This is a genomic window from Serratia oryzae (assembly GCF_001976145.1).
Taxonomy (GTDB): domain Bacteria; phylum Pseudomonadota; class Gammaproteobacteria; order Enterobacterales; family Enterobacteriaceae; genus Chania; species Chania oryzae.
The window spans coordinates 229,808-345,150 of record NZ_MOXD01000003.1 but is presented as its reverse complement, the minus strand read 5'-3'; the positions used below and the strand labels follow the sequence as shown (position 1 = coordinate 345,150).

Annotated in this window: 102 protein-coding genes, 2 pseudogenes and 1 CRISPR repeat array (2 of these 105 running past the window's edge); of the genes and pseudogenes, 66 read left to right on the top strand and 38 right to left on the bottom strand. The window is 52.9% G+C overall.

The genetic code is table 11. From position 1 onward, the window contains the following. Together yeiP and mtr are read right to left on the bottom strand one after the other, a co-directional pair. Positions 1–311 carry the 5' portion of an elongation factor P-like protein YeiP gene (yeiP, locus tag BMI79_RS07565; protein WP_076941521.1) on the bottom strand. 262 nt of this gene lie to the left of the window's left edge, so the window shows 311 of its 573 coding nt (coding positions 1–311); the start codon lies at positions 309–311; its stop codon lies off the left edge, out of view. 151 nt (positions 312–462) lie between these two features. Further along, the gene (gene mtr, locus BMI79_RS07560) at positions 463–1,707 is read right to left on the bottom strand and encodes a tryptophan permease (RefSeq protein ID WP_076941520.1); all 1,245 of its coding nucleotides are present in this window, start codon (positions 1,705–1,707) and stop codon (positions 463–465) included. A gap of 263 nt (positions 1,708–1,970) precedes the next feature. Here mtr and BMI79_RS07555 point away from each other — a divergent pair, with 263 nt between their 5' ends. Further along, the gene (locus BMI79_RS07555) at positions 1,971–2,225 is read left to right on the top strand and encodes a YkgJ family cysteine cluster protein (RefSeq protein WP_076941519.1); all 255 of its coding nucleotides are present in this window, start codon (positions 1,971–1,973) and stop codon (positions 2,223–2,225) included. Between the two features lie 5 nt (positions 2,226–2,230). Here BMI79_RS07555 and BMI79_RS07550 read toward each other — a convergent pair whose 3' ends face one another. Together BMI79_RS07550 and BMI79_RS07545 are read right to left on the bottom strand one after the other, a co-directional pair. Continuing rightward, entirely contained in the window at positions 2,231–3,409 is a 1,179-nt protein-coding gene (locus BMI79_RS07550; protein ID WP_076941518.1) for a sugar efflux transporter, read from the bottom strand. Between the two features lie 121 nt (positions 3,410–3,530). Continuing rightward, positions 3,531–3,950 carry a nucleotide triphosphate diphosphatase NUDT15 gene (locus BMI79_RS07545; protein ID WP_422066564.1) on the bottom strand — a complete coding sequence of 140 codons (420 nt, stop codon included), beginning with the start codon at positions 3,948–3,950 and terminating at the stop codon, positions 3,531–3,533. A gap of 250 nt (positions 3,951–4,200) precedes the next feature. Here BMI79_RS07545 and fruB point away from each other — a divergent pair, with 250 nt between their 5' ends. Genes fruB through fruA form a run of 3 tightly spaced genes read left to right on the top strand, consistent with a single transcriptional unit; the run spans position 4,201 to position 7,966 of the window. Next, complete coding sequence (fruB, locus tag BMI79_RS07540) at positions 4,201–5,334, top strand: fused PTS fructose transporter subunit IIA/HPr protein (RefSeq protein ID WP_076941517.1); 1,134 nt, start codon at positions 4,201–4,203, stop codon at positions 5,332–5,334. Further along, positions 5,331–6,269 carry a 1-phosphofructokinase gene (gene fruK, locus BMI79_RS07535; protein WP_076941516.1) on the top strand — a complete coding sequence of 313 codons (939 nt, stop codon included), beginning with the start codon at positions 5,331–5,333 and terminating at the stop codon, positions 6,267–6,269. Before fruB ends, fruK begins: the two co-directional genes overlap by 4 nt. A gap of 14 nt (positions 6,270–6,283) precedes the next feature. Next, positions 6,284–7,966 carry a PTS fructose transporter subunit IIBC gene (fruA, locus tag BMI79_RS07530; protein ID WP_076941515.1) on the top strand — a complete coding sequence of 561 codons (1,683 nt, stop codon included), beginning with the start codon at positions 6,284–6,286 and terminating at the stop codon, positions 7,964–7,966. Between the two features lie 137 nt (positions 7,967–8,103). Here fruA and nfo read toward each other — a convergent pair whose 3' ends face one another. Beyond that, positions 8,104–8,943: a deoxyribonuclease IV gene (gene nfo, locus BMI79_RS07525; RefSeq protein ID WP_076941514.1), complete on the bottom strand. Its 840-nt coding sequence runs from the start codon at positions 8,941–8,943 to the stop codon at positions 8,104–8,106. A gap of 109 nt (positions 8,944–9,052) precedes the next feature. Then, on the bottom strand, positions 9,053–10,129 hold the full coding sequence (locus BMI79_RS07520; protein WP_076941513.1) for a YeiH family putative sulfate export transporter: 1,077 nt from the start codon (positions 10,127–10,129) through the stop codon (positions 9,053–9,055). A 266-nt stretch (positions 10,130–10,395) separates the two neighbouring features. On the opposite strand from BMI79_RS07520, the gene yieE reads away from it, so the two are divergent. Both yieE and BMI79_RS07505 read left to right on the top strand, forming a co-directional pair. Beyond that, complete coding sequence (yieE, locus tag BMI79_RS07510; RefSeq protein WP_076941511.1) at positions 10,396–11,274, top strand: DNA-binding transcriptional regulator YeiE; 879 nt, start codon at positions 10,396–10,398, stop codon at positions 11,272–11,274. Positions 11,275–11,414: 140 nt separating this feature from the next. Next, positions 11,415–12,893, top strand: a complete 1,479-nt coding sequence (locus tag BMI79_RS07505; protein WP_076941510.1) for an amino acid permease — start codon at positions 11,415–11,417, stop codon at positions 12,891–12,893. A gap of 288 nt (positions 12,894–13,181) precedes the next feature. Here BMI79_RS07505 and BMI79_RS07500 read toward each other — a convergent pair whose 3' ends face one another. The 14 genes from BMI79_RS07500 to BMI79_RS07435 all read right to left on the bottom strand — a co-directional run bounded on the left by BMI79_RS07500 (position 13,182) and on the right by BMI79_RS07435 (position 21,687). Beyond that, positions 13,182–14,039 (bottom strand): DUF4942 domain-containing protein, encoded by an 858-nt coding sequence (locus BMI79_RS07500; RefSeq protein WP_076941509.1) that lies wholly within the window; start codon positions 14,037–14,039, stop codon positions 13,182–13,184. Between the two features lie 76 nt (positions 14,040–14,115). Further along, positions 14,116–14,484: a type IV toxin-antitoxin system YeeU family antitoxin gene (locus BMI79_RS07495; protein WP_076941508.1), complete on the bottom strand. Its 369-nt coding sequence runs from the start codon at positions 14,482–14,484 to the stop codon at positions 14,116–14,118. A gap of 85 nt (positions 14,485–14,569) precedes the next feature. Further along, positions 14,570–14,905 (bottom strand): TA system toxin CbtA family protein, encoded by a 336-nt coding sequence (locus BMI79_RS07490; protein WP_076941507.1) that lies wholly within the window; start codon positions 14,903–14,905, stop codon positions 14,570–14,572. Positions 14,906–14,917: 12 nt separating this feature from the next. Beyond that, the gene (locus BMI79_RS07485) at positions 14,918–15,400 is read right to left on the bottom strand and encodes a hypothetical protein (protein WP_076941506.1); all 483 of its coding nucleotides are present in this window, start codon (positions 15,398–15,400) and stop codon (positions 14,918–14,920) included. Between the two features lie 55 nt (positions 15,401–15,455). After that, positions 15,456–15,773: a DUF5983 family protein gene (locus BMI79_RS07480; protein WP_076941505.1), complete on the bottom strand. Its 318-nt coding sequence runs from the start codon at positions 15,771–15,773 to the stop codon at positions 15,456–15,458. Continuing rightward, positions 15,773–16,150, bottom strand: coding sequence for a hypothetical protein (locus BMI79_RS07475; protein WP_076941504.1), 378 nt, complete (start codon positions 16,148–16,150; stop codon positions 15,773–15,775). Before BMI79_RS07475 ends, BMI79_RS07480 begins: the two co-directional genes overlap by 1 nt. 48 nt (positions 16,151–16,198) lie before the next feature. Beyond that, on the bottom strand, positions 16,199–16,684 hold the full coding sequence (gene radC / locus BMI79_RS07470; protein ID WP_076941503.1) for a RadC family protein: 486 nt from the start codon (positions 16,682–16,684) through the stop codon (positions 16,199–16,201). Positions 16,685–16,694: 10 nt separating this feature from the next. Further along, positions 16,695–17,129, bottom strand: a complete 435-nt coding sequence (locus BMI79_RS07465; RefSeq protein ID WP_076941502.1) for an antirestriction protein — start codon at positions 17,127–17,129, stop codon at positions 16,695–16,697. A 168-nt stretch (positions 17,130–17,297) separates the two neighbouring features. Next, complete coding sequence (locus BMI79_RS07460) at positions 17,298–17,669, bottom strand: hypothetical protein (RefSeq protein ID WP_076941501.1); 372 nt, start codon at positions 17,667–17,669, stop codon at positions 17,298–17,300. Between the two features lie 115 nt (positions 17,670–17,784). Then, complete coding sequence (locus BMI79_RS07455) at positions 17,785–18,003, bottom strand: hypothetical protein (RefSeq protein ID WP_076941500.1); 219 nt, start codon at positions 18,001–18,003, stop codon at positions 17,785–17,787. Between the two features lie 33 nt (positions 18,004–18,036). Beyond that, positions 18,037–18,726: a helix-turn-helix transcriptional regulator gene (locus BMI79_RS07450; RefSeq protein ID WP_076941499.1), complete on the bottom strand. Its 690-nt coding sequence runs from the start codon at positions 18,724–18,726 to the stop codon at positions 18,037–18,039. A 51-nt stretch (positions 18,727–18,777) separates the two neighbouring features. Further along, entirely contained in the window at positions 18,778–19,509 is a 732-nt protein-coding gene (locus tag BMI79_RS07445; protein ID WP_076941498.1) for a YaaW family protein, read from the bottom strand. 150 nt (positions 19,510–19,659) lie between these two features. Then, positions 19,660–20,271 (bottom strand): EcsC family protein, encoded by a 612-nt coding sequence (locus BMI79_RS07440; RefSeq protein WP_076941497.1) that lies wholly within the window; start codon positions 20,269–20,271, stop codon positions 19,660–19,662. A gap of 459 nt (positions 20,272–20,730) precedes the next feature. After that, on the bottom strand, positions 20,731–21,687 hold the full coding sequence (locus BMI79_RS07435) for a hypothetical protein (protein ID WP_076941496.1): 957 nt from the start codon (positions 21,685–21,687) through the stop codon (positions 20,731–20,733). 589 nt (positions 21,688–22,276) lie between these two features. Here BMI79_RS07435 and BMI79_RS07430 point away from each other — a divergent pair. From BMI79_RS07430 to BMI79_RS07410, 6 genes and pseudogenes are all read left to right on the top strand, one after another. Then, positions 22,277–22,531: a helix-turn-helix transcriptional regulator gene (locus tag BMI79_RS07430; RefSeq protein WP_076941495.1), complete on the top strand. Its 255-nt coding sequence runs from the start codon at positions 22,277–22,279 to the stop codon at positions 22,529–22,531. Between the two features lie 581 nt (positions 22,532–23,112). Continuing rightward, positions 23,113–24,159, top strand: a complete 1,047-nt coding sequence (locus tag BMI79_RS07425) for a YagK/YfjJ domain-containing protein (protein ID WP_076941494.1) — start codon at positions 23,113–23,115, stop codon at positions 24,157–24,159. Positions 24,160–24,372: 213 nt separating this feature from the next. Continuing rightward, positions 24,373–25,422, top strand: a complete 1,050-nt coding sequence (locus BMI79_RS07420) for a YagK/YfjJ domain-containing protein (RefSeq protein ID WP_076941493.1) — start codon at positions 24,373–24,375, stop codon at positions 25,420–25,422. 333 nt (positions 25,423–25,755) lie between these two features. Beyond that, positions 25,756–25,956: pseudogene (locus BMI79_RS24685) on the top strand (DUF7828 domain-containing protein); the annotation flags it as partial. A 9-nt stretch (positions 25,957–25,965) separates the two neighbouring features. After that, positions 25,966–27,156, top strand: coding sequence for a putative zinc ribbon protein (locus tag BMI79_RS07415; protein WP_482822391.1), 1,191 nt, complete (start codon positions 25,966–25,968; stop codon positions 27,154–27,156). 147 nt (positions 27,157–27,303) lie between these two features. Then, entirely contained in the window at positions 27,304–27,969 is a 666-nt protein-coding gene (locus BMI79_RS07410; protein ID WP_076941491.1) for an ECs1377 family protein, read from the top strand. Here BMI79_RS07410 and BMI79_RS07405 read toward each other — a convergent pair. Both BMI79_RS07405 and BMI79_RS07400 read right to left on the bottom strand, forming a co-directional pair. After that, positions 27,954–28,145: a hypothetical protein gene (locus tag BMI79_RS07405; RefSeq protein ID WP_076941490.1), complete on the bottom strand. Its 192-nt coding sequence runs from the start codon at positions 28,143–28,145 to the stop codon at positions 27,954–27,956. The two genes, BMI79_RS07410 and BMI79_RS07405, sit on opposite strands and share 16 nt — an antisense overlap. A 287-nt stretch (positions 28,146–28,432) precedes the next feature. After that, positions 28,433–29,050 (bottom strand): DUF2913 family protein, encoded by a 618-nt coding sequence (locus BMI79_RS07400; RefSeq protein ID WP_244157317.1) that lies wholly within the window; start codon positions 29,048–29,050, stop codon positions 28,433–28,435. A gap of 775 nt (positions 29,051–29,825) precedes the next feature. Here BMI79_RS07400 and tssB point away from each other — a divergent pair. The 35 genes from tssB (at position 29,826) to cas2e (ending at position 73,071) form a co-directional block, all read left to right on the top strand. After that, positions 29,826–30,323, top strand: a complete 498-nt coding sequence (tssB, locus tag BMI79_RS07395; protein WP_076941489.1) for a type VI secretion system contractile sheath small subunit — start codon at positions 29,826–29,828, stop codon at positions 30,321–30,323. A 24-nt stretch (positions 30,324–30,347) separates the two neighbouring features. Further along, entirely contained in the window at positions 30,348–31,916 is a 1,569-nt protein-coding gene (tssC, locus tag BMI79_RS07390) for a type VI secretion system contractile sheath large subunit (RefSeq protein ID WP_076941488.1), read from the top strand. Between the two features lie 83 nt (positions 31,917–31,999). Continuing rightward, entirely contained in the window at positions 32,000–33,337 is a 1,338-nt protein-coding gene (gene tssK, locus BMI79_RS07385) for a type VI secretion system baseplate subunit TssK (protein WP_076941487.1), read from the top strand. Continuing rightward, the gene (gene tssL, locus BMI79_RS07380) at positions 33,334–33,978 is read left to right on the top strand and encodes a type VI secretion system protein TssL, short form (RefSeq protein WP_076941486.1); all 645 of its coding nucleotides are present in this window, start codon (positions 33,334–33,336) and stop codon (positions 33,976–33,978) included. The genes tssK and tssL overlap by 4 nt, the downstream gene beginning before the upstream one ends. 10 nt (positions 33,979–33,988) lie before the next feature. Beyond that, positions 33,989–35,680 carry an OmpA family protein gene (locus tag BMI79_RS07375; RefSeq protein ID WP_076941485.1) on the top strand — a complete coding sequence of 564 codons (1,692 nt, stop codon included), beginning with the start codon at positions 33,989–33,991 and terminating at the stop codon, positions 35,678–35,680. Between the two features lie 12 nt (positions 35,681–35,692). Continuing rightward, positions 35,693–36,184 (top strand): Hcp family type VI secretion system effector, encoded by a 492-nt coding sequence (locus tag BMI79_RS07370; protein ID WP_076941484.1) that lies wholly within the window; start codon positions 35,693–35,695, stop codon positions 36,182–36,184. A gap of 324 nt (positions 36,185–36,508) precedes the next feature. After that, positions 36,509–39,163, top strand: a complete 2,655-nt coding sequence (gene tssH, locus BMI79_RS07365; protein ID WP_076941483.1) for a type VI secretion system ATPase TssH — start codon at positions 36,509–36,511, stop codon at positions 39,161–39,163. After that, positions 39,138–41,654, top strand: coding sequence for a type VI secretion system Vgr family protein (locus tag BMI79_RS07360; RefSeq protein ID WP_076941482.1), 2,517 nt, complete (start codon positions 39,138–39,140; stop codon positions 41,652–41,654). Before tssH ends, BMI79_RS07360 begins: the two co-directional genes overlap by 26 nt. 32 nt (positions 41,655–41,686) lie before the next feature. Further along, positions 41,687–42,061, top strand: a complete 375-nt coding sequence (locus BMI79_RS07355) for a hypothetical protein (protein WP_125828747.1) — start codon at positions 41,687–41,689, stop codon at positions 42,059–42,061. 89 nt (positions 42,062–42,150) lie between these two features. After that, positions 42,151–44,394 carry a hypothetical protein gene (locus tag BMI79_RS24205; RefSeq protein ID WP_244157316.1) on the top strand — a complete coding sequence of 748 codons (2,244 nt, stop codon included), beginning with the start codon at positions 42,151–42,153 and terminating at the stop codon, positions 44,392–44,394. Between the two features lie 9 nt (positions 44,395–44,403). Further along, the gene (locus BMI79_RS07345; RefSeq protein ID WP_076941480.1) at positions 44,404–45,309 is read left to right on the top strand and encodes a formylglycine-generating enzyme family protein; all 906 of its coding nucleotides are present in this window, start codon (positions 44,404–44,406) and stop codon (positions 45,307–45,309) included. Between the two features lie 97 nt (positions 45,310–45,406). Then, positions 45,407–45,679, top strand: a complete 273-nt coding sequence (locus BMI79_RS07340) for a hypothetical protein (RefSeq protein WP_076941479.1) — start codon at positions 45,407–45,409, stop codon at positions 45,677–45,679. A gap of 392 nt (positions 45,680–46,071) precedes the next feature. After that, positions 46,072–48,834 (top strand): type VI secretion system Vgr family protein, encoded by a 2,763-nt coding sequence (locus BMI79_RS07335; RefSeq protein WP_076941478.1) that lies wholly within the window; start codon positions 46,072–46,074, stop codon positions 48,832–48,834. A 2-nt stretch (positions 48,835–48,836) separates the two neighbouring features. Continuing rightward, positions 48,837–49,397 carry a T6SS effector amidase Tae4 family protein gene (locus BMI79_RS07330; protein ID WP_076941477.1) on the top strand — a complete coding sequence of 187 codons (561 nt, stop codon included), beginning with the start codon at positions 48,837–48,839 and terminating at the stop codon, positions 49,395–49,397. Further along, positions 49,397–49,813, top strand: coding sequence for a hypothetical protein (locus BMI79_RS24200; protein WP_076941476.1), 417 nt, complete (start codon positions 49,397–49,399; stop codon positions 49,811–49,813). The genes BMI79_RS07330 and BMI79_RS24200 overlap by 1 nt, the downstream gene beginning before the upstream one ends. A gap of 107 nt (positions 49,814–49,920) precedes the next feature. Next, positions 49,921–51,996: a lipase family protein gene (locus tag BMI79_RS07320; RefSeq protein ID WP_076941475.1), complete on the top strand. Its 2,076-nt coding sequence runs from the start codon at positions 49,921–49,923 to the stop codon at positions 51,994–51,996. Further along, a complete protein-coding gene (locus BMI79_RS07315) occupies positions 51,993–52,751 on the top strand; it encodes a hypothetical protein (RefSeq protein WP_076941474.1) in 759 nt (252 codons plus the stop codon). Before BMI79_RS07320 ends, BMI79_RS07315 begins: the two co-directional genes overlap by 4 nt. 15 nt (positions 52,752–52,766) lie before the next feature. After that, positions 52,767–53,537 (top strand): hypothetical protein, encoded by a 771-nt coding sequence (locus BMI79_RS07310; RefSeq protein ID WP_076941473.1) that lies wholly within the window; start codon positions 52,767–52,769, stop codon positions 53,535–53,537. A 93-nt stretch (positions 53,538–53,630) separates the two neighbouring features. Then, on the top strand, positions 53,631–53,897 hold the full coding sequence (locus tag BMI79_RS07305; protein WP_076941472.1) for a PAAR domain-containing protein: 267 nt from the start codon (positions 53,631–53,633) through the stop codon (positions 53,895–53,897). 3 nt (positions 53,898–53,900) lie between these two features. Next, a complete protein-coding gene (locus tag BMI79_RS07300) occupies positions 53,901–55,076 on the top strand; it encodes a hypothetical protein (protein ID WP_083704392.1) in 1,176 nt (391 codons plus the stop codon). Then, complete coding sequence (locus tag BMI79_RS07295) at positions 55,060–58,443, top strand: ImcF-related family protein (protein ID WP_076941471.1); 3,384 nt, start codon at positions 55,060–55,062, stop codon at positions 58,441–58,443. The genes BMI79_RS07300 and BMI79_RS07295 overlap by 17 nt, the downstream gene beginning before the upstream one ends. 180 nt (positions 58,444–58,623) lie before the next feature. Further along, entirely contained in the window at positions 58,624–59,340 is a 717-nt protein-coding gene (locus BMI79_RS07290) for a hypothetical protein (RefSeq protein ID WP_076941470.1), read from the top strand. 181 nt (positions 59,341–59,521) lie between these two features. Next, a complete protein-coding gene (gene tssF / locus BMI79_RS07285; protein ID WP_076941469.1) occupies positions 59,522–61,285 on the top strand; it encodes a type VI secretion system baseplate subunit TssF in 1,764 nt (587 codons plus the stop codon). Continuing rightward, entirely contained in the window at positions 61,249–62,343 is a 1,095-nt protein-coding gene (tssG, locus tag BMI79_RS07280) for a type VI secretion system baseplate subunit TssG (protein WP_076941468.1), read from the top strand. The genes tssF and tssG overlap by 37 nt, the downstream gene beginning before the upstream one ends. Next, on the top strand, positions 62,324–62,854 hold the full coding sequence (tssJ, locus tag BMI79_RS07275; protein WP_076941467.1) for a type VI secretion system lipoprotein TssJ: 531 nt from the start codon (positions 62,324–62,326) through the stop codon (positions 62,852–62,854). Before tssG ends, tssJ begins: the two co-directional genes overlap by 20 nt. A gap of 3 nt (positions 62,855–62,857) precedes the next feature. Then, a complete protein-coding gene (gene tssE / locus BMI79_RS07270; RefSeq protein WP_076941466.1) occupies positions 62,858–63,292 on the top strand; it encodes a type VI secretion system baseplate subunit TssE in 435 nt (144 codons plus the stop codon). A 56-nt stretch (positions 63,293–63,348) separates the two neighbouring features. Then, entirely contained in the window at positions 63,349–64,626 is a 1,278-nt protein-coding gene (locus BMI79_RS07265) for a hypothetical protein (protein ID WP_076941465.1), read from the top strand. A 60-nt stretch (positions 64,627–64,686) separates the two neighbouring features. Next, the gene (gene cas3 / locus BMI79_RS07260) at positions 64,687–67,398 is read left to right on the top strand and encodes a CRISPR-associated helicase Cas3' (protein ID WP_208611191.1); all 2,712 of its coding nucleotides are present in this window, start codon (positions 64,687–64,689) and stop codon (positions 67,396–67,398) included. A 14-nt stretch (positions 67,399–67,412) separates the two neighbouring features. Further along, positions 67,413–68,939, top strand: a complete 1,527-nt coding sequence (casA, locus tag BMI79_RS07255) for a type I-E CRISPR-associated protein Cse1/CasA (protein WP_076941464.1) — start codon at positions 67,413–67,415, stop codon at positions 68,937–68,939. Beyond that, positions 68,936–69,451 (top strand): type I-E CRISPR-associated protein Cse2/CasB, encoded by a 516-nt coding sequence (gene casB, locus BMI79_RS07250; protein ID WP_076941463.1) that lies wholly within the window; start codon positions 68,936–68,938, stop codon positions 69,449–69,451. Before casA ends, casB begins: the two co-directional genes overlap by 4 nt. A 19-nt stretch (positions 69,452–69,470) precedes the next feature. Then, positions 69,471–70,607: a type I-E CRISPR-associated protein Cas7/Cse4/CasC gene (cas7e, locus tag BMI79_RS07245; protein WP_076941462.1), complete on the top strand. Its 1,137-nt coding sequence runs from the start codon at positions 69,471–69,473 to the stop codon at positions 70,605–70,607. A 1-nt stretch (position 70,608) separates the two neighbouring features. Continuing rightward, complete coding sequence (cas5e, locus tag BMI79_RS07240; RefSeq protein ID WP_076941461.1) at positions 70,609–71,256, top strand: type I-E CRISPR-associated protein Cas5/CasD; 648 nt, start codon at positions 70,609–70,611, stop codon at positions 71,254–71,256. Continuing rightward, a complete protein-coding gene (gene cas6e, locus BMI79_RS07235; protein ID WP_208611189.1) occupies positions 71,247–71,873 on the top strand; it encodes a type I-E CRISPR-associated protein Cas6/Cse3/CasE in 627 nt (208 codons plus the stop codon). Before cas5e ends, cas6e begins: the two co-directional genes overlap by 10 nt. Next, entirely contained in the window at positions 71,873–72,787 is a 915-nt protein-coding gene (gene cas1e / locus BMI79_RS07230; RefSeq protein WP_076941460.1) for a type I-E CRISPR-associated endonuclease Cas1e, read from the top strand. Before cas6e ends, cas1e begins: the two co-directional genes overlap by 1 nt. Further along, complete coding sequence (cas2e, locus tag BMI79_RS07225) at positions 72,787–73,071, top strand: type I-E CRISPR-associated endoribonuclease Cas2e (protein ID WP_076941459.1); 285 nt, start codon at positions 72,787–72,789, stop codon at positions 73,069–73,071. Before cas1e ends, cas2e begins: the two co-directional genes overlap by 1 nt. A 92-nt stretch (positions 73,072–73,163) precedes the next feature. Continuing rightward, positions 73,164–74,474: direct repeats of the CRISPR family, unit length 29 nt; unit sequence CTATTCCCCGCGCCAGCGGGGATGAACCG. Between the two features lie 106 nt (positions 74,475–74,580). On the opposite strand, the gene BMI79_RS07220 is transcribed toward cas2e, so the two are convergent. Next, complete coding sequence (locus tag BMI79_RS07220; protein ID WP_076941458.1) at positions 74,581–75,789, bottom strand: tyrosine-type recombinase/integrase; 1,209 nt, start codon at positions 75,787–75,789, stop codon at positions 74,581–74,583. A gap of 1,086 nt (positions 75,790–76,875) precedes the next feature. Between BMI79_RS07220 and fdrA the strand changes: the two genes are divergently transcribed. The 8 genes from fdrA to arcC all read left to right on the top strand — a co-directional run bounded on the left by fdrA (position 76,876) and on the right by arcC (position 86,735). Beyond that, on the top strand, positions 76,876–78,420 hold the full coding sequence (gene fdrA / locus BMI79_RS07210; RefSeq protein ID WP_076941456.1) for an acyl-CoA synthetase FdrA: 1,545 nt from the start codon (positions 76,876–76,878) through the stop codon (positions 78,418–78,420). Then, positions 78,420–79,829 carry a YlbE family protein gene (locus BMI79_RS07205; protein ID WP_076941455.1) on the top strand — a complete coding sequence of 470 codons (1,410 nt, stop codon included), beginning with the start codon at positions 78,420–78,422 and terminating at the stop codon, positions 79,827–79,829. The genes fdrA and BMI79_RS07205 overlap by 1 nt, the downstream gene beginning before the upstream one ends. Positions 79,830–79,904: 75 nt before the next feature. Beyond that, complete coding sequence (locus BMI79_RS07200; protein ID WP_076941454.1) at positions 79,905–80,603, top strand: DUF5058 family protein; 699 nt, start codon at positions 79,905–79,907, stop codon at positions 80,601–80,603. 131 nt (positions 80,604–80,734) lie between these two features. After that, positions 80,735–81,430, top strand: coding sequence for a hypothetical protein (locus BMI79_RS07195; protein ID WP_208611187.1), 696 nt, complete (start codon positions 80,735–80,737; stop codon positions 81,428–81,430). A 246-nt stretch (positions 81,431–81,676) separates the two neighbouring features. Further along, entirely contained in the window at positions 81,677–83,023 is a 1,347-nt protein-coding gene (locus BMI79_RS07190; RefSeq protein ID WP_208611185.1) for an MFS transporter, read from the top strand. 254 nt (positions 83,024–83,277) lie between these two features. Then, positions 83,278–83,982, top strand: coding sequence for an oxamate carbamoyltransferase subunit AllH family protein (locus BMI79_RS07185; RefSeq protein WP_158069108.1), 705 nt, complete (start codon positions 83,278–83,280; stop codon positions 83,980–83,982). Between the two features lie 209 nt (positions 83,983–84,191). After that, complete coding sequence (gene allS / locus BMI79_RS07180; protein WP_076941451.1) at positions 84,192–85,154, top strand: HTH-type transcriptional activator AllS; 963 nt, start codon at positions 84,192–84,194, stop codon at positions 85,152–85,154. A gap of 651 nt (positions 85,155–85,805) precedes the next feature. Continuing rightward, entirely contained in the window at positions 85,806–86,735 is a 930-nt protein-coding gene (arcC, locus tag BMI79_RS07175; protein ID WP_076941450.1) for a carbamate kinase, read from the top strand. Positions 86,736–86,897: 162 nt separating this feature from the next. On the opposite strand, the gene BMI79_RS07170 is transcribed toward arcC, so the two are convergent. The 3 genes from BMI79_RS07170 to puuR all read right to left on the bottom strand — a co-directional run bounded on the left by BMI79_RS07170 (position 86,898) and on the right by puuR (position 90,972). Then, the gene (locus BMI79_RS07170) at positions 86,898–88,883 is read right to left on the bottom strand and encodes a ligand-gated channel protein (RefSeq protein ID WP_076941449.1); all 1,986 of its coding nucleotides are present in this window, start codon (positions 88,881–88,883) and stop codon (positions 86,898–86,900) included. 230 nt (positions 88,884–89,113) lie between these two features. Continuing rightward, entirely contained in the window at positions 89,114–90,394 is a 1,281-nt protein-coding gene (locus tag BMI79_RS07165; protein WP_076941448.1) for an NAD(P)/FAD-dependent oxidoreductase, read from the bottom strand. A 20-nt stretch (positions 90,395–90,414) separates the two neighbouring features. Continuing rightward, entirely contained in the window at positions 90,415–90,972 is a 558-nt protein-coding gene (gene puuR / locus BMI79_RS07160; RefSeq protein ID WP_076941447.1) for an HTH-type transcriptional regulator PuuR, read from the bottom strand. 397 nt (positions 90,973–91,369) lie between these two features. Between puuR and BMI79_RS07155 the strand changes: the two genes are divergently transcribed. Both BMI79_RS07155 and BMI79_RS07145 read left to right on the top strand, forming a co-directional pair. Continuing rightward, positions 91,370–92,788 carry a glutamine synthetase family protein gene (locus BMI79_RS07155; RefSeq protein ID WP_076941446.1) on the top strand — a complete coding sequence of 473 codons (1,419 nt, stop codon included), beginning with the start codon at positions 91,370–91,372 and terminating at the stop codon, positions 92,786–92,788. 488 nt (positions 92,789–93,276) lie between these two features. Further along, a complete protein-coding gene (locus BMI79_RS07145; RefSeq protein WP_076941444.1) occupies positions 93,277–94,647 on the top strand; it encodes an APC family permease in 1,371 nt (456 codons plus the stop codon). 95 nt (positions 94,648–94,742) lie between these two features. Here the strand turns inward: BMI79_RS07145 and sbcB are convergent, their stop codons facing one another. The 3 genes from sbcB to BMI79_RS23770 all read right to left on the bottom strand — a co-directional run bounded on the left by sbcB (position 94,743) and on the right by BMI79_RS23770 (position 96,702). Next, a complete protein-coding gene (sbcB, locus tag BMI79_RS07140; RefSeq protein ID WP_076941443.1) occupies positions 94,743–96,170 on the bottom strand; it encodes an exodeoxyribonuclease I in 1,428 nt (475 codons plus the stop codon). A 100-nt stretch (positions 96,171–96,270) separates the two neighbouring features. Further along, positions 96,271–96,459, bottom strand: a complete 189-nt coding sequence (locus BMI79_RS07135) for a DNA polymerase III subunit theta (protein WP_076941442.1) — start codon at positions 96,457–96,459, stop codon at positions 96,271–96,273. A 93-nt stretch (positions 96,460–96,552) separates the two neighbouring features. Further along, positions 96,553–96,702 (bottom strand): hypothetical protein, encoded by a 150-nt coding sequence (locus BMI79_RS23770; protein WP_158069107.1) that lies wholly within the window; start codon positions 96,700–96,702, stop codon positions 96,553–96,555. A gap of 258 nt (positions 96,703–96,960) precedes the next feature. Here BMI79_RS23770 and BMI79_RS07130 point away from each other — a divergent pair, with 258 nt between their 5' ends. Then, positions 96,961–98,070 (top strand): SDR family oxidoreductase, encoded by a 1,110-nt coding sequence (locus BMI79_RS07130; RefSeq protein WP_076941441.1) that lies wholly within the window; start codon positions 96,961–96,963, stop codon positions 98,068–98,070. A gap of 33 nt (positions 98,071–98,103) precedes the next feature. Here the strand turns inward: BMI79_RS07130 and BMI79_RS07125 are convergent, their stop codons facing one another. Continuing rightward, entirely contained in the window at positions 98,104–98,850 is a 747-nt protein-coding gene (locus tag BMI79_RS07125) for a S24 family peptidase (RefSeq protein ID WP_076941440.1), read from the bottom strand. A 191-nt stretch (positions 98,851–99,041) separates the two neighbouring features. Between BMI79_RS07125 and BMI79_RS23310 the strand changes: the two are divergent. The 7 genes and pseudogenes from BMI79_RS23310 to BMI79_RS07090 all read left to right on the top strand — a co-directional run. Further along, positions 99,042–99,209, top strand: a pseudogene (locus BMI79_RS23310) (FUSC family protein); the annotation flags it as partial. A 363-nt stretch (positions 99,210–99,572) separates the two neighbouring features. After that, positions 99,573–99,890 (top strand): PTS system regulator TmaR, encoded by a 318-nt coding sequence (gene tmaR, locus BMI79_RS07115; RefSeq protein WP_037402210.1) that lies wholly within the window; start codon positions 99,573–99,575, stop codon positions 99,888–99,890. 352 nt (positions 99,891–100,242) lie between these two features. Next, positions 100,243–101,388: an MlaE family ABC transporter permease gene (locus BMI79_RS07110; RefSeq protein ID WP_076941438.1), complete on the top strand. Its 1,146-nt coding sequence runs from the start codon at positions 100,243–100,245 to the stop codon at positions 101,386–101,388. Then, on the top strand, positions 101,382–102,182 hold the full coding sequence (locus BMI79_RS07105) for an ABC transporter ATP-binding protein (RefSeq protein WP_076941437.1): 801 nt from the start codon (positions 101,382–101,384) through the stop codon (positions 102,180–102,182). Before BMI79_RS07110 ends, BMI79_RS07105 begins: the two co-directional genes overlap by 7 nt. A gap of 3 nt (positions 102,183–102,185) precedes the next feature. Next, complete coding sequence (locus BMI79_RS07100; protein ID WP_076941436.1) at positions 102,186–103,127, top strand: MlaD family protein; 942 nt, start codon at positions 102,186–102,188, stop codon at positions 103,125–103,127. Then, a complete protein-coding gene (locus tag BMI79_RS07095) occupies positions 103,124–103,774 on the top strand; it encodes an ABC-type transport auxiliary lipoprotein family protein (protein WP_076941435.1) in 651 nt (216 codons plus the stop codon). The genes BMI79_RS07100 and BMI79_RS07095 overlap by 4 nt, the downstream gene beginning before the upstream one ends. 209 nt (positions 103,775–103,983) lie before the next feature. Further along, positions 103,984–104,427 carry a YybH family protein gene (locus BMI79_RS07090; protein WP_076941434.1) on the top strand — a complete coding sequence of 148 codons (444 nt, stop codon included), beginning with the start codon at positions 103,984–103,986 and terminating at the stop codon, positions 104,425–104,427. A gap of 67 nt (positions 104,428–104,494) precedes the next feature. Here BMI79_RS07090 and BMI79_RS07085 read toward each other — a convergent pair whose 3' ends face one another. The 5 genes from BMI79_RS07085 to BMI79_RS07065 form a co-directional block, all read right to left on the bottom strand. Continuing rightward, positions 104,495–105,208: a fimbria/pilus chaperone family protein gene (locus tag BMI79_RS07085; protein ID WP_076941433.1), complete on the bottom strand. Its 714-nt coding sequence runs from the start codon at positions 105,206–105,208 to the stop codon at positions 104,495–104,497. 77 nt (positions 105,209–105,285) lie between these two features. Continuing rightward, positions 105,286–107,661, bottom strand: coding sequence for a fimbria/pilus outer membrane usher protein (locus BMI79_RS07080; RefSeq protein ID WP_076941432.1), 2,376 nt, complete (start codon positions 107,659–107,661; stop codon positions 105,286–105,288). Positions 107,662–107,770: 109 nt separating this feature from the next. Then, positions 107,771–108,427, bottom strand: coding sequence for a DUF1120 domain-containing protein (locus BMI79_RS07075; RefSeq protein ID WP_076941431.1), 657 nt, complete (start codon positions 108,425–108,427; stop codon positions 107,771–107,773). 77 nt (positions 108,428–108,504) lie between these two features. Beyond that, positions 108,505–109,143, bottom strand: a complete 639-nt coding sequence (locus BMI79_RS07070; RefSeq protein ID WP_076941430.1) for a DUF1120 domain-containing protein — start codon at positions 109,141–109,143, stop codon at positions 108,505–108,507. 1,078 nt (positions 109,144–110,221) lie between these two features. Next, a complete protein-coding gene (locus BMI79_RS07065) occupies positions 110,222–111,436 on the bottom strand; it encodes an MFS transporter (RefSeq protein ID WP_076941429.1) in 1,215 nt (404 codons plus the stop codon). Between the two features lie 71 nt (positions 111,437–111,507). On the opposite strand from BMI79_RS07065, the gene BMI79_RS07060 reads away from it, so the two are divergent. After that, a complete protein-coding gene (locus tag BMI79_RS07060; protein WP_076941428.1) occupies positions 111,508–111,918 on the top strand; it encodes a helix-turn-helix domain-containing protein in 411 nt (136 codons plus the stop codon). Between the two features lie 118 nt (positions 111,919–112,036). Here the strand turns inward: BMI79_RS07060 and cybB are convergent, their stop codons facing one another. The 3 genes from cybB to BMI79_RS07045 form a co-directional block, all read right to left on the bottom strand. Further along, the gene (gene cybB, locus BMI79_RS07055) at positions 112,037–112,585 is read right to left on the bottom strand and encodes a cytochrome b561 (RefSeq protein WP_076941692.1); all 549 of its coding nucleotides are present in this window, start codon (positions 112,583–112,585) and stop codon (positions 112,037–112,039) included. Positions 112,586–112,980: 395 nt separating this feature from the next. Continuing rightward, positions 112,981–114,039, bottom strand: coding sequence for a ferric ABC transporter ATP-binding protein (gene fbpC, locus BMI79_RS07050; protein ID WP_076941427.1), 1,059 nt, complete (start codon positions 114,037–114,039; stop codon positions 112,981–112,983). Between the two features lie 24 nt (positions 114,040–114,063). Next, positions 114,064–115,343: the 3' portion of an ABC transporter permease gene (locus BMI79_RS07045; RefSeq protein ID WP_076941426.1), read on the bottom strand. It continues 799 nt past the right edge of the window; 1,280 of the gene's 2,079 nt are visible here — the last part of the coding sequence; its start codon lies off the right edge, out of view — the gene reads right to left on this strand; it ends in the stop codon at positions 114,064–114,066.

The following is a 115,343-nucleotide window of genomic DNA, read 5'->3' as shown; positions in this document are numbered from 1 at the left end:
AGTTCGTCTTCGATCTGGTCTTTTTTGAAGATATACGGCGTGTAATCTTCGTCATCCATGAATACGTACTCTTCGCCGTCGATGTAGGAGAAGTTCACCTTGCGGCGCGACAGGGTAATGGTATCCAGAATATCATCGCCTTTAAAACGCTCTTCCACCTTTAGCCCGGTACGCACGTCAGAGAAACGCATTTTGTAAAGGGTGTTGGCACCGCGCGCGGTTGGGCTTTGCACATCAATGTCTTTCACCAGCAGCAGTTTGCCGTTGTAGTTGATCGCCATACCACGCTTGATTTCGTTAGCTCTTGCCATTGGAATAACCTGTCGATAAGGAGTTTTGAGAAGTTGCGACAAGTTACTCGTACCGCGCTTTTCAGGCAAGAGCCGCGCAAAAAAAGAGTGAGCAAAGCCGGGAGTTGCAGTGGGAAAAGAGGGCGGCAATCGTCACCCTCGGTGAGCGGTTTTATTTAAATACCGGCAGCATATTCAGCAGGGTGAGTACGTGAGCGACGGCGTTAACCACGCCAAACAGGATGATAAACAGGATCATGCCATGGCCGCCGGGGGCGCGATACGTTGCCTGCGGAAAGCGGCGGCGGCTGGCGCGTGCCATCATTGCGGGGACGATCACCGCCCAAATGGTGGCAGCCAGGCCAGCAAAGCCGATGGCATACAGGAAACCGTTCGGGAACAGCAGGGCTGCCAGGGTTGGTGGAACGAATGTCACCAGCGCCGACTGGGTGCGGCCTGCGGCGTTATCGCTGAACTTGAAGAAATCGGCCAGATAATCGAACAGCCCCAGAGAAACCCCAAGGAAAGAGCTGGCCAGTGCCATATAAGAGAACGCACTGAGCAGTTGGCCCACCGTCTGGCTGCTGGACACGTTGCCCATCTGCTTGAGCAGGCTACCGATATTGCCCCCCTCGGCGATCACCTGTTTGAACGCATCACGGGTGATATTGCCCTGAATCACATACTGCCACAGGATGTAAATCGCCAATGCCAGCAGCGTGCCGTAAACCAGGCTGCGCGCCACGGCGCGGCTGTCTTTATGATAATACTTCACCAGCCCCGGCACGTTGCCGTGGTAACCAAACGAGGTTAGCAAGTAAGGCAGGGCAGCCAGGGCGTAGGGCAGATAACTGGCGCTACTGTCGCTACGGTTGAACAACACCGCAGGCTGGACGTGAGTAAACATATCGCCAACCGACATCACGAAAGTGATCACCATACCACCAATCAGAATGGTGCTCAGGCGATCCACCGCGCGGGTCGATAACCAAACGATAAACGCCACCAGCAAGGCAAACACCAGCCCGGCGATGGCCTGGTGAGTGCCGACAATCCCTTCCAGGGTATGAGCGATGATCGAGCCACCGGCTGAGATATAGGCATAGGTCAGAATATACAGCACGAAGGTGATGGACAGGCCGTTGAGAGTATTCCAGCCTTTACCGAGCAGGTCTTTGACGACGGTATGAAAGCTGGCACCGGCCGGATAATTGAGCGTTGCTTCGAGGATCATCAGGCCGGAAATCAACATACAGGCCCAGGTATAAATCAACAATGCGACGGAGCCGCCAAACCACACGCCAGAAGTGACAATGGGAATAGAGAACATACCGGCACCGACTGCGGTGCCTGCGATGATCATCGCGCCGCCGAGTACGGAAGGGCGGGAAAGCTTCTGGGTGATGTCCGCGGACATTATGGCTCCTGAATAGTAGGGGTTCTTTTGTACTAGCTCAATAGTACAATGCGCAATGTAAGCATGTAAAGAAACTAATTTGCTATTTGTATGCAGAATGATTGGGATAATGGTGTTTTTTTGCGAAAAGCATTGCGGTTTCTGCCGTATTAAAACAGCGTAAGGAGATAAAGATTCGGGTTCACAGCGGATTCTGCTGGCGGCAATTACGGGGGGCTGCTATTGTCCGGCTTCAATTCTGCCAGCTGCCAGGAGAAGCGCTGATGGACTGCCGTCCCGACTGTGGCGCCTGCTGCATTGCACCTTCAATTTCCAGCCCTATTCCCGGCATGCCCAATGGCAAACCGGCGAATACCCGTTGCATTCATCTGGATCAGCAACTGCGCTGTGGCCTGTTTCATTCACCATTACGGCCCCGCGTTTGCGGTAGCCTGCAGGCCAGCCGGGAGATGTGTCACGATCGCCGTGACGAGGCGTTAATCTATCTGGCTAAGCTAGAGGTAGATACTGCCCCCTAACTGGCTCAGGCATTCTTGAGCCGCCAAAGGCACAGCACCGCACCTATCACCATCGCCAGTGCGGAGTAAAATACCGCATGGTAGTTCCAGATTTCGGCAACGAAACCGGCAATCGAACCGGCAATGATCCAGCCTACGCGCGTGGTGTTGGTAAATAGCGTGGTGGCTGCTCCTGCTTGCCCTGGCATCAAATCCTGAAAATAGAGCATGCCAATGCCTGCCAGCACACCGATAAACAGTGCGTTCAGCAATTGCAGCGCGATCAACTGCCAGGTACCGGTGATAAACAGCAATCCAGCATAGAACAGCACGCCTGCGATCACCGCGCAGCGCATCAGGAAGCGTTTACCGAAACGTTTGGCGGCCATCCCGGCCAGCAGCATGGTTGGGATCTCCAACCCGGCCGCTGTGCCCATCAAAATCCCGGTCAGTTTTTCCGGCAAACGTAGCTCTTGCACCATATACAGCGGCATGTTGATCAGATACATGCCGTTAGCGGTCCACATCAGGGTGCAGGCGGCAAACAGCAGCAGTGCGTCGCGGCGGTTCTGGCGCGGAGCTTCCAGCTTAGCGCCTTTGGCGGAAGGGGTTTTGGGCATTGAGGGCAGGGTTTTCCACACCAAGGCGCCACAGAGGATGAAAGTCGCTGCCGCCGCCAGGTACATCACCTGAAAGCCAAAACCCAGCGCCAGCGCAAAGGCAATTGGCGGGCCGATCACCCAAGCCAACGACACCTGGGCGCGCAGGATGGAACTGAACATCACCGCTTCTCGCCCGGTGTGCTCGGCATGCTCGCGCGCCAGCGCAAACATCTGTGGGTTGGCGGTGGAGCCAAAACTGCTGAGCAGCACGCCAACAAACAGCAACAGATAATAGTTACGGTTCCAGGCGAACAGCGCGCAGGCCAGTGCGCCGAGCATGCAGCAGAGAAAAATCAGTGACTTGCGGTCGCCTTTTCTATCTGAGCGGCGGGCAAGAAACTGGCTGACCAAGATGCCGATCACCGCGCTGCCGGTAAAGAACAAACCCACCATGCTGGGGCGAACCTGCACTTCGGTGGAAAGGAACAGGCTCAGCGTGGGGGTTTGCAAGGCACCGGCAATGCCGGTGAGAAAGGCCACGACAATAAATGCCAGGGAAGTGAAATCAGGCAAACGTCGTGTTACCGCAGTTGAAATACGCATAGTGGTGAGCAAATAGCCAATAGAAAAATAAGTCGCGCGTAGAGTACGCGTTTTTAAAAAAAACGAAAAACGGTTTCAATCAACAACAGGGTAAAAAGCGCTTTTCTGCGGAAAATACGCTTCAGATTGAGGGTTGATAGACGTTACCACTCAGCCATAGGGCGATCGCGTTACGGCTGGCTTCAAAATGCGGTTCCGGCAGGGCCGTTGGGGAACACCAACGCCATTCGGCACACTTTTCTGGTTCTTTGAGTTCGGGCTGGCCGCCGGGGTGCTGAACCCACATGCAGATGGATACCGTGTGTTTGCCTTCGGCTTGCCAGGTTTGCAGATTATTGCTGATACCAATGAACCTTGGGGGAGCGATCTGTAATCCCGTCTCTTCAGCCACTTCGCGCCGGGCGCATTGTTCAAAGGTTTCCCCGGGGTCCAAGTGCCCGCCGGGAATTGACCAGAAAGGGGCATGAGAACCACAGCGCTTACCCAATAGAATCAGGCCCTGCGGGTTAACGATGATCACGCCAACGCCGGTAGCTACCATTATCTCTTTCTCCTTCAGCAGTGTTTCAGCACAGTATGTCATTTTGCCCTTTTAACTGGCTATTTGCAGGAAAAATGTGCGTAACGTCAAAAAAACATCATATGAAGATTGAGAAAACTTGCTTTCAGCAATACCTGATCCCACACTCATTGAAACGTTTCAGCGTTATCGGACGGACGCATACGGTTCTGGTAACGCTTCTTTTTCCCTACACAGCTGAAACGATTCAATTCAGCAGGAGAGGAGAACTATGTTCCAGTTGTCACAGCAAGACATTCACCTGGGCGCCGCCGCCAGCGGCAAACAGGAAGCTATCCGGCAGGTCGCGGCAGCGCTCACCTCCGCAGGGTGCGTCAGCGCCGCCTATGTGGACGGCATGCTGCAGCGCGAGCTGCAAACGTCCACTTATCTGGGCAACGGTATCGCCATTCCGCATGGCACTACCGATACCCGCGATCTGGTACTGAATACCGGGGTGCAGGTATTCCAGTTCCCGCAGGGGATTGAATGGGGTGAAGGCCAGACCGCCTATGTGGTGATCGGCATCGCCGCCCGTTCAGATGAACACCTGGCGCTGCTGCGCCAACTGACGCACGTGCTCAGCGACGACGGCGTTGCGGCGCAGCTGGCAAAAACCACGTCAGCAGAAGAGCTGCGCAGCCTGCTGATGGGCGAAAAGCAAACGGCTGAGTTCCAGTTCGATGTGTCCTTGATCGCACTGGACGTAGCGGCTGATTCGCTGATGACGCTGCAGGCCTTGAATGCGGGCCGCTTGCAGAAGATCGGTGCGGTCGACGCCCGGTTTGTCAGCGATGTGATCACCCGTAAGCCGCTGAATCTGGGGCAAGGCATCTGGTTGAGCGACAGCGCTGAAGGCAACCTGTTCAGTGCCGCAACCCTGAGCCGTCCTGCGCAGGCTTTTGACGAAGCCGGCGAGCCGGTCGCGCTGCTGCTGACCGTGGCGATTGCCGATCAGCAACCGCTGACGCTGCTGAACTACCTCAGCGACCTGCTGTTAAGCCAGCAGGCTGAACGCTTGCTGAACGCCGATGCTGCCAGCGTGCTGGCGCTGCTGACCAGCGATGTCGCCGCAGAGAGTGCGGTACTGAGCGCAGAATATACCATTCGCAACGAACACGGCCTGCATGCCCGCCCGGGCACGGCGTTGGTTAACGTGATCAAACAGTTTTCCAGTGAAATTACCGTGACCAATCTCAACGGCAGCGGTAAACCGGCTAACGGCCGCAGCCTGATGAAGGTGGTGGCACTGGGTGTGAAGAAAGGCCATCAGTTACGCTTTACCGCCAGCGGTGATGATGCTGAAGCGGCGCTGAAAGCGATTGGCGAAGCCATTAGCACAGGCCTGGGTGAGGGTGCGGCATGAGCAGAAGAGTAGCAACCATTACCCTTAACCCAGCTTACGATCTGGTGGGGTTCTGCCCGGAGATCGAACGGGGTGAGGTTAATCGGGTAAGAACTGCCGGGCTGCACGCCGCTGGTAAAGGTATCAACGTTGCCAAAGTACTGAAAGATTTAGGTATCGATGTGACCGTGGGAGGCTTCCTGGGGAAAGATAATCAGGATGGTTTCCAACTGCTGTTCAGTGATTTGGGCATTGCCAACCGCTTCCAGGTGGTGCCAGGGCGTACCCGTATCAACGTGAAACTGACGGAAAAAGACGGTGAAGTGACCGATTTCAACTTCTCTGGCTTTGAAGTTACGCCGCCAGATTGGGAACGTTTTGTGAACGATTCCCTGAGTTGGCTCGGCCAGTTCGACATGGTGGCGGTGAGCGGCAGTTTGCCGGAAGGCGTGCCACCAGAAGCCTTTACCGAATGGATGATCCGCCTGCGCGCGCAGTGCCCATGCATTATTTTCGACAGCAGCCGTGAGGCGCTGGTGGCAGGGCTGAAAGCCGCGCCTTGGTTGGTCAAACCGAATCGGCGAGAACTGGAGATCTGGGCCGGTCGCCCATTACCCACGCTGGAGGCCGTGGTGGAGGCCGCTCATGCGCTGCGCGATCAGGGGATCGCTCATGTCGTGATCTCGCTGGGCGCAGAGGGCGCTCTGTGGGTCAACGCCTCGGGTGCCTGGATCGCCAAGCCTCCTTCCTGTGAGGTGGTTAGCACGGTAGGGGCCGGTGATTCGATGGTCGGTGGTTTGATCTATGGCTTGCTGATGCGTGAATCCAGTGAGCATACCTTACGTTTGGCCACCGCCGTGGCTGCCCTGGCGGTGAGCCAGAGCAACGTTGGCGTGACCGATCGCCCGCAGTTGGCCGCGATGATGGCGCGTGTCGATCTGAAACCTTTTAACTGACAGTAGGAGGCAGAATGAAAACGCTGCTGATGATAGACGGTTCGCTCGGGCAGGCTCGTGGTCACCTGGCGAAACGCATGCTTGAAGGCGCTGCGGCCAAAACTGGCCTGGCGCTGGTGGATGTGCTGAACGAAGCTGAATTGGTGGTCGTGGCTGGTCAAGCTGCGCTCACGGATGCAGAACTGAATGGCAAAGTGGTTTACGTGGGTGATGTGGAACACGCGGTGCGCGATCCTGAGGCCTTTTTGGCGCAGGCCAAAACCGAGGCCAAGCCTTATCAGGCTACGGTTACCGCACCTGTGAAGGCGGCTGGCCCGAAACGTATCGTTGCGGTTACCGCTTGCCCGACCGGCGTGGCGCATACCTTTATGGCGGCCGAAGCCATCGAGAGTGAAGCCAAAAAACGTGGCTGGTGGGTGAAGGTGGAAACCCGTGGTTCCGTAGGGGCTGGTAATGCCATCACCCCAGAAGAAGTGGCGGCGGCCGATCTGGTGATTGTGGCGGCAGATATCGAAGTGGATCTTGACAAGTTTGCCGGTAAGCCGATGTACCGCACTTCTACCGGGCTGGCGCTGAAGAAAACCGCGCAGGAGCTGGACAAAGCGCAGGCGGAGGCAGAAATCTTCCAGCCGCAGAAGAGCAGCCGTGCCCCAGCCGCAGGCAAGAAAAAAGAGAGCGCAGGGCCATATCGTCACCTGCTGACCGGGGTGTCCTACATGCTGCCGATGGTGGTAGCGGGTGGCCTGTGTATTGCGCTGTCGTTCGTGTTTGGTATCGAAGCGTTTAAAGAAAAAGGCACTCTGGCCGCAGCGCTGATGCAGATCGGCGGTGGTTCAGCCTTTGCGTTAATGGTGCCGATTCTGGCGGGGTACATCGCGTTCTCGATTGCCGACCGTCCTGGCCTGACGCCGGGCCTGATCGGCGGTATGCTGGCGGTGAGCACCGATGCTGGCTTCCTCGGCGGCATTATCGCCGGTTTCCTGGCGGGTTATGTTGCTAAAGCGATCAGTAACAAGCTGCATCTGCCGAAGAGTATGGAAGCGCTGAAGCCGATCCTGATTATCCCGCTGTTGGCGAGCCTGACCACCGGTCTGATAATGATTTACGTGGTCGGTACGCCGGTGGCGAAAATCATGGAAGGCCTGACCCATTGGCTGCAATCGATGGGAACGGCTAACGCGGTGCTGTTGGGCGCCATTCTGGGTGCGATGATGTGCACCGATATGGGGGGCCCGGTGAACAAAGCTGCTTATGCCTTCGGCGTGGCGCTGTTGAGTTCCTCGGTGTATGCGCCGATGGCGGCGATTATGGCGGCAGGTATGGTGCCACCGTTGGCGATGGGCCTGGCGACGATGATTGCGCGCAACAAGTTCGAGAAATCCGAGCAGGAAGGCGGCAAAGCGGCGTTAGTGCTGGGGCTGTGCTTTATCAGTGAAGGGGCGATTCCGTTTGCTGCCCGCGATCCGATGCGCGTACTGCCGTGCTGTATCGCCGGTGGTGCGTTGACCGGGGCACTGTCGATGGCTTTCGGTGCCAAACTGATGGCACCGCACGGTGGTCTGTTCGTGCTGTTGATCCCTGGCGCTATCTCTCCGGTGCTGCTGTACCTGGTGGCGATTATCGCCGGTACGCTGTTGGCGGGTGTTGGTTACGCGGTGCTGAAACGCAGTGACGTTGCGGCGGCGAATGTGGCCTGATAGATAAACAATACAGTTCCCTCTCCCTCGGGGAGAGGGGGCGACGCCTTGAGCAATTAACGCATGTTTATGCCGCTTTGCTCCTCACCGACCAGCATTAGCGCTCAGATGCCGGTTTTTGCATTATGGGAAGAAGCTCACTGCTGAGCTTTCAGCCAGGCGATTTCTTCGGCCCAGATATCGGGGTTCACCGTTTCCAGAATCAGCGGGATGTTATCAAAGCGCGCATCGCGCATGATGTAGCTGAACACCGTCTTGCCGATATTGCCTTCACCGAGGCTATGGTGGCGGTCAACGCGGCTGCCAAACTCGCTTTTGGCATCATTAAGATGCATGCCACGCAGGTAATTGAAGCCCACCACGCTCCCCAACTCTTGGAACGTCTTTTCGCAGTCCTCTTCCGTGCGTAAATCATAACCGGCGGCGAAGGTGTGGCAGGTATCTATGCACACGCCAACGCGGCTTTTATCTTCCACGCCGTCGATAATGGCCGCCAAGTGCTCAAACTTGAACCCCAGATTGCTACCCTGACCGGCGGTGTTCTCGATCACCGCCGTCACGCCCTGGGTTTGGTCCAGCACGATGTTGATCGATTCGGCAATGCGCGCCAGGCATTTATCCTCATCAATCTGCATCAAGTGGCTGCCCGGGTGGAAGTTCAGCAGCGTAAGCCCCAGTTGCTCACAACGCTGCATTTCATCAAGAAACGCCTCGCGGGATTTTTCCAGCGCATCTTCTACCGGGTGGCCAAGATTGATCAGGTAGCTGTCGTGAGGCAGGATCTGCCCTGGGCCGAAACCGTATTGTGCGCAGGCACGTTTAAACTTATCGATCACGTCGGCGGGCAGCGGAGCCGCTTTCCATTGACGCTGATTTTTGGTGAACAGGGCGAATGCGGTCGCCTCTAATTCATGTGCGCGGATCACCGCTTGATCCACGCCGCCTGAAGCGCTGACATGTGCACCGACAAACTTCATTTTCATTCTCCTGTGTTATCGCCATCATTATGGCATTGATACACACAGGATTGAATGGTGGGGCAAAACAAGAAGCGGGCCCGTAAGCGCGGGCCCGAGGGGAGGGGATTTACAGCAGGGTCTGAACCAGTTGGTTAATCGCGCCACCGCCGATAACCAGCCAGATAAACAGCAACGTCGCCAGCAGAATCGGTTTCATCCCTGCCTGGCGTACTGCGCTGATGTGGGTGGTCAGGCCCAGCGCCGCCATGGCCATCGCCAGCATCCAGGTGTCGGCGGTAATCAAGTGCTGAACCAGGGCCGCAGGGAGCAGGTTGAATGAGTTCAGCCCGGCAACGGCAATGAACAGCACGGCAAACCAGGGGATGGTAATGGCCGATTTCTCGCTTTTGTTACCCGCAGCACCGCGGCTGATATAGCCGGATAATAGCAGCAGGAACGGGGCCAGCATCATGACGCGGATCATTTTGGCGATCACCGCCGCGTTTTCGGCATCCGGGCCAATGGCATGGCCAGCTGCTACCACCTGAGCCACTTCATGAATCGTTGAGCCGATATAGATGCCGAAGGTTTCCTGGGTAAACGGCATCCACTGGAAATGCTCATTCAGGTGATATAGCCAAGGGTAGGCGAAGATCGCCAGGGTGCCGAACACCACCACGGTAGAGACGGCCACCGCGACTTTGCTGGAATCCGCCTTCAGAACCGGTTCTGTGGCCATCACCGCCGCGGCGCCGCAGATGCTGCTGCCTGCGCCGATCAGCATGGTGGTCTGGCTATCGAGGCCGAAAACTTTTTTACCCAGCCAACAGGCCAGCAGGAAGGTGCTGGTCAAGGTGAGGGCATCGATGATGATACCGCTGGCACCCACATCGGCAATTTGCTGAAAGGTCAAGCGGAAGCCGTAAAGGATAATCCCCAGGCGCAGCAGGCGCTGTTTGGCAAGCTGAACGCCGGTGTGGCACCGGGGCTGTAACCAGGGGTACAGCGTATTGCCGACCAGAATGCCAAACAGGATCGCCAGCGTCAGTGCACCTAGCCCCAAGCTAGCAACCCAGGGGATACTGCTGGCCCAGATCGCCAGTGCGGTTAACGCGCCGGTTAACAGTAAACCGGGTATCAGCCGTGGTAGCCCTAACAGTGGGAAACGTTGCTCGGGGTAAGTGTGGACGGTATCGCTTGCCATGATTCAATCCTCTTCTGAATTTCTTGCCAACTAGAGTAAAAGCTGGTCACCTAAAAGAGAAATTGATTATATGCTTATAATCTATCTGAATAAGTGGTCAATTCATTACGCTACCTTTTATGGGGAGCAGGCCGAATTCTGTAAACATGATAATCTTACTGGTATGATTATCGGTTTTATTACCGCGTATTCACAGACTATTGTTTTAATTTCAAAGGCTTTCTCGGCACATGGTGGCCGTGGCGGCTTTTTAGACTGAGACCCCTATGCATATCACCTTGCGTCAACTGGAAGTCTTTACCGAAGTGCTGAAAAGTGGCTCAACGACGCAGGCTTCGGTGGTATTGGCCTTGTCACAGTCAGCGGTCAGCGCGGCGTTGGCGGATCTGGAAGGGCAACTGAATGTGCTGTTATTTGATCGGGTAGGCAAACGATTGGTTATCAACGAGCACGGCCGTTTGCTGTATCCGAAAGCGCTGGCACTGTTGGAACAGGCCGGGGAAATAGAGCAGTTATTTCTGCACGATAACGGTGCGCTGCGCATCGCGGCCAGCAGTACCATTGGCAACTATATGCTGCCAGCGATGATCGCCCGTTACCGTAAGGATTTCCCGGCCACGCCGCTGGAGCTGAACGTGGGTAACAGCCAGGACGTGATTGTTGCCGTGGCGGATTTTCGCGTCGATCTCGGCCTGATTGAAGGGCCGTGTCATATGCCTGAATTGGTGACCCAGCCGTGGCTGGAGGATGAGTTGGTGGTATTTGCCGCCCCCGATAACCCCCTGGCTCGCCAGCCGTTGACCATGGCCGCGCTGGCGAGTGCGCCGTGGATCCTGCGTGAGCGCGGTTCTGGGACGCGAGAAGTGCTGGATCATCTGCTGCTGGCGCATTTGCCAAACTTTCAGCTGGTGATGGAACTGGGCAACTCCGAGGCGATTAAGCATGCGGTACGTCATGGCATTGGCATCAGTTGCCTGTCTCGCCGGGTGATCGAGGAACAGCTGACAAGTGGCGTGCTGGTGGAGTTGAAAATCCCGTTGCCGCCGTTGATTCGGACGCTGTATCTGATCCATCACCGTCAGAAGCATATTTCCAATGCTCTGCAACGCTTTTTGAGTTACTGCGTGCTGCCCGCGGAGGTTTGAAGCGGTCATGGCGATTAGCTCTGTTGCTAATAATTACCGTTGGATTATGAAGCTATCTTATATCAGCGCAATGTCACTAGTGTGCAGACGGGTATTTGTTACAATCCGCCCTCATTTTTTGACGAGCAGATAGGGTAAGAATGGCTCAGCAGGATATAAAAACAGCGGGGCAGCAAGCACCCGGATTACGCCGCGAACTGAAAGCGCGGCATTTAACCATGATTGCCATCGGCGGTTCTATTGGTACTGGCCTGTTTGTCGCCTCAGGTGCGACAGTTTCGCAGGCTGGCCCTGGCGGCGCATTGCTTTCCTACGCACTGATTGGCCTGATGGTTTACTTCCTCATGACCAGCCTGGGCGAACTTGCCGCGTTTATGCCGGTTTCCGGTTCGTTCTCGACCTACGGTGCCAAATACGTTGAGGAAGGTTTCGGTTTTGCACTGGGTTGGAACTACTGGTACAACTGGGCGGTGACCATCGCCGTTGACCTGGTGGCATCGCAGTTGGTGATGAACTACTGGTTCCCCGACACGCCCGGATGGATCTGGAGCGCGCTGTTCCTCGGCCTGATGTTCTTGCTGAACTACATCTCGGTCAAAGGTTTCGGCGAAGCGGAATACTGGTTCTCGCTGATCAAAGTGAGCACGGTGATTATTTTTATCGGCCTCGGCGTACTGATGATTTTCGGTATCCTGAAGGGCGGTGAAAACGCAGGCTGGCAAAACTGGACCATCGGCGATGCGCCGTTTGCCGGTGGTTTCTCGGCGATGATCGGTGTAGCGATGATTGTCGGTTTCTCTTTCCAGGGGACTGAACTGATCGGTATCGCAGCCGGTGAATCCGAGGATCCGGGCAAGAATATCCCGCGTGCGGTGCGTCAGGTGTTCTGGCGTATTCTGCTGTTCTATATCTTCGCGATTCTGATTATCAGCCTGATTATTCCTTATACCGATCCGAACCTGCTGCGTAACGATGTTAAAGACATCAGCGTGAGCCCGTTTACCTTGGTATTCCAGCATGCTGGCCTGCTGTCTGCGGCGGCGGTCATGAATGCGGTGATCCTGACGGCGGTGCTGTCTGCGGGTAACTCTGGGATGTATGCCTCAACGCGTATGCTGTTTACGTTGGCTTCGGAAGGCAAAGCGCCGCGTATTTTCGCCAAGCTGTCGAAAGGCGGCGTGCCGCGTAATGCGCTGTATGCCACCACCGTGGTGGCAGCGCTGTGTTTCCTCAGCTCAATGTTTGGCAATCAGTCGGTTTATCTGTGGTTGCTGAATACCTCTGGGATGACCGGTTTTATCGCCTGGCTGGGGATTGCCATCAGCCACTATCGTTTCCGCCGTGGCTACGTGATGCAGGGGTATGATTTGAACGATCTGCCGTACCGTTCCGGCTTCTTCCCGCTTGGGCCGATTTTCGCCTTCGTCCTGTGCCTGATTATTACGCTGGGGCAGAACTATCAGGCATTCCTGGAAGATAAGATTGACTGGTACGGCGTGACCGCAACCTACATTGGTATTCCGCTGTTCCTGATCATCTGGTTCGGTTACAAGCTAAAGCGCGGCACCCGCGTAGTGAAATACAGCGAAATGGAATTCCCGAAGTGGGATTCGAAGTAAGACAGTAAAACATTTGTTATTTAACGATATTGTTTTATTCGATAATTGAAGGGGCCACCAATAGGGCCCCCATTTGGTTTGGCATCAAAAAGGGGATAGGTTCAATACTGTTTTCTCCTACGAGAGTATTAAATGTGACTTAGGGTGGCTCCCGAAACACGGGGCCACCCCGAGGGGCATAATGTATACTCTATCTGCCATTGCAATCATCGTCGGTCGATAGGCGACAAAAAATTTGGGTGTTCTTCAGCGCACATAATCAAGTCATTGCTTCGAACTCTAGATACCCTACACCCGCTCTGGCAATATACTTGGGTAATGTTTGGCGATGATATCGTTCATCTTGTCCATCAACGCCGGTTTCTTAAATGTCAGGTGCGCTGATCCCTTCATAAAGTATTTTATCGAAAAATACTCATCCTCATAAACCTGCGCTCTCTGCCGATGGGCGCTGATATGATCATACAGCCGAGCGGTGACATCCCTCCGATTATCCGGTATCGCTTTGCCCTCCAACAGGAACAACATCCGTTCAAGATCGGCCAATTGATCCCGCCGGTAACTGTGATTTAGCGTAAATCCCCATTGGTTATAACTCACCAAACTGTTGACGATCACCTTCTTGCCAAATTTACAAGGATGATTCGACTTGTAATCCCAAGATAGCGACTTGAAGACGTTGATCACTCCTCGCTCAAATACTTCATCTTTGCTCTGATGCAGGTGCTCAAAGGTACTGAGTATGTTGGCTTCGCTGATAGCAGGAATAGTCTCTCTCTCCAGGTTTCTGTACCACTGGTCACGAGCCTGAGCGTCCATCAAGCTCAGCATTCCTGACTTCTTCATCAGATCCCGCCATATATCGCGATCAAGATTGCGGGTGATCACCGGCATGGCCGTTTCTGCTTTTTCCATCAGCCAGCAACCGCAGCGGAAGTCTTGTTTCATAGCCCAGTCTCTTGCTACTCCGCCGCCAATACTGTTTGTGATGGCCGAGATATCCTCAAGCTGGTGAATAAGGGCTTCAATCTGCGCCAACGCGGCATTACGCCCCGTGACGATACGTTCAATGCTGGTAGAACAAATCACTTCGGTGTGACCGGTTAAAACTTCAGGTTCAATGACAGTATTCAATGTGGTTGGCATCGCTGAGTTCCTTAGAAAAAAATGCCCGCGTTATCGCAGGCAGGGTTAAAGGTTGGGGAGTGTGAGTGCTTACGGCTTAAACCAGGTTGGGCAGTGTTGTCTGATAAACAGCGATATAGATGTGGCCAAAGCTACCTAACGTATCGGCATCGCAGGTAAAACCGGCGTGCTGCACGGTGACGCAATGCTGACGGCGTTGATCGAGTTCACCAGACCGCAGGCAGGCCTCCAACTGTTCGATCAGCACCGGGAAAGCGGCATCCAGCGTTTTAAGAGCATCAGGGGAGAACGTACCGACAAAACCGGCACGGTCAGCCAGAAAATGCAGGTGATTACCCTGCTGGACCAACCGGGCTCCAAGGCGTGGCGTGATAGCAGATTGCAGGCCCCAGACAGGCGACGGAGTGCTGTCATTGCTGGCGGCATTGGATTGGGTTTCCTTCATCGTCAAAATTCCTTGAACTTGAAAAAGTAAAACGCCAGCGATGAGGCTGGCGTGTTGTTGGATTAGTGAGGTAAGTGAAAGGCTGTCAGGTGAGGCGTCGAATGACAGGGCTGCGCAAGCCCAGCGCACTGCGGGCACGTAACATATCGCCACCGTTCAAGGTTGGGTCCTGTGCCATCAGACTGAAACCGGGGCGATCAATGCGTACAAGGTCAAATTTCTCCACCAGTTCATTGACGGTTTCCCGTACCGTGATGCCATGCTCAATCTGTTGGGCAATGGCCTGGTCGTCGTGATAGGGCGTATCGTTGAGTTCCAGACCGTAACAGTGAGCCAACAACCAGGTCAGCAGTTGCTGGTATTCGATTCGTGCTTGATTGGCGCTGGGCGTGATGCGGGGTATTTTATCGAGGGTTTTCATACGGGCAGTTCCTTAAGAAAGTGGGGAAACCGGTAACTGACAGTGGTGGGTCAACCAGTGAGCGACCTTGCGCCAGTGATTCACAGGGATATCAGATTCAATCGTCCAGGTGTTCGGGCATTGCGTATTGGCCAGCAACAGCGTAGCCATCACCAGCCACTGGTAGGGATAGCCTCGCGTATCGCAGCGGATCAGTGCATAGGGTGTTTGGCGCTGGTAGAGAATGAACGGATCGCCTGCTTGATGGGTAATCCGCTCACCGTTAAAGCTGATCATGCCCAATCCCATCAGGCTGTCGTCGAATCGATACAGGCGGTTGCCAGTGTATTCACAGATAACCGGCGCGGTGGTTAAACCCAGCGTGTCGGGGTGTTGACACAGTTGCTGGTAAGCGGTGGTGATCGCCTGGCATAAGGCTTGCCAGTCCTGCGATGTCACGTTGCCATGTTGCAGAAAATGAAAGACGCCGGGCACGGGTGATGCGCTCCTATTCATGAGCTAATGTCCTTGTAAAGTAGAGAGATAATGCGAAGGCGAAACTTGAAGGGTATTACCAGTCGAAGGTGGTAAAGCCGGGCAACACCTCACCCAAGGCATCAATATGCAGGTAGCTCAGTTGATGGCGTTTCATCAGCGTGGTGACCAGTCGGCGACAAGCTTTGGAGAGCCCCAGCCGTTTGAGTTGCAATACCGGGTGGGTCCACGCATCCAATCTCAGCAGATAACCGGTGCCCGAAAAGGAAATCCATTCTCCGTCGCTGAACTCATCCTGACAATGTGAGATCCGATACAGCACTGCATTGTCCTCCTCGCTGATATGTGCCGAACTGCATTGCAGACCAAAACGTAAAATCGGCGTTGTTACCATTATTGGTTCGCCTCCTTTATTACTCCCCGTTGCGGGTAACGGCGTTGATGATGTGCCAATACCTTTTCACGCCATTCTGGGGATTGCGCCGGAACCATTGTCAAATAGCGCTTTGGGCACGAGTAATAGTAAGGTTGCATCGACTCATCCATCGGTTTATATCCCCACTCCCCTTTGGAACCTTGTAGCAGGTCACAGCCGATAAAGGTACGAGTCTCCCCTGTCGGAGCTTTGGGGGTCAGTTGGACAACAGACCAGAGCACATTGCCACGCAGGGTATAGGTGAGGGTTTCACGCCAGTAGCGTTCTGATTCGCTGCGTTGGGTCAGTTCAGCGATCAGTTCACGGCGGGATTGTTGGGAGAAATACCAGCCCATTGGGATACTCCTTGAAAAATGAGATTGGGGAAATGAGAAAGATTGCTATCAGCCAGGCAACCAGCCGCGTTCGGTGAAGGAGACGATATCAAGCCCTCCCACAATCAGATGGTCCAATACCCTCACATCAACCAGTGCCAGCGCGTTGACCAGCCTGTCGGTGACCTGCCGGTCAGCCTGGCTGGGCTCAGCCTCCCCAGACGGGTGATTATGCGAAAGAATGACGGCTGCTGCGTTATGGCGAAGTACCGCCTTCACCACTTCACGGGGATGGACTTCCGTGCTTCTGATACTGCCGGTGAACAACGTTTCACTCGCCAGCAAGCGATGCTGATTGTCGAGATACAACACGATAAATACTTCACGTTCTTGTCCTGCGAATTGCAAACGTAACCAGTCGCGTGCGGTGTTGGTGGAGGTAAATAAGGCTCCTGGTTCGCGCAGGTGTTTTTCCAGCAATGACAGAGCACGTTTCACCGTGCGCTGCGCCGTTAACGGCAGTGCGGTTGATGCCAGCAATGTTGAAGTGGTCATATCGGTGTTCTCAGTCAATCAGGGCGAAAATGGCGCGGCTGTCGGGATGGTGCAACGCGTATTCCCGTAACCGGTAGAAATGGTCGGTCATGGCTTCGCTCTCGGTGCGGCAGGCGTGGTGGCTGTAGGCTATCAGGCAGGCAGTAATCCCGGCGGCCTCAGCCCCCATCTCGGCACCGTTACCATTCATGCTGTTAAACAGTGACCACCGCTCATCGCCTTCTGGAGCCATAAAGGCCCCACCATTGCTCAGTGTGTAAAAATCCCAGGAACCCCCGTAGTAATCGGCACACAGGCGATCCAGCCAACCAAAGACATGAGCCTCCAGAATGAGCCATTGCGGTATGCTGCCGAAGTGCTGCGGCCAGAAACGAGAGCGCTGATGGGGTGGCACCACAGTGGCGGTGAGGGTAGAACTGTTTGAGCAGGTTGAGGTTGTCGTCATGCTGGTGTGAACTCCGTGCAGGTTAGTGAGGACATAAAACAAAACAGGCCCACCGGAGAACCGGGGACCTGAAGTGTGGTGGTGTGGAAAATATTTCCCTGGTGTTAACGCAAAAGGTTCAATGTGTCGCCAGCCATGGGCGATAGCTGAATGGGCATCCCCGAGGGCTTAATAGACCGGGTAGACCGCAGTGACTTTTCCTTTAGAGGTGAACGTAACGGTGTTTTTCTCCAGTTTGACGGCAAAGTTCCTGTCATCACAGGTGCCACTGTCAATCGCCTGGTAGGTTTTGTTTGCCTTGTTGACCAGATAGAAGCTGCCTGCCGGGCAACTGGCACCGGCATCTTGCTGTATCACCGCGTTATTGCCTTTTTCGACAACAATCTTGTCGCTGACACCCACATTGCCTGAGTAAGAATAGGTTCGATATTCGTTACCGGTATTCTTCCAGTGTTCAACCTCTGCCAGATTGACCTTGGCCGTGGCCGTGCTCGAAAATACCCATGAGAGGCCGATAAGTAATACGCTGATTTTACGCATGATATTCTCCATTGATAAATTACGTGTATGACTATTCATCCAGGCAGTTGAAAACCCAGTGGATGTTTTACTTTCAGTGAAATAACAATCGCTTCCCTGTATCGGGAGGCGTGGGCTATTCGCGTTGAGAGAACACGCGTTGAATCAGTGCATCGGTCATACCACCTATAAGCAGCGTGGTAACAAACAATGCGCCAGTCCGTCCGACCCACACAGCCTGTGGGGAACAGGCGTCTTTACGCATTTGTTCAGCCATGGCACGCTGAGCCTGATAGACGGTAAACAAGGTGGTAATAATCCCCGTGGCTGTCGCGAGGTGACGAAATACAGACATGGCAGCTCCCTCTTTAACGCGATATCGTGATGTCTATTGACCCGATTCGGATGCGGTCAACGCCTTGATATATTGAAAATGCGGTAACGCAGTGATGAACTTCTCTTCGCTGATGATGTTATTGATGGCCTCCTTTTTGACGAACGTGCTGATGGTCAGCGTGATATCGCTCAGGTGGTGCATGTCAAACACCTGAATGATGTTGTTGATGGCAGCACACAGATACCAATCCCCGGCAAAATAAATCAGTTTGTAGGGCTCTGCGGCTGCGTGCTTCAGGCCTTCGTAAACAAAGCGGATAATCCGGTTCTCCACAATCGCCTGGGTAATGACATAAAATCCGCCAAATAACGACGGCAACCGCTTCGGGGGCGCGTTATAGACGATGTAGGGCGAGTCCCGCTCTCTGTTGAGCAACACGGACAACAGCTTTCTGTCCAGTGCGGGAAAGAACTGCTTCACGTCAGTAATGCGGGCAAACTGGATGATGTCCCTGTCGGTACGAAAGGGGCGTTGCGAGTCAGCCAGCCGATAGCAGCCCTCATGGTAATCCATATCCAGACCGACCAGACGCGTGTTGAAATCCCGGTCCAGTGTACGCAATGAGACATTGAACTCCCGTGCCAACGCAGCCACGGAGAGGGATTCGCCATTGAAGAGCCGACTGATGATGGAGGCCAACCGGTAGGCGAGCCTGTCATGGCGACGTTCCTGTGCGGACATAATTATTCCCTGAGTGAAAGGTTCCCCTGCACGACCGTACAGGGGCGCGGGTTATTGTTGTGCGAGGTGTTTCTGGCGCAGGTAAGCCACGATAATGCAGGCCGGTACGGTGACCCGATAAGCCGGGCCCGTGATATCGGCAATCAGCCAGGCGGAGCTCAGCGTCAAACCGATGGGCCCGGCCAATACAGCCAGCGCCCGTTGTGCAGCAAACAGGGCACCTATGGTGGCAATCCCGCCGAGAGTATTGATGACGCTGATGGCCGCCAGTGTAGCCAATTCCAGCGCTGCGACTCCCGAGGTGCGAATGGCGGCTTGCAACGCCATCAACACCAGTTGAGGTGTGGGCTTGGAGAGATTGAGCTGCATGTCATGAGATAACTGCTGCAACTCCTCTTCGGTCATTTCTGCCAGGCTTTTCTCCATCACTTTCAACAACATGTTCAGCTCGATAGTTTCAATGGAGCTGTCCTTGCTGAAGTTGACCTTGAGCTTTTTACACACATCTGTCAGCAACTCCCGGTAGAGCACGCCTTTGTTGCGTCGAGTCAGTGTCGCCAGACTGTTGGCGCCAAAGGCTTGGAGTTCAGCCCCGATGGCCGTCCAATACTTCTGGTGGTCGGGGTAAAACAGGGTGTATTCCGGGGTGCTGGTCAGGCTTTCGGACCAGCGCTTTTTGCCATCTTTGGTATCGTGGGTGAGCACAGAGACCAGTGCGCCCAGGTCGTCGTTGGAGCACTGCCCTAAAAATGTCAGGTCGGGGTCGATGCGGTAGGTCGCCATGGTATTTCTCCTGTGTTGGCCGTAGGTCGTGAACTGGCGACTACTGTAACGGAGAGGTCTGACAGGGTATGGCGGTCAAAACGGTGATTTTCCTGACATCGAGGGTAGAAATTGGACAGGGTGTGACGCGGCAGGTAAGGAAAAACCGGCTCAGGCCTTATGCAAAAAGGCGGCGCAGGCCAATGCTCCTGCTGACCGTACTGCCAGATAATCCAGACCGCCGCTGACCACGCCACTCAGCAGTGGCACAAGATGGCTCACGTGGGCTGCCGGGAGACGGCCAGCCAGTCGAGTGGTCACAAGTGTGGCGGTTTTTTCAGTCACCTGTTCAAGGGAGCGCGTTGACATCTGTTGGAACAAACAGGCGGCATAAGCCTGCAAGGCGTCTTTAGCGACAGTACCGCCGAGACAGAGATAAGCCAGATGGCGGGTACGCACGTCGTGAACATCATGCCCAGCCAGCAAAGCGATGGCTGCAATCAACCTGAACTGTAGCAACAGTGGCCCAACCAGGCTGGCGGGGAGCGTGACGGGAAGTGTCACCAGGCCCCCTACACCCAGCATAAATCCGCTGGTGGCCGCCTTGGCGGCTTCCCAGCGGACCAGACTCAGGGCGGCGCTTTGTGGGGTTGAAAAGGTGTTACGGTACTGCTCTGCCAACTGATGGGCGGAGCTGATGCCGGGACCGCCTTGTAGGGCTTTGGCGTATAAGGCATCCAGCCAGCGGGATAACGGTGAAAGAGAGGGTGTCTCATCCTGCATATTACAACCTGCTTCATTGAGTGGAAAACACACGCCACGCTTAATGCTGTGGCGTAATTCCCTTCAGTGATATAGGTGTGAAAATGTGTTGATTAGATATAACATGAGCATCTTGAATAAAACTTTTATGCAAATTCAATTAGTGGCGTGTCGATGCTTCGTTATAACACGTTGAAAAAATATTACTTAAGAGTGCGATAAAAATGACTTTTTCAAGAAGGCAAAATAACGCTCAAACATCAACAACCCTTTACATACATGCATTTTTTACGTTATAAAAAATTGCCGTCATTAGACGGCTTAATGATGGCAACACCTACACTGTGCACTTGTATAAAAAGACCGCCCCATAAAACCGTTTACTCTTCACCCCTCATCGAGCTGTATAAAAAACTTAAAAGACCCTCATCAAAATCGTGCTTTTAAAACAACAATATTACCGCCATGAATTTATAAAAATCACTTCCTGGCAAAGGCATTATTGATGAGTGATGTTATCATCTCGTTAATTTTCTTGCCTTCCTCTTTGGCTAGAGAATCTAATTTCATTTTCACTTCTGAATCTAGATATGTGTTTAATGCGACTTTGTGAGTCAACCCGTCTCGATATTTTTTCTGCCCCCACGCTTTGCTCATTTGCATGAAGAAAATCCTCTTGGTGTCAAAATGCACACTCCATGTATCAAATAATGCGTATGTGGCATTATAATAATCTTTTGATGATAATGGTTTTATGTAATAGTTGTGGATTTTAGTCGACACATACTCCCATGCCCACAAACATTGAGGGTTATCATTTTCATTGAGCCAGTGAAAAGGATCGCGCATATTAAATATAACACTCCACTGCTGCTTGAGATCAAGTAGATATTTTGATTTTGCGGAATAACTGTTTGGCCACAAGTCAAAAAAGTCGATAATTGAATTAAATCTTTCCTGATGGCTCGATGGAAGCAGGTTAAGTTTGAGTTGTGAGTATAGGTATAGCATAGATGCTGATGGGGTGTTATCTGGTTCTCCTTGAGCATATGAAGGAATTCTCCTTTCATAGTCAGGTTCTTTGTAGTTAGATAGTCTTTCAACTGTGACAGTGCACACTTGATACCATATCCAATAGCATGCCCTGGGATTATCCTTTATCCATTCAAAGGCACTTTCAGGAATTACTTCATCCACACAAGCCCTCTGAATACCTGCAATGAATTCCTCTCTCTTTTTTTTATCAGAAATATTATTCTTTATTGAAGAATTGATGGCATTGCTATAATGCACTAAATTAGTACGTTCTGTATTCGGGAAGTGAAAACCTTGATTAGTTAATATATTCACACACAGTCTGGCTTCCCGCCAGTTTCTTATCTTAACAACAGTGTCATTGCTATTGGCAACCTCTTTATTGTCGTTATTAACAGCCATCCCAACTCCTTGATGTTTTCATGTATGTTAAATTATCACTACGTAGAGAATTTGTCGTTTTTTTACATTACTCTTGAGTAATTGTAAAGTGGTTTTTGACGTGTTTTTGGCGTAAGCTGGTGGGTTTATTGACAGGTTTTTGTTATTTTTATGTCGCCAGATTATTATACTAATTATTTTAAATCAGTTAGTTAAGATTTTATTTTTAGAGTTTTAATTTATTTTTACACGATTTTAAACAACCAAAGGTACACCTAGCTTAGTGGTTTACCACGGGCACCCAGCGTCTCATTTGTTTGACAGGTGTGGGCTTGCTCTAGTGCTGTTTTCTGGCGACTTATGAGTATGGTGTTTAAGATGGATAACAGAAATTGAAGCCTCTTTTTTAAAAAGTGATGCACTATGCTGGGGGACTATGAATCTGCGACTAGAAATGAATGTCTATGGCGGTTTGGCGATACATGTGTATTTTTTTACCTGGATGACTGATGTGATAGAGAACTTTGTGGCGCACTGACATAAATCAACATGCCAATTGACGTTACCGCAGTCCGTTCTCCATTCACTCATCACCATGGAGAAAAATAACATGCCATCCCCTATCAAAAGTCTGCTGAATGACCAGTTTGTCGATATGGCATTTATCGTCGCCCATACCGGCATGACGGATAAATGGTTTTATAAATTGATTGCGCTTGGGCGCTTTCCACCTGCCATCAAATTTGGTCGTCGTTCACGCTGGCTGAAAAGTGAAGTGTTAGCCTGGGAAGTGGAAAGAATAAGAGAGTCACGCCCGGACTATATTCCTCCAGACTATCAAGAGTTGTCTGTTGTCGGCCTGTAATCATCAACCTCACCTTCTGTTGTTTCCAACCCCGCATTCTCGTTAATATTTCCAGCAAGAAAGTACACTAACTTACCATGCTGATTATTTTTTGTTTCCTCTTGCCATAGGGTAAAGGATATTGCTAAAGGCTATCCATTGGCCCTAAGTGATAGTGTGGTTATTTAGGGATTCTATATTATTGAATTAATATTGAATTAATGTTGATTGAGTTACGCCATTGGATTGGTAATTACATTAACGCCATTGGATTAACATTGACTCACTCATTCAACCCATCCAATTACACCTTGAGCGAATGAAACCGTCAGGCTGAGTCAAGTTATTAAGCCAGAGTTAAACGCAATCAGAGCGTGAAGTACCTTGCGAATTAAACCAGCCTTAACCGCTAGCCAATGGCTGTAGATTCAATCTGCACTGCCTGCCTATGTAAACCGTCGTCAGAATAGCCTATCGCCTTATAACGCAGAGTGACTGGCGATGTTTTTAATACACAACCTTTCCCTGTTTCAGCAATAATGCAGAGTCCTTAGTGACTCTGCTTGTGTTTTCATCACTCATCACTATTGAGATAAATAAACATGACCATGAATTATGAAACATATCTGACACTGTCGACCAGTATCAATGAAGAACCGGCATCGGCTATACAGGTCACCCACGATGGCAATTATCTTGAAGAACTGCTTTATCTCTTCAGAGACATACAATATATCGCCAAATCAGACCGTGATGAATTCAGCGCGCAGTACACTCCATCGGCCCGTTACGCCTCATTAAAACCTACCGCAACAGGAAAGCGGATATTACTCGCGCTGAAGCGATTGCTGTCAGTGAATGCGGCAAACGACGAGCGACGCGAGTTTCATCCCACCTTGAGGTTATTCCAGCGACTGGCGGGGCAGCACAACATTCAACAGCATCTGACCATGACAGATAGCACGCCAGAAGCGATAACACCGTTGGCAGAGCGCTTGAATACCTTTGTTCGACAATTCAGGTCTGGGCTGAAGACGCCGTCACACAAGCGGCAATCTAGTCAATACCAACGTGCAGCCAGAAAGAATCTGTGCGGCGCCCTTCGGTACACTGATGCCCTGTTTGAACAGCACGCCCGACTGCTGGCTCTCCGGGTTGACCTGTCTTACCGCAATGATACCAAAGCGACCATAACCGCCGAATTGGCCCACCAGCATCGTCAGCGTTTCTTCAAGAACCTGCAGGCACACCGACTGTTTCAAGCCTGTGTGGGCTATATCTGGAAGCTTGAATACGGACGTTACAAAGGGTTCCACTATCACCTGCTGGTGTTTTATGACGGAACCTTGGTTCGGCAGGATGTGACTCTTGCACGACTGCTGGGTGAATACTGGCGTGATGTCATTACCGCAGGCGCAGGGCATTACTTCAACTGCAATGCCGACAAGGCACGTTATCACTTTCCGGGGATAGGTTTGCTTCACTATACAGATGCTCCCCGACGCCAAGGCTTGAACATCGCGGTCCGCTACCTGTGCAAAGTCGATACCTACGCCCGCCTGGCATTACCCAACGGTGCCCGGTCCTTCGGGCGAGGGGAGATGGTTCAACCCTCAGCCGTTCGCCGTGGGCGTCCCCGTGCACGATAAACCGGTTTCAGCATCTTCAGCGGCCAATCTATCACTCACCTCACTGTCGTTTAGTTAATTTTTATCTCCCGTCACAGGGATATGAGAAACAGCCTCTCTCTTCCGGTGCGCTGCTGAGCTGGTGTTGCCCAGGCACCTATAAACCACTCAGCACGCACATTCACGATAAATCAGCCCCGCAGCTCCCCTGCAAGCATTACCCACGAGAGTTCCATGAAAAAACAACCTCAACAACGTGTTAAACCCGATGCCTATCATGCCCATTTGCAACTCGCCACGTCCTGGCTTCAAACGCAGGAGTTTGGTTCTGAAACCGTCGTAGCCACCCGCGGCTACGACACCCTGAGTGACCTTCACGGTCGGCTTCAGGCATTGCAAATCCTGGTGGAACATGTGCCAATGGTGTCAATGGCAACCACTGCCCCACGTGGTCTGTTAAACCCCGTTGATACCTTCAGATACGGCTTGCGATTAACAACGCCGGGACAAGCCGCGTTGTTGGCGGAAAATCTGCCACCTTATCGGGTGTTACACCCGACACTGGACCGTTTCATCCAGAAAGCAAGGCAACACCACGACAGCTATCGGCAGAACAAAGGCAACGGTGCCATTTATCACCAGAGCACCACTGAGCAAACCCGTTGGCTGGCGGGCTTGGTCGACGACTTTCGGGAAAGCCTTGAGACCGTGCTGCATCCCTATCAGGTGCAGCACTTCCTGATGCAAAATGAACCCTATCGACAGAAAGCGCGGCGCGTTGTCGACGCACTGCTGCGTCGATACCCATCGCTGATGATGGTGGGGCTGGACCTCCACTACACCCAAGCAGTCACATACGACATTTCACCAGAGCAGGTTCGCCAACACCGTCGTCAGTTACTGGCCATACTGCACAGCCATCCGCACTTTCGTCACTGCGTAGGCTATGTCTGGACACTTCAGCATGGCCCGGTCAAAGGGTTCAGCTATCAGTTGCTGTGTTTTTTCAACGCCATGCAGGTGGCCCCCCAGGCCCGCATCGGTGTGGATATCGGCACCTGCTGGCAGACGGTCACCCAGAACGCTGGCCAATCCTTCTGCTGGAAAGACCTTCAGGACGATTACGCCTACCCGGGATTCATGATGCTTTATCAGAGCGATACGGCAGCACCAGCGAAGCTCTACCGGATAATCGCCTACATGGCCCAAACAGACGCCTACGCCAGCCTGACCCTGCCCAACTCATGGCGTACCTTTGGCAGTGCACGGGTCATGCAACAGTGACGACGAGACCCATCAACAGTGAACACTGTCCGTGCCGTGACGGTGTCCGTATCCACTGATTGCTGATGAACATACACGCGGGATTGCCTGTAGTGGCAATCCCTTACTGGCAGCCTGCACAGCCATCTCTGGGTATTTTTTTACAACGCTGCGCCATCTGATGACAGGGTGTCCTCCATTCACGGTAACAAACCCGTCTGAATCATCGTGCCCGCCTCGTTACTGAGCCCTGAACGCAGTCCATTCCCCCCACTTTCATCTATAGCACCGCGGCACATTACCCACGTCCATGACAACAGGACGCTGAGGCTATACGCCTTTCTGGAGCCTTTCATGTTGATGCAATTTACTAAAATCACAACCGGTTGTACCGAGGATGGTTGCACCGTGTCAGCGGACGACCTGTCACTCAATCCCCAGGCCCGTTATCACTGTATTAGTTGCGGCAATCCGCTGCGGCTGCACTTGACGCATAAGGCAGGCCGATACTTTGAACATGACCTGGAGCAGAGTGCAACAGAGACACTGGAGACCTGTGCGTTTTTGCTGTCACCGTCAAACCCACCTCCCGTCAAGCCGCTCACCCCCTTTGCGCAAGCATTGCAGGAAAACATACAACGCGGCAATGACACCTTGGGTTTGCCAGGGCTACAGCATTACTTCTGTGCGATGTGTGAGCGTGACTACCACGGTAAAAAGTGCTGCCTGTATTGCGACGATACCCATTACACCACCGAAATCAGTAACCGGGACGCTGAAATGGTTGCCATCGGCACGGCCCCGCTAAGCCTTTCCGTTGCAGAGCAGAATCGGTATTTCGAACACCTGACGCTATCGACTTTAATTCCAGTTGCAGAACAGGGTGCCACTCACCCCGGTGTCACTCACGACCTGGACCGCCTGACCGAGCCCTATCTACTGCTACAAAACGTGTTGTCAGCCATGGCGGCAACGCCATTGACTCCCACAATGGCTCTCTCGATATGCAGCCGCCTCTCCCGGGTGGGGGAGGCGGTGGACGAAGGACGCAGGCTCCATCCCACTCTGCAACGGTGCGCAGCGCTTATCGGGCAATATCAGGAGGACGCCATGAACAACGAAACCGTATGCATGAACCTGATACGCAGCCTGCTGGGTGGCCACAAAGCCAAGACACATCAGCAGATGCTGACGCATTGGCTACGCGAGGGATACCAGCACCGGTCTCTGGCCTGTCAGTGGCTGACCGGGCTCAGTGTGCGCTATCCGTCTTTCGTCATGGTCGGGCTTGAACTTGCCTATCAGCAGAGCGATACGCAGTTGGCACGTCTTCCCCAGGATTTTCCGCATTTTCTGGACGGCCTCCCTTCACAAGACGGGCTGACGCACATTAAGGGCGTTTTCTGGCACCGGGAATACGGCAGGGTCAAGGGGCACTTCGCGCAGTTGCTGGTTTTCTTTCCTGCCGACCAACCGGATACGGGCCCGGCCCTGGCAAAACAGTTAGGCGAATACTGGCAGCAGACGGTGACACAGGGGCGTGGAAGGTATGTGGCTAATGATGTCGAACAGAAAGTTTACCGCTATCCGGGCTGCCTGTCGGTGTTGCCGCAACGTAAAGATACCCTTGATGAGGTCAAATGGGCTTTAACGGCCATGACCGAAATGGATTTCTGCGCAAGGCTGGCGTTGCCGGAAGGTGAATCTGTGTGCGGTGCGGCCAATTTTGAGAAAATAGACGACCGGTTGGAATGATGCAGGGTGGAGACTCATACCGTCCAGGGCTGACGAACGTCGTCAGCAATCTAGGTCAGGCAGGATGAGGTTGTGGTGGGTAAATTGATTTCCGCTTTTTGTTGACCGTTGATAAAGTTATCAACGAAGAATGGAAAGGAGCCCAGCATGGCCGAACGCATTGATTACCACCTTGAAAAATACCGCTTCGCGGAAATCGACGAAACGCCGCGTATCACACGTCAATGGGCTGAGGTTATCGAAGAGTGCCGTCAGGTTAGGGCTGGAAGTGCCGAACGTCTGCGTATCGCCTTGCTGAATGTGGATTATGTCACCAGCTTTGAACTGCCTTTTCGTTTGCTGCTGGTGCGTGCCCCGCAACTGATTGCCGGGCTGCGTGATGAACTGCCACTCAGTCAGAAAAACGTCGTGTTTAACGGCAAGCGTTTTGGCTGTGTTTACAGCGTGAAATCTGATTTAAATCAGATACCGGAAGAGTTTCACTACCGTCTGTCAACCCGCATTCGCCGGGAAGGATCGTCAGGCGAGAGCGCTGCGCCTTATCGGGAGATTGCCAGGGAAATTAGAATGCCGCGTGAGCGGCTTAAGCAGGCGCTGGAGAGCGGACTGGCAGTGACGGCGCTGGATGGTCTGTTCTGGTTCGGTATGCAGCGGATCGCCGCTGACGTGGCAGTGCTCAGAAAAAAGGGGATGCGTATTGCAACCGCTGAGGTACCCATCTGGGACAGCCTCACCGCCACCCTCCGCCCGGTACCGGTCTACCGCTGTGCCCAATCAGGTTTGCATCCTGAAAATTGTCACCAGGATGTGTAACGCTGACAACAATGAATCCCAGCGCCAGGAAAAAACACCACCGCATCCATTGTGCGTTGTTCAACAGGGTCAATCACATTCAGTTTCTTCACGCCCACGCCATTAATTTTTTCGGCGTTGGCGTTTATAGCAAACAGAAAAAGCAGTTTGGGGGCAGACAGTTTTTTCAATGGCATGCCGAAGAACTCCAGCGGAGAGAACCCGTGTTTACTGAAGAAGATCCCCCCTTTGATGGAGAGCGTCAATCTATCCCGGTTTTCATGTTGAAAGAGGCTGTTTGTAAAATTAGACCATTGTTCCCGCTATGGCAATGTTGCATGGGGGGGCGTCAACGGCCAGTATTAAATCGATACCATCACCCACGGTACAGGGTTTTTAACTCCACCCATTGCAGGCAGCGTACACGGTGGACAACGACCTTTGAACGTGAGGCACCATCAGCACAAAGATCCGGCACCAGCAATTACAGGCGAGCGGCACGGTACTGGCAACAGCGTGAATACCGCCAGACCGTTGAGGTCTGGATCGCGTTGATAGGAAAGGTGGCACTGTGCCAGGAGTGCAGGCATACCCCCGTATCCCCGGCAAACCGCAATGACATGGGCGTCAGCAATTGTCCCGCCTCATTATAGTTGCTTTCCAGTAACGCTTTGGCGGCATATACCGTACTGGTCGACGCGTTGGCGCTGAAGCCTTGCGTCCACTCTTCCTGCGTCACCTGTTCATTCTGCCAGTCCATGGGTTTCAGGGTTTCAAGGAAATAGGTCAGCCTGAATAAATCACTTTGCAGTTCCAGCACACCGCTGGTGGAGCGATACAGGTAATCGAGCTTGTGACTCAGTTTGGCGGCAAAGCCGTATTTTTTGCCTTGCATCAATAACCAGGCGATGTCCGAGGCCACGCATTTGGGGAAACGTTTCTGCTTCTGGGCGGAAGCCAACCACTGCATCAGAAACAGGCGCTGCTGCAGGTCAGACAACGCACGGCCTTGCTGCTGGGCCAGGCGGAGTGCGACCAGACCACACCAGGCAAAGCGAGCCAGTTCGGGTAAAATATCTTGGGAAACGCTATCTGAACGCAAATCATACTCCAAAGTCGTCAAAACAAGATGTTCAGCCTATTGTTCAGTAAGAGGGTGGGGGGCTTTCATGAGCACCGGATGCGGGCAGTGCCATTTTTTACACACCTGCACAATAAAATGCAATGCATGCTCGGGGTATGAGGTTTCTGATGGGGAAAGGCTGTGTTGCATGTGTCGCCAAATGAGATGAGGAGAACAGGAAAATTCAATGTGTCGGGAGGCAGTAAACAGCAGCCAACTTCAACTTAAAAAAGCAGAATACATTCATATGGTGAATGTATTTGTGTGTGATAGACGCTTTTTAAAATCATGCCATCTCCCTTGTCCCTGAGCGTCCTTATAAAAAATATCGGGCAATAAAGACCCCTTTCAATCGTGGTGAATTGCTCGCTGAACAACCGAGGGTTCCGTGCTAACCCACGTCGGATAAGCGTTGGCGGCGCTGAGGTGGGAAATTCTTAATAATCATCGCAATGAGAGAGGTCGCACGAATGCCTTTTTGAAATATTTTGTTACATTGCGGGGTTTCACTAATCTGATTAAGGTTTCTACACTGCCTGCGGTAAGTTTTATCTGGATACGTTCTTTATTCAGATAAAGCTTATTTACACAGCGCTCTGCCATTATCCGGTAAGGAATGGGCTGGCTTGTGACCCTCTTTTTCGTCCGCATCCGATGATGTGAAAAGGAAGTTTTTGTCTGGCAGGGTTAGCCATTCTTATTGATTTCTCCAGGGCAGACCGTTCTTTATTGTCTTAATTGAACAGGGAGACCCATGTCCAAATCCTACCAAAATGAAGTCCCCAAAGCCCGAGTTAATATCCGATTAGACCTGCATACCGGTGGCGCACAGAAACAAGTCGAGCTGCCGCTCAAATTGCTGGCGATGGGGGATTACAGCAATGGGCAAGAACAGCGTCCGTTGTCTGAGCGTGAAAAAATCAATATCAATAAAAATAACTTCGATAGCGTGCTGGCCGAATTCAACCCCAAGCTCGCCCTCTCCGTGCCTGACACCCTGTCCGACGACCTGAGCGACACCACCGTCAACCTCAGCTTCAGCGCCATGAAAGACTTCGAACCCGAGCAGGTGGCGCGTCAAATCCCGCAACTGCGCGCCATGCTGGCGATGCGCAATCTGCTACGCGACCTCAAATCCAACCTGCTGGACAACGCCACTTTCCGCCGCGAATTCGAAATCATCCTGAAGGATGAGGCGCTCAGCGACGAACTGCGCACGGAACTGGAAATACTGGCACTCGAAAACTGTTAATCGCCCGGGATAAGGAAAAGACCCATGTCTGGACAGGAAGAAGCATTGCAGGAAAGAACGGCACAACGTCAGAGCCCTACCACCACCGTGCTGGAAAAAAACGCTCCGGCGCCGCACAGCGTTTATGCGTCGCTGTTTGAAAAAATCAACCTTAACCCGGTCTCCCAGCTTAACGGCATTGAGGCTTTTCAGGACGGCGATGCCCTAGCGGACGTCTCGGCCGATGAGCGTGTGACCGCTGCCGTCAGCGTCTTTTTAGACCTGCTGAAGCAGTCGGCGCAGAAAGTTGAGAAGCTCGACAAGAACCTGCTGGACAGCCACATCGCCGCGCTGGATGAAAAAATCAGCCGCCAACTGGACGCGGTGATGCATCACCCGGAGTTCCAGAAAGTGGAATCCCTGTGGCGTGGCCTGAAATCGCTGGTGAATAAAACCGATTTTCGCCAGAACGTGAAGCTGGAACTGCTCGACATTGCCAAAGACGACCTGCGTCAGGACTTTGAAGACAGCCCGGAAATCATCCAGAGCGGCCTGTACCGCCATACCTATATTGCGGAATACGACACCCCCGGCGGTGAGCCGATTGGGGCGGTGATTTCCAACTACGAGTTTGATGCCAGCGCCCAAGACGTGGCATTGCTGCGCAACCTCTCCAAAGTGGCCGCTGCCGCCCATATGCCGTTTATCGGTGCCGTTGGTCCGGCGTTCTTCCTCAAAAACTCGATGGAAGAAGTGGCCGCTATCAAAGATATCGGCAACTACTTTGACCGCGCCGAATACATCAAGTGGAAATCCTTCCGTGACACCGACGATGCGCGCTATATCGGCCTGACGATGCCGCGCGTGCTGGGCCGCCTGCCGTATGGCCCGGATACTGTGCCAGTACGCAGCTTCAACTATGTGGAAGAAGTGACCGGCCCGGACCACGATAAATACCTGTGGACCAATGCATCGTTCGCCTTTGCCGCCAACATGGTGAAAAGCTTTATCGACAATGGCTGGTGCGTACAGATCCGCGGCCCGCAGGCCGGTGGTGCAGTGACCGATCTGCCAATCCACCTGTACGATCTGGGCACCGGTAATCAGGTGAAGATCCCGTCTGAGGTGATGATCCCGGAAACGCGTGAGTTTGAATTCGCCAACCTCGGTTTCATTCCGCTGTCGTACTACAAAAACCGCGACTATGCCTGCTTCTTCTCCGCCAACTCGGCGCAGAAACCGGCGCTGTATGACACCGCAGATGCCACGGCCAACAGCCGCATCAACTCACGCCTGCCGTACATCTTCCTGCTGTCGCGTATTGCTCACCACCTGAAGCTTATTCAGCGCGAGAACATCGGCACCACCAAAGATCGCCGCCTGCTGGAGCTGGAGCTGAACACCTGGGTGCGCAGCCTGGTGACCGAGATGACCGATCCGGGTGATGACCTGCAGGCCTCTCACCCGCTGCGTGATGCCAAGGTGACGGTGGAAGACATCGAAGACAACCCGGGCTTCTTCCGCGTCAAGCTGTACGCGGTGCCACACTTCCAGGTCGAAGGGCTGGATGTGGGCCTGTCCCTGGTGTCGCAGATGCCGAAAGCGAAGGCCTGACAGTCACCTCTTTGTCCCGGTGTTGTCGCCCATTGAGCAGCAACGCCGTGGATGATGCACCGAGTCGTATGCAAGGAATGTTGATGAAGATTTACCGTCCATTATGGAGTGAAGGGGCTTTTTTGGCTCCGCAACAGTTTCAGCAGCAGGCACAGTGGGAAGCGTTCAGTACCGATCGTGTGGCGCGTATTCCGGTGGTGCACCCTTGGGGCGTGCTGGTCTGCCAGTTTGATGAGCAGGCGCTGAACGTTGAGCGCCTCAACCTGGAACATCTGGTGGTTCGCCTGCCGGATGGCACCCTGATCGATAGCCAGGTTGCCGACACCTTGCCACCGGCCTGCTCGCTGGCTGCGCTGGCGGGGCGCGAGTCTGCCACCGTGGTGCTTGCCTTGCCATTATTGAGTGCCGGGGGCAGCAATGTGGATGCCACTGGGCACAGTGAACGCCCGCTGCGTTACCGGCAGGAGTGGGCCAACGTACAGGATATGCTGGGTGAGGCGCGCACGGAAATGGCGGTGCTGCGTCATGCCTTGACACTGCGCTTTGACCATGAAGAGAACGGCGAATACCTGACGCTGCCGCTGGCACGGCTGGTGCGCGATAGCCAGGGGCAATGGCGTCTGGACAGCCAGTTTGTGCCACCGCTGCTGGCGTTTTCCGCCAGTCCGTTACTGATTGAGCAACTGACACAACTGGCTTTGCAACTCGGCGCCAAGCGCCGTCGGCTGATGGGCATGCGCCGTGAAAGCAATCAGCGCATGGCCGATTTTGCCGTGGCGGATGTGTCGCTGTTCTGGTTGCTCAATGCGCTCAACAGCCATGAGCCGGTGCTCAATGACCTGCTGGCCCACCCGGAGCAACACCCAGAACTGATCTACCGTGAACTGGCCCGCCTGGCGGGCAGCCTGATGACGTTTTCGTTGGAGCACGATATCGATGCCATTCCGGCCTACGATCATCGCGCGCCGGGTCACGTTTTTCTCCCGTTGTTTGCGCTATTGAGCCTGCTGCTGGAAGCCAGCCTGCCGTCACGGGTGCTGACCATCGATCTGACCCGCGAAGGCGGGTTCTGGAAAGGGGCTCTGCACGATGCCCGCCTGCGGGAAGAGGCTGACTTCTATCTGTCGGTACGTTCTTCCGTACCGGCCCATCAGTTGCAAACCCAGTTTCCGCTGCTGTGTAAAGCGGGCAGCCCGGACGAGGTGGCCGAGATCGTCAACGTGGCGATCAGCGGTGTGCCTTTGGTGGCGTTGAGTCATGTACCCGCCGCCATCCCGCTGCGGCTGGAGAACCAGTACTTTGCCCTGACGCTCGATAACGATGCGGCCCGTGCCATGCTGGCGGCCGGGGCCTGCGCGTTTTACGTGCCGGGAACCTTGGGTGATGTGCAACTTGAACTGTTTGCGGTGCTGCGTTCATGACCACGATAGCGATAGACGGGGTGTTACATGACACCTGGCGTACGGTCTGCCAATTGCGTAACGGCTGGCAAGCCGAGGATGGCCGAGGGCTGTACCGCACTGCCTGTGTACAGGTGGATGAGGCCCGTGCCGCGCTGACTGCGGCGGGGCTCAGTGCTGCTGATATTGACCATATCCTGTATGCGCAATGCGCCTTGCTGGATGGTGCGGTGATGAGCCGTAAAGTACAGGACGCCGGTTACCGTGAATGGCTGAACTCACCGTTGCAAACCCGCTACTTCAATACGTTGGGGGCAGGCGAACTGCTGTGGGAGCGTATTCGCGGCGTGCTGCGTCAACCGGCACCGAACGTGGCAGTGTTGACCTGTTTTCATCGGGTACTGCTGTTGGGATTCAGTGGCCAGTACCGGGATGAGGATGCGCCGGACAGAGAGGCGATGCTGGCGACGCTTGAGCGGCTAGTGCCGCCGTTTACCTTGCCGCAGCCGACGCCGATGGTGGTCAAGCCCCGTGGCCGCAGGTATCGGCGCGGTGCACGTTCCCTGTGGTGGCGCGCGTTGTTGGCCGTTGTGGCACTGGCGGGGCTGTGGTGGGGATTGCACCTGAGCCTGCAACAGTGGGTGCAGCAGACGCTGTCGTGAGGATGTTCTAATGACAACCGTTTCACGGTGCTTGCTGTGGTGCTGGGCGGGATTGCTGGTATTGCTGTTGGTCTGGGTGTTCCTGCCGCTGGCAACGGCTTCCCGATGGGGATTGACCGCGGCGGTGTTGCTGACTGTCGCACTGGCTTGCTGGTTGATGATCCGCCGTGAACCGCTCCTGGCCACCTCAGCCCCGGCGATAAATTTGCCCACCAGGCTAACGGGATCGCTGGTATTGGTGTGTGGAGATACCGCACGTTTGTTTGCCCGCGGGGAAACCTTTCGTGCCACGGTACAGGGCGCTTATCTGGCCACGCCAACGCCGGACAGCCTGCAACACACCGTGCAGTGGCTCGCCGCCCATCGTCCGGAGGTGTTACCGCATCTGTCACTGATGCTGAGTGTGGTGCCTGAACAGCATCAGGACGAAGCCGCCTTGCGCGGGCAACTGCACCATTGGCGCAGTGCCATCAGCCAGTGCCGAGCCTTGAGCTCTGCGACACCGTTCTGGCTGTGTGGCTATTTTGCTGCGCCGGGAGCCGATGAAGGCTGGTTTGTTGATGCGGGTGAGGGGATGACGGACTGGCGTGGTCACGCCGCTGTCCCGTCTTTTGTCGAGGCGAGGAAGACAGGTACAGAGCGCCTGGCCGCCGAAGGTCGACTGTCGCAGGCTCTGTGGCTGGACGACGCACTGCGCTGGTTGAATGCGGTGGTGGTGGATGAACTGACGACGGCGCAGACAGCATTGCCGCCTTTACGCCCGCAGTGGTTGGCGGTGAGGATGACCGCAATGCGCGGTGGTGGCGATAACCTGTGGCAGCGCGTTTTGCAGCGTGGCACCACGCTCACGGCGCCGTTGTCGGCATTGCCCGCATTGGCACTGCCGTTTCCTGACCTCGTATTGCCGCTGTTGCCGAAGCGGGGCGGGTTGACGCCAGCGCAACGCATCGGGTGGTGGGGCGGCGCTTCATTGGCGCTGTTTATGGCGGCGGCGTTGTTGGCAAGTTTTGTCAATAACCAGCGCCTGACGAGCCGTATTGGTCAGGATCTGGTGCAGTATCGTCTTTTGGACGGAACGCCCCCGGAGCCAAAACTGCAGGCGCAACAGCACTTGCGTGAAGATGAACAGCAGTTGGCCCGTTATCAACGTCAGGGCGTTCCACTGTCGTTGGGGCTGGGGTTGTACTCGGGGGAACCGCTGTATGCGGCAGTACAGCGTGCTATCGGTGACTGGGCGCCCGCCGCATCCTTGCAGGCACCCTCGTCAGACGCGACGGCGGCCGCGTCGCAAACCGTGCGGCTCGACAGCCTGTCGCTGTTTGATACCGGTCGATTTCAGCTTAAACCGAGCGCTATCCCGGTGTTGAGCAACGCGTTGGCGACCCTTCATGCCCAGCCGGGGTGGCTGATTGTGGTGAGTGGTCATACCGACGCTACAGGCAATGCGAAAAGTAATCAGGCGCTGTCTCTCCATCGGGCCGAGGCGGTGCGTGACTGGATAATACAAAACAGCGCAGTGCCCGCAAGCTGTTTTGCCGTGCAGGGCTTTGGGGCGACCCAGCCGGTGGCCAGCAATGAGACGGCTGCCGGGCGGGCGGCCAATCGCCGCGTTGAAATCACTCTGGTCCCGGCGGCGTCGGCCTGCCCGGGGCCAGAAACGATAACCCGGTCACCGGAGCAGGTGACCTTATTACGTCAATAAAAGGAGTTTTACATGGCAATTCCAGTCTATCTGTGGCTGAAAGACGACGGTGGTGCAGACATCAAAGGGTCTGTGGACGTCAAAGATCGCGAAGGCAGCATCGAAGTGGTGGCACAGGATCACAGCCTGTACATCCCGACCGATAACAACACCGGTAAACTGACGGGGACCCGCATTCATACGCCGTTCCTGTTTACCAAGGAAATCGATGCCTCCAGTCCGTACCTGTACAAGGCGGTGACCACCGGTCAGACGCTGAAAAAGGCCGAGTTCAAGTGGTACCGCATCGATGACGCTGGCCAGGAAGTGGAGTATTTCAACACCACACTGGAGAACGTCAAGCTGGTGAAAGTGGCGCCGAAGATGCACGACATCAAAGACGCCGCCAAAGAGAGGCACAACCATCTGGAGCAGATCGAGTTGCGCTACGAGAAAATCACCTGGACCTACAAAGACGGCAACATCATTCATTCCGACTCCTGGAACGAACGTACTACCGCGTAATCCGTCTGCTTGTTAATGCTGTTCCGTTAAGAAAAAAAGCATTATGCGGTAGAGGCTAAATGTGACGCCCCCTCTCCCTGTGGGAGAGGGCCGGGGTGAGGGGATTTAGGTCGGTGATCGCCCCCTCTCCCTAATCCCAAGAGAGGGAACTGATTAATCCTGGCAGCTTACTTGTTGTGTTTTTGGCTGAGTCTCGCCGTGCCGGTACTCAGCCAAACGCATTCACAATAAATCCAATGACCTTATGGGCCTCGGTTAACGGCTATGGGCGGTAGCGTGCCCGCACGGCGTCACGGCGGGCAGGAAAAGAGAGCAGGGAGAGGCATGAGCCATCACGCAGCACGTTTATTACATCGGTTAAATCCTTACTGTGCCCAGGCGCTGGCGGCAGCAGCCACCCTGTGCCAGACCCGTGGCCATGCGGAGATCACCGTGGAGCACTGGTTGCTCAAATTGCTGGAGCAGGGGGACGGCGATCTGTCGGTGATCGCCCGGCGCTATGACTGGGATCAGGACGCGCTGTGGCAGGGGCTGCTGGCACACCTGGAGCGTTTGCCGCATCAGCTTCAGGGCAAACCACAGCTGTCGGCCCCGTTGCAGCAGTTGATACAACAGGCCTGGCTGGAGGCCTCGGCACAGGTCAATACGGAGGCGGTACGTTCGCTGCATGTGCTGATGGCCCTGGTCGCCGCCCCGCACCTTGTTACCCAGAACGCCACTTGGCCATTGCTCAGCCTCAGTGCCACGCAACTGACCCACCTGCTGCCGCTGCTGGATGCGCAATCGGAAGAGTGCCCGGAAAAGCCCCCGCGCCTTGAATGGCCGATCGATGCCCCGGTGGAGGCCACGTTGCCCCCGGCCGTTGAGCCGGACGAGGCGCTGCACGCCGAGCTGGATAAATTTACTCAGGACCTGACCGCCAAAGCGCGGGCGGGCGAGATTGACCCGGTATTGGGGCGTGATAACGAAATCCGCCAGCTGGTGGACATTCTCTCCCGCCGCCGCAAGAACAACCCGATTTTGGTAGGCGAACCCGGCGTGGGTAAAACCGCGCTGGTGGAAGGCCTGGCGCTGCGCCTGGCCGAGGGGGATGTCCCGGCTAGCCTGAAAACCGTCAGCGTGCGCACCCTGGATTTAGGGCTGTTGCAGGCGGGGGCGGGCGTGCGGGGTGAATTTGAACAACGGCTGAAGAACGTGATTACGGCGGTGCAGCAGTCACCGACGCCGATACTGCTGTTTATCGACGAAGCCCACACCCTGATTGGCGCGGGCAATCAGGCGGGCGGTGCCGATGCGGCCAACCTGCTGAAACCGGCGCTGGCGCGCGGTGAACTGCGAACCATCGCGGCCACCACCTGGTCAGAGTACAAACAGTATTTTGAGCGTGATGCGGCACTGGAGCGGCGCTTCCAACTGGTCAACGTGGAGGAGCCGGATGATGTAAACGCCTGCCGGATGCTGCGCGGCCTGAAGGCGCGTTATGCCAGCTACCATGGGGTGCATATCTGCGACTCGGCGGTGAAAGCGGCCGTGACGCTCTCGCGCCGTTACCTGACGGGCCGGCAGTTGCCGGATAAAGCGGTCGACCTGCTGGATACCGCCAGTGCCCGGGTGCGCATGGGGCTGGACAGTGAACCACAGCAAATCGTACACCTCAGAACAGAGCTGGCGGCGTTGACCCTCGAGCAACAGTCAATTGAGCAAGACAAGGTGCTGGACCCCGCTGTTGACCCGGCGCGGCTGGCGGACATCAGCGACCGGCTGCGGGCACTGCAACAGCATCAGGTCCGGCTGGCGGTGCAATACGAGAAAGAGCGGGCGCTGACCGAACAATTGCTGGTGGCGCGTCAAGACGGCCACCGCCGTGAAGAGTGTGACGCACTCCGGGCGCAGTTGCACGATATCCAGCGCTGCAACCCGCTGCTGTGGCTGGACGTGGATGCCAGGACGGTGGCGACGGTGATTGCCGACTGGACCGGAGTGCCGCTGGGCAGCCTGCTGAAAGACGAACAGAGCGAGTTATTGCAGCTTGAACGCCAGTTGGCGAAACGGGTTATCGGGCAGGACGTGGCGCTGGGTGACCTGGCACAACGGCTGCGCGCCACCCGAGCCGGGCTGACGCCGGATAACGGCCCGCAGGGCGTGTTCCTGCTGGTCGGCCCGAGCGGCGTGGGCAAGACCGAAACCGCGCTGGCGCTGGCGGATACCCTGTTTGGCGGTGAAGCGTCGCTGATCACCATCAACCTCTCGGAGTACCAGGAAGCGCATACCGTCAGCCAACTGAAAGGTTCGCCACCGGGCTTTGTCGGCTATGGTCAGGGCGGCATTCTGACCGAAGCGGTGCGTCAACGCCCCTACAGCGTGGTGTTGCTGGATGAAGTAGAAAAGGCACACCGCGACGTGCTCAACCTGTTCTATCAGGTGTTTGACCGCGGTTTTATGCGTGACGGCGAAGGGCGTGAGATTGATTTTCGCAACACCGTGATCGTGATGACCTCGAACCTTGGCAGCGATGCGTTGATGTCATACCTGAACCAGTACCCCGAGGCACCAGAGAGCGAATTACATGAACGGCTGCGCCCGCTGTTGCGTGACCATTTCCAGCCCGCGCTGCTGGCGCGTTTCCAGACCCTGATTTACCGCCCGCTGGGCGCGGTGGCGCTCAAACGCATCGTCGCCATCAAACTGGCGCAGCTGGCCCAACGGTTGCAGCAGCATTACGGCCTGCGTTGTGTGATGGAAGACAGCCTGACCTACGCTCTGGTGGCCGCCTGTCTGCAACCGGACAGCGGGGCACGCCATATCGACAGCCTGCTCAATCAACAGGTCTTGCCTGCACTGAGCAGCCAACTGCTGCAACGCCAGGCGGCAGTACAACCGGCTCACGGTCTCACGTTGGGTTACAACGACGTCGACGGCATCACCCTGACTTTCACGGACGAGGAACACCAAAATGAGCACGCTCACGACCACCCTTAATAACCTCATGTCCGGCCTGAACCGTTACCGCCTGGCGGTGCAGGGCTGCGATGCACCGTTGGATGTGGAGTCCTTCACGGCGCGCGAGCAGTTCAGCGCGACCTACCGCTATCAAATCCGCTTCACCAGCCGTACCCAGGATATCTCGCTGCAGCAGATGCTGCGCCGGGGTACCACCTTCCAGATGCAGACGCTGGGTGACACCGTGTTCGGCGTGGTAACTCCGCCAACGGTGCAAAAAGTGGTGCACGGTGTGGTAACGGATTTTCGCCGCCTGTCCGGCTCGCTGGACGAGGCGCTGTACCAAATCACCCTCGAACCGTTCTTCGCGCTGCTGGATAACCAGACGCGCAGCTACCGCTTTTTCCTCAACCAGTCGATCCCGGAAATCGTTGAGCAAATCCTGCGCGAGCACAATCTGAAGGGCTGGGAGTTCGAGTTCCAGCTGAAAAGCAGCTACCCGCGCCGCGCGCAGGTGAACCAAGTCAACGAGAGCGACAAGGCGTTTATCGAACGGTTGCTGGCCGAGGTGGGGATTTTTTACACCTTCGCACTGCACCCGGATACCCAGACCGAGATATTGCGCTTTGGCGATCGGCAGAGCTTTTACCAGTTCGGCAAAACCTTGCCGCTGCGCAACCCGTCGGGGATGAACGACAACGCCGCCGACAGCGTCTGGGGCCTGAGCGTGCGCCATAAGGTGGTAGAGCAGTCGGTGCTGGTGAAGGATTACAACTACCGCGAGGCACACAACCCGTTGCTGTCGGCCCCGGCGGACATGACCCGTGGCGACGGCGAAAAGGTCACCTACGGCGAGGTTTACCACTACCTGCCGCGCCACCTGAGCCAGGGCGACAAAATCACCCCGGACCCTGAGACCGCCAACTTCTGGGCGCGATTGGATCACGAACGGATGTTGACGGCGCAGACCCGCCTGCGCGGGTACAGCACCGACGTGACACTGGCCCCCGGCCAGGTGCTGACGCTCAGCGCGACCAGCCCACTGCCGGACGCCTTCCGCGAAGAGATGGTGATCACCGCGGTGCGTTTCAGTGCCAGCCGCTCAAACGCGTTGCAGGTGATTTTCACCGCCATTCCGTACAGCGAAACCCTCTGTTATCGTCCACCGCTGAAGCCGCGCCCGGTGGTGACCGGCACGCTGATGGCGCGGGTCACCAGCCCGATTGACAACGACCTGTACGCGCACATGGATAAAGATGGCCTGTACTGGGTGAAGTTCGACGCCGATCGGGACGAGAAACGCCAGGGTTACGAAAGCATGCCGGTGCGGCTGGCCAAACCCTACGGGGGCGATACCTACGGGATCCACTTCCCGTTGATCCAGGGCACGGAAGTGGCGATTGCGTTCCATGAGGGGGATCCGGATCGGCCGTATATTGCGCATGCGATGCATGACTCGCGCCACCCGGACCACGTGACCGAACGTAACAACACGCGTAACGTGATCCGCACACCTGCGAACAACAAACTGCGGATGGAAGACCGGCGCGGTGAGGAGCACGTCAAGCTCAGCACGGACCACAGCGGTAAATCCCAGTTGAATCTGGGGCATATCGTTGACGCCCAGCGCGACCTGCGCGGTAAAGGAGCAGAACTGCGTACCGATGCGCATGTGGCGATCCGCGGCGGTGACGGGGTGTTTATCAGCGCGGATAAGCAGCAAGAGGCCGAAGGCGCGGTGCTGGAGATGGCGGCGGCGATCGCCCAGTTGGAAAATGCCCTGTCGCTGGCCAGAAGCCTGTCACAGGCTGCGCAAACGGCGCAGGCGACGGCGGGAGATCTCCCGAGCCAGGAGCAACTGAATCGGTCTTTGAGCGACCTCAAGGCGGCGGGGATATTACTGCATGCCCCAGAGGGGATAGGTGTGGTGAGCCCCAAAGCGGTGCGGGTGGCGTCGGGGGGGGAAAGCGTGGGGATTATGTCAGGGCATAACACCGATATCAGCAGTGGGAAGTCGTTCACGGCGGTGGCCAGTGAGGCGGTGAGCCTGCTGGCGCAAGGGCAAGGGATGAAACTGTTTGCGGCCAAAGGCAAGGTAGATTTACAAGCGCAAAGTGATGCGTTATCGGCCACGGCCCAAAAAGATATTGATATCCAGAGTGCAGAAGGGAAGGTGACGGTAACGGCAAGTGATGAGCTGATATTGAGTTGCGGGGGCGGATATATCCGCTTGAAGGGTGGGAATATCGAGGTGGGTTGCCCTGCAAATATCTTGTTGAAAGCCAGTAATGTGCAAAAAATGGGGCCATCGGATTATGATGTCACAGTGCCAGAAATGCCTAGAGGGTTTAGTGAATTATTTATCGCTCGTGATGAGGAAAGTGGGGAGATATTGCCTTACACCCGCTACCAAATTACTACCGATGATGGGAAAGTCTTTAAGGGAATAACTGATGCTGAAGGTAAAACCGCAGAGATATTTACATCTAAGCCGAGTGGTTTAAAAATTGATTTTCCTAGCAGCAACTAACCCGTAGAGTCTATCGAGACTACTTATTAGACATGACGAAAAAGATAATATTATCATTCCTCTTGTTGTTATCATTTTTTGTATCAGCGAATGGTGATAATTCCGAAACTAGAATGGTTTTGAAAAAATGGGGAATGGCCTACTGTTTAGAGATATATCAAAAAACAGAAAGCGCGGATGAGGCTGGTAGTGCAAGGAGTGGGTATTTTCAGCTAGGTGAGCATTCTGAACAGGCGTATAAAAACGTCAAAAATTATTTTAACCGTGTGATCCCTGAAGATAAGCGAGTTATGCAGGCAACAGGAAAACCCAATAATCTGATGCGCTGTCTTGATGTTTATGAATCGCTAGAGTATGAAAAAGTAATTCGAGCACAAGATAAGTGGATTGGAACGGGGATGGAATAATAGCCTGAATGATAAATGGTACGACATCAAAGTGCTGTACCCTTGCTATTTAATAAGGAACTATTTCTGGTAATAGGGAGAGGTTGATTATGAGTAATGGACAACAGCAGGCAAAGACCGGTGTTACCAGTACAGGGGTAGAAGCCAAGAAAAAGAGTGAACCCATGCTCTACTTTCATCCTGGTAGTGCCACTTTGCTCTGTGTAGATGCAACTGGGAATAAGGCATTAGAGCAGGAACATAATTTTCTAACAGATTTGTTGCAAAAACAGATGTTGGCTCAGAGAAATTTAGATGATGCGAACTATGCAGCGCTTTCTTTAGCCAATACTCAACCACGTAAAGCAGAGAAAGACCTTGAGGCGGCTTATGCCGCATTGAACGAAGCGAATAAAAAATTACGCGAAGAGCTAAAAACGCTGACTGATTACGTGCCCGAAGGTGAGATGTTGGATGAAAAAACAAAAGAGTCAGCAATTGGGTTAATGGAACTAATCCCACTGAAACATGGCAGTACAAAAGGTTTTAAAATGACCTATGTGCGGTCGGATAAAATAAAATCGCATTGGCGGCGGTATAAACTGAGCGAAGTTGATAAAAAAAGTGGTGAAGCTAGTTTTATTAAATATAAGAATGAAACGATTCAAGTCAATGAAGAGCGTGATGGACAGGTGGTCCCTGTTGATAAAGTAGTCAGGAGGTCAAAAATTGACCTTCACGAATTAGCGGAACAGTTCAAGAAGGTAGAGGCAAAATATAAACACGAATGGCCGATAGTTGAAGACAGTGACACTATTTTAGGTTCATGGGCTAAAGAAATGAATAAATCGCTCACTTGGCCAAGAGAAAAAGATAGCACTGAAAAAGACGAAGGGAAAATTGATATTAGTGGTCAGGCTCAACTAATGCGCTATAGCCAGGGGGTTGGAGCAGAGGCTGAATTTAATCCGTTGGAGAAAAAGGCTACAGCAAAAGTCGCTGGACATGCCAATTTTACCTTAGGTGAGGGTAAATTGGAGGCGGCATTCTATGTTCCCGATCGCTTGGGGGTCAGCTTGCTGTTCCCCGCAAAGAACAATGGCGTATGCAATATGGGCGCATTGCGTTTTGCCATCAGTGGTGTATTTACAGGCAATGTTGGTGCCAGTCTGGGGATTGAAATTGGTGTTGAGATGGACTGGAGCGGGGAAATGGCTAAAGGCTACGGCATTAAAGGCCGCCCTGCTGAGTTATCATCTGCCGGTTTACCCGGCAAACGCACGATGAGTTTAATTGATAAAGCCCCTAAACCGGATAATAAAGCTGGTGCGGAAATAGGGGCTTTTGCCGGCGCGCAGGCGGGGGTGAACGTTGGTGGTGCTATTGAATGGTATGACCCTAACCCGGAGGGAAGCGCGCAGGATGCTGGCAAAGATAAAGTGATTGACCCTAAAGAGAATAAATTCACGGCCATTGCAAAATTAGAGATTGGGGTTACCGTTCAGGCCGGGGCTGGCGGCAGTGGGGTTTTTTATGTCACCTATATTCAAAGCCGTTTCCGTATCTATTGTAAAGCCTCTCTATGCTGGGGCGTTGGTGCCAAAGGTAATCTCGGTTTTGAAGTGGATGGTAATCATTTCTTGGCGTTTATGAAAAGTTTTATGTATATGCTAAGGAATGTCGATTATCAGAAACTGTCGAATATGATGGCGCGTGATTCTTTTGCCGTCTTATGTTCAATCCCTATCATTATGGCTGCAAGTGGTGTTCAAGCTGTGGAAACTATGTTACGAGATGCGCAGGATATTATTAACATAATAGGTAAGGAGATAGAGGATGAAAGTAAACGTGTTGCGTTAATGAACAGCATTATCGAAAACCCAGATCAGTTGAAATATACGCCGCCAGAAACAAAAGGGGCGATTATAGCACAGTTGATCGACACCAATTGGTTTGATAAGAATGATCCGCGTAATCAAAATAATAACTTATTGTCACTCAACTCATGGAAGTTTGGACCATTAAAGTTAAGAAAGCAGGCTGTCTTCTTATCTTTGAAATGGGTGCAGAGTAAAGCGGATTACAACAATATTATGCAGCATTTAACCCCCGTACCAGGTCAAGTTAAAGGTGATGCAAAGGTGAATGAACAACGTGTGGTCAAGTTTCTTGGTATGGGCGAATATAACTTCCCTGGATTTACCAACTACGGTGAAAAATTAGCTTGGCTATATGAAAGCTTACCTGATCAGGTTGCCTATGATGCGCCATTTAAACCTATACCGGAGAAAAGAATGGAGCAATATCTTGCGATGCTTGACAAGCAACACCCTAATTCTACTATGACGGCTTAAAGGGCACACATGAATCTATATACTCAGCTTATCTTAGTATCTGTCAGCTTATTGTTGACTGGTTGTGATGATAAAGCACCATTGGCAAATAAAGGTAAAGATTTAGTGAACATCAAGCACGTTGTTGAGGTATCACTAGCCAATATGGTGTCGATAAGCGGTGGTACGTTTTTAATGGGCGATTTTGGACCTTTGGTTGATGAAAAACTGCCTTATTCCCCCAATCAGGATGACAAGGTGTTACATCAGGTCACGCTCAGCGATTTCAAGATAAGCAAATATAAAGTGACCTATCAAGATTATGATGCCTATTCTCTAGCTATCGGTGCGGAGAAAATACCCGGACCAAGAATTTGGCTGAAATTAAGTCCAAAACTAAGAGATGCAAATATACCCGTAACGGTTACTTGGCAGCAAGCGAAGGATTATTGTTTATGGCTAGGTAAATCCTCTGGCAAGAAGGTTGATTTACCGACGGAGGCACAGTGGGAGTACGCGGCACGCGCTCAGGGTAAATACTTGCCTTATCCGACCGATAATGGTGACTACGAGCCGGGTCGCAACGTGGCCAGTGATGAACAAATTGAGACTATGATGAAGTATTTCATGGTTACTTACCCGATAGGAAAATACCCTGCCAACCCATTGGGGTTATATGATATGGGGGTTAATGGTCGTGAGTGGATGAATGACTGGTACGCCGCAGACTACTATCAGGCTTCTAAGGAGATGAAAGATCCTACCGGTCCTGATTCTGGCGATAAAAAAGTCATGAGGGGATTGACAAGAGGAGATTTTCACTCTGCGTTAACCATGTACAGGCAATCATATAAACCAATACCGATAGATATTAATGATTATAAACAGAATGGATTAAATCCGGACTTTACATTCCGCTGTGTAATTAATGAGTAGCGCTACCATGATTACTTGATAAAAAGGTCTCTGTTGACGGAAAGGTTAATGATATTTCGTTGTTATCTGTTTCCCATGGGGACGGGGGGCGGATTTTATGGGGAAACTGAAAAAACCAGAAATGGCACACCCTAAAAATGCCGGTGATAAGGCTTATCTTCTCGATACATATGCAGTTTGCACTTCTATGGATAATAGCCCTGATAGGAAGTGTGGGCAGCCAAAATTTGGTATGGAAGTGACAGTTGATAAATTAATGAACACTGGGGCTAAGGGTAAGGATGACATAAAAGTGTTTGCCAGAATAAAGTTTGATGGTAATGATAGTCAGCCACTTTGGACTCCAATACAGAATTTAGAAGCACGATAAATAACTATTCACAGCAAATCTTCGACACCTTAAATAATTTGAATTACAGCGCAAAGAAACATCATCCCAAGACCGAATTTAACAGCCCTCGTGCTTGTTTATCGCTCTGATTCCGGTAGTAAAAAAATAAGAGAATTCACTTGCGCTAGGAGTGTGTTGATAATCAACAAAGCCAATGTTGACAAATATTAAGTGATTATAAAGTTAATGGTTCAAATCCAGACTTTACAATCTGTTGCTTTATTAACCATTAGTCCTTCCTGGCTTGAATAACAATATCCAAGTGAGACAGTGGAGTTTCTATCGACATGATTCCCATACACTTTGCTTAGATCCCTATCTTCTAGTTTATTGTTGACCGACTGCGACCTTCACGGACGAGGAACACCAAGATGAGCACGCTCACGACCACCCTCAATAACGTCATGTCCGGCCTGAACCGTTACCGCCTGGCGGTACAGGGCTGCGATGCCCCGCTGGATGTGGAGTCCTTCACGGCGCGCGAGCAGTTCAGCGCGACCTACCGCTATCAAATCCGCTTCACCAGCCGCAACCAGGATATCTCGCTACAGCAGATGTTGCGCCGGGGTACCACCTTCCAGATGCAGACGCTGGGCGACACCGTGTTCGGGGTGGTGACTCCGCCAACGGTGCAAAAAGTGGTGCACGGCGTGGTAACGGATTTTCGCCGTCTGTCCGGCTCGCTGGACGAGGCGCTGTACCAAATCACTCTCGAACCGTTCTTCGCGCTGCTGGATAACCAGACGCGCAGCTACCGCTTTTTCCTCAACCAGTCGATCCCGGAAATTGTTGAGCAAATCCTGCGCGAGCACAACCTGAAGGGCTGGGAGTTCGAGTTCCAGCTGAAAAGCAGCTACCCACGCCGCGCGCAGGTGAACCAAGTCAACGAGAGCGACAAGGCGTTTATCGAACGGTTGCTGGCGGAGGTGGGGATTTTTTACACCTTCGCACTGCACCCGGATACCCAGACCGAGATATTGCGCTTCGGTGACCGGCAGAGCTTTTACCAGTTCGGCAAAACCCTGCCGCTGCGCAACCCGTCGGGGATGAACGACAACGCCGCCGACAGCGTCTGGGGCCTGAGCGTGCGCCATAAAGTGGTTGAGCAGTCGGTGCTGGTGAAGGATTACAACTACCGCGAGGCACACAACCCGTTGCTGTCAGCCCCGGCGGACATGACCCGTGGCGAGGGTGAAAAGGTCACCTACGGCGAGGTTTACCACTACCTGCCGCGCCACCTGAGCCAGGGTGACAAAATCACCCCGGATCCCGAGACCGCCAACTTCTGGGCACGGCTGGATCACGAAAGGATGTTGACGGCGCAAACCCGCCTGCGCGGGTACAGCACCGACGTGACGCTGGCCCCCGGCCAGGTGTTGACGCTCAGCGCGACCAGCCCACTGCCGGACGCCTTCCGTGAAGAGATGGTGATCACCGCGGTGCGTTTCAGTGCCAGCCGCTCAAACGCGTTGCAGGTGATTTTCACCGCCATTCCGTACAGCGAAACCCTCTGTTATCGTCCACCGCTGAAACCGCGCCCGGTGGTGACCGGCACGCTGATGGCGCGGGTCACTAGCCCGATTGACAACGACCTGTACGCGCACATGGATAAAGATGGCCTGTACTGGGTGAAGTTCGACGCCGATCGGGACGAGAAACGCCAGGGTTACGAAAGCATGCCGGTGCGGCTGGCCAAACCCTATGGGGGCGATACCTACGGGATCCACTTCCCCTTGATCCAGGGCGCAGAGGTGGCGATTGCGTTCCATGAGGGGGACCCGGACAGGCCGTATATTGCGCATGCGATGCACGACTCGCGCCATCCGGACCACGTGACCGAACGTAACAACACGCGCAACGTGATCCGCACACCTGCGAACAACAAACTGCGGATGGAAGACCGGCGCGGCGAGGAGCACGTCAAGCTCAGCACGGACCACAGCGGTAAATCCCAGTTGAATCTGGGGCATATCGTTGACGCCCAGCGCAACCTGCGCGGTAAAGGAGCAGAACTGCGTACCGATGCGCATGTGGCGATCCGCGGCGGTGACGGGGTGTTTATCAGCGCGGATAAACAGCACCAGGCTGAAGGGCCGTTGCTGGAGATGGCGGCGGCGATCGCCCAGTTGGAAAATGCCCTGTCGCTGGCCAGAAGCCTGTCACAGGCTGCGCAAACGGCGCAGGCGACGGCGGGAGAACTGCCTAGCCAGGAGCAACTTAATCGGTCTTTGAGTGACCTCAAGGCGGCGGGGATATTACTGCATGCCCCAGAGGGCATCGGTGTGGTGAGCCCCAAAGCGGTGCGGGTGGCGTCGGGGGGGGAAAGCGTGGGGATTATGTCAGGGCATAACACCGATATCAGCAGCGGGAAGTCGTTTACAGCGGTGGCCAGTGAGGCCGTGAGCCTGCTGGCGCAAGGGCAGGGGATGAAGCTGTTTGCGACCAAAGGGAAGTTGGATATACAGGCGCAAAGCGATGCGTTATCGGCCACGGCGCAAAAAGATATTGATATCCAGAGTGCAGAAGGGAAGGTGACAGTAACGGCTCAGCAGGAGCTGGTGCTGACCTGCGGCGGTGCCTATATCAAACTGAGCGGTGGCAATATTGAGCTGGGTTGCCCAGGGAATATCCTGCTGAAAGCCACCAATGTGCAAAAGATGGGGCCCGCTAACCTGAATGTGGCACCGAAGCAGTTCCCGAAAGGATTTGCGGGCGCCTATGCGTTGACAAATCAGAGGACAGGGGCACCACTGCCATTCACGGCCTATCGTATCACGACAGCAGAAGGCAAAATTTATGAGGGTGTATCGGATGTAAATGGGAATACAGTGCCAGTGTTCACTGCAATACCTTCATCATTGCAAATTGACTTCCTTGATGAAAAGAAAGTGACTGCATTGTATTGGACATACGGTGAAGATGAAATACCGGTCAGCGGAAACTCCAGACATTACTCTGATTTAAATTTGCATGCAGAAACAGAGAATTACCAACAAGGCGAAATGGTTGACATTGAAGTTGAAATGGGAAATGGAGTCACTAGAAGTTATCAGGCGAAAGTCAGAATGGATGGCGTCGCAGTTGCCAGAAATATATTCAAGGACGAGATAATTAATTTAAAGGATGAGGAGTAACCATGCCTACTATTACCGCACGTTCAGGTAACAGCACATCATCTTTGACAGTAAAAAGGCCTTCGTGGGCCAGCGTCTATGCCGGGTATCCGAAGACAAGCGGTGGAGTAAGCTCCGAAAACGATTTACCTGCTCCTGCGGTATTCACCAGCATTTTTGGCGCTGGATATGATGTTAATACCTACTCTAATGCTTGTGGAACTCGTGTTTCTCTGGCTTTGCTTTCCGCCGGTATGACGCGGGTGGGTACCCGAAAAATTATGATTTCAGAAAAAACGCATACGCATTATGGTAGTTTTATAGAGCCTGGCGCAGCCAAGTTGAAGGATTTTCTAGTAGGTAAGTGGGGAAATCCGGAGAATAAAATTAGCGCCCCAGTCACCTTCGATAAGGTTGATAAAGCGTTAAATGGGAAAAAAGGTATTTACATTATGATACCAAAGTCGCCAAGTGTTTTTGGTGCTTCTGGCCATGCTTCATTATGGACAGGAAGTCGAGTTATCGGTGATCATGACTATATCAGTGACAATACGGACGCGATCTATTTTTGGGAGCTGAAATAATGAAGAGTATCATTGTATTATTGAGTCTTGTATTTTACTCATGGTGCGCTAGTGCGGATGAAAATAAACAAGTCGGTCTTGATAAGACGATAAACGACTACAGAGTTTATTCTCTTGCCCGATGTATCACTGATAACTATAAAAAAATGGGTGTCGACTTTAATAAATTACCAGTTAAAGATAATACAACAGGTTTTATTGATATAGATAATGGGTTGGCTTTTAGTGCCGAACGGGATAATGAACTGGATAAGTTTATTGAAGTTAATACAGGGCGTTTTTATCAACCTAAGCAACAAAGTGGCGATCTAGCCTCTATCAATCTGGTCGTTTATGATTGTATGGATTTTTATCATTCGAAAGAGCTAAAGCAATTTCTTAAAGTATTAATCCAAAAATCTGAAACTGATTCATAAACACTTATGGTTAGATTGCTCCCCTTTATTTTTTCTGATTGACGGGGAGTATACTATTTAGTCCTTCAGTTATATAAAAATAAAAAGTCCACTTATTAGGAGGGAGTATGACTCAACATCGTACCTCAATCATGGAAGAGTGTAAAATAGTCGCCGTTAATCCTAACCAAAAGAGATACTGGGTTGAATTTCAACTGTTGGATGAGCAGGGGGAGCCTGTTGCCAATATGCCCTACAGGGCGGTTAATGATGCGACCCGCTGTAATCATATCGAAGAATATACAGGGCAAAGCGATGCCAGTGGGGTTATTCGGGTTGAAGATCTGCACCGCCTTGATCTGACGCTGTTTATCAGTGCTCAACCTCTCGCTGATGAAATGGAACAGCGCAAGCTACGCGTCTCTCGAGATGTAAATCAATCCAAGGTAAAGGCAAAAGCACAGCAAGAGAGTTATGAATACCACTACGTCCGTATTGGTGAGTTGTGCGATAAATTACCTAATATAACTCCAGCGTGGAAAGATAAAAAAAATCCACCGAAGTATCATTTCCCCGACTCTGCCTTTTCCGGCTTTACAGTGAAAAAACTGGATTGCCGCCATGTGTTAGAAGTTTGCCCGTTCCGTGCCTGGTCACCTTGGTTGAAACATACGCAGGAATATAATCTGGTCAATGCTTATAACTTATCTTTGATGGCTATATTGGTATACGCCGATAATCAAAAGAATGAGGAGCTTATTACTCACGGTTCGGTACAGGATTTTTTCTTTACCCAGTTACTGGATTTGAAACAGTTACCGAATAAAGTAAATAGTCAATATTTCCCTCTGGTGGCACATGATGTACCTTTTTCACAGCGTTATACTCGTGCTGAATTTATAGACACTAGTAAAAATCGAGAAAGTAGGGGCGATACTCAGATGTTCTATGCCAGCAACCAAACCGAAGCGATAGTTGCTTGGCGGGGAACCGCTGGGGGAGCGGATATTGCAAGTGATGCCAATGGCGTTCCTGTTAATACCCTAGACATTATAGACCTATCAGGTAATGTTCATAATGGTTTTAAAAATGCCTTCATAGCAACTGAATTAAATGTTACTGATTCAGAAAGTTACAAGGCTTTTAGCACAGCATTGTCAGGAAAGAAAGTTTATCTCTGTGGGCATAGTCTGGGGGGGGCCTTGGCATTGATTCACAGTGCTTATATCAAAACACGTATGGACTTTGAGATTCTTTTGTATACCTATGGCATGCCACGAGCTTTTACACATTCGATTACCGAAAAATTAACTTTTCCTCACTACCGCCATGTTAACAATCGGGATACTATCACTTCAGTACCTTGGCCGGGTTTGGGGAGAATTTATTACACAGAGCTTATAAAGTTAGCCTTGAAGGTCAGTTCACCAGTGTTAACAACATTAGACAGCAGTGGTGTCAAGCCGTTAGATTATAGTCATCATGGGCATTTAGTACATTTTAAAAGTGTGGATTTTCAAATGTACATTAAGGGGCGGCCAGCAACCAAATCCTGGGTAGGGCAAGAAATAAAACTTATGTTGCCGCTTAGCTTGGCTGGTGGAGTTGATAATGCAAAAATACATCAGGATATTTTGGAACTTTATCAGGCTGAAGGGCAGGATAATCCGACAGATTTTAAAGTTGCCCCAACAGATCATAGTTCCACCAACTATGCGAACTATCTTTATACTCGTCTTACAGCGCTTATTTGTGAAAAATATAGTGATCAAAATAACGCATGGTTGCAACAGCGTGCCAAAGCCGAGAGTTATAAACCTTTCTATGGCGGGGAGGCCGCTTGGCATCCATTGCTAGTTTGGGATGAAAGCCTGATTAAATATCAATCTACTCTACTAGGGACGGATGATAGTTATCTTATGGCAGAACAGCGCTTTATGGCGCAGTATTATGCGACAGCCGGATCAGGTCTGTCAAAACAGGATTTGGATCGAGATATCACAGAATCCCAACAAGAACTATTAGAGCAAAAGCAGAAATACGCAACCACCTACAATAATACCGAGAAACAGGTGAGAACCATTTATAACAGTACCAATAAGGTTGAAGTACCAGTAGGTGAGGGGAAAAAATTATTGGATGAGATCAGCGGTGATATCACATCCATTGAAAGTAATATTAGCAAGTTACAAGGGAATATATGAAAAAGCAAAATTCACCATGGCGTTGGCCTTTGAGGATCGTTGTCATCGGTTGCGCACTTTATTTCTCTCGGTCCTTCTGGCCGATGTTTTTTCAAGGGGAGCCTTACGCGGAGATTGAAGCAACAATCCCTCCGGATATGACATTACGCGTGGGGGCTTCTTACCGCTCTTCAAGCTGTACAGAGATGACATTCTCTGATTTCAGTCAAATTCTTGGGCGTAAAGGTTGGTCTAAAGAGTATACCCCGGACAGTCAAGGGAAAGTCACCGCTAAAGTATATCAGCGAGTCATAGGCCCTTGTAATTGGTACTTAAATGGTTTCAGTGTTAGTACAGAGTATAAAGAAATACCTGCTAATGCTTTAGCTGTATCAACAGTGTCTAGTGAGGCCAAAAGAGAGATGGAACGGCGTTTTTCTGATACTAATAACATTAACCGAAGAACCGCCCGCCTTAGCTTTAATATTGACGCTGACTATAATGAAAATGAACAAAATGGTATTACCAACGTCATGTTAAATACAATTATCACACCATCAATTATGAAAGTAGCCTCAAATTATGGTAGCGTTCACTATGAATTTGGTTATGAGCAAGAAAGATTTCCTAGTGAACTTCACGAAATAGAAGGGTTGACTCTTTATGGTAGAAAGGAAAGTTTAAAAATAAATTATCATGTTGAGGTTAATAATCATGTTTTATTTAAAGAGTTTTATCCATCAAGTGATAAAAATACTTCGAAAGTTATTCAATAGTATTGTGGAGGGAGTGTGGAAAACAGTCTTGAAAAACCAAAGAGGCCATGGCGTTGGCCTTTGAGGATCGTTGTTATCGGTTGCGCACTTTATTTCTCCCGGTCCTTTTGGCCGATGTTTTTTCAAGGGGAGCCTTACGCGGAGATTGAAGCAACAATCCCTCCGGATATGACATTACGCGTGGGGGCTTCTTATCGCTCTTCAAGCTGTACAGAGATGACTTTCTCTGATTTCAGTCAAATTCCTGGAGGGAAGGGCTGGTCTAAAGAGTATACATCTGACAACCAAGGAAAAGTTACGGCTAAAGTATATCAGCGAGTCATGGGGCCTTGTAATTGGTATTTGACTGATTTTGGTATTGATACGGTATATCATAAAATACCTGCTAATGTTTTAGCTGTATCGGCAGTATCTAATGATATCAAAAAAGAAATGGCACAGCATTTTTCTGATGCTAGTGACATTAGCCATAGAACAGCTAGTCTCAGCTTTAATATTGATTCTGGTTATCAGTCAAATGAATATAATAACATTAACAATGTTACATTAAATACAAATATCACACCGTCCATTATAAAAATAGCTTCGAATTACGGTGGTCTTTATTATGATTTTAATTATGAGCAAAAAAGAATCCCTAACGAACTCTATAAAATAGAGGGGTTAGATCCTTATGGAAGAAAGGAAAGTTTAAAAATCAACTATCACGTTAATGTTAATAATTATATTTTATTTAAAGAGTACTATCCATCTAGTGACAAGAATACTTCAAAAGTTATTCAATAATACTGCCGAATAAATGTGTGAATAATATTGAAGTTGATCGCCTTAATTTTAATCAATTTCATGTCAACCAAGCTCTGCTATATAGAGGCACTCATGTCCAAAGGTTTCGTATTACTTGGCGATAAAACCACCCACGGTGGTGAGGTGATTTCCGTCTCTTCCACCATGGTCGTCAACGGTAAAAAAGTGGCACTGATCGGTGATAAGATAAGTTGTCCTCAAACAGGGCACGGAGTTAATGCTATCATCGAAGGTTCATCGGAATGCTTCTCGGACGGCAAAGCCGTGGTGGTCAATGGATGTCGCTGTGAATGCGGTTGTCAGGTGATCTCCAGCGCGCCGGATTTCGCAATAGGATAAAACATGGGCTGGGATCGCCAAAAACCCTTTGTCATGCAACAACCAACGCCACCTGCCGTGGGGCGCTGGCTGTTGGCCGCTGTGCTGATCGCTATCGTGTGTGTGTTGTTGTTCTCGCTCCATGCAGCTAACCGCTTGAGTATTCTGCAATCCATCAATATCTGGCTTCTCTCTTTTGCACCGCTGGTCAGTTGGGGACTGGTCTTCTGCGTCCGCGGTTATCTCTATGGCCGGGCACTCAGTCATTATGAGTTTTTACAAGACGAAGCGCAGTACGCACAGCAGGAGTGGCAGGCCTGGGCAGATCGCTATATGGCTGTGCTGGCGAGTTGCGTACTGCTGCCGGATGCTATCACCGTTCTTTTTCTTGCCAGTGAGCCCAAAGATTTGCAGGTGCAAAATAGCCTTGTCCGTCGTATTGATTATCTTCCTGATGACGAAGACCCTGAATATCCCGCCATCCGGGCATTGCTGGCGAGTATTGATACGGCACTGAACGCGCTGCCTGCTGAGCGTGAACTCCGTGTCACCGTACTGACCGACGCCGAACCTGAACGATACGCCGCGCTGCAAGAGACTTTTGCGCAGTGTTGGGAAAGTATTGTGTTAACGCGTCCTGCGCCAGCAACCCTATCACTCACCGACGAGATGCCGTATGGCCAGCTTGAGAGTCGATTAAAAAATGCGACTGCCGATGCTGAACTGATCTTGGTACTGCAACTGCAAGGTGGCGAAGAATATTCAGATGGCCTGGCAGTGTTGCTACTGGTAACGGATGATGTTGCGCGGACGTGTCAACTCGCTGAAACGGGCCGTTTGCTGCGGCCAATGCCGCTGAATGTGCCGCAGGCAGACAGTGAGCTTGCGCTGTTTATGACCACCCAGTCTTTAGCCTGCCGCGCTGGCGGTATTTTGGGGGACAGTCAGCAACTGATGTCACTGACACCCAGCATCATCCCTATCGGTAATGCCGCGGGTGCCAATTTCAGCGCCAGCAGTGTGCAAATACAAGAAGAGTGGACGGGCAGGCCGGGGCCGTTTTCTGCCTGGCTGGTTGCCGCTTTGGGGCTCGATTTTGCCCGTTACCACGGCGTGCCTTACGTCGTGTTCTCACTGACACCGGGTTGCGAGGTGGTCAGTACTGTTTCTCCGGGAGTGCGTAATGAAGACGTTGAGTAATCCGTGGCGTCAGGCCAGCGGGACCGTGTTAGCGTTGGCAGTATTGGCGGCGGTGGGCTGGCTTATCTGGCACTACGGCGATGCCGTGGGGCTCGACAGTAATGGCCGTAAGATACAGGTATTGCTGTTGGTGACGCTGCTGGTCGCTTTTGTGCGGTTGTTGCCGACACTGTCTGGTTATATCAAACGGTTGCGTCACCGCGAAACAGGGCGTGAACAGGGTGTTTACCCTGATAAGGAATCACGTCTGGCCCCTCTGCCAGTGCGCAGCGCCTGGGTCAGTGAATTACGACAAACACTCCGTGCCCGCTACGGCTTCTTCTGGCGTCGTAAAGTGCGCATCCTGATGCTGATGGGTGAACCCATGCAGGTCGATGCCATCGCCCCTAAACTGGTCAGCCAGCAGTGGTTGGAAGGAGAGGGTACGGTCTTGCTGTGGGGCGGAGCCGCGACGGGGGAACCTGACCGTGCAACTCTTAAATCCCTGCGTGCTCTGCGCCGCCGCCCGCTTGATGGTCTGGTATGGGTCACAGACGGTTACAGCCCACCGCCTGTAGGGAGTACTGGTGCGTTCACCAGCGCACTGGATGGCGATGTACTGGACAACATTGCGCGCTCTTTGGTGAAGCGTTACGAACTGCTGGGCTGGCAGGTGCCGTTGTACGTCTGGGCATTGCAACACAGTGCCTGGGACCAGAGCACACGCGTGACGCAACCGGTGGGCTGCTTGTTGCCTCCGCGCTGCCTGCCGGAAGAGCTGGCGGCGAGTCTTGCCACGTTGCCGCCACAACTGATTGAACAAGGCACCCAACAGGTCTTGAAAGACCCGCGTCATGACTTCCTGCTGCGGTTGGCAGACACGCTGCTGCAAGGCGGGATTGAGCGGCTGCAAACCGGGTTGGCGGTCTTTATGAACCCTTACCGGCCGTTGCCGGTGGCCGGGGTGATGTTCAGCCTGCCGCTGAGCGGCAGCGGGCGCACGGCACCACACAGTTGGGGTACCGATAATAGCTGGCAGTCGTTGCTGGAGTCGGTTAAACAACTGCCTGCCGCGTTGTTGCCTAAACGCGTGGGTTTTGCCTGGCTGAAAACCGTGCGCTGGTGCCTGGCTGTGCTGATGCTGGCCTGGGGCGCGGGCATGGTAGTGTCCTATATGACCAACCGTACGCTGATCAGCGAAAGCGCCGAACAGGCCCGCTTGGCCAGCGACGTGAAAGCCCCGTTGGCCGAACGGTTGCGTAACCAACAAGCCCTGCAACAGACGGTGGCGATGCTGCAATACCGCGAGGCCCGTGGTGCGCCGTGGTATGCCCGCTTGGGGCTGAACCAGAACGCGGTGCTGCTGCAATCGTTGTGGCCGTGGTATGAACGCAACAACAACCTGCTGATACGGGATGCAGCGGCCGAGGTGCTGCATGGCAAACTGATGGGGCTGATTGCCCTGCAACCCGATAGCCCGCAGCGTGCGCAGCAGGCGAAAGTGGCCTACGAACAGCTCAAGGCCTATCTGATGATGGCGCGGCCAGACAAGGCTGACCCGGCACTGTTGAGCAAAATCCTGCAAGCGCATTGGCCAACACGTGAAGGGGTGCCGCAAGGGTTGTGGCAAGCCGTGGCACCGTCGCTGCTGGGGTTCTATGCCCAGAATCTGCCCGCACATCCCGAATGGAAAATTACCGCCGATGACAATCTGGTGCGTGATGTCCGCCAGATACTGCTCAAGCAGTTGGGGGTGCGCAATGCCGAAGCCACGCTGTATCAGAAAATGTTGCAGCAGGTGGCAAAAACCCGGGGTGATATCAATCTGGCCCAGATGGTGGGTGACACGGACGCCGAACTGCTGTTCTCCACCGAGATGGTGGTGCCGGGCGTCTTCAGCCGCAAGGCGTGGGAGAACGATGTTTCGGTGGCGATCGACAAGGTAGTGAACCAGCGCCGGGATGAAATTGACTGGGTGTTGAGCGACAGCCAGCACACCCCGTCTTCTGACCTCTCGCCAGAGGCGTTAAAGGCACGTTTGACCGAACGCTATTTCACCGACTTTGCCGGTAGCTGGCTGGAGTTTCTCAACAGCATCGAGTGGAAAACCGCCAACAGCCTATCGGACTCCATCGACCAGTTGACGCTGATGGCCGATGTGCGCCAGTCGCCGCTGATTGCCCTGATGAATACCCTGGCTTATGAAGGCAAAACTGGCCAGACCGGTGCGGCCTTGTCAGATTCCCTGGTGAAATCGGCGAAAACGCTGTTTAACGGCAATGAACAACCGGCCATTGATCAGGATATCGGTATCAAAAGCCCGATGGACAGTACCTTTGGGCCGCTGCTGGCACTGATGGATGGCAAGGCGGGCGGACAGGGCAATACCAACCTCAGCCTGCAAACCTTCCTCACCCGAGTGACGCGTGTGCGCCTTAAGCTACAACAGGTGACCAACGCCACCGATCCACAGGGCATGACCCAGTCGCTGGCGCAGACGGTGTTTCAGGGCAAGTCCATCGATCTGACCGATACCCGCGACTATGGCAGCCTGGTAGCCGCCAGCCTGGGGCAGGAGTGGAGTAGCTTTGCCCAGGCCCTGTTTGTCCAGCCAATGGATCAGTCCTGGCAGCAGGTGCTGATGCCGACCGCCGAGAGCCTGAATAGCCAGTGGAAAGGGGCGATTGTTGATGACTGGAACAGCGCGTTCGGGGGCCGCTATCCGTTCAAGAACGTCGCCAGTGATGCATCGCTACCGCTGTTGTCACAATACTTGCGGGCAGACAGCGGGCGCATTCAGCGCTTCCTCGAAAGCCGTTTGGCCGGGGTGTTGCATAAAGAAGGTAGCCGCTGGGTGCCGGACAGCATCAACGCCCAGGGGCTGAGCTTTAATCCGGCGTTCCTTGAGGCGGTCAACACCCTGAGCCACCTGGCGGATGTGGTATTCACCGACGGGGAAGCGGGGATGCACTTTGAATTAAGGCCAGAAACCGCAGGGGAAGTGATGCAGACCGACCTGATCATCGACGATCAGAAGCTGTCTTACTTTAACCAGATGCCGAACTGGAAACGCTTCAATTGGCCTGCGGACACGTCCGCACCGGGCGCGACGCTAAGTTGGGTCAGCACCAAGGCTGGAACTCGACTGTATGCCGACCTGCCGGGGGCCTGGGGGTTGATACGGTTATTGGATTTGGCCAAGGTTGCGCCGAACCCCGGCGTGCGCAGCAGCTTCAGCCTGCGTTGGACCGCGCAGGATGGCCTGCCGCTCAACTACACCTTGCGCACCGAACTGGACGAAGGCCCGCTGGCGTTGCTGAAACTCAAAGGCTTTGTGTTACCGGAGCAGATATTCCTGACCCGCCCGTCGGCCGAGGCAGAGCAATGAGCAAGTTTTTGAGCTGCCGGGAGGCCGTGTTGAGCAGTGTCCATGTCTTGAGCGGGTTATGGGGCAACGGGGCAGCTCCTGTCAGGGCAGGAATGCTGCATATTCCCCCGGATATCGGCATTGTTCCAGTTTCCGCTGTTAATCTAATTACAACAAAGAGTTAACTTTCAAAGGACTGCCATGAAGAGCATTGGGGCATTTTTAATATTGGTCTCTGTAATATTCCATTTGACGGGCTGCACGAGTATTCTTTGGACCTTTAATAAGGTCAATGCCTATGAATATAAAGAGAAAAACACATTCAATGACAAGATAGTGTCATCATTCAAGTACGCGGGTATCAAATTAAACGTAAAATCAGAGCGCGAGGGAAGCAGCACCATTCCTCTTCCGCAAGAAGGCGTAGGTTTTATAGGGGAAAATAACATCTACTTTGTTACCGAGGGAGGGGAGGAATTACTTGCAGTAAATGGATTGGTGAAGCAAGTCCCATTGGTTTCAACCAATGATAGAAAATATATTAGAATTAACATCAATCGTTCAGAACGGTCAGGGGTCGATGCCGAATTTAGTCAAACACTAGAATTTAAAGTCACTAAATTGGCTACTCAACTTTCATTGTCGCAACAGAGTGCTCTTAATAAAAATAACTTCACATTAAAAAATGGTTATTACTTTATTCAGTTTGAAATTAAAGGGATTATTATAAATAGGGCGCAAATTGGTGAACATTTTGACAATGTTGAAACGCTGAGTAAAGGTTATGACGTGCAGTTTTACACCCATGAACAAACCGATAGTTTCCATGTTGGGCGTTTCTTGTTTAATACGGCACTAACACCGTTAACACTGGCGGGTGATATTATTATCTATCCACTCATGCTTGCAAGTTTATGACACGCGCGAATTCAGATAATAAGTGCAGCGCACGCACTGATGGTGAGTTTCCGGATTCTGTGGTTAAGGCAGTGCTCTGCAGTTTGAATGACTGAAAGGGATAAAAATGACGACGTATACACAGTGCATCCGCCTTGATAACGTCAGATAGAATCAATGATTTTAATGAGAAAACGTTGACATGGAAGATTTAACCCTACGCTATTTCGAAGCCGAAATGCGCTATTTGAAAGAGGCGGCCCGCGAGTTTGCCGATGCGCATCCGGATCGTGCTGCCCAACTCAGCCTGGATCGGGTGGGGGATATCGATCCCTACGTGGAGCGCCTGTTTGAAGGGTTTGCCTTCTCGATGGGGCGGCTGCGTGAAAAGCTGGATGATGACCTGCCGGAGTTCACCGAAGGGTTGGTCAGCCTGCTGTGGCCGCACTATCTGCGCACCATTCCGTCGCTGTCGGTGGTTGAACTGGCACCGGATGTCAGCCAGATGAAGATGCAGGAAAAGGTGCCGCTGGGGTTTGAGGTGCTCTCCCAGCCGGTGGGCCCGAAAAATACCGTCTGCCGCTATCGCACCACGCAAGAGATGCGGCTGAACCCGATTGCGCTTGAAACGGCGCAGATGGCCACCGAACCGGATGGCCGTTCGGTGCTGCGGCTGCGTTTTCGCGTCAGCGAACTGGTGGATGTGGGGCAGATGGATCTGAGCCGCCTGAGCCTGTACCTCAATGCTGATGCGCCGGTCAGTGCCGCGCTGCATCTGGCGCTGACCAAACAGCAGGCCGCGCTCTACCTGCGGGTGCCGGGGGCGGCAGATCGCCAGCCGCTGAAGGGGTATTTCTCCCCTGGCGGCTTTGCGGATGAGGATCGCCTGTGGCCGAAAGGCGACAGCGCTTTCAGCGGTTACCAACTGCTGCTGGAGTATTTCACCTTCCGCGAAAAGTTCATGTTTGTGCATCTGCATGGGCTGGAGAACATGGTGTTGCCGCCGCGCGCCAGCTGGTTTGAGCTGGAGGTGGTGTTAGGGACGTTGTGGAACCACGAACTGCCGGTGTCGGCCAGCAACCTGCGTTTGCACTGTGTGCCGGTGATTAACCTGTTCACCATCGAAGCCGATCCGTTGATTATCAGCGGACTGGAGAGCGAATATCTGCTGCGCCCACGCCGCTTGCAGGACGGTTACACCGAGATTTATTCGGTGGACGGGGTCAGTGGCTCACAGCGTCTTGAAGAAACCCAGTATGTGCCCTTCACCAGCTTCCGCCATCGTGGGGGCATGCTGCGGCACACCGCCCCCGAGCGTTATTACCACACGCGGGTGAAACGTGGGCCGTCCGGGCTGCATGACACCTGGCTGATTTTAGGCGGTCACTCTTGGGAAGAGGACAGGCTGTTTGAGCGTGAAACTGTCTCGTTGCAAATTACCGGCACCAACGGCCAATTGCCGCGCAAGGCGCTGCGCAGCACGCTGATCAACCGTTGCGAGCAGTCGCTGCAAATCCCGCTGCGCGTGCAGAACCTGTGCCCGCCGACGCTGCCATGCTATCCGCCAGCCGAAGACCGGTTTCACTGGCGGGTGATGAGCCACCTGGGGTCGAACTTCCTCAGCATGATGGCCAGTGCCGAAGTGCTGCGCGGTACGCTTGCGTTGTATGATTGGCTGGATAACGAGATGACCCGCCGCAAGCTGGAAGCGATTGTGGAGGTGAAACAGCATCTGATACAGCGCTTTGAACAGGGTTTTTTACTGCGTGGTACGGATATTGAGGTGACGCTCAACAGCGACGGCTTCAGCGGTGAAGGGGACATCAATCTGTTTGGCGAAATGCTTAACCGCTTCTTCGCCCTGTATGCTGATATTCACCTGTTTAACCAACTGACCCTTATTCTTCAGCCCAGTGGAAAATGCTTACGATGGAACGAAAATCACAGCCAGCGGATCCCCGGCTGATAGCGCAACTGGCGCCTCATATCTCTAAAATCAATTTTTATCGTTTCTGTCAGTTGGTTGAGCAGGCGACGCCGGGTTCGCCGGGCCTGGGCCGCAATCATCATCTGCTGCATGAGGCGGTGCGTTTTCGCCCCAATCCGGGGATGGGGTTCCCGGTCAGCGAACTGAAGGCGCTGGAAACCGACAGCGAACACCCGGAACGGCCGCCTACGGTGCGTACTACCTTTCTCGGGCTGTACGGCGTGGAATCGCCGTTACCGACGCGCTATATCGATGATATTGCTCAGCAGCGTGAAGGAACCGAGGCGGTTACCGACTTTCTGGACATCTTCAACCACCGCCTGACCACTCAGTTTTACCGCATCTGGCGTAAATACTCCTACCCGGCCACCTTTCAGCCGGGGGGAACGGATGAGACCTCGCAGTATCTGCTGGGGCTGGTGGGCCTGGGTATTCCGGGTACGGAAAAGCAGATTGGTGCTCCGGCATCGCGCTTTCTGGCGCTGCTCGGCACGCTGCGTTTGCCGACCCGTACCGCCGAAGGCATTATGACGCTGGTCAGCCTGTTGGCCCCGCGCACCCAGGCCAAAGTGACGCCGCACGACAAGTTGACGATTAACCTGGCCAGCCCAGTGACGCTCAGCAGCCAGCACCCGGTCAGCCTGCAACGGCGCCCGGTATTGGGTAGCCAGAGTGTCGACGTCAACAGTCAGGTGTTGCTGACGTTGACCACCGAAGACCCGCAGGAAGTACAGGGCTGGCTGCCGGGGGGGCAACTGCACAGCGACCTGCTTACTCTGCTGCACGTGTATCTGGGCGCGCGTTGCCATGCCCGGCTGCAACTGACGTTACCGCGGCACCTATTGCCCGCCGCGCAGTTGCGCAGTTCCCCTGAGGCGGGCACGGTGCAACTGGGGCGCACTGCCGTGCTGCCCGGCATTCCGCTGGCGTCTTCCGCGCGCACCCCGCAGACGGTGACCGTCAGCCTGGGCCGTTATCAAGGTTTAACCGCTAATCCACAACATCGAGAGGCTGCCAATGGCAATTACTCGTTTTAAACTTTTCCTGCCGCTGATTGCCCTGAGCGGCATGCTGGCAGGATGTGGCCTGACACAGTCCGTGACCGATGGCACGGTATCAGCCACCAAAGCGATTTTCTACAAGCAGGTCACCACGTTACACCTGGATTTTACGGCACGCAGCGCCAGTAATAACAACCCGAACGGTGTGCCGCTTTCTACCGTGGTGCGTGTCTATCAGCTCAAAGACCGCAAGGCGTTTGATACGGCGGATTACCGTGCGTTGTCGGCCGCCGACAGTCAGGAAATCAAGGCCGACCTGTTGGCTACGCGTGACATACGCCTGCCACCGGAAGGGGCTTACTCGCTGGAGATGCCAATGGAGAAAGAGGCACAATATGTGGCGGTGGTGGCGTTGTTCCTGGCCCCGGAGATTGAACAGAACACCTGGCGCGTGGTGATGAAGCGTGATGAGCTTGATCCGGATAAACCGCGCAAGATTGAGCTGAATAATAACCGCCTGGTGTTGCAACCGGTTAAAAAGGACTGACGTATGCCTCATCCCAAAACCCCCTCGCTGTATGAGATATTGACGCAGAACTTTAGCGGTGGATTGCCATTGCAGCAGGTTAACGAGGATGACCAACGCATTTTGTCGGTGCTGGATAATTTGCAACGCATCCTCAACAGCCGGGCGGGCCAATTGGCCCACCTGCCGGATTATGGTTTGCCGGACATGAGTGAAATCCTGCAAGGGATGCCCGGTTCGGCCCATAGCCTGATGGCGACCCTGCAGCACGTGCTGATGAAATATGAGCCGCGTATTGCGGGTGTCAGCATTGCGCTGCTGCCGCAGAGGATGCCAGGGGAGCTGGAGTATGCGCTGGAAGCCGAACTGAAAGGGGTAGGGCGGGTGTCATTCGGCACCACCTTTACGCCAGAAGGTAAAATCCTGGTCCGCCATCTGAAACAGCAGAACTACGTCTGAGCTTCCTCTTGGCGACAGTAGCCCGTAGCACTCTGATAAAAGCGCAGGAAAAAACCATGATTTCACTTCCCGTCTGGTTCTCCGATGCCTTTGGTCATCTGGAAAAACAGGATGCTGATGTCCTGATACATTTATGGGAAACAGAGCCGGTACTGCGAGAAGCGGCGGCACGGCTGGATAAAAGCAACCCCGTACTCAATCCTACAACACATTGCCCGTACTGTGGCAGTGACCGTTACGTGCCCAGCACCCGAGAGCGTGAATTCCGCTGCTTGACGTGCTTGCGACAGAGCTCCCCCGCAACAGGAACTCCGTTTGCGGACCTGCATCGCCGAAAGTACTACATTCTTTATGCGGTGCTGGTGACGTTCTGGGTTAATGGCTATATCGAAGATGTGGTATGGCTATCAGGGTGCCACAACAAAATCAACTGGAAGGAGTATGCCCGCCGTCTGGAGCCGATACGGGTTGACTTGCCCGTGCCAGTCACCCCTTTTCCGCGCTACCTGCATGGATTCCCCCCCGAACAGCAGGGGATGACCTGCCCGTCCTGCCGTGCTCACCGGGTGGTGTATAGTGAGCAGATGCCCGCTGCTAACCCGAGTTTATCTTGCCAGGTATGTCAACATCGCTTTGTGATGCATCCTCTCATGCCCCGGGGAACGCTGCGTGATGGTTCACAGCCGGAGGTTCCCGCCTGGTTTAGAAAGGAATTTGCGCACACGTCGAATGCCGACTACGAGCATCTGGTGACAATCTGGCACCGTGAACCGGTCCTGCGTGAGTTGGTGGATCGTCTGGATGAGCAGAACCCCGAGCTGAATCGCCTTCAGGAATGCCCGTACTGCCATAATCACCATATTTTCCCACTTGGCGGTCATTCAGAAGGCTTTGGCTGCAAGGCGTGTGGTGAAACCTTTGTGGCTTCTACAGGGACGGTGTTTTCAAACATGCCAAAAGACCGTTATTGGGCCCTGTATCGGGTGCTGGTACTGCTGTGGGGACAGTGGCTCCGCAAAAGGATGCTCCCGGTGAGCCGGATATCTACGGTCGGGCAATTTCTGGTATATGAAAGACGCCTGCAGCCGCTGTTTGCAGAACTGCAAGGAAGGCCAGTAACACCACGGCCCCGCTGGTTGATGGGATTTACGCTCGGAGAGCAGGGCGTGAGATGCCTGCACTGCCAGTCGTCGAATGTCGATACCGAGGGGCGGACAGTCTGGCCGCGGGATGAACCGAAAATAAACTGTGCAGCCTGTGGGCATTCGTTCATGTTGCGGGAGTGGCTCAGGCACCGCGTAGATACTGGCGTGGAGGAGAATGCCGGGCTGTGAGGGATGAGTAGAAGTCGAGTCCTTCTTGGTTCATGTCGGAATTATACAGGAAACAACCGAGTGCGTAACTTCAGTGAGGTAAAAGAATCGTTGTTATTCTCAATGCTGAATCCACAGGCTTCAGTACTCTGGGCCAAGAGTGGCGAGGATCAAGGTCACCCTTTGCTAGCTCATATGCTAGATGTAGCTGCGGTTGCTGAGGCTATCCTTGAGCTTGGGCCGGCTACCACTCATCTGCACCTTGCTGTTCAATTCGGTCTGTCGGTTGAGACAGCTCCCCGCTGGCTGGCAACGCTTGCTGGACTCCATGACGTGGGCAAGGCCATCCCAGGATTCCAGGCCAAATGGGAGCAAGGGCAATCACTTGCCAAAGCACAAGGGCTGACCTTTACTAGTACATCGCTGCGCTGTGATCGCCATGACTGGGCTTCAACCGCTATTTTGGAAGAGTGGTTACCGGGACGGACAGGTGCCGATGTTATTTGGTGCCAACAAGTGGCCGGAGCGGTCGGGGCACATCATGGTTATCCATTGACACAAAAGGAAATTGGGAATGGTTTGTCGATGTGTGAAGAGAGCGTCTGGCTCCAAGCCCGGCAGGCTTTGCTCGATACTTATTGGAAGGTGCTGTCCCCTCCGGGAGATATCACCACTGATGAGCTAGCTCTACCGGCCATCAATTGGCTGGCAGGTTTGACCTCTATCGCCGACTGGATTGGTTCCAATACCGATTGGTTTCCCGTCGGGATACGCCGAGATGAACTCCGTGAACACTACCTCCATGCCAAGCAACTAGCGCATCAGGCGCTGACGGCGATCGGCTGGCTTCCTTTTTCACCTTTGCTTGCAGAACCCGTCCCACTTGATAGGCAACTTGGCCTAATGTTGGCCGCCGATAAGCCCGTCATGCCACGAGCCCTACAGCGTCAGGGTATTGGTCTGTTAGAAGCGAGTCAAGGGCCAGCTTTACTGCTGGTGGAAGCCCCGATGGGGGAGGGGAAAACCGAGCTTGCCTTTATGGCTCACCTGCATCTGCAGCGCACCCTTGGCCATCGCGGCTTCTATCTAGCCCTACCGACCCAAGCTACCGGGAATGCGCTGTTTGCCCGTGCCCGGCAGTTTATGGATGCTTTTGCTCACGGACCGACGCCCGATTTGCAATTGATACATGGTGGCGCCGCCCGCCAGGAGATGATGGAAGCTCTCAAGGAGGTGTGGGGTGAGGATGGCAAACAGAGTGAAGGGGTTGAGGCCGCCCGTTGGTTTTCCCGTCGCAAGCGTCCGCTGATCGCCCCCTATGGGGTGGGCACCATCGATCAGGCTCTCTTCTCGGTGCTCAACGTCAAGCACCACTTCGTACGTCTGTGGGGGTTGGCCAACCGGGTGGTGGTACTTGATGAGGTCCACGCCTACGACACTTATACTGAAGGGCTGATTGAAGCACTGTTGTGCTGGCTTAAGGGGCTTGGCTGCTCGGTTATCCTGATGAGTGCCACCCTGCCAACAAAGCGCCGTGATGGCCTGCTCAAGGCATGGCGGGTGGAGCCCGCCGTACTGCCCGAACTGGCCTATCCACGTCTGGTGCTGGCCGATGATCGAGGCCTAAGTTGGGATGACAAGATAGAAAGCCGAATGATGGAACCCGTTCGGCTGGCCGGATGCGGCACTACACCGGAGGACTTGCTGTGCGTAGCGCTCGATGCTCTGACCCACGGTGGTTGCGGCGCCATCATCGTTAATACCGTCGAGCGGGCACAACAACTCTATTCCCTGCTCAAGGTGAAGGCGCCTGAGGAATTCACCTTGCTACTTTTTCATGCCCGCTTCCCCGCCGATGAGCGGGCTCAGCGAGAAGCGGCTGTACTTTCCACATTTGGTAAAGAGGGGAAACGTCCGGCTCGGGCCTTGCTGGTGGCGACGCAAGTGGTGGAGCAATCGCTCGATATCGACTTCGACTTCTTGCTGAGCGATCTCGCCCCGGTCGATCTGTTACTGCAACGGGTTGGACGGTTGCACCGTCACCAACGGCCCCATCGCCCTGAATCCCATCACCAGCCAGTGTTGACAGTTGCTGGACTCTTGCCGGGCTCTTTGCCTGATCTGGCGACCACCCGTTGGCGCTTTGTCTACGATCCTTACCTGCTTGCTATGACTTGGGTTCACCTCCTCAGCGAGACCAATCTGCAACTGCCTATGGATATCGATCGACTGGTACAGGCCGTCTATGGCGATGGAGATCTGCCCGCCACTGTAGAGGAAGCGCTGCGGCAATATATCGAGGAGGTCAGCTACGCCACCCATCTGGCGACGCTGCAACACCAGCGACAGTTGGCTCGCAATATTGCCATCAGGGCCGATGCAGATCCTGGCACGGTCTATTCGGACAAACCCAGAGGTTACGAAGAGGGGGAGGGCGAGGACAAAGGCTTAATCAACAGCACCCGCCTGGGTAAGCCCAGCGTAACCGTTATCCCGCTCTTTATCTCGGATAATGGGGGGGCCTTGGCGCCAGACGCAGAGCCTTTCGATCTCAAGGTTCCCCTTTCAACAGAGTTGGCCTGCCTACTTTGCGCCCGCCAGCTTAGCCTCTCCAATCAAACTCTGGTTAAGGCTGTCAAGTCGCAACCCAAAGTGAGGGCCTTTGCCGAGAGCCCCCTGCTTCGCTACAGCTATCCGCTTTTTCTCGATAGGGAGGGAAGGGCGCAGTTGGATGGAGGACTATGGGTTCAGTTCGATAGAGAGTTGGGGCTTATCTACCAGAACAAGGAATAACCAAAGGAGTGACAATGACGAAGAGACTTAATCTGCTCGATGAGCCTTGGCTACCGGTCAGAATGGTCAGTGGTGGGGTGAGGGAACTAGGCTTATTGGCACTTTTTGAGCAGGCGTCGCAGGTAGTTGCCTTGGCTGAGACAGCTCCGCCATCCTTGATGGCTCAATATCGCCTGCTGCTCGCTATTATGCACCGTGCCTTAAGTACACAGACACCAAACTGGGGCCAACGGGAGTTGCGTCACTGGTATAGTCAGGGATTCCCCACAGAGGTCATCACCACCTACCTGGAAGCATGGCGCGATCGTTTCTGGTTGTTTCACCCAGAACACCCCTTTATGCAGGTGGCTGAGTTGGCCACGGCACCTGAGACCTGTGACAAGTTCAAACCTTGGACCCAGATTGATCTGGCCAGTGTCAGCGGTAATGCTCCTGTCGTGTTTAATCACTCTCTGGATAGTGCGCCGGGGGCTATTTCCCCGTCTCATGCTATTCGTCACCTGCTCGGTTTTCTACAGTGCACGCCGGGTGGCCTGGTCAAGGTGTTTCGTGATGCTGACAAGGCGGGACCTCTGGCAAATACAGCAGCCTCTTTGCCGTTGGGAGAGACTCTGGCTCAAACCCTTCTCTTGGGTTTACATCCAGCCTCCGCTGATGGACATGAAGACTTGCCATGCTGGGAGCGGCCTGCGCTGACAGTCGCCAATCTGCAAGCGGCTGCTGTGCTCGCCACTGGCCCCAACGATCGCTATACCCGCCAGACTCGCGCCGTGCTCTTTCACAGTGAGGAGGATGGTACCATCCGCTGGTTACGCTTTGCTGCAGGCATGGGGCTTGAAGAGTATCCCCATGCCCCCGATCCCATGGCGAGCTTTCGGGAGGGGAGCAACGGGCCGGTACGTCTTACTTTTAGTGAAGGGCGAGCTCTGTGGCGCGATCTGCCAGCGCTATTGCCTGATGGGGGATCACGTCCGGCAGCCATCCTTGAAAATGCTACTAGTTTAAACAAATCGCTGGGTAAAAAGCAGTTGCGCCTCTTGGTCGCCGGGCTTGCCAGCGATCAGGCCAAGTTGCTGCGCTGGCGAGTTGAACAATTGAAACTGCCGCTGGCGCTGCTCGAGCTACCCAAGGCAACCCGAGCGGCCCGCCAAATGCTGGAGACGGCAGAGACTTTGTTTGGCTCGCTTAAAGGGGCCGCTGTGCAACTTATCGCAGACACTCTGCCAGACAGTCAGCAGAAAGATACTCGCAGCCGTGCTCGCACCCTGTTTGCTGCAGGCCCTGCAGCGCCGCTCTTCTTTGCTCGTGCCGAGTGTGCCCTGATGGCGACCCTGACACTGATCGAACAAGACGCCGATGCCGCAGAGCGGCAGTGGCAGCAAGTGCTGAAAGAGGCGGTTCTTGCTGCTTGGGAAGCACAACTGACCAGCCTGGGAGGCGGTGCCAACGTATGGCGTGCCAATGCCAAGGCTCAGTCCCGGTTGTGGTTTGCCATTCGGGATCAACTGACAGCCCTTAACGATACAGGAGAAGTTCAATGAGTGATCAGCCCTTTGTTGACCATCTGCAGCGACTCGCACAGAGCAACCGCAGGGCTTTGGCTGAGCTACGCCGCAGTCTTACCTTTGCTCCAGGTACGGCGCCCCGCGTCTTTCCCTATGTTGAGCCCTTTATCGCGGCAGACGAGCACCCTGACTCTGCACGTCGTCAGTCGTACTATCTGGTGGCGGGGCTCTTTGCGCTTCATCCACAGCACAGCGAGGAGACTTTGGCCAAGGCGATGGGGGCCCTCTATCGCAAGCAGGAACAAAGCTCATCCATAGAGGGGCGTTTTATCGCGCTGCTTGAGTGTGATGGCGAGACCTTGGCCGAGCCGTTACGCCACTGTGTCACCTTGTTGAGATCCCATGGTATGGCTATCGACTATCAGCGTTTGCTTTGGGATCTCACTGACTGGCTTAACCCGACTTACCCCGAGCGACTCGATCAATTGCGTCGCCGGTGGGCCACTGATTTCTACCGTGTAGCTGCCCATATCGCTTCAAACGACTAAATCTTCAAGGAGAGAAACTATGACCCTGTTTGTTGAACTGCATCTTATCCAGAACTTCGCCCCTTCCAATCTGAACCGTGATGATACTGGAGCTCCTAAGGATGCAATCTTTGGGGGCCAGCGCCGTGCTCGGGTCAGTAGTCAGTGTTTCAAACGTGCCATTCGTCTTTATAGCCGTGACCAGCAGCTTATCCCTACTGAGTATCGTGCCCTTCGCACCAAGAAACTGCAGGCGTTGTTGCTGAAAAGACTTGCTGACCGAGATCAGGAAGAAGCGAGCGGTAAGATCGAGGTCGCTTTGGCTGCCGCAGGGCTTAAGCTTAAGGATGATGGCAAGACCGAGTATCTGCTGTTTCTTGGCGAACGCGAGATTGCTGGTTTTGCCGCTCTGATAGAAGAACACTGGGATGCTTTGATCGTTCCGGCAGCGGGTGAGAAAAAGGGGAAAAAAGAGAGCAAGGCGGCCATTCCGGCTGAGTTGGCCAAGCAGGCCAAGGCGCTGCTCGATGGGGGTAAGGCGGTGGATGTTGCACTCTTTGGCCGAATGCTGGCCGACCTGCCTCAGGTCAATCAGGATGCTGCCTGTCAGGTAGCCCATGCCATCAGCACCCACAGGGTAGAGCGCGACTTTGACTACTTTACTGCCGTCGATGACGTGGGTGGCCCTGACGAAACCGGTGCAGGCATGATTGGCCAGGTCGAGTTTAACTCCGCCACTTTCTACCGTTATGCCGCGCTTGATGTGAGCAAGTTGCTGCAAAACCTGCAAGATGACAAGGAGCTGACTGCATCGGCCATTGAGGCTTTGATCCAATCGATGGTACGAGCCATACCTAGTGGCAAGCAGAACAGCTTCGCTGCCCACAACCTGCCTGAGTTTATCGGTGTGAGCCTGCGTAAAAGCCCTCTCAATCTGGCCAATGCCTTCGAGCGTCCGATCCTGCCGCGCCACGATAAGAGCCTCACCGAACAGTCGGTAGCGGCGCTTGGTGAGTACGAGAGCAAGCTGGCCCCAGTCTACGGAGATGCAACCGATCGCTGGGCCCATATCGATCTCACTGGCAAATGGCAGCTTAAGAACAGCCAGGCGCACATTTCGGTAAGCGAACTTGCTGCTTGGGTACGTGATGTCGTCGAGACCCAGTGGGGAGAGTAACATGCCGACACTGCTACTGCGGCTGCAGGGCCCCATGCAATCCTGGGGGACCACTAGCCGCTTCGATGAGCGAGACACCCAGATGGAACCCTCCAAGTCAGGAGTGCTCGGACTTATCTGTGCTGCCTTGGGGCGAGACAGGAGCGAGCCAGTCGACGATCTTGCCGCCCTTGAGATGGGGGTGCGGGTGGATAGGGAAGGGGTTGTACTGCGCGATTATCAAACTGCCACCGGAATCATTAACGCTGCTGGCAAGGTTGACATGAACCGCACCGTGGTCAGTCCACGCTACTACTTGAGCGATGCTGCATTTCTGGTTGGCTTCGAAGGTGATAGGTCTCTGCTTGCTCAGATCCATCGGGCGCTGAAAACGCCCCATTGGGCCCTTGTCTTGGGTCGCAAGGGGTGTCTGCCGTCACCGCCAGTGTATCTACCTGATGGTCTGAGAGATAGCGATTTGCTGGCAGCCCTGTGCGACTATCCCGAGTTGGTCAAGGGGGCGTGCCAGCAAGTGCGTCGTTTGTTGTTGGAGGCGACAGAAGGGACGGTTCGCCTCGATCAACCCATCGCCCCTTTCGCTGACCGCCGCTTTGGCCCTCGTTTTGTGCTCACCGAGCAACTGGAGCCTGAGGAGATGCCATGTCCCTGAATCAATTGCATCTGAGTCGATTGATCTTGAATCCAAGAAGCAAGGAGGCACGCCGTGATCTGGCCAATCCCTACGAGCTTCATCGCACCCTAGCCAGGGCTTTTGTTCCTGACGAAGAAACGGCGCCTGCGCGTTTCTTGTGGCGTCTCGAGGCAACAGCTAACTGGCAACAGCCTCAACTGCTGGTGCAATCGCAAACCGAAGGGAACTGGGGGCCGCTATGCGATCTGCCTTACTACCTGCAAGGGGAAGTGCAAGAGAAGCGCTTTGCCCCCGAGCCATGGCTAGAACAACATGGTTCCTATCGCTTTCGCCTGCAGGCTAATCCGACGGTAACTCGTGATGGCAAACGCAGGGGGCTGTGTAGCGAGGAAGAGCAGTTGGCTTGGCTTGCTCGACAAGGCGATCGCCACGGTTTTAGTCTTGTCCATGCGCTGGTCTGTAACTCCGTGATGCAGCATGGGCGTAAGGGAACAAGCCGTCTTAGTGTGCTGACGGCGACCTTTGAGGGGTACTTGCAGGTTGTCGATCCTCATGCTTTGCGAAACGCTCTGTGTGAGGGTATCGGCCCTGCCAAGTCACTGGGCTGCGGCTTGCTTTCTTTGGGGAAAGACTGATGCTCCCCCCTCTCAAGCCGCTGCCAATCAAGGATCGCCGTGCCATGCTGTTTCTTAAATACGGCCAGTTGGATGTGATCGACGGCGCCTTTGTACTGGTGGACAAAGATGGGGTACGCACTCACATCCCAATCGGTACTGTCGCCTGTTTGATGCTTGAGCCCGGCACTCGGGTCTCTCACGCGGCCGTCAAGCTGGCTGCAATGGCTGGCACTCTGCTGGTTTGGGTAGGGGAGGCCGGAGTGCGGCTCTATGCAGCTGGTCAGCCCGGTGGTGCCCGCTCCGACCGGCTACTCTTTCAGGCCAAACTTGCGCTGGATGAAGAGCTGCGTCTCAAAGTAGTACGCAAGATGTTTGAGCTGCGCTTTGGCGAGCCGCCTCCAAGCCGTCGTTCGGTAGATCAGTTACGTGGGATTGAAGGAGCACGGGTGCGTGAGACCTACAAATTGTTGGCAGCTCGCTATGGGGTTAAGTGGCATGGGCGTCGCTATGACCCCAAGGATTGGGATAAGGGAGACCTGCCCAATCAATGCATCAGCGCAGCTACTTCATGTCTGTATGGCATTACGGAAGCTGCCATTTTGGCGGCTGGGTATGCTCCGGCTATTGGTTTTATTCATAGTGGCAAGCCGCTTTCGTTTGTCTACGACATAGCCGACATCATCAAATTTGAAACCGTGGTGCCCCAGGCGTTTGAGATTGCAGCCAGGGGAGATGCCAACCCCGATCGCGCAGTGCGCTTGGCCTGTCGCGACAGCTTTAACAAACAGCGCACCTTGGAAAAACTGATCCCGTTAATTGAAGAGGTGCTTGCCGCTGGGGGGATCACCCCGCCTGAGTCTCCCAAGGATGCTCAGCCGCCCGCCATTCCCGAACCGACCGGTATGGGGGACGCTGGTCACAGGAGTCAGTGATGAGTATGTTGGTCGTCGTAACCGAAGATGTGCCCCCGCGTTTGCGTGGTCGGCTTGCTATCTGGTTGCTGGAAGTCCGTGCAGGCGTTTATGTGGGGGATGTCTCGCGCCGGGTACGAGAGATGATCTGGCAGCAGTGCGAGGCGTTGGTGGAGCAGGGCAATATCGTGATGGCATGGCCCACTAACAACGACTCAGGGTTTGAGTTTCAAACCTTGGGGGCAAATCGAAGGATGCCGGTGGACTTGGATGGCTGTCGGTTAGTCTCTTTTCTGCCTGTTTAAAATCAATAGGTTATTGTTCATTAACAATCTTGATTAGTTGGTGGTTTTTTATGTCTTGAAAAATCCATTTAAATCAATAATATCTGTTAAGTCTATTCCCCGCGCCAGCGGGGATGAACCGTGTATTTAGATATTCTTTCTTAATAGTGTAGTCTATTCCCCGCGCCAGCGGGGATGAACCGAGTCGTTTCGCCAGTACTTCCCAGCCAGTGAGCTATTCCCCGCGCCAGCGGGGATGAACCGGTGATAGACCTTGCCCTTGCTGCCTATCTTGGCTATTCCCCGCGCCAGCGGGGATGAACCGATACATGGCCCCGGCTATCTGGTCTGTTTCTTCTATTCCCCGCGCCAGCGGGGATGAACCGCTCGTGGGCAATGCGATAGAGCGCGTCGAACTCTATTCCCCGCGCCAGCGGGGATGAACCGAAACTAGGTGCAGTATTGCCTAGTTTTTTTGTCTATTCCCCGCGCCAGCGGGGATGAACCGCACCTGAGCCGGGCTTGTGCCTGTGATTACCGCTATTCCCCGCGCCAGCGGGGATGAACCGTTCTTTGTATCGGTCTTTCATTTCTGCATGCACTATTCCCCGCGCCAGCGGGGATGAACCGGCGGCTACACCAGTGAGAAAGGCCAGCTGAAGCTATTCCCCGCGCCAGCGGGGATGAACCGCCAGAATCCCATCCGGCTTTTGTCATCATCCACTATTCCCCGCGCCAGCGGGGATGAACCGATAGCTATAGTAGAAACACGAAAACAAAGGGGCTATTCCCCGCGCCAGCGGGGATGAACCTGATGCTGAGTTTGCTCATTATCGCATCATGGACTATTCCCCGCGCCAGCGGGGATGAACCGACTATAACTCAGTGGTCGGATGAGGTGCGCAACTATTCCCCGCGCTAGCGGGGATGAACCGTTGTGCCGCCGTCTTTCCTGGGCCGCGAGTACCTATTCCCCGCGCCAGCGGGGATGAACCGGTGATATGGAAATGAATTATCCAGTTCGACAACTATTCCCCGCGCCAGCGGGGATGAACCGCAGGGACGCATCACTCACGTTCCGCATCTTGCCTATTCCCCGCGCCAGCGGGGATGAACCGGCGGCTACATAAAATCACGCACCGGGAATAATCTATTCCCCGCGCCAGCGGGGATGAACCGGAAAATGCCATTGTCGGGTATATTCCGGTGTGGCTATTCCCCGCGCCAGCGGGGATGAACCGTTGGAACTGCAACCCCTAGGTTGATAAACTCACTATTCCCCGCGCCAGCGGGGATGAACCGGGCATATACGGGGTTGCCTCTCACTGTGTCAGCTATTCCCCGCGCCAGCGGGGATGAACCGGTCGATGGGGAGTGATATGTCAGTGCTAAAGGCTATTCCCCGCGTCAGCGGGGATGAACCACGTAGTCAGGAATGATTGTAAGCGTAAACCCAGCGCCGTATGTAGTCATTAGACGTCAATACGGCACTCACTGATCGCTTACTATTGGGATAGCCTCTGAGACCTGTCATTTTGCTACGGGAAGCGTCTGCGTGGTTCCACGATGTTCTAAGCTATCGATGTAATCAGCATACCACTGCATCATTTCCCGTCGACCATCGAGGTACTGGGCATGATTATAAGTACCGCGGATACTGTTCTTGTCGACGTGCGCCAATTGGAGCTCGATCCAGGCCGTATTGAACCCTCTTTCATGCAGAATGGTACTAAACGTATGCCGAAAGCCATGACCCGTAGCTTTGCCATCATAACCGATACGTTTTAGTACCATGTTAATGCTGGCGTCACTCATTGGTTTGTTAACATCATTGCGCCCAGGGAAAACCAGTCGATAGCTGCCTGTGATTGCTTGCAGTTCTCGCAGGATAGTGACGACCTGTCTTGACAGTGGAACCAGATGTGTACGACGCATCTTCATGCGTTCGGCAGGCACTTCCCATAAACATTGTTCAAGATTAAACTCCCTCCACTCAGCGTTGCGCAGTTCAATAGTACGCACACCGGTCAGCAGAAGCAGCCGTGTTGCCAGACGGGTGAGGGGACCACCATGATAACCAGCTAGGGCAGTTAAAAACTCAGGCAGTTCTCCTGCAGTGAAATGAGGGAAATGTGCTGACTTGGGAGCGGTCAGTGTACTGGCCAGTTCTGCCGCTGGATTTATCTCGGCACGTCCGGTGGCAATAGAGTAGCGAAATATCTGATTACAATACTGGCGTACTTTGCGCATTTTCTCCAATGCTCCGCGTTTTTCGATCATACGCAGTGCTGCTAGCATTTCTAGTGGTTTGATCTCTGCAACAGGGCGTTTGCCAACATGTGGAAAAATATCCTTTTGCAGGGCTTCCAGGACGTTTTCAGCGTACCCCTCAGACCAGGATTTACTTTTGTAGGCATGCCATTCGAGGGCGAGGGTATGGAAGGTATTTTCAGTAGTGATTTTTTGAGCTTGTTTTTCTAACTGTTTCTGCTGGCTTGGATCGAGGCCATCAGTAAGCATTTTACGTGCTTCATCACGTTTAAGGCGTGCATCAGCAAGTGAGATATCGGGATAGACACCAATGGCGAGTTTCTTTTCTTTCCCGGTGATACGGTATTTGAGACGCCAATACTTGGAGCCATTCGGTTTTACGAGGAGATAAAGCCCACGTTCGTCGGTGAGTTTATACTCCTTGTCTTTCGGCTTAGCTGTCTCGACTTGTCTTGCATTGAGTGGCATTTGGGGGCCCAAAAATAACGTTGAACAAGATGAGCCCCCAGATAGGCCCCCAGCGAGCACTTGATTGACGTGGATGCTGGTTGACTTCTGTGGAGCTGATGATGTGATAATATCTAGTATCGCAAGGATTTTAAAGGGGTTTACTTGAATTCAGGAGATTTAAGGGGAGGTGAGTTTGGTACCCGAAGTGGGATTCGAAGTAAGCCATTAAAACCGTTGTTCGATAATCCAAGGGGCCCAACAGGGCCCCTCAGACTGCTGACGACTCCTGTTGTTAGCGCGCGCCTCGGTACGCTAAGCCCGGGTATCTCGGGTTTAAAAACCGCTTTGTCATCAACCTCAGCGGGAGCGCGGTTTCTGCCCCTAAACATTAACGACAACGTATTCCACTCCTTCTCAATCACCTTGTAACCCGTGAATACTTGCCCGGACAGAGTGCCTTAATCACTTTTACCTAAGGCACTGTTCCAGCTTTGTAAGTGATCCAGCTCTAATTTATCGAATGTTAAAATTAAAAAAATGAAGTTTAATTATGGTGGGATAATTAATGACAATTAAATCATGATAGAGATCACTATTATTTTTTGATTCAGATCATAATTAAATTTTTTCTAACGGTATTTTAGATTAACGCCTGCTTTGATTGAACATGAACTAGCCTGAGTTTAATATACCTCCTATAGTGAATTTTAAACTTAAGTACTAAAACAGTGCTTATATGGCTCTCCAGTTATCTGGTGTGTCAAACCTGTGTTATTAAAATAAAATCATTAAATTATAATGAGGTGTAAATAACCTATACCCAAAATAATTCGAGTTGCTTGTAGGCGGCAACCGAAATAATCCCCAGGAGCTTACTCAGGTAAGTGGCTGGGGTGAGTGAGGGCAGCCAACACCCAAGCAACTGGAAGTGTGACGGGTATAATTTAATTACTGAATCATAATAACAAACTCGTTGAGAAATAGATAAGGCCAGCTGTGGCATGTGTTTGTTATTCGAATAATACAGGTGGCTGTAATTTCGGCTGAGTTATTCGAACTATCATCAACGGATTACGATTAGTGTCTTCATTAGGAGAAATTAAGTTGAAGATATTTTGTTTAATAAAGAAGAACACCTATTTTGACTCTGTCACCCTGATGGGAATAACCAAACGCTTGGCCAGCTTGGAAGGAGTGTTGAATCTCTCTGTAAGCATGGGGAGCGATCTCAACAAGGCTCTGCTGCGCGACAGCGGAATGAGTACTCCAGAGGCTGAAGCAGCAACTCCAAACGATCTTATTATCTCCTTTTGCCTCGAAGACGAAGAAAATACCGCCCAGTTATTTGAATCTATTGAAAAAGGTTTGGTTAATCGTAACAAGGGGGGAGCCAGCAAGGCGAAACCTGTTGGCATCAAATCTGCACTGAATGCTTCTCCGGACGCAAACATGGTGGTCATCTCCCTGCCGGGTGAGTATGCCGTGTTGGAGGCGAAGAGGGCGCTGCAACAGGATCTGCACGTCATGATGTTCAGCGACAATGTCAGTATTGAAGATGAACTGATGCTGAAATCCCTGGCCCATCAAAAGGGTTTGCTGATGATGGGCCCCGATTGCGGCACCGCCATTATCAACCGGAAGGCACTCTGCTTCGCCAACGTGGTGAATCAGGGGCGTGTTGGCGTAATTGGGGCTTCCGGGACCGGCACACAGGAGATCACCGTATTGCTGGATCAGTATGGCTATGGCGTCAGTCAGGTTATCGGCACCGGCGGTCGCGATCTCTCCAAAAACATCAACGCCATTATGATGTGTGATGCTCTGCAAGCGTTGGCGCAGGATCCTGGGACCGATCTCATCGTGCTGGTTTCCAAGCCACCTGAAGTATCAGTGGCCGAGAAAGTGAGCCATCTGGCTAAACAGGCTGGTAAACCGGTAGTGGTCTGTTTTTTGAGCGAGGGCATAAGCCGTGCCTCTGATGCCAACCTGCATTTTGCTAACACCCTTGAAGAGGGGGCACAGAAGGCAGTTGCTCTGCTGAATACCAGCGCTAAGGTTGCTCCGGTAGCCGTTGATACGGCGTTGGTTGCCGAACTGAGCAACAAACTGGATGCTGGCCAGAAATATGTGCGAGGCGTTTTCTGCGGCGGCACTCTGACCGATGAAGCTCGTATCATCTTCAAAAATCAGTGCCCTGATTTGCCTTGCTACAGCAACGTTGCCAAGAAGCCGGAAGAGAAGCTGGTCAATCCGAACGAGAGTGTGAAAAACAGCTTTGTTGATATGGGGGATGACGCTTTCACCGTCGGCAAACCCCACCCGATGATTGATCCTACCCTGCGTAATCTGCGGCTCATCCAGGAGGCTGTCGACCCGCAAACCGCTGTCATCCTGCTCGACATAGTGCTTGGGTTTGGTTCAAACGAAGATCCGGCGGGTGTGACGCTGGAAGGCATCGAGGCTGCCAAAAAAGCGGCTCAGCAGCAGGGCCGTGAGGTGATTTTCGTCGGCTACGTGCTGGGAACCGATAAGGATCCGCAAATCATGAAGCTGCAAATGCAGAAGCTTGAGTCCGCTGGGGTGATTCTGGGTAAGAACAACGCCCATGCCGCACGTATTGCCGCCGCAATCATCAAAGGAATTCAGTAATGAGCAAGATTAATTCCCTTTTCAACAGTGAGTTAAAAACCATTAACTTCGGTGCCGAGAGTTTCAACAACGAGTTGCTCTCCCAGCACGTCGACAGTGTTCAGGTCGAGTGGCGCCCGCCAGCAGGGGGCAATAAGGAGCTGCTGGCTGCCTTAGCCAAGCTGGATAGTGAAGAGATAGATCAAGCGAACCAGAAGGCGATTAGCCTGTTCATGGAAGCGGCCCCCTTCCTGGTGGACTATCAGCAAGCCAAAGATGTCATCCCCGGAATGACGGCCAACACCATACTGCACGCCGGGCCACCTATTACTTGGGAACGTATGTGCGGCCCAATGCAGGGCGCGGTGATCGGTGCGCTGATCCTTGAAGGTTTGGCAGCCGATCAGCAGCAGGCTGAGGCACTTGCCGCTTCTGGCGAAATCAAGTTCGCACCCTGCCATGAGCATAATGCCGTTGGCCCAATGGCCGGGGTGATTTCTTCCTCTATGGTGGTGCAGGTCTTCAAGAACAAAACCCACGGCAATTACGCCTATTGCCCAGTGCCTGAAGGCATGGGGGGCAAGGTTATGCGCTATGGTGCCTTTGGCCCAGAGGTGATCGAACGGCTGAAATGGATGCGATCCGAGTTCCGTGAAGTCATGCATCTGGCGCTTTCCCAGAGTGAGGGTATTGACACCAAATCTCTGCAGTTCCAGGCGCTGCACATGGGGGACGAAGGGCATAACCGCAACAAGGCAGGCACCAGCATGTTCCTGCGTGCTCTCTTTCCCTTGCTGTTGAAAACGGGGTTGCCGCACGAACGCTTGCAACCCGTGGTCGATTTTATTAACGACAATGATGGCTACTTCCTCAGTATCAGCATGCCTTCCTCCAAGGTGTGTCTGGATGTCGCTCACGGCGTCGAGAAAAGTACCATGGTGACTGCTCTGGCCCGCAACGGTGTGGATTTCGGTATCCGTGTTTCCGGCCTCAAGGACGCGTGGTTCACCGGGCCCGCACAGATGGTCAAGGCTCTCTACTTCCCCGGCTATGGCGATGATGATGCCAACCCGGATATGGGGGATTCTGCTATCACCGAAACGGCGGGTATTGGCGGCTTTGCCTTGAGCGGTGCCCCCGCTATTGTCCAATTGGTGGGGGGATCGGCAGCAGATGGTATTGAGATCTCTAAGAAAATGTACGAAATCACGCTGTTTGAGAATATGAACTTCTCTCAGCCAGTGCTCGATTTCCGTGGCTCCCCTACCGGTATCGACATTCGCAAGGTCGTAGAGACGGGCATTTTGCCGATCATCACCACCGGTAGCGTGCACAAGAAGGCTGGCAAGGGGCAGATCGGTGCGGGTATTACCAATCCGCCGATCGATTGCTTCGAAAAAGCGCTGCTGCGTTTAGCCGAAGTGATCTGATTTCAACGTAATACATCTTGTCCGCAGCCCGCGCGAGGGCTCGGGACAAGATGATGAGTTATAAGGAAGTGTCAAATGGATGAAATCATTAACAGCCCGCTGTTATGGCTGCTCTGCAGTATCACTATTATGGTCGTGGCTGTACAGGGCTATGCCTACTACAGGCTGGCGCGCAAGAATGCCAAGCTGCTTGGCATGTCCGATGAGATCTGTGCCAAGTCTTTCAAGGTAGGGATGGTCGCCGCCGTAGGTCCGGCGCTCGGTATCCTGATTGTGTTGGTGGGCATGATGGCCGTATTGGGCGGCCCGATAACCTGGATGCGTCTGTCTATCATCGTTTCGGCCACCAACGAGATGGCTGCCGCCAAGTTTGGTGCTGATGCCGCTGGCGTCACCTTCGGAGGGGCTGATTTCACCGTCGCGGTGCTGTTTGTCGCCTGGTTTGGGATGGCATTGAACGGTATCGGCTCTATGCTCTCGGCCGTTTTCTTTGCTGGCCATCTCGAGAAAATCCGCGCCAAGGTTGTTAACAAGAATCCTAAGATCCTGGCGCTGGTCAGCGGTGCCGCCATGTGTGCCATCTACGGTAACCTGAGCTCCGGCACCGTTATCCACGGCGGTGGTAACGTTGGTGCCTGGTTGGTTGCGGGCATTGCGACCTATGTGCTCTATCTCATTTCCCAACAAGTAGAGAAGTTGAAAGAGTATAGCCTGGGGATTGCCATGCTGGCTGGTACTGTTGCTGGAGCCATCGTCCAGTCGATTGTCGGATAGCACGGCTATCAGGAAGATTTAATCGTATTGAGGCCAACAGAATGGATGATTCATGGCGCGATACCCCCATATCAACCCTCGATGGTCGGCATATATCAACCGATTAGCGAATAGATTAATCAGGATGCAGAATGATGGACAACTCAAATTACACCCAACAGTGGGTCAATCCGGTCCACAAAATTGGCAGGGGCACTCTGCTAACGGCCTGTGTGACGACCACTTTCCCGATACTCTATCTCTACCTGGTCCACGGTATTTTTCCACCCGTTGACTGGTTGAAGAACGACGTGCTGCTCATCGTGGCCTCTTTCGGTTTCATCTGGCTGATCGAACCTATCAGTTTTTATCCGGCACTGGGCCTGTCGGGCACTTATTTAGCCTTCCTGACTGGTAATATCGGGACGACCAAATTACCCGCTGCGGCAATTGCCCAGGACTTAGCCAAGGTCGAGCCGGGCTCTCGTGAGGCGGAAGTGGTGTCGACACTTGCCATTATCGGGGCTACCACCACGACGACCGTGTTTATCTGTGTCGGTGTGATATGCGGTTCTTTCCTCCTGTCGGTATTGCCTGGCCCTGCGGTAGATGCCCTCAAGTCCTATACGGTTCCGGCAGTCTTCGGTGCCTTGATGGTCACCTTCGCGATCAAGTATCCAAAAGTGATCCCTGTTGCTATCGGTGTGCCCTTGATGCTTAAACTGTTTGCCGCAAATTTGATCCCTGGCTACTGGCACATTATTTTTGCGATAGGGGCAACCGTAGCTGCAGCTTTTGTGCTCTATCGTAGCGATATAAAACAACCTAATCTTAGTGATGCCAAGTAAATACCCTGATAACCATTATTTTGTGATGAGGTACGCTCCGAGATAAATCAAGGCATTCTTATTTAAATTATTAAATAGAACTAATGAAACCAGGCTTCGCCTAACTATTCCGCGGGGAGTAATGTTTATATTTAAAGCAAAGTTAAATAAATTGGATGCCTGTAAAGTGATACGGTATTGAGTAATTGTATAATTTGGATTGCCGATGCGCTGTGAAAGTTTTCATGAAAAAGTTAAACATTACTCATGAGTTACATTTATTTCACGAGAAAGGGTGGTGAGATGGCAAACGCTAAAAACACCAGTGAGTCAAAAAGGCAATCTTCGCTTTTGCGGGTGACTCTTGCGAGCCTTGCTGGAACAACCCTCGAATTTTATGATCACTTCATTTACGGCACGGCAGCAGCACTGGTATTCCCTACCATCTTTTTTTCTCAGGTATCGACGGAGTTGGCGCTGCTGCTGTCGCTGGTAACTTATGGCATCGCCTTTGTGGCCAGGCCCTTGGGAGCCGTTATCTTTGGTCATTTTGGCGATCGTTTCAGCCGTAAGAACATGCTGGTGTTGGCGCTGCTGATGATGGGGGGCGCCACCTTTCTGATCGGCTGCCTTCCTGCCTATGGGACAGCAGGGCTATGGGGAGCCGTTGGTCTTTGCCTGCTGCGCTTGTTACAGGGCTTGGCGCTCGGGGGGGAGTGGGGGGGCGCTGCGCTGATGGTGAATGAGTTTGCTGCCGGTAGTAAGATGCGCGCCTTTTTAGGTAGCATGGTACAACTTGCCTCACCAATCGGTTTTTTGATTGCCAGTGGTGTATTTGCCCTTATCAACGCAATTTTGCCACCCGAAGATTTTATGGCCTGGGGGTGGCGTGTTCCTTTTCTCGCCAGCGGGTTGCTGGTGGCTATCGGTTTTTATGTGCGCCGTTCCATCGATGAATCCCCCGAGTTTTTGGCCAACAAACCAGTCTTACAACAGCGCAAGAGCATCCCGATTATCGATATTTGCAGGAATCATTGGCAAACATTATTACTGGCAATAGGCTCACGCATCGGCAGTGATATTGCATTTTATGTGTTTGCGCTCTTCCTGCTGGTTTATCTGCCATTTATCGGCATGGATAAGCAGATCGCCCTCAATGCCAGTATTGCTGCCTCCATCGGTCAGGCGGTCGGTATCCCGGTATTTGGCTATCTGGCGGATAAATTCAGTACCCGCAGTGTCATCGCTTGCGGTGCCTTAGCCAACATGGCATGGGGATTTATCTTTTTCATGCTGGTTGAAATGCGCGAGCCGGCGATCATTGTGCTTTCCGCCTTTATTGCCCTCTTTTTACTGGCTGCGATGTGGGCACCACTTGCGGCGCATATGCCCGCTATGTTTCCGGTACACGTGCGTTTCACCGGTGCAGGGCTCGGGTTTCAAACTGCCGGTATTTTTGGCGGAGCGTTAGCTCCCTCTATCTGCCTCTATCTGATTCATCAATACAACAGTACCTTACCCGTTTCTATTTATCTTGGTGCCTCGTTGGCTTTAGCGATGGTGTGTGTGATGATGACAAAACCCTCAACGGCTTGCGCAACCGAATCCACCTAATTAATGATAATTAGCTTACCCATCAGAGTATTTTTGAGCACATAAGGCGAATTAAATGAACAACAGTGCCAGAAGAGAAACCATTCATCCTTGGCTAGCTATCGTTCAGGAGGGATACCGCTGTGAACAGCCTTAAGTCTCTCCAATTTTGTCGTTCGCTTCCTGAGCTGATTACCGGAGAAAGTCGGTTACGTGTGCACTCTGTATTTCATCATGCCTGTAATCTGTTCACCTCGCAGGGGAGGATGATAAGTTTGCAGACCCAAAACATGCCGTTGGCACCCCGTTCAGTTATTTTGCCGCTGGATGATTTGAGACAGGTGGTTGAACAGGGGGCCGTGCTGTTTTTACTGCATGACAACACGCTGGCATTGAACCATCTGCTGCTTGAGTTAACCGCGGGAGAGAGCCTGAGTACCCGGTTGGATAACGTCCTGCCACAACAGGATCTACCCCGATTGACTGCTGCGATAGGCCACTTTCTGGCGCGAAATCCGCCGGTCGGTGGGATGTATGACATATTACGGGGGGGAGACGGCCAGACGTTGAGCCATATTTCCCCCGCATTGGCGCATTTGCGGGCCTGGTTGATCGAGGCCGACATGGCGCTATGCGTGGATATCTCTCTGCGCCAACTGGTTGGCTTTGGTATCGGCCTGACGCCCTCTGCCGATGATTTTATCCTGGGGATACTACTGGTGCTTGATTCTTGCCGTGCGGACAAATATCAAACGCTCTCGTCACTATTGCCCTCTTTACTGACCCGCACCACCGATATCAGTGCCGCTATGTTAGCCAACGGGTGCGCTGGCCATTACAGCCACCATTTCTCCCGTCTAGTGACTGCACCTATCGACGATATTGAACAGACATTGAAGCAAGTGGCAGAGTACGGCCACTCGTCTGGCCATGATATGTTGTGTGGTGCCCACTTTGCGTTGGCGGCATTGCACGCCTGATATCACATATCGCTTAAGTGAAGATTTCGCTTCTATTCCCTTGAACATGGTTCGAATCGGCCAGCAAAGATAAGTTTTTATCATCTATGCCCATGTGCTGCACAATGCCATCATTGCGCTAGGGGGGCTCTGTAAAGGTCAGGCTAATGCTTTGATATCATGCTATAATTCTCTTCTTGTCGGGCTATTCTAGTGTGGTGGACTTAGCTATGTTCGATCCCAAACAGAAATCTAAGATTGACCTCGAAGAGTTGCGTACCTTCGTGACGGTAGCCCAGCTAAAAAGTTTTTCTGCAGCTGCGGAGGTTTTGCATAAGTCGACCGCAGCCATCAGCTATCGTATCAAAACCATAGAAGCCAGTATGGACACGGTGCTTATAGAGCGCACGACCCGTAAGTTAAAGCTCACGCCTTCGGGTGAGATGTTGTTTGAAAAGGCCACCCAGATACTGGAGTGGATCCAAACCATGCCAGACTCCCTCAAGCAGGTTAATGACGGTATTGAGCCTAACTTCAAGCTGGTCTTCAATAACCTCATTTACGATCCTAAGGCTGCCAGCCACCTGCTGGCGCATTTGAACCAACGTTTTCCCCTCACGGTCTTCAAATTAGAGATGGCCGTTTTTATGGGTGTCTGGGATCAGATGCAGTACAACGATGGGCAGTTAGCGATAGGGGCACCAGGTTTTCACGCTATGAGTGATGATTTTCAGAGCAGGGCCATGGGTGTCATCAACTGGCTTTGCGTGGCAGCGCCCGATCACCGGCTCCTTACCATTTCTGAACCGATCACCCAACAAGAGTTGCGCCACTATCCCGTAGTCAACATTGAAGACAGCTCCGACCGCTTACAGAAACGCGCCCCCTGGCGGTTGGCAGGCCAGCAGGAACTGTTAGTGCCAGATATGGCAACCAAGATCACCTGCCATGAAATTGGACTCGGTATTGGTTTTCTGCCTTCAGCGATCGCTCAAGAAGAGATCGCAAAAGGGCGCTTGGCGGAGCTTAAGCTGGCGAGGATAGGCCGTAAGCCTTCCCCCCTGTCATTGGTGTGGCGCAGCAGTAGTGCAGGAAAAATAACCGCATATCTGTTACAACTTTTTGACGCGCAGGATCCCTTGATTACCCCCTTTATTCGTTTGATTGATCATTCAGAACCATCGGATTATTGAGTGGATGAGTATCTCAGCGAGCCCGTTCACCGTACGCGGCTCGTCTGGTGTTGCTATTACAGCCTCCCGCTTTTGCATTGGGGCATTGATTGGCATGGTATATTTTTACTCAGCCATTCAAAATAACGTGATATTCTTCACACTATATTTTGATATTCACGATGGAACTTATGTTGATGCAAGTTCAACATAAAGTTTTTATTAATTTGGCTACAAGCTATGGTTGTGTCATTCTTCGATTGTTAAGTCTAATTTGCCTTATTTTTAAAGTATTCGTGAATATACTAACCAGCGGCAGACATTTTTTATTATTGTGTTATCCTCTATACCCAAAATAATTCGAGTTGCTTGTAGGCGGCAAACGAATGAATCCCTGGGAGCCTAGCGAACTATGTGACCAGGGTGAAAGAGTGCAGCCAACACCCAAGCAATTTGAAGTATGAAGGGTATAAACAGATTCAAGCGTTTAGGCGGCCGCATTCAGCGGTAACCATTTTTGATTGCCTAAGGTTCTCGTATTATGAAAATAATATCATTTATTCTCTGAGGCTGATTTTTACAGGGCGCTATTCTGATATGGGGCTTATTCCCTATGTGGCCCTATTTATTTGGCACGTTTTTCCATTTAATACATTAAAGGTCAACATCAATATGAAAAAGAAAATTGTTCTGGCACTGGGGGGCAATGCACTAGGTAATAATATCCGGGAACAGAGAGTGTCGGTCGAACATACGGCGCATATATTGACGGATTTGATTGAGCAGGGCCACCATGTCGTAGTGACTCACGGTAATGGCCCACAGGTTGGTATGATCAATCTGGCTTTCGAAACGGCAGGCAAGCAAGGCGTATGCGAAGCCATGCCGATGGCGACCTGCGTCGCCCTCAGTCAGAGCTATATTGGTTACGATCTGCAAAATGCCCTGCATAATGCGTTGCAAAAGCGTGGCATCAACAAGCCTATTGCCACTCTCATTACCCAGGTTGTGGTGAACCCGGCCGATCCTGCCTTCCTTAATCCGACCAAACCAATTGGTGATTTTTTCACTCAGGAAGCCGCAGAGAAACTGATCGCTGCGGGTGAGAACCTTATTGAAGATTCTGGCCGTGGTTACCGTCGCGTGGTCGCTTCTCCACAGCCGGTGGATATCATCGAAAAAGAGAGCATCAAAGCCTTGTGCGACGCGGGGCAGATCGTTATCACAGTAGGTGGTGGCGGTATTCCTGTCATACAGGAAGATGCAAAGCTCAGAGGGGTCGATGCCGTGATCGACAAGGATTGGGCGAGCTCCCGTCTGGCTGAAATGATCGATGCCGATGCGCTTATTATCCTCACTACGGTAGAAAAGGTTGCCATCAACTTCGGTAAACCGGATGTAAAATGGTTGGATAACCTGACCGTTGCAGAGGTGAATCGTTATATTGCCGAGGAGCAGTTCGCCAAGGGTTCCATGTTGCCTAAAATTGAAGCCGCGCTGGCTTTTGCCCAATCTAAACCGGGGCGAGTGTCTCTGATTACCAAGCTGGAAACAGCTAAACAAGGCATAGAGGGGAAGACAGGTACTTCTATCTCACTATAAGTTTATCGTTCGTGGGTGCTGTGCCTGGTATCCAACAAGGAGGCTACGATTAAAACCGGGATACAATAGCGGCTGTACCCCGTTAGTATGTGTGTTGTGGAGCGTACGTCAGGATATTCGCAGGGGGGCAACGCGGCGGTCTGTTGCCGCGTTTTCCCGCGATCAGAAGCTGTAGGTCATGCCAACGGTATAACGGCGGCCATCCAGAACGGTGTCGTAATGATCGTAATCAACGGTTTTATCGAAGATATTGTATACCCCGCCGCTCACCGTCAGATGTTTGTTGGCCTGGTAGCTCAAGCCGGTATCAACAAAGGTGTAAGACGGTGTACCCATGGCCATGGAGGTGCGGCTCAGGTATTCAGAGGTTCTGCTGCGGAAGTTGAGGCGTGACCACAGGCTGACGTCCTGCGTTGCCTGCCAATCTAGCGTGGTATTGAGCATATGTTTTGGCATCTGGTTCAGCGGCTTTCCTTTCTGGTCTCCGCTTTTCTGTTCTGACTGAGTAAAGGTGTAGTTGGCTGTCAACTCCCAATCTTTCGTGATCTCCCAGCCCAGAGTGGCTTCAACACCGCGCATATTGGCTTCATCCACGTTGATGCGATCGCTGATAAAGTAATAGGGGGTGTTACCAATGAAGCATTCTGGTGAACCGTTGCCGCTGTCACAGCGACGAACCTCGGTGATTTTGTCTTTGAAGTCGGTATTAAACAGGGTGACACCGGCATTCATTCCTTGCTGGCTGTCCCACAGCAGGCCGATCTCTTGGCTCAGGCTCTTTTCCGGCTTCAGATCGGGGTTGCCAATGATGATTGAGGTGCGGCCACCGCCGGTGATCTGCCCCCAGTTGGCGGAAGACTGGCGCAGATCGGGTGAGCGATAACCGGCAGACACGCCGCCTTTCAGCGTCCACTGTTCTGCCAGATGCCACACGCCGTACAGGCGCGGCGTCCAGTGGTTGCCATAGTTCTGATCCTGATCCATGCGGACACCGCTGGTCAGGGTAAAATCGTTGGTCATGGACCACTCGTTTTCGGCAAACAGCGCCCAACTCCAACGCGTCAGCTTGTTCAGGCCGTCAGCGGCGGCGAGTTGGTTGCCTTCATCATGCAGATCTTCATAGCGATACTGTCCACCCAGGCTCAGCAGGTGATCGCCGAGATCGAACTGCGTTTGCGTATTGAAGATGGTGTTGTTCAGCTTCATTTCGCGACCAGGGTTGTTGGTCTCTTCGCGTTGAATATAGCTGTTGCTGCTACCGAAATCGTAATAGCCGCTGTGGGTGATCGAATAATGTGTGCGCTCGTAGCGGCTGTTGCTGGCACTGTTCGGCGTGCATTTGCCGTTGCGGCAGTTTTCTGCTGCCATCGACACGCCCGGCGTGCTGTTGCGATCCTGCAATGAGCGGCCAATCTCAACGTCAACGCCGTTTTTCTCATCCGGAGTCAGGCTGAACACCGCCGTACCGCTGCGCATCCGCTGCTCGTTATAGCCGTTGATAATCTGGTCTTCAGCGCGCCGTGAAAGCAGGCCGTTGACCCGTAACCCCAGCAGGCCGTCGATCAATGGGCCGGAGGCAAAAGCGTTGGTCTGGAAAATATCACCGGAATGACGATCCTCCTGGAAGGTGGTATCGCCGTGCAGGGAGCCCGTCCACGCCTGAGTGGTGGAGGTTTTACGCGTGATGATGTTGATAACGCCACCCATAGCATCGGAACCATAGAGTGAAGACATCGGCCCACGCACCACTTCGATGCGCTCAATCGCCTGCAGCGGTGGCAGCCAACCTTGTTCGATACCGGCATTGTCGCTGTTCGGGCGCGTACCCCGGGTATCAACGCGTTTGCCGTCAACCAGGATCAGCGTGTACTTGGAGGACATACCGCGGATGCTGATATCGCTGTTGCTGGCACCGCCGGTCACCACCACGCCGGGAACGTCTTTCAGCGCATCGGTCACATCACGATAAGCCCTGGTTTCAAGCTGTTGGCGCGAGATGACGGAAATAGATGCCGCTGAATCCTGGATCCTTTGCTGGAAACCGGAGGCGGTCACGACCATGGTGTCCTGTGATTCTGCCAGGACGCTGCTGCTGGCGAGGGAAGCGAGGATTATTGCGGTCAGTTTGTTATGGCTTAGCTTTTCCATGGGATAAAGATTCCTGGCCCGAGGTTATTAATTGATTGATTTAAAATAAGAGGTAGCTCGCACCGCGGCGGTTTTCCGCTCTGAGGGTGAGGCTTCGGGCTATTGTAAGGAAATTAATAAGAATGTAAATGCAAATGATAATCTATATCATTTGCATATATAAATAAGGGATATTATGTGATGGCAGAGGAAAGAGGCAATATCAGTGCTGGTGCAGGCCGGGGCAGTGCTCAGAACCCCAGCCGATCGCGCAAGGCATAGTAGGCGGCACCCAGGGCAGTGAAGGGCACCCGCAAATGGCGGCCACCAAAAAATGGCAGATGTGGCAGCTTGGCGAAGGCATCGAAACGTTCAGCATCACCGCGCAGCGCTTCGGCGATCAGTTTACCGGCCAGATGTGTCAAGGTGACGCCGTGGCCGCTGTCCCCCTGCAGATAGTAAACATTGTTTTCCAGCCGTCCGAATTGCGGCATTCGTGACAGCGTCAGCAGGAAATTACCGCTCCAGCGGTAATCGATGCGCACATTTTTTAGCTGCGGGAAGGTTTTCAGCATCTTGGGCAGGATTTCGGCATCGATATCGGCCGGATCCCGTGCGCCATACGTCACTCCGCCGCCATACAATAAGCGGTTATCCGCCGTCAGCCGAAAGTAATCCAGCAGGTAATTGCAATCTTCGACGCAATGATTACCCGGCAACAGCGCAAGTGCCATATCGGCCGACAGTGGCGCAGTGGTGATGATTTGTGAACCACAGGGCATGCTCAGGCGGCTGAGGCGCGGCTCCAGCTTATCCCCCAAATAGGCATTACCCGCGATGATGACAAAGCTGGCGCTGACTGACCCCTGCGCGGTCTGCACCCGTGCCGGTTCACCATAGGCGATATGGGTGACCACAGAGTGCTCAAACACGCGTCCGCCGTGGCGCCGTATCGCATCCGCTTCGCCGAGGGCCAGATTGAGAGGATGCAGATGCCCACTGCTACGATCCAGCAGCCCGCCGACATAACGCTCGCTGGCGATTTCGCGCCGGATAGCCTGCCTGTCGAGTAACTCAAGCTGTTGATGACCATAGCGCTGCCACAGTTTCTCTTTTTCCCGAAGCGCGTTGAACTGCTTGTTGGTGAGGGCCGCGGCGATCGCACCAGGACGATAATCACAGGCGATGGCGTATTGATCGATTCGGTGGCGGATAATTTCTGCGCCTTCGAACATCATGCTGCCGAGCATGCGGGCGGTATCCGCGCCGTAACGCGCTTCGATCGTATCGATGTCGCGGCTGTAAGAGTTGAGCGCCTGTCCCCCGTTGCGCCCGCTGGCTCCCCAGCCAATACGCGCCGCTTCAAGCACGACCACGTCATAACCGGCCTCCACCAGATGCAATGCGGAGGACAGGCCAGAAAAACCGCCGCCAACCACGCAAACATCGCAGCGGATGGCTTCTTTCAGTGACGGATACGGCTCATGTGGATTGGCATGGGCGGCATAATAGCTGGCAACATGTTCCGACATGGTTCCTCCGTCTGGCAGTGTCAGAAGGTGGTGGGGGTATGCGCGCTGATGATGCGGCAGACGCGCGTTGACGTATTACTGAAACTGTGGGGCAGGCCGGTATTGATGGCATAGCTCTGCCCAGCCGTCAGCAGGTAGCTTTGGCCGTTGACCGTCAGCATGATTTCCCCTTCCAGCAGGGTACCGATCTCTTCTCCCTGGTGTTTGATCTTCTCGCCGGTGGTGGTGCCGGGCTGGTAGGTTTCCAGCATCATGGCCAGGCTGCGCGTCGGGTTGCCGTTATGCACCAGCTTCATTGATACGCCTTGGCTGCCGATTTCGATCAGATCCTCCGGTTCAATCACCACTTTGGGTTCATCTGGCCGTTCGGGTTCGGCAAAGAATTCAGACAGTGATAATCCATAGACCTTGAGCAACTTCTGTAACGTACTGATGGCAGGGCTGACTTTGTCCTGCTCAATGGTGCTGATGGCACTGTGGGTTAATCCGGACAGTTCGGCGACCCTGCGCTGCGACAGACCCAAATGTTGGCGGATCTGCGACAGGCGCTTGCCTGGTGCCAAGCTGACTTCGCTCATAGCGGTAGTTCCTTCTGATAGGGACGACAAGCTGAGGTAACACCCGGAACCGGGTACCTGTCTGAGTGATATCGACACCACATGATATCGGTAGTTGGGGCGTTATTGGAAAATATATTGCCCACATTTATCGCCGTACTGGCGGAAAAAATAATGTACACGAAAACGGCAGACAACGCCTTTTCGGTCAATATTTTATCAATTTAGCAGCCCGTGGTGAATAATCAAACGCGATTGTAGCATTTGCAAAGCTTTTTTGTTAAGGCTATGTTTAATTCCATGGGTGTTATTTCGAGCACCAATCTCCAGCTCACTTTTCAGAGAATTCAGACCATGTGTTGAACCAATCGGCAAGTGAATGCGAAGGCATTCCCAAAAGCACAACGGCGGGTGATGTATGCAAACCAATAGCGCAGCAGTTGAAAATTTTGCACAGCATAATGAAGAAAGGCGAAGTAGCGCGTTCCAACGGGAGGTGACTCACTATTTGGAACGCCATCCTGCCACACAGTATATCGATATCTTGCTCAATGATTTAAATGGTTCCTTCCGCGGTAAACGTATCCCCATCTCCGGGCTGAAAAAAATAGAAAAAGGCTGCTACTTCCCCGCCTCGGTGTTTGCTATGGATATTCTGGGCAACGTGGTGGAAGAGGCCGGTTTGGGCCAGGAACTGGGGGAGCCTGACCGGGTTTGCATCCCGGTGCCGGGAACCTTAACGCCTTCAGCCGCAGATCCCGAGCATATCGGCCAGGTATTGCTGACCATGCTGGATGAAGATGGTACTCCCTTTGACGTTGAACCCCGTAACGTACTGAACCGAATATGGCAGGCGTTGCGCCAGCGTGGGTTATTCCCAGTGGTAGCGGTAGAGTTGGAGTTTTATCTCATCGATCGACAGCGAGATGCAGAAGGCTACCTGCAGCCGCCGTGCTCACCAGGAACGCAAGAGCGCAACGTGCAGAGCCAGGTTTATTCACTGGACAATCTCAACCACTTTGCTGGCGTGCTGAACGACATTGATATGTTGGCACAGATGCAGGGTTTACCGGCCGATGGTGCGGTAGCGGAAGCGTCGCCAGGCCAGTTCGAAGTGAATCTGAATCATACCGACAATGTGTTGCAGGCCTGCGATCATGCGCTGGCGTTGAAGCGCCTGGTGCGGCAGGTGGCAGAAAACCACCATATGCATGCCACCTTTATGGCTAAACCCTATGAGGATTATGCCGGCAGCGGGATGCACGTGCATATCAGCATGGTAGACAACGCGGGTAACAACCTGTTTGCCGAAGCCGATGGCGCAGATTCGGCGCTGCTGAAGCGTGCCTTGGCCGGGATGATCACCCTGATGCCAGCCTCTATGGCGTTGCTGGCGCCTAATGTCAATGCGTTCCGTCGTTTCCAGCCTGGCATGTATGTGCCGGTCCAGGCTTCCTGGGGGCATAACAATCGTACCGTAGCGTTACGTATTCCCTGTAGCGATGTGGATAACCACCGCGTGGAGTATCGGGTTGCCGGGGCGGATGCCAATCCCTACCTGGTGGTGGCCGCGATCTTGGCGGGGATCCTCTATGGGCTGGATACCGAGCTGCCGCTGCCTGAACCGGTAACGGGTAATGGCCTTGAACAGGAAGGCGTGCCCTTCCCGATTCGTCAGAGCGATGCGTTGTACGAATTTGAACATCAGCATGAACTGACCCAGTATCTGGGGGAGCGTTTCTCACGTGTTTATCACGCCTGCAAGATGGATGAACTGATGCAGTTTGAGCGACTGGTGACCGAAACCGAGATCGACTGGATGTTGAAAAATGCCTGAGTCGGCATTCAGCCTTTGCCGATAAGCGGATTTTCCGTTCAATCAGCAAAAGAATTTGTATAAGAAGGTTTCTGGAGCTTGTCTTGCAGGGGTTTTCTAGGGCAAAATAACCGAATGAAGATAGCCGACGTTTTAACGCGTCGGTTATTTTTTTGCATTTTACGTTATACAAACTGTGAATTTCACACACCAAGCGAGGCCGGACATCGAGCCGGATAGATAAATAGGTTCGTCGCGATCAACCAAAACTTTATGGTCGTGACTCATGAGGATTAGAAAGATGGGGCAATTTTTCACTTTAGCACCGGTGCCCGCCGGTTTCCGCTGCGGCCGCAGCGATTATGGGGCAGTCAAGGCAGCATCGACTCGCTATCCAGCTTCCCTCATCCCCCTTTTAGAATTCAGTCGCACGTTGCGAAGTTTCCCCGCAACCTTAAGTCTTGGCGTGTCTCTTATCCGCAAGGCAGAAGGTAAGGGGGGGCTGCGCGATGTCCGATAACATCATCAGCGCCGCACCAGCCGGCCAGCGCGCTCAACTGCGCAAAACCCTCACTTTGGTTCCGGTAGTCATGATGGGCTTGGCGTATCTGCAGCCTATGACTATCTTTGATACCTTTGGCATCGTCTCCGGCCTGACCGATGGTCATGTCGCAACCGCTTACGCCTTTGCACTGCTGGCGATCCTGTTTACCGCGCTGAGTTACGGCAAACTGGTGCGCAAATTCCCGTCTGCGGGGTCTGCTTACACCTATGCCCAGAAAGCCATCAGCCCGCACGTTGGCTTTATGGTGGGCTGGTCATCGTTGCTGGACTACCTGTTCATGCCGATGATCAACATCCTGCTGGCAAAAATTTACCTGGAAGCGATCTTCCCAGGCGTGCCTTCATGGATCTTCGTTGCGGTGCTGGTAGCGCTGATGACGGCTTTCAACCTGCGCGGCATCAAGCTGGTTGCCAACCTGAACTCCATTATCGTGGTGGTGCAGGTAGCGATTATGATCGTGTTTCTGGGCCTGGTGATCCACGGGATTTCTAATGGCGAAGGGGCCGGCACGCTGGCCAGCAGCCGTCCGTTCTGGTCTGATAATGCCCACGTGGTGCCGATGATTACCGGTGCGACCATCTTGTGCTTCTCATTCCTCGGCTTCGATGGCATCAGTTCGCTGTCGGAAGAAACCAAAGATGCAGAGAATGTGATCCCGAAAGCCATCTTCCTGACGGCGTTGATCGGCGGCATTATCTTCATCGTGGTGTCTTACTTTGTGCAACTGTACTTCCCGGACATCTCGCGTTTCAAAAATCCTGATGCCTCACAGCCTGAAATCATGCTGTACGTCGCTGGCAAGTTCTTCCAGTCGGTGATCCTGGTGATCTCTTGCGTCACGGTACTGGCTTCCGGTATGGCTTCACATGCGGGAGTATCACGCCTGATGTACGTGATGGGCCGTGACGGGGTGTTCCCAGAGCGTTTCTTCGGCTATGTACATCCGAAATGGCGTACGCCAGCGCTGAACGTGCTGCTGGTGGGAGCGATTGCGCTGTCTGCCGTGTCGTTCGATCTGGTGACCGCGACTGCGTTGATCAACTTTGGTGCGCTGGTGGCCTTTACCTTTGTTAACCTGTCGGTGATTTCGCAGTTCTACATCCGTGACAAGTTGAACCGTACCTTGAAAGATAAGATCAACTATCTGGTTCTGCCGGTGTTGGGTGCGCTGACCGTCGGTGCTCTGTGGATTAACCTGGAGTCCAGCTCAATGACGTTGGGCCTGGTCTGGGCGGCAATTGGTCTGCTGTATCTGGCGTTTGTCACTCGCAGTTTCCGCTTGCCTGTGCCGCAGGCGAGTGAAGACGTAGCTTAATTTTTTCCCCCTCTCTCTTTGGGAGGGCCGGGGTGAGGGGCTTGATTAACATATGCCCCTCGCCCTGAGTTTTTTCAAAAGAAGAAGCTCAGGCATTACCCTACCAACTGCTTGCCGTAGTCGAACAACGCTTTCAGCAGGGCCATTTTCTCCTGATCCCCTTCATGCAGGTTATACAACGCTTCCAACTGTAATAGGTAGTTTTGCACCCGCTCTGCGTTGAGCACGTTCTGGCGATGTTGCAGCCAGCGGCGCTGTTCGGCGTCATCCAGCGTTTTGGGGTAATTACGTGCACGGTAGCGGAACAGCAACTCCTTCACCCGGCCATCGTTAAAGGTTAAATCCAACGCCGGCAGATTCTGCGGGTTGGTTTGCTGGATAATCTTCATGGCCGCCCGGTCAGCATCACTGAAAAAGCCGTCATACAGTTTGGCATCCACATCATCAAGCGGCGTGAAAGGTTCCGCTTCGGCAAACAGCGCCACCACTTTTTCCCGCACTTCCGGGTGCTGGCGCAGTACTTGCAGGTTTTGCAGGCAGGCTTGGCGATCAATCCCCAAGCGTTCGGCATTTTCCGGCAGCAGCGTTTTGGCGGGGGCCAGCACTGGGCACTTGTTGATATGCACCAGTTTAATTGGCACGGGGGCTTGAGCGGCGGCCAGCCGATCGCGGCGAGTATAGAGGCGTTCGCGCAGTTCGTCGGCGCTCAGTTCCAGCAATGGCGTGATATCACCGGCCAAATCACACATGATCACCGCATTTTTGTTCTCTGGGTGCCAAGCCAGCGGCGCAACCCAACTGGTGTTGCCGCGCGCGGCACCAAACATGCCGGAAACGTGCACCAGCGGAGCCATTTCGGCGATGTCGATCAGCGCGTTCAGTTTGTGCTTATTACGGTGCTGCAATAGATAATCGAACAGCCGCGGCTGCGCCTGTTTGACCAATTTGGCCATGGCAATGGTAGCGTAAACGTCGGCCATGGCATCGTGCGCATTTTCGTGTTCTATGCCGTTAGCGCGAGTCAGGTGTTCCAGACGGAAGCTGGGAAAGCCGTCTTCATTCTCTGGCCAGTTGATGCCGCTTGGGCGCAGGGCATAGCAGGCACGCATCACGTCGAGCAGGTCCCAGCGTGAATTGCCGTTTTGCCAGCTGTAGGCGTAGGGATCATAGAAACTGCGATAGAAGATGTTACGGCTGACTTCATCATCAAAGCGAATATTGTTGTAGCCGAGAATACAGGTACCGGGCACGCTGAATGCTTGGTGGATCTGCCGGGCAAATTCAGCCTCGTTCACCCCTTTGGCCAGGGCGTGTTGCGGTGTGATACCGGTGATCATCACCGCTTCAGGATCGGGCAGGTAATCATCTGCCGGAGCGCAATAAACAACCAGCGGCTCTTCGATGATATTGAAATCCATGTCGGTACGCACGCCAGCAAACTGCGCCGGACGATCCATGGATGGGCTTTTACCGAAGGTTTCGTAGTCGTGGATATAAAATGTGGCCGGTGCCTTGCTGCTCAAAATCGCATCTCTTCATTGGCGTAGGGAATATGCTCCTATTGTAACGGTGCTATGAACGATGCCAAGCAGTGGTTTAGCTTAAACGGAGAAATGCGTGCGATTACGCATTGCGATAGTAGAGCAGGCGTTGATGGAAGTAGTTCAGCAGATGAGCAGGCACGCTTGCTTCGGCATTTTTTAGCCCAGAAGCATGCCCATAGCGTTCATTGTAAATAACGCTGAGCGCTAGCAGGTCGGTATGGATTTTGTCGCGTTCTTGCTGAGGCAAGCCATCCAGTTTTCGCGCCATGTCTTTCTCCTTGCTCGATAAAGTATCATAGGATCGCTGGGGCAGTTTGTCGCTCCCACATTCAGGGAACAAACGTGTAGCTTAAACTCCCGATTAACTGATTTTAGCGATCGACTCTGATTGGCTGTATGGGCGCTCTGGCCCAAATTTCTTGTTGAGTAAATAGAGGCTACCGATAGCCAGCAGCCAGAATATGGCACAAAAGATCGGTACGGCTAACCAGACTTTTTTGTTGTAACTCATAGTGCCTCCTAATTAAGAGAGGATTGCATTTACTGAGCGTTAAAGCAGGTTTGGCATCAATACTGTCAATATAAGTTTTTTTATTATGCATGAGTTTTGCGTCGCTGGTGTTACTAATAAGTGTGTGAGTGTTTCAAAATATTCCTTAAGATAATATTAAGAAAACTAATTTTCCACCCACTTAATCGTTATTTAATTTTCGTTTACATATTCAGGCATACAATCCAGCACATTCAAGGCTAAATATGAGTATCCAATATGAAAACGCTTCTGTTAACCGGCGCTACGGGGTTTCTTGGTGGGGCGGCTCTAGAAAAATTACTGAAAGATAATCAAGGTGTTAACTATCTTATTCTGGTGCGTGCCGAGAATGTGCAACAGGGTTTGAACCGTATTCGCGCGAATATGGAAAAGTTTAATATTAATAAAACCACTCTGGATAAACTCACGCCAGAAAATATTCTGCTGGGTGATTTAAGTGAGCCGACTCATTTTTTATCCGACACACGTATTAACACCGTGACCCACGTGGTTAACTGTGCGGCTGTGGCTTCATTTGGCAATAATCCGCTTATTTGGAAGGTTAATGTTGAAGGTACCTTGGCTTTTGCACAGAGAATGGCGCAGGTTAAAGGGTTAAAGCGTTTCCTGCATGTAGGTACGGCGATGTCCTGCGCACCTGAACCTGGTTCGTTGGTGGCGGAAAGCGCCGAATTTGAGGAAACGGCGGAACATTTAGTGGAGTACACTCGCTCCAAGTCGACGATTGAGCAACTGATGCGACAGAGCTGCCCACAGCTGCCGCTGGTGATTGCCCGGCCTTCGATCGTGGTTGGCCACACGCGTTTGGGGTGCCAGCCTTCCAGCAGCATTTTCTGGGTATTCAGTATGGCGCTGATGCTGCGCAAATTCATGTGTTCATTGCAGGACAATATCGACGTGATTCCGGTCGATTACTGTGCTGATGCGCTGGTGATGCTACTGAACTGCGAGACGCTGGATAACGACGTTTATCATATCTCTGCCGGCGAAGAGAGCAGCGTCAGCTTTGCGGATATCGATCGCGCCATTGCCGCCGCGCTGGAGAAACCGCCGGTTGGCGATCATTACGCGCAGGTCAGCTACGAAGCACTGCTGCAAATGCGCAGGCAACTGAAGGATATCTTCGGGCCGTGCAACGAACGCCTGATGCTGAAAGCGATGCGCCTGTATGGCTCATTTGCCATGCTTAACGTGCGGTTCAGCAATGAAAAAATCCTCAAGCTGGGCATGCCGAAACCGCCGCGCTTTACCGATTACATTGCCTGCTGCGTGCAATCGACTCGCGGGTTGTCGATACCGCAACAAATGGTGGTGGATTTTAAATAACAGGCTAGGCATCGGAAGCGATGTCCGTTTGGCTTACCAGGATGATGATGACCAGAACACGCGGCCCAGCACCACCAGTTGATCTTTGCGCTGCGGGTAGCTGAGATGTTCATCCTGATACTCTTCGCGGTTCAGTGAGCGGATCACCACGCCGCCATCGGGCTGCTCAATCAGAATCTTGACCCGCAAAAGATTACCGTGACGAATAGCATAGGTTTTTCCTTCGCGGATACGGGTATCGGCCGTGTTGATGCCAACCACATCGCCATCCTGCAAGCGCGGCTCCATACTGGAGCCGGAGATGCGGATAATACGCGCCGCGTTCACCGGCACGCCCATCTTATGCAGATAGTAACGGCGGAAGATCAGTGAAAACTCTTCACGATCGACGATTTCATAGCAGCCATCACCGGCAGAAAAGTCGATATCCAGCAGGGGGATCTCGACAAACTCTTCTTTGTCCTGATCGGTATCCTCCCACACGACGGGCCTAAGCCGTGCCGGTTGGAAATCTGACTCCGCTGCTACATTGGCAAAAGGGTGTTTCAAGGTTTTTTCATGAAACACATCAAACCAGCCTTTAGGTAAGTTCAGTTTGGCTTCAATGCGTCGGGCGAGGTTATCGCCCAGATTGCGCGAGGATTTTTCACCGGTGATCTGGCTCAGCGTGGGGGCAGAAGAGCCGACCAGCATGGCAAATTCATTCTGGTTGGTGCCTTGGCGGGCGTAATGCGCCATGAGATCGCGCAGATTATTGCGCCTGATTTCTTTGGTTTCCATCGGCAGATGATCGCACCCTTTAGCAAAAAGGTAAATCCTCCGGCGGCAGAATTTCGGCCCTGTATTAGCGTTAAGCTAGACGCCGCTATGATTGCTCGCTACGCAGGCAACCACTGTTCATCTTCAGCAATATACGCAAGCGTTTTTCATCCACTAAAATAAAATTTTGGGGCATCGTCGGTGAAAATAACGTGCATTTGGGCAGAGAGATCTCTTCTTTTGAGCGCCTGATATACCGCCACTATCGTATTGTTCATGGCGTGCGTATCGGGCTGGCGTTTGTCATTACCTTTCTTTTGCTGCGCTTACTCAGGGTGCCGGAAGGCATCTGGCCGCTGATCACGCTGGTGGATATGATGCGTTACGGCGAGCCGCGGGAAGCAGCAGGAGAATGGCGAGAAACCGCAGCCGAACTGCGTGCCCTGATGCAGGAGGCCAGCGCTGAGCGGCCTTGCGAGGCATCGATCTGCGGTTATATCTGGCTGAGTATGGAACTGGCGCAGCAGCTTGAGGAATTGAACGATCTGCTCAAGGTGTGTACTGCGCGGGTTCGTGAATAGGGGGTCAGATCATGAAGCATGCGCATCGGGTTTTGGCTGGGGCGCTAAAGTGGGTAAGATAGGCCAATGAGAGTTGTGTCTGACGGGCACAAACCTGTATCTTGGTGTGATAGCGGCCCGTCAGCAAATGAATCTGTGTATTACTAAAGCAAGGGTATCAAGATGGATAATGCAAATAAGCCGAGTTTTCAGGACGTTCTAGAGTTTGTGCGTATGTTCCGCCGTAAAAACAAGCTGCAGCGCGAAATTACCGACAACGAAAAGAAAATTCGTGACAACCAGAAACGTGTACTGCTGCTCGACAACCTGAGCGAGTACATCAAGCCTGGAATGAGCATTGAAGACATTCAGGGCATTATTGCCAATATGCGCAGTGACTATGAAGATCGTGTGGATGATTACATCATCAAAAACGCCGATCTGTCCAAAGAGCGTCGTGATTTGTCCAAGAAGCTGAAGGCGATGGGCGAAGTGAAGTAAAGTAATTATCTCCCCCGCAGGGCTGGTATTTTTCCAGCCCTCGTTGTTTCTGTTTTCCCTTTACGCTGCCTGCATTTTTGCCACCAAACCAGGCCGGTATGAGCGTGTTACGCATTGATTTTTCAAGCGGGTATAGCAAATCAGCCCGGACCCGCTACGCTTAGAGTATCGTCTTGCAGCAAACCCTCAGACTATTGTTTTGACGCTGTGCGGTGGTTAAACAGTATTACCGCTGTTTGTGATAAATAACGTTTAAAGTAGCCTTATATTCATAATTTTATTCATAGATGAGCAATTCATTTTTAGCTATGTTGCGATGACGTAGCCTGGTAAGGGGTAACAGGTTCCTTTTATGACAGAACAACAACTCACCGCATTGCTCAATCTGGACGACAGCGTTCATCCTCCTCGCGTGTTGGCCCGTGGTGATTGGGTACTTGCACATTATCGCCTACTGGAACCGGGTGTCAGACAGTTGCAGAGCCGTTTGCCTGGCGATGTGGTGTTTGATCTCAGCCAATTGGGCGTTCTTGATACCGCTGGCGCCAAGCTACTGGTTGATCTTCTTGGTAGCGAACGGATACTCAATCTCAGCCAAACGGCGCCTTCCCTGCCTGCCGAACGCCGTGTTCTGCTGGAAACCGTAGGCCGTTCCCTGCAAGGGTTTGAGCCTTCGGAGACGGAGAGCCCTCCGGGGTTACTGGTTGAACTGCTGGCCAATATCGGCCAGTCGATGGTCAGTTTCTGGCAAAATTTTATCGATCTGCTGGGGTTCATCGGCCTGACCCTGCAAGCGCTGTTTGGCAGCCTGTTACGCCCTGCGCGCTGGCGGCTGACGTCGCTGGTGGCCAATATTCAGCAGATCGGTCTCAATGCTGTGCCCATCATTATGCTGCTGACTTTCCTGGTGGGGGCGGTGATCGCCTTCCTGGGCTCAACGGTGCTGGCCACCTTCGGCGCCGGTATTTTTACCGTCCATCTGGTGGTGTTCTCCTTCCTGCGTGAATTTGCCGTACTGCTCACCGCAATACTGATGGCGGGCCGCACCGCCAGTGCCTTCACCGCCCAGATTGGCCTGATGAAAGCCAATGAGGAAATCGACGCGCTCCAGGCATTGGGGCTGAACCCGGTGGAAATGCTGGTGCTGCCGCGGGTGTTGGCGTTGTTGATTGCGCTGCCGATGCTGACGTTTATCGGCATGATTAGCGGGATCTTTGGGGGGGCGGTGGTGTGCGTCTTGACGCTGGATATCTCACCCACCATGTTCTTGACCATCATGCAGAGCAGTGGTGGATTACAGCACTTTCTGGTTGGCATGAGCAAGGCACCAGTCTTCGCTTTCCTGATTGCGATTATCGGCTGCTTGGAAGGGTTCAAGGTCAGCGGTAGCGCCGCTTCGGTGGGGGCGCATACCACTTCCAGCGTGGTGCATTCAATCTTTGTGGTGATTCTGCTTGATGCTGTCGCCGCACTGTTTTTCATGGAGATGGGATGGTGAGCCAAGCAGCCCCTGAAGCCATTATTCGCATTCGTAAACTGCGTAACTGTTTTGGCAAACAGTGTGTTCACGAGGATCTTGATCTTGACGTACGGCGTGGGGAGATCCTGGGTGTGGTCGGCGGCTCCGGTACCGGTAAATCGGTCCTGCTACGCAGTATCGTAGGCCTGCGCCGCCCGACGGCCGGGCAGATCCATGTTTTTGGCGAAGACTTGATGGCACTTTCCGGCGAACGTCGTTCCGCGCTGGAAAGGCGATTTGGCGTTCTGTTCCAGCGCGGTGCGCTGTTCAGTTCGCTGACGGTCACCGAAAACGTGGCGTTACCGCTGATTGAATATGCCGGATTGCAACGCAGCGATGCCGAGCAACTGGCGCAGGTGAAGCTGGCGTTGGCAGGTTTACCCGCCAACGCGGGTAACAAGTACCCGGCATCACTTTCTGGCGGCATGGTGAAACGTGCGGCGTTGGCCAGAGCCTTGGCGCTGGATCCGGAGATTCTGTTTCTGGATGAACCCACCGCCGGGCTGGATCCTATCGGTGCGGCGGCCTTTGACAGCCTGATCCGCACGCTGCGCGACGCGCTGGGGCTAACGGTGTTCCTGGTTACTCACGATCTGGACACCCTCTATACCATCTGTGACCGGGTTGCCGTGCTGTCGCAGAAAAAAGTGCTGGTGGTTGATGCGCTGGACGTTGTCGCCGCCACGGATGATGTCTGGATCCAAGAGTATTTCCATGGCCCGCGTGGGCGGGCAGCGCAACAGGCCGTAACGAACATACGAGAGAGGCAATAAGAAATGGAAACCCGTGCTCACCATGTACTCATTGGTCTGTTTACTCTCATTATCTTCAGCGCCGTGCTGTTGTTCAGCCTGTGGTTGACCAAGGCTGGCAGCGATCGTCAGTTCAAACTGTACGATGTGGTGTTCAATGAAGCCGTCAGCGGTCTTTCACAGGGCAGTTCGGTGAATTACAGCGGGATCCGCGTGGGGGAAGTGGTGCAACTGCGGTTGGATAAAGACGTGCCGAGTAAAGTCTGGGCACGCATCCGCGTGGCTGCCTCGGCACCGATCCGCCAGGATACGCAGGCCCGGCTGGCCGTTGCCGGCATCACCGGTACTTCCAATATTCAACTGAGCAGCGGCAGCGAGGCCAGCCCGTTGCTGGAAGGTCGGGATGGGGAAATTCCGGTGATTATCGCCACGCCATCACCATTGAGCCAGTTGCTCACCAATGGTGAAGACTTGGTCACCAACATCAATGAGGTACTGATACGCCTCAATCAGGTGCTGACGCCGGATAATCAGCAGCGTTTGGCCAGCACGCTGGATAATCTGGAGAAGATCACCGGCACCGTGGCTGGGGAGAGTGAGGATATCCGTACGGTAATACGGCAGTTGGCGCTGCTCACCAAACAAGGTAATGATACGCTGGCGCAAACCAATCGTCTGGTGCGCAATGCCAACGGTCTGCTCGACGGGCAGGGCAAGCTGCTGGTCAGTAACGCGGCTAAAACCATGGCATCGTTGGAACAAACCAGCGCTCTGCTGAATAAGCTAATCAGTGAAAATCAAAGCTCGCTGAGTAATGGGATGCAAGGGTTCAACGATCTCGGCCCGGCGGTTGATGAATTGCGCAGAACGCTGGTGGCATTGCGCAGTGCCATGAATCGCCTGGAAGAAAACCCGTCAGCCTTGCTCAGAGGCCGTGAACGTACCAAGGAGTTTACACCACAATGATTGACTTCAGCCTGATCTATGCCCGCTACCGCCGTAACGTTTTACGGCTGCTAGCCCTGATACTGTTTATGCCGCTGGCGGCCTGCACTATTTTGCCGGAAAGCCCGGTGTTGCAGGTTTATCTGTTGCCTGCGCAGCCTGTGGCCGGTTCTGGCAGCGGGCAGGCGTCTGGTCAATCGTTGCGTATCGTCCAGCCGACCACTAACCAGTTCCTGAATAGTACGCGGATTGCCGTTCAGCCGCAGGGGCCGGAGATCACCTCTTTCTCTGGTTCACGCTGGAGCGATCCGACCCCGCTATTGCTGCGTAATCGCTTGATTCAGGAATTCCGTGCCGATGGCCGCTTCCTTTCGGTGAGCAGTGATGAAGATAATGTGCAGGCCAGTATAGAACTGAACGGCGAGCTGTTGTCATACCAAGCGGTATACAGTGGTGATAGCGGAGAAGTGGTGATCCGTTTTGACGCGCGTTTGGTACGCACCTCCGATCGTCGGGTGATTACCAGCCGCAGTTTTGCAGTACGGCAGGCGATAAATGGCAGATCGATGGATCAGGTCGTGCAGGCATTCGGCCTGGCCAGCGATAAACTGGCGGCCCAGATGCTGAGTTGGACGCACCAGCAGACGGTAAACTTTCCTGTAAGATAACGGTTTATAAAGCGGTTCGAATAAAATGCCCGGTAGATGTTTATCGGGCTTTTTTATGCCTAAGGCGTGGTTTTTATCAAGCCGATAAGCAGGTGGTTATGAGGGTAACGAGAACCTACGCCTACTATTTAACCTCTATTCGTTATTTTTATATATCTAACAAGGTGTTACCTTAACGGCTTCGATTTCCCCATTATGAGGTATGCACCATGCTTACAGTCGGCTACAAAAAAGTCATTGTTATGCTCTTGTTTACAGTCATGGGGAGTGCCCATGCCGTAGAAGAGCTGAATAGCACTCGTAGCGGTTTTGGCCAAGCCATGGCGGCACGGGATGTAGAAGGTATCGCACAGTTTTTTGATGAAGAAGGCATTCTGGTTAAGCAGGACGGTTCTCTGGCTAAAGGACGAACTGAGGTCAAAGAAGGATTTCGCGAGATACTGGCGGATAAAAATAGGCGTGTCCGGAGCGTTCCTGATTCATCCACTACCGTACAGAATGGCGATATCATTTTAAGAAGCGGCCGCTGGCAGCTGATCGACATTAATGGAAAGGTGCACGAAGAGTGGTTTGCCAGTGAGGTATTTCGTAAAAACGCGCAGGGTAAATGGGTTTATTTGATAGATAGCCCTTATAACAAACTACCTAATTAAGATTGGCCAAAATGCCAATGCACCTTGGCTGGGTGCATTGGCTGATGTACAAATTCAGACGTATAAGCTACTTACTGACCGGCAGTGTAACCTCGGGTAGTTTAAAACCATAGCGGCTCAACGGCGTGAGAATGATCGAGGTCGGGTTGCCGCTAATGGCAAGCCGTTTGGTCTCGCCTGCCAGCAGATAGTAATTCTCCAGTGGAACGATCTTATTCCCAGGCAATAAGGTGAGCTGTGGCGCTAAGCGGATAACATGCTTGCCTGGGTTGGTTATCACCAGTTGTTGCCCTTCAACACTGAACTTCAGGTCTTCCCAAGGGGTTTTGGTCTGAGCAACAGAACTCGGCTGCACGATAAATCCGATATCCTGGCGGATAGGCATTTTGGCGCTGTTATCTACCGCCTGGCTGACCCCCTCAAACGAGGCTTTCAACAGCACCTCATGGGTCAGTGGCGCCCCTTTTTTCAGCACAAAATTGACTTGCTGGCTTTGATCGGCATCGATACGGGTGATCGGCGGCGAAATCAGGATCTGTTTGCTGAGGTTACCGCCATCCAGATCAATCAGCTTGGTCACCAGTAACAATGGCGCTGAAGAGGTATTCTGAATGTTGAAGCTGACTCGGCCTTCGCTTTCATTGAGGATAATGCCGGTGCTTTCCAGCTTGAATGAAGCTTGTGCAGGAGTAACCATCAGCAGTGAAACCAACAGTCCCAGCCCGAGCAGGATGGATAACAGGAGCGGAGGGTGTGCATTTTTTCTGCTCGTTATAGACATAGTAAACCTCACGATGTGTAAACAAAACTCGTTTTAAGTGTAATCCCTGATAATAAGAAAAACAGGGACGTGAATAATTAGCGACAAATCGCTTCAGAGACTTCGTATAACGCGTTGGCGTCGAACTGGGTTGGTGCTTGATAATCGACCAGGCATTCACTCTGATTCATTGCTTTGACGCGCAACGGTTGGCCGATATCGTCATTGGTCAGCATCACGTTCCCATCGCCGATCACGGTGCCCATAAATTTGCCGTTGCCGTTCAATACCGTTGCGCCAACGGGGAGCGCAGTCCCCGTGGTATCGCGGATGGTCAGCAGCAACTGGCGGGTTTCGGTTACCGTAAAGCTCTTGCTGGCAACCGAACCGCGCGCCAGTGCAAAATCGGCGGTCGTGCTGTTCAGCCTGATATTCAGTGGCAATGTTTTGGTATCAATCTGCGCGGTTGCTGTCGTATAAGGTTGCAGCGCAGGCAGAATGGCCTTGCCGGAGCGATTGGTCAGGGTCGCACCGCTGCCAGGAGCCTGCACGCGCAGATTGCCCTGCTTGGGAATGTCGACAATCGCAAACGTATCTCCTATCGCTTGTGGCGATGTCGCCACGTTGCCGTTGGCGTAGGCCATGGCACCACTGGCTGACAGCGAAACGGAGCGGCTCTGGTTAGACGACTGTGATACCCCGGTGGCTAATTGAGCGTAAGGCGTACGCAAGTTAGCACTACCGCTGACGCGTTGCTGATTTTCTGAACCTGTTACACCCACCGAATAGCCACGGTTTTCCCCCCAGCGGCCTTGATAGGTGGAGCCCATAGACAGGGTATTATCCACTTGCTGTATCCGACTGTTCAGTGTCCCCTGGCCCAGTGGCAACGACAGGCTGGCATACGCCGACTGGCCGAAAGCGGAGGATTGCAAACTGAGGCTCAAAGTCGCATTGCCCCAACGCTGGCTGCTGGATAGCGTATGGGCAATATCACTGTCGCCATTGCGATAATACTGATTATGCGAAGCCACATAGGAGAACGCCCCCCAGCGTGGATGTGCCCAGGTAATGGCAGCACTGGTGGCATTACGCAATGACTGGGCGGCAGGATCCTGACGATAGGCGAAGCCACTGAGTGCGTCATCCGCGGTCAGATAATCCTCTGAACGGTAAAGTGTGGACAGGGAGGTAGAGACATTTACCCCCAAATGGGCTTGAGCCTGCAGATCCAACTGATAACCTTGCCGGTTGTCTTTACCCCGGGCATAGCCGACCCCGCCACCCACCCAGCCGCGTTCCGTTCCAGCGTAGCTGCTTTTCATCACCAGGTTTTGGTATTCAGACGACAGCAACCCACCGGTTGTCGCCCGCTGGCGGCTGGCGGGGCTGAAAGCCAGTTCACCCGTAAGCAAAAGTGGGGCATCCGCGGGCATATCTGCCGTCGCGTTAGGGTTGCGATAACGCCCGAGCCCCAGTTGGTAGCTGCTGGCTTCCTGATAGGCATTGATGTCCAACGCATTGGTTACAGAGAAACGCTGCCTGCGGCCATCTTCTTCGATGATCTCGACGTCTGCCGGGATGCCATTGGAAAAGTTGCTGATGTTACTCAGCGAGAACGGCCCTGGAGCGACGACGGTACGGTAAATGGTGCGTCCACGCTGGCGGATTTCGACGGTGGCGTTGGTATTTGCGACGCCTTTAATCGGCACAATCAATTGTGATGCACTGAACTGTGCGCTGTCGGAATAGAGTTGTGCGCCGAATAGTGGCAGACCAGAGAAGGAGTCACTATTGCTGCCGAACTGACCGAGTTGCAATACTGATTTGAGCGATTCCACAGCACGTAAGGCTGAGGTTTCCTCGGAGGTGTAACGGCTATTGCCCAGGCCGCTGGAGACGCTGCTGCGGTTGCGCACTACCCAGTTACTGAGGTTGACGCCAGGCTCAAATAGCCCCTGGAAAAAGCGCAGGTCGGCGTTGTTACCAGAAATTTGCTGACCGAACAGGTTATAGTTGAGCAGCAGAGCGTGCCCACCGTACTGAAAATCGCCCTGTTCAGGATCAAAAGCTTCTTCGGGCAGCATCAACTCCAGACGGAACTGCCCAGGGTAGGTTCTGACCAGAGCAGTAGGCCATAGTGTGCTCAGTTCTTCACATTCTGAGGCGAGCTTGGGCTGGCGAAGTTTCAGGGCAACCAACAGCGCATTATCAACGCAAAGTTGTCCGTCAGCGTTAAAACGCGCATCGACGGTATAGGAGCGAGCTGCATTGATCTGAATATTGACGGTATTAACGCCGGGAAGGAAACGGGCTTCTTTACCAAAGAATTCGGCAACATCGGCCGTATAGCCGAGAGCGGCTAATGTTTTAAGATCAAATTCCGGGCTCTTTTCATTCGCAGCTTTACTAATAGCGGGCAATAATAGACATGCTGATATTAACGAATAAAACGAGACACGCAACGTTGTCATTCTGGTGCTCCAGTAAACCATTACCGTCAGATAAAGTGATAAAATAAGATGGGGAATAAATAGCGGGCACAGAATGCTGTGCCCGAAAAATTAATTCGTAAACCGATGATTAAATGGCGAAGGAAAAGTTTATCGTCATTGAGCCGTCAATCATGGAACTATCCGTTACCGGGCCGTTCATGGTAGCCGTGCTGGCTAATACCGGGATAATACGCATATCGGCGGTAAATACTCGCCCGGCGACAGGAACAGCATTAGTATCGGACCAGCCATAACGGTTAGTGGAACCAAGGAAATAACCGATACCTGCTGGCGCAGCGGTTAATGTTGAAGAACCTTTTGCGCCGTAATATATCGATCTAGCGACGCCGTCAACAAAGCCATTACGCATTGAAACGGTATAATAACCGATCTTGCCCGTTCCGTTGATATAACCCAACCCAAAGTTGGTGAGGTTTGGCGCAGTTTGGCTGGCCGTTGCTGCCCGGTTATCAGTTGAAGTGATGCTGAGATAGGTCTGTGAGTCGCAGGTCACACTCCAGGTTTTGGTCATTGATGCCAACGACGTTGTGGCACTGGCTGACACCAGGGAAGAAGACAGTTTACCCAGGTCATAAACGCCGTTATCAGGTGCGGCAACGGTGCAGGTGGGAATATCAATACTCCCTTGAACCTTGAGTTCTGCCGTAGTTTCTGCAGCCTGAGCATTCGCCACTGTCAGCATGACAGATGGCAGCATGGCGAGGGCAATAAGGTGTTTTTTCATAACAAAATAAAATCCAAGTCAATTGAGTGCTGATAGTTCAGGTCGTTGCCCGCCATGGGCGGGCAACTCTGTCTGGATTAGATGCCGTAGGCAAAGTTCAGCGTCATCGAACCGTCGATAGTGGTGTCATCAGTAATCGGGCCGTTCATAGTGGCAGAGCTTGCCAGTACTGGGCTAACGGTGATGTCAGTAACGAAGATCTTACCGCTTTTTTGGGTGTTGGCTGTTGCTGTAGCCCAACCGGAACGCTGACCGGTAGTGATGTTTGCCGTAGCTGCCGGGGTAAAGGTGGCTGAGGCAGAAGTAAACAGGCTGGAAGCCACGCCATCTACGGTGGCATTTTGCATTTGTGCGGTGTAGTAACCGATTTTCCCGGTACTGTTAACCATCCCCATGCCAAAGTTGGTGGCAGCTACCGCGCTGGATGAGGCCGCACGGTTATCTACCGGTGCAAAGTTCAGGTAGGTTTCTGCATCGCAAGTAACCGTCCAGGTTTTGGTCATCGGAGTCAGCGCGGTAGTTGCCGCCGGCTTGATCATGGTGGCAGACAGTTTGCCAAAGTCATAGATGCCATCATCAGGGCCTGCCACAGTACAGGTTGGAACGGTCAGTTCACCGATAACTTTCAGCTCTGCAGTTGGGGCGTTAGCGTGAGCGTTTGCCATGGTCAGCAGCAGGGTTGATAATGCAGTTGCGGTAATTACGTGCTTTTTCATAAAACAAAAATCCATATCATGATGTTAATAACAACGTGTTTGGTTTTATTTGCTTGTTAATATTGGCAATATAAAACCGTTAATAAAAATTGACGGCATACATTCCATCAATTCTTGTTATTAATGGGTTTTCCCATTAAAAATTTTAACCGCGCGAGGCGAGCGGGTTATGTATTAGAGTCAGTGAGGTTATTCTGTGAATCGTTGAGTTTTTTAATCTTTCCGTAGAGGTCAATTAATCTCAGTTAGGGTTCCCATAGCTGTATACTATACTCGTCATACTTCAAGTTGCCTGAGTGTTGGCTACGCCCTCTCGCACCAGCCACATAGTGATCTATGCCTCTGGCGACTCGGGCTTGCCGTCTACATGCAACTCAAATTATGTAGAGTATAGTAATCTCTTGCTTCTGATGATTTCTAACTTGGTTATAGAGTAACTGACTAAAACGGTTAGCAGGTATACATTCTTTCTGTTGAAAGAATATAAACGCCGTCATGCTCATATTGCTCACATTGAATAAATACGCTGTTCTTTTGATGCGGCGACTATAAAAGCTTTTCTTATCGCTGAGGAGATATTTTTTTGTTTCACGTGATGCTTTATTTGAATGTGTAACAGGAGGGTTTTTTTTGAAAACAATGAGATAGGTTATTTTTTGTCAGAAAATATATGGTGTAAAAAATGACTAAAAAACGATTTTTATAGAAAAAAAACGCATAACCCTAGTAAAGGTATGGATAAAAATACGGGGTTAGCGGTCAGTGAAAGGATTTTCGGCTGCAACTTAACCAGGTTTCGGCTTGGAAAAATTGATTGAGATCAAATAATGCAAAATCAGCAAGAATATTTCTTCTATCATTCTGATTTTAAAAAAATACTGAGTAACTCCATCGCTTGAGATGGCGGCGTTTTGTCCCTTACCGTTGAGCAAAAGCTCAAGGCAAGCGCGAATGCTCGTTGCGGAGAGGGGGGAGGTCGCAGTATCAGGCAGATTTGTGCCGCAAGCAGCTGGCTTTGTCAGCAGTCTGAGGACATCTTGCGGATGCCCTGATTTTAGCCCACAACAAAAAGCGTCTATCACCCCGTGGCAGGCAGAAGGCGACGTATTAATTCCCTCCCACCGACGAGCGCTGTTGCCAAAGCCAGCACCCCGAGAAGCAGTGAGATACCATAAAATGTTTCGCTATAGCCGAAAGCAGCAATCGCTGGGGTGCTGAGCCAAGGGGAAAGGAACTGGCCAAGAAAGATTGAGGTGGTTAACATGCCTCCTACCAGGCCCCGATGCCGTTCTGGGGCCAGGTTGAGCGCAATGGCGACGAAATTCGGCGAGACCATGGCGTAACCTGCGCCGATAGCGGCGGCACCCGCAAAGATTATCCAGGGTTTCACTCCACAGCCGATGAGCATAAATCCCAGGGCCAGCATGGTATAGCCCAGGCTGTAATTGCCGTAGAAGCCGATCGTGCGCTTCATTCGCGCATAGAGCAAAGCCGTGCAACCGCCTGTCAACATCAACGCCCCCAAGGCTGAACCGGTCATCACGGCGCTGTTATAGCCTTGTACCTTGAAGAAAAACGGGAGCTGTGTCGGTATGACGAAGAAGAGCATATTGGTCAGCATTTGCAAAAGGGCCAGGGTAAGAATGAGCCATTTCCAGGCCCGGTGCCCCTTGTTTCCCTGCATTTTGGTACGCGGTGCCGATCTGACGGGTTCGCTAATCGCCACCCACATCAGCGGCAGGAAAAAGGCTGCCAAGCCGTAGATGGCGAATGGCAACCGTGGTGAGATCGCCGCCATGTACCCGGCCAGTGAGATAAACAGAAAACCACCGAAATTGCGTGCCGACACCTGTAGCCCCACTAGGTCACTGCGTTGGTTGCCGGTGAAGTAGTCGCCAATCAGGGCGGTTCCCGCTGTCATGATGAGTGCCACGGCGACCCCCAGGGCCAGGCGACTGGCAAAAATCGCTGGCAGGCTCGGCAGGTAGAGGCCGGCGCTGCCGGTGATGATGAACAGAATAACGCCGATCAAGAGCATTCTGCGTCGCCCAAAGCGATCGGCGAACATGCCTGCCAATGGGGCGCAGAGCACCACGCTAAGAGAGGGGGCGGGCACCAGAAGGCGTGTCAGTATTTCCGCATGGGGGGCGTCTGAAAAGGCGGCCTCGAGCCCTGCCAGCGCAGGGCTGATCGTTGCATTCGCCATAACGGTCAGGCTCGCCGCCAGCAAAAGAGCGATGGCCCGCTGATCTCGCCAGACGGATGTTGGAGCAGGAACGGGGTCTTGTTTCATGAACTGTTTTCCTCTTGCATGAATTTGCGTGTTAATGCATCGTACAAGTTCAAGTCAACTTGAGGTCAAGCATGAAAATCCTGGATATCGGCGAGGTGGCGCAGCAATCTGGCGTATCGCCTTCGACACTGCGCTATTACGAAGAGATCGGCCTGATCGCTTCTGTCGGGCGGAACGGCCTGCGGCGGCAGTTCAAGACAGACGTCCTGTTGCGGCTTTCCTTGATTGCCCTCGGTAAGTCTGCCGGTTTTTCGCTGGTTGAAATTGCCAGCATGTTTGGCAAGGATGGATTGCCGGATCTGCCGCGTGGGAGCCTGCATGTCAGAGCGGATGAGTTGGAACGCCAGATCTGCAATCTTACGGTGTTGAAAAACGCGTTGCGGCATGTTGCCGATTGCCCGGCACCCTCACATCTCGAGTGCCCGACATTCCAGCGCTTACTTGCGACGGCAAGTCATCGCAAAAAGAGTAAAGTGAAATAGAAATATGGGAAAAGGCATAACGCTATTAGCTAGTCGAGACATTTAAGTACTGATATCTGTATCCGCCGGGCAACTCAGACAGACTCTGTTCAATCAGACGTTTTTATGTCTATATTTCCTAACAGCCACTATCATTATTTTTCCACGGCAACATCCTCATCAACGTATTATCACGCATAACGTAATGATGAAATATGGCAGCTAAAGAGTGGAACCCTATAATAAAATAACCTGCACTGGCAATAAACTCATGAATTTCTTTTAACGTATGCTGTAGATTTCTATTCTGTTCATAGCTTACAGGCATGGTGTAAGAGAAAAACGACCACTCGACATTGCCATAGTAAAGAGACAGGCCCCCGAGGAGGGGAAGGCTGATAAACATAAGGTAGAGAATGCCGTGTACAGCCTTTGATAGCGTTATTTGCCAACGCGGAGGCGTCGGGATAATATCAGGGTTTTTGTGTGTAACCTTCAGGAGTATTCGAACCAGCATCAATATCATAACGCTGACACCCAAAGTATAATGGAGCGTTTTTATCCATTCTCTTGCATCACTCCCTTTCGGCGCTACCCCTTTTAACTCCATGGTTGCATAAGTCAGTACGATAAGAATAAAAATAAGCCAGTGAAATAAAATCTGACTAGGTGAGAATTTCTGATTCATCATGACCTCTCTGATGTGTGGTAGCCAAATTTACACTATTTAGATTAGGTTAACATTAAGGGGAACTGTATGACTTCCTGTAACCCTTATTTGTAATTTCAGTTCTGTGAGTCTAACTCTGTCTTCTTAAGGAGTTCTTAAGCAGCTTGGGATTTATAATTATTAATATGCTGCTATGACTTTCTGAAAAAACGCGTGGGGAATATGATATTACCGATGAAAGTAATAATGATTATCATGAGTGTTTCTATAGGGTGCTCACTCGGAAACAGGTTGCCATCGGCTCTTACGAATTTGTTTCTGCGCGTGCCGCGCCCCAAGGGGCAGGTCAGTCTTGACGATAACGGAATTCAGCGTGCCGAAGCCCCCGCGTTATCCAACGGGGGCAGTGGAGGTTACTCGTCAGCTAACATGAACATGCCGAATGGATGGATTTGCAGGTAATAACTGTCTCCCGGTTCCGGTTGCAATTGGGTGGCGTTAACCTGTAACAGCAGCGACTGATCGTGCCAATTCACCAGCACTTCGTATTGCGGCCCCATATAGGCCACTTTGCTGATGGTGCAGCGTTGGCTGGGTTCGCCGTGTTGGCTGAGCGTGATCGCCTCGGGACGCACGCCAACCGTACATTGCTGCAATCCAGAGGCAAAACCGTGCGGGCGTGGCACCTGATAGCCGAAGATCTCAACGCCGCTGCTGGTGACCTTGGCCGGGAAGATGTTGGCATCACCCATAAAACTTGCCATAAAGCGCGATGCCGGGTAGCGGTACAACGTTTGCGGTGCCCCGAGCTGCATGATTTCCCCTTTGTTCATCACCAGCACGCTGTCTGAAACGGCAAAGGCTTCGCTTTGATCGTGCGTGACATACAGTGAGGTGATATGGAACTGTTGCTGCAACTCACGGATTTTCTCGCGCATGCTACGGCGCAGGTTCGCATCAAGGTTACTCAAAGGCTCATCGAACAGCAGGACTTTGGGTTTCAGGATCAGCGCTCGCGCCAGGGCAACGCGCTGCTGCTGGCCGCCGGAGATCTGATCGACATAGCGTTCTTCAAAACCTTCCAGATCGACCAGCATGAGTGCTTCACGCACCCGATCGCGGATCTCAGCCTTGGGCCGGCCGAGCATCTTCAAGCCGTAACCGATGTTATCCCCCAGCGACATATGTGGGAACAGCGCGTAGGACTGGAAGACCATACAAATATCACGCTGCTGGATAGAGCGTTCGGTCACGTCTTCGCCATCGATAAAGATCTGCCCGCTGCTGGGCTTTTCCAACCCGGCAACCAGGCGTAATACCGTGGTTTTGCCACAGCCGGAAGGGCCAAGCAGTGTCACCATTTCACCGCGTGGAATCGCCAGACTCAAATCGCCAATCACGGTGTTGTTGCCAAAGTGTTTGGCGACGTTTCTCAGTTCAACAAAGGGTTTTTTATCTTGATTGTCAGACATGTTGTTCATCCTTATGCGCCGCGCTCAGGCCGCATTCCGGGCTTTGGAACGCGCCACCCGCGCTTCCCCAACCAGGGCATCAAACAGGAAAATAATCGCCAGCATCACGACGATCAGAATCGAACCATAGGCAATTGCCACGCCATATTCACCGTCCTCAACCCGGTTAAGGATGTAGGAGGTGGCGACGCGCGTATCCGGCGTAACCAGGAAAATAATGGCGCTGACGGTGGTCATGGCACGCACGAAGCTGTAAACCAACGCCGAGAGGATCGCCGGGCGCAACAGCGGCAGCAGGATATACAGCACGGTGCGCAGTGAACCGGCGCGCAGGCTGAGCGAAGCTTCATCCAGCGATTTGTCCAACTGCCCCAAACCGGCGATACCCGCACGGATCCCTACCGGCACGTTGCGCATCACCATGGAGATAATCACGATCGCTGCGGTACCCGTCAGGTAAACCGGCGCACTATTGAACGCCAGAATGTAGGACACCCCAGCGACGGTGCCCGGCACCGCGAAGCACAGCATGGTGCTGAACTCGATGACCTTTTTACCGCTGAACTGCTGGCGCACCACGATGTAGGCAATCAGCAGGCCGAAGATGGCAGTAATCGGAGCGGCAATCCCGGCATACAACAAGGTATCCAGCAGAGAAGGCCATGCGCCATCGCTGAATCCTTGGCCGAACAGCTTGCTGAAGTTGTCCAGCGTCAGGGTGTAATCCACCCCCCAGTTGACGGTGAAGCTGCCGTAAAAAATGCTGCCGTACAGCAACAGGTTAAAGGCGATCCACACGTACAGCATCAATGAAACGCCCCACACCAGCAGCGTTGGCAGCGGCTGCACATCACCATGGTTTGATTTGCCGGAAATGGTCACGTAGGAGCGTTTACCGATCCACATGTACTGCACACAGAACACCAGCAATGAGAACAGCAGTAAGATCACCCCTAAGGTACTGGCGGCCTGATAATCCAACTGTGCGCCGGTGATATAGAAGTAGATCTGCGTTGCCAGTACGTCGAAGTTGCCGCCCAACACTAACGGGTTGCTGAAGTCGGCCAACGACTGGACGATAACGATCAGGAACGAGTTAGCCAGCGCTGGTTTCAACAGTGGCAGGAAGACCTGCGTGAAGGTCTGAAAACGGTTGGCGCGCAGCGTGTAGGACGCTTCCTCCAGTGAAGGGTGGATGGTCTTGATGGCACCGTCGAGGATCATAAATGACATCGGGGTAAAGGCCAGCACCTGTGCCAGCCAGATACCGGTAAAACCATACAGCCAGTTGGTATTGGTCAGCC

What these genes read in the sequence shown, in the direction of transcription:
- mtr (WP_076941520.1), bottom strand. Translation starts at nt 1,707, where the DNA reads ATGTCCGCGGACATCACCCAGAAGCTTTCCCGCCCTTCCGTACTCGGC.
- BMI79_RS07555 (WP_076941519.1), top strand. Translation starts at nt 1,971, where the DNA reads ATGGACTGCCGTCCCGACTGTGGCGCCTGCTGCATTGCACCTTCAATT.
- BMI79_RS07550 (WP_076941518.1), bottom strand. Translation starts at nt 3,409, where the DNA reads ATGCGTATTTCAACTGCGGTAACACGACGTTTGCCTGATTTCACTTCC.
- BMI79_RS07545 (WP_422066564.1), bottom strand. Translation starts at nt 3,950, where the DNA reads ATGGTAGCTACCGGCGTTGGCGTGATCATCGTTAACCCGCAGGGCCTG.
- fruB (WP_076941517.1), top strand. Translation starts at nt 4,201, where the DNA reads ATGTTCCAGTTGTCACAGCAAGACATTCACCTGGGCGCCGCCGCCAGC.
- fruK (WP_076941516.1), top strand. Translation starts at nt 5,331, where the DNA reads ATGAGCAGAAGAGTAGCAACCATTACCCTTAACCCAGCTTACGATCTG.
- fruA (WP_076941515.1), top strand. Translation starts at nt 6,284, where the DNA reads ATGAAAACGCTGCTGATGATAGACGGTTCGCTCGGGCAGGCTCGTGGT.
- nfo (WP_076941514.1), bottom strand. Translation starts at nt 8,943, where the DNA reads ATGAAGTTTGTCGGTGCACATGTCAGCGCTTCAGGCGGCGTGGATCAA.
- BMI79_RS07520 (WP_076941513.1), bottom strand. Translation starts at nt 10,129, where the DNA reads ATGGCAAGCGATACCGTCCACACTTACCCCGAGCAACGTTTCCCACTG.
- yieE (WP_076941511.1), top strand. Translation starts at nt 10,396, where the DNA reads ATGCATATCACCTTGCGTCAACTGGAAGTCTTTACCGAAGTGCTGAAA.
- BMI79_RS07505 (WP_076941510.1), top strand. Translation starts at nt 11,415, where the DNA reads ATGGCTCAGCAGGATATAAAAACAGCGGGGCAGCAAGCACCCGGATTA.
- BMI79_RS07500 (WP_076941509.1), bottom strand. Translation starts at nt 14,039, where the DNA reads ATGCCAACCACATTGAATACTGTCATTGAACCTGAAGTTTTAACCGGT.
- BMI79_RS07495 (WP_076941508.1), bottom strand. Translation starts at nt 14,484, where the DNA reads ATGAAGGAAACCCAATCCAATGCCGCCAGCAATGACAGCACTCCGTCG.
- BMI79_RS07490 (WP_076941507.1), bottom strand. Translation starts at nt 14,905, where the DNA reads ATGAAAACCCTCGATAAAATACCCCGCATCACGCCCAGCGCCAATCAA.
- BMI79_RS07485 (WP_076941506.1), bottom strand. Translation starts at nt 15,400, where the DNA reads ATGAATAGGAGCGCATCACCCGTGCCCGGCGTCTTTCATTTTCTGCAA.
- BMI79_RS07480 (WP_076941505.1), bottom strand. Translation starts at nt 15,773, where the DNA reads ATGGTAACAACGCCGATTTTACGTTTTGGTCTGCAATGCAGTTCGGCA.
- BMI79_RS07475 (WP_076941504.1), bottom strand. Translation starts at nt 16,150, where the DNA reads ATGGGCTGGTATTTCTCCCAACAATCCCGCCGTGAACTGATCGCTGAA.
- radC (WP_076941503.1), bottom strand. Translation starts at nt 16,684, where the DNA reads ATGACCACTTCAACATTGCTGGCATCAACCGCACTGCCGTTAACGGCG.
- BMI79_RS07465 (WP_076941502.1), bottom strand. Translation starts at nt 17,129, where the DNA reads ATGACGACAACCTCAACCTGCTCAAACAGTTCTACCCTCACCGCCACT.
- BMI79_RS07460 (WP_076941501.1), bottom strand. Translation starts at nt 17,669, where the DNA reads ATGCGTAAAATCAGCGTATTACTTATCGGCCTCTCATGGGTATTTTCG.
- BMI79_RS07455 (WP_076941500.1), bottom strand. Translation starts at nt 18,003, where the DNA reads ATGTCTGTATTTCGTCACCTCGCGACAGCCACGGGGATTATTACCACC.
- BMI79_RS07450 (WP_076941499.1), bottom strand. Translation starts at nt 18,726, where the DNA reads ATGTCCGCACAGGAACGTCGCCATGACAGGCTCGCCTACCGGTTGGCC.
- BMI79_RS07445 (WP_076941498.1), bottom strand. Translation starts at nt 19,509, where the DNA reads ATGGCGACCTACCGCATCGACCCCGACCTGACATTTTTAGGGCAGTGC.
- BMI79_RS07440 (WP_076941497.1), bottom strand. Translation starts at nt 20,271, where the DNA reads ATGCAGGATGAGACACCCTCTCTTTCACCGTTATCCCGCTGGCTGGAT.
- BMI79_RS07435 (WP_076941496.1), bottom strand. Translation starts at nt 21,687, where the DNA reads ATGGCTGTTAATAACGACAATAAAGAGGTTGCCAATAGCAATGACACT.
- BMI79_RS07430 (WP_076941495.1), top strand. Translation starts at nt 22,277, where the DNA reads ATGCCATCCCCTATCAAAAGTCTGCTGAATGACCAGTTTGTCGATATG.
- BMI79_RS07425 (WP_076941494.1), top strand. Translation starts at nt 23,113, where the DNA reads ATGACCATGAATTATGAAACATATCTGACACTGTCGACCAGTATCAAT.
- BMI79_RS07420 (WP_076941493.1), top strand. Translation starts at nt 24,373, where the DNA reads ATGAAAAAACAACCTCAACAACGTGTTAAACCCGATGCCTATCATGCC.
- BMI79_RS07410 (WP_076941491.1), top strand. Translation starts at nt 27,304, where the DNA reads ATGGCCGAACGCATTGATTACCACCTTGAAAAATACCGCTTCGCGGAA.
- BMI79_RS07405 (WP_076941490.1), bottom strand. Translation starts at nt 28,145, where the DNA reads ATGCCATTGAAAAAACTGTCTGCCCCCAAACTGCTTTTTCTGTTTGCT.
- tssB (WP_076941489.1), top strand. Translation starts at nt 29,826, where the DNA reads ATGTCCAAATCCTACCAAAATGAAGTCCCCAAAGCCCGAGTTAATATC.
- tssC (WP_076941488.1), top strand. Translation starts at nt 30,348, where the DNA reads ATGTCTGGACAGGAAGAAGCATTGCAGGAAAGAACGGCACAACGTCAG.
- tssK (WP_076941487.1), top strand. Translation starts at nt 32,000, where the DNA reads ATGAAGATTTACCGTCCATTATGGAGTGAAGGGGCTTTTTTGGCTCCG.
- tssL (WP_076941486.1), top strand. Translation starts at nt 33,334, where the DNA reads ATGACCACGATAGCGATAGACGGGGTGTTACATGACACCTGGCGTACG.
- BMI79_RS07375 (WP_076941485.1), top strand. Translation starts at nt 33,989, where the DNA reads ATGACAACCGTTTCACGGTGCTTGCTGTGGTGCTGGGCGGGATTGCTG.
- BMI79_RS07370 (WP_076941484.1), top strand. Translation starts at nt 35,693, where the DNA reads ATGGCAATTCCAGTCTATCTGTGGCTGAAAGACGACGGTGGTGCAGAC.
- tssH (WP_076941483.1), top strand. Translation starts at nt 36,509, where the DNA reads ATGAGCCATCACGCAGCACGTTTATTACATCGGTTAAATCCTTACTGT.
- BMI79_RS07360 (WP_076941482.1), top strand. Translation starts at nt 39,138, where the DNA reads ATGAGCACGCTCACGACCACCCTTAATAACCTCATGTCCGGCCTGAAC.
- BMI79_RS07355 (WP_125828747.1), top strand. Translation starts at nt 41,687, where the DNA reads ATGACGAAAAAGATAATATTATCATTCCTCTTGTTGTTATCATTTTTT.
- BMI79_RS24205 (WP_244157316.1), top strand. Translation starts at nt 42,151, where the DNA reads ATGAGTAATGGACAACAGCAGGCAAAGACCGGTGTTACCAGTACAGGG.
- BMI79_RS07345 (WP_076941480.1), top strand. Translation starts at nt 44,404, where the DNA reads ATGAATCTATATACTCAGCTTATCTTAGTATCTGTCAGCTTATTGTTG.
- BMI79_RS07340 (WP_076941479.1), top strand. Translation starts at nt 45,407, where the DNA reads ATGGGGAAACTGAAAAAACCAGAAATGGCACACCCTAAAAATGCCGGT.
- BMI79_RS07335 (WP_076941478.1), top strand. Translation starts at nt 46,072, where the DNA reads ATGAGCACGCTCACGACCACCCTCAATAACGTCATGTCCGGCCTGAAC.
- BMI79_RS07330 (WP_076941477.1), top strand. Translation starts at nt 48,837, where the DNA reads ATGCCTACTATTACCGCACGTTCAGGTAACAGCACATCATCTTTGACA.
- BMI79_RS24200 (WP_076941476.1), top strand. Translation starts at nt 49,397, where the DNA reads ATGAAGAGTATCATTGTATTATTGAGTCTTGTATTTTACTCATGGTGC.
- BMI79_RS07320 (WP_076941475.1), top strand. Translation starts at nt 49,921, where the DNA reads ATGACTCAACATCGTACCTCAATCATGGAAGAGTGTAAAATAGTCGCC.
- BMI79_RS07315 (WP_076941474.1), top strand. Translation starts at nt 51,993, where the DNA reads ATGAAAAAGCAAAATTCACCATGGCGTTGGCCTTTGAGGATCGTTGTC.
- BMI79_RS07305 (WP_076941472.1), top strand. Translation starts at nt 53,631, where the DNA reads ATGTCCAAAGGTTTCGTATTACTTGGCGATAAAACCACCCACGGTGGT.
- BMI79_RS07300 (WP_083704392.1), top strand. Translation starts at nt 53,901, where the DNA reads ATGGGCTGGGATCGCCAAAAACCCTTTGTCATGCAACAACCAACGCCA.
- BMI79_RS07295 (WP_076941471.1), top strand. Translation starts at nt 55,060, where the DNA reads ATGAAGACGTTGAGTAATCCGTGGCGTCAGGCCAGCGGGACCGTGTTA.
- BMI79_RS07290 (WP_076941470.1), top strand. Translation starts at nt 58,624, where the DNA reads ATGAAGAGCATTGGGGCATTTTTAATATTGGTCTCTGTAATATTCCAT.
- tssF (WP_076941469.1), top strand. Translation starts at nt 59,522, where the DNA reads ATGGAAGATTTAACCCTACGCTATTTCGAAGCCGAAATGCGCTATTTG.
- tssG (WP_076941468.1), top strand. Translation starts at nt 61,249, where the DNA reads ATGGAACGAAAATCACAGCCAGCGGATCCCCGGCTGATAGCGCAACTG.
- tssJ (WP_076941467.1), top strand. Translation starts at nt 62,324, where the DNA reads ATGGCAATTACTCGTTTTAAACTTTTCCTGCCGCTGATTGCCCTGAGC.
- tssE (WP_076941466.1), top strand. Translation starts at nt 62,858, where the DNA reads ATGCCTCATCCCAAAACCCCCTCGCTGTATGAGATATTGACGCAGAAC.
- BMI79_RS07265 (WP_076941465.1), top strand. Translation starts at nt 63,349, where the DNA reads ATGATTTCACTTCCCGTCTGGTTCTCCGATGCCTTTGGTCATCTGGAA.
- casA (WP_076941464.1), top strand. Translation starts at nt 67,413, where the DNA reads ATGACGAAGAGACTTAATCTGCTCGATGAGCCTTGGCTACCGGTCAGA.
- casB (WP_076941463.1), top strand. Translation starts at nt 68,936, where the DNA reads ATGAGTGATCAGCCCTTTGTTGACCATCTGCAGCGACTCGCACAGAGC.
- cas7e (WP_076941462.1), top strand. Translation starts at nt 69,471, where the DNA reads ATGACCCTGTTTGTTGAACTGCATCTTATCCAGAACTTCGCCCCTTCC.
- cas5e (WP_076941461.1), top strand. Translation starts at nt 70,609, where the DNA reads ATGCCGACACTGCTACTGCGGCTGCAGGGCCCCATGCAATCCTGGGGG.
- cas6e (WP_208611189.1), top strand. Translation starts at nt 71,247, where the DNA reads ATGTCCCTGAATCAATTGCATCTGAGTCGATTGATCTTGAATCCAAGA.
- cas1e (WP_076941460.1), top strand. Translation starts at nt 71,873, where the DNA reads ATGCTCCCCCCTCTCAAGCCGCTGCCAATCAAGGATCGCCGTGCCATG.
- cas2e (WP_076941459.1), top strand. Translation starts at nt 72,787, where the DNA reads ATGAGTATGTTGGTCGTCGTAACCGAAGATGTGCCCCCGCGTTTGCGT.
- BMI79_RS07220 (WP_076941458.1), bottom strand. Translation starts at nt 75,789, where the DNA reads ATGCCACTCAATGCAAGACAAGTCGAGACAGCTAAGCCGAAAGACAAG.
- BMI79_RS07205 (WP_076941455.1), top strand. Translation starts at nt 78,420, where the DNA reads ATGAGCAAGATTAATTCCCTTTTCAACAGTGAGTTAAAAACCATTAAC.
- BMI79_RS07200 (WP_076941454.1), top strand. Translation starts at nt 79,905, where the DNA reads ATGGATGAAATCATTAACAGCCCGCTGTTATGGCTGCTCTGCAGTATC.
- BMI79_RS07195 (WP_208611187.1), top strand. Translation starts at nt 80,735, where the DNA reads ATGATGGACAACTCAAATTACACCCAACAGTGGGTCAATCCGGTCCAC.
- BMI79_RS07190 (WP_208611185.1), top strand. Translation starts at nt 81,677, where the DNA reads ATGAGTTACATTTATTTCACGAGAAAGGGTGGTGAGATGGCAAACGCT.
- allS (WP_076941451.1), top strand. Translation starts at nt 84,192, where the DNA reads ATGTTCGATCCCAAACAGAAATCTAAGATTGACCTCGAAGAGTTGCGT.
- arcC (WP_076941450.1), top strand. Translation starts at nt 85,806, where the DNA reads ATGAAAAAGAAAATTGTTCTGGCACTGGGGGGCAATGCACTAGGTAAT.
- BMI79_RS07170 (WP_076941449.1), bottom strand. Translation starts at nt 88,883, where the DNA reads ATGGAAAAGCTAAGCCATAACAAACTGACCGCAATAATCCTCGCTTCC.
- BMI79_RS07165 (WP_076941448.1), bottom strand. Translation starts at nt 90,394, where the DNA reads ATGTCGGAACATGTTGCCAGCTATTATGCCGCCCATGCCAATCCACAT.
- puuR (WP_076941447.1), bottom strand. Translation starts at nt 90,972, where the DNA reads ATGAGCGAAGTCAGCTTGGCACCAGGCAAGCGCCTGTCGCAGATCCGC.
- BMI79_RS07155 (WP_076941446.1), top strand. Translation starts at nt 91,370, where the DNA reads ATGCAAACCAATAGCGCAGCAGTTGAAAATTTTGCACAGCATAATGAA.
- BMI79_RS07145 (WP_076941444.1), top strand. Translation starts at nt 93,277, where the DNA reads ATGTCCGATAACATCATCAGCGCCGCACCAGCCGGCCAGCGCGCTCAA.
- BMI79_RS07135 (WP_076941442.1), bottom strand. Translation starts at nt 96,459, where the DNA reads ATGGCGCGAAAACTGGATGGCTTGCCTCAGCAAGAACGCGACAAAATC.
- BMI79_RS23770 (WP_158069107.1), bottom strand. Translation starts at nt 96,702, where the DNA reads ATGAGTTACAACAAAAAAGTCTGGTTAGCCGTACCGATCTTTTGTGCC.
- BMI79_RS07130 (WP_076941441.1), top strand. Translation starts at nt 96,961, where the DNA reads ATGAAAACGCTTCTGTTAACCGGCGCTACGGGGTTTCTTGGTGGGGCG.
- BMI79_RS07125 (WP_076941440.1), bottom strand. Translation starts at nt 98,850, where the DNA reads ATGGAAACCAAAGAAATCAGGCGCAATAATCTGCGCGATCTCATGGCG.
- tmaR (WP_037402210.1), top strand. Translation starts at nt 99,573, where the DNA reads ATGGATAATGCAAATAAGCCGAGTTTTCAGGACGTTCTAGAGTTTGTG.
- BMI79_RS07110 (WP_076941438.1), top strand. Translation starts at nt 100,243, where the DNA reads ATGACAGAACAACAACTCACCGCATTGCTCAATCTGGACGACAGCGTT.
- BMI79_RS07105 (WP_076941437.1), top strand. Translation starts at nt 101,382, where the DNA reads ATGGTGAGCCAAGCAGCCCCTGAAGCCATTATTCGCATTCGTAAACTG.
- BMI79_RS07100 (WP_076941436.1), top strand. Translation starts at nt 102,186, where the DNA reads ATGGAAACCCGTGCTCACCATGTACTCATTGGTCTGTTTACTCTCATT.
- BMI79_RS07095 (WP_076941435.1), top strand. Translation starts at nt 103,124, where the DNA reads ATGATTGACTTCAGCCTGATCTATGCCCGCTACCGCCGTAACGTTTTA.
- BMI79_RS07090 (WP_076941434.1), top strand. Translation starts at nt 103,984, where the DNA reads ATGCTTACAGTCGGCTACAAAAAAGTCATTGTTATGCTCTTGTTTACA.
- BMI79_RS07085 (WP_076941433.1), bottom strand. Translation starts at nt 105,208, where the DNA reads ATGTCTATAACGAGCAGAAAAAATGCACACCCTCCGCTCCTGTTATCC.
- BMI79_RS07080 (WP_076941432.1), bottom strand. Translation starts at nt 107,661, where the DNA reads ATGACAACGTTGCGTGTCTCGTTTTATTCGTTAATATCAGCATGTCTA.
- BMI79_RS07075 (WP_076941431.1), bottom strand. Translation starts at nt 108,427, where the DNA reads ATGAAAAAACACCTTATTGCCCTCGCCATGCTGCCATCTGTCATGCTG.
- BMI79_RS07070 (WP_076941430.1), bottom strand. Translation starts at nt 109,143, where the DNA reads ATGAAAAAGCACGTAATTACCGCAACTGCATTATCAACCCTGCTGCTG.
- BMI79_RS07065 (WP_076941429.1), bottom strand. Translation starts at nt 111,436, where the DNA reads ATGAAACAAGACCCCGTTCCTGCTCCAACATCCGTCTGGCGAGATCAG.
- BMI79_RS07060 (WP_076941428.1), top strand. Translation starts at nt 111,508, where the DNA reads ATGAAAATCCTGGATATCGGCGAGGTGGCGCAGCAATCTGGCGTATCG.
- cybB (WP_076941692.1), bottom strand. Translation starts at nt 112,585, where the DNA reads ATGAATCAGAAATTCTCACCTAGTCAGATTTTATTTCACTGGCTTATT.
- fbpC (WP_076941427.1), bottom strand. Translation starts at nt 114,039, where the DNA reads ATGTCTGACAATCAAGATAAAAAACCCTTTGTTGAACTGAGAAACGTC.